Raw genomic sequence first — 82,151 nt, 5'->3', positions numbered from 1 at the left:
GGTTTATCAACCATTTTACCGTTCATTGAAATAACACCTGAACCTTTGGCTTTAGCTTCTTTAATCGCATTCTGAACGTTTTTGGCGTTTTCAATTTCTTCTTTAGATGGGTTAAATACTTCGTTAACCATTGGAATTTGCCGAGGGTTAACTAGTGATTTACCATCATAACCAAGCTCATAGATATATCTAGTTTCACGATAAAAACCTTCGGTATCTTTCATATTTGAAAAGACCGTGTCAAAAGCATAAACATCAGCTGCCCGAGCTGATTGTAAAACCATATTCCGAGCAAATTCCAGTTCACGTCCATCTGGATAACGATGTGTATGCATATCAGCAGTATAATCTTCACCAGAAACGGCAAGTCCCATCATTAACGGTGTTGACGTCGCAATGGTTGGCGTATTTAAAACACCTTTGGCGCTTTCAATCGCTGCCATAACACCAATTGAACCTTTTTCAACTCCATATTCTTCTTCAGCTTTTTCCATATCCTTAACTAACTTTTGGATCATTTCAGCTGATTCTGTTTTCGGTAAACGGATAACATCAACGCCTGCCTTAACCATTGCTTTAACGTCTTCGTCGTAAAATGGTGTATCTTGACCATTAATTCGCACAACAATTTCCGCACCGCCAAAATCAACGTGCTTAATTGCGTTATAAACAAGCATTCTAGCAGCATCTTTTTCAGTTAAAGAAACTGCATCTTCCAAGTCAAGCATAATTGAGTCTGCACCATAAATACCAGCATCTTTAACCATTGCTGGATTATTGCCGGGTACAAACATCATCGTCCGACGTAAACGATTCTTTACGTAAGTCATTTATTGCAATACCTCCAATTCTGGTTTATCAGTAGTTTCAGTTGCTCTTTGTGCTGCTGCTAAAGTACGTGCAGCAATAACACAGTCAAGTGCGCCTTTATCAGTTGCTTTAACTTTTGCATTATTGATGCCAAATTTATTCAAGGTATCTGTAATTACCTTTTTGATTTGATCACCATATGCCTTAATTACTTCTGAATCTAAGTCAATTTGAATACCGTCATTGCCTTTAGAAATCATGATTTGGATGTCTGAGGATTCTAAAGTTCCTGCGACTCCAATTGTTTTAATTTCCATTAATATTCATTCCTTTCTGAATTCTAGTTTGTAAAATTTTTTGATTACCTTTAATAAAGTCCATTGTCGTAGCCGGAACAAGTAGCTTAATTGCTTCTAAGTCTCCTACTTTAATTAATCGTCTTACCTGAGTAGCCGTGATTACTTGATTATTATTGCTAAACCGTGGCACAACCTTAACTTTGATCTGAGGACTGAGTTCGTTAATCAAACTCTTATTATAGAAATTAGTTGTATGTGAGAAAGGTTCTGTCCCCAAATATCGCCTGTTGATTGACAACTTAGGTGCAATAATATTTTTGAAAACACGTGCATCAATTGTAGTCTGAGTCTTAATTAAATCATCTGGTGTTTTTAAGAAGTATGCCGGAAAAGTGGCTTGTGAAACCAAGTAGTCACCGCCGCTAACGACAAGGACATTTTTTAAATCAGCAGTTCCCTTCTTTACTAGCTGCATTCGCTCGCTAGTTTTAAACAGAGAAGCATCAGTTGCCACAACAAAGACATAGACTAAGTCGTTTTCTTGACTAGCCAATTGAACAAGCTGGCGATGACCCAAAGTAAACGGATTAGCATTCATGACAATCGCGGCTACCTTCTTAGAACTTTGATTTGGAATTCGTGGAATTGCTGCTAAAAAGTCATTTACATCTGGTGTACCACTTTCTAAAAAAGCAGCTTGCTCAGTATGCGCCAATTCCGTAAAACCAAGATGTTGAAAACTGATCGAGTATTGCGTTTTAGTAAAGACAAAATTATGAAAAATCTTGCGGTTAAACTGGTACTGCTGTAAAGCCGTCACAATTTGATTAAAGCGACTGCCGGGAGTTGCGCCTTGATTGCAAACACCAATATATTTTAAAACATTGCCAGAAACACTACCTGTTCCCACTAACTGACCTTCATCATCAACAATACCTAAAGTATGGTCAATGGTATTAACTTCGCGAGAACTAAAATTGCTTAGACCTAATTTCAGTAATAATCGCTCCCATTTGGTCTGTACTGCTTGATCGCTTAAATAAAGATCTACTATTTGGTCCATTGGGTAGCTTCCTTTAAAAAATCACTAATTTCGTGATACATAACACGTGGCTGTTCAGCTTGAATTAGATGCCCACAATTATCGATAATTTTAACCTGAATTTTAGGATTCAAGTTTTGCATTTGAAATGCAAAATGATAATCAAAAAACGGTGAATTTTTCCCTGCCAAGACAAGCATTGGTACCGGCATATCCATTATGACGTCGCGCCAATCTTGCTCTGCATGATCGATTAAGCAAAGATAATTATCTTCAGCAAGATAAGGATGCTCTTCAGCTTCTTTTTTGGCTTTTGCAAACATTTCATTATCAATATGAGCATAAAAAGCATTGCCAAAGTCTACTTTTAAATATTCAGGATAATTATCCCATGTTAGTTCTTTGAAGCCGTACTGCCAAGTTTGATCACGAATCATTTTAGGCGGCTGATCTAAGTCAACGATTGCCCGTAATCGTGTACTGCCATATAAAGAAACATACGCCCACAGAGTAGCTGCACCCATTGAATTGCCAATGCCAATTACATCATGTAAATCAAGCTTTTGCAGTAATTCTGCTAAATCTTGAGCATGCCGGCTAATTCTCTGTCCTTGATAAGTTCTTTGCGACAAACCCTGATTGCGGGGATCTAAAACAATGAAGCGAAAATCATTTTTAAATAACTTAATAACATCAAGCCACATCTGACTTGAACCACCAATGCCTGGTATGGCAACAATTGCAGGTTTAGTTTCACCTGTATCGTAATAATGCAATCGAATACCATCGTTAGTGGTAAAATCCATTGTTGTTACTCCTTACCACATACCAATGACTTTCATCCATAATGTTCCGACAACACCAAAGATTAGCAGATAAATAATTCCTAAGATAAAGTTCATCTTCCACCATTCGCCTTGTTTGACATAACCTGTCGTAGCTAAAATCGATGCAGGTCCATTAGCGTAGTGAGTGGTTGAAGCGTTGATTGCACCAGTGAATGCAAGCAGCATTGCAGCTAATTTAAGTGGCGCACCAGTTGCAACCGCAACCGATAAGAATGGTAAGTAAAGTGCTGTTATATGAGCAGTCCCACTGGCAAAGAAGTAGTGAGTATAGAACATCAAAATGACTAAGATTAGCAGTACAATTTGCCAACTAACACCGTGCAAACTTGTTTGGATTGTCTTGGAGAACCAATCAATGAAGCCAAAGGAAATCAGTTTACCAGCCATAAAGACTAAGATTGACAGCCAAATCAGAATATTCCAAGCACCAGTCTGCTTTAAGGCGTCGTTCATTGTTAAGACGCCAGTTAACAAAAGCAAACCAACAGCTAAGAAAGCAACAAAAGTAGAATCTAATTGTGGAATCTTAATAATTCCGGATAAAACCCAAAGAATAATTGCAATCAAGAAGACACCAGCCATGATTTTTTCAGGTGTTGATACTGGTCCCATTTCTGTTAACCGGTCATCAGCCCATTTTTTAGCATTAGGTGTTTCCTTAATCTCTGGTGGAAAAATCTTGTAAATAACAATTGGAACAACAATCGTGGCAACAATTACTGGAACTAATGCGGCGATAAACCAACTAATCCAGCTCATGTTATAACCCTTTTGGGCAGCCATTTGTGAAGCAACCAAGTTTGGTGCCGCACCAGTAATAAACAATGCTGTTGAGATTGTGTTAGCATGGAAGGCCATAAAGTCCAAATATGCACCAATCTTCTTTCGTGATGGATCATTTGGCTTTGAACCGTAACTTTCTGAAATCGACTTAGTAACTGGCCAAACAACACCACCAGTACGAGCACTGTTAGAAGGAATTAAAGCTCCTAAAATTAATTCCAAACCAGTAATTGCGTAACCAATTCCGATTGACTTTTTACCAAAACGCCGAATCATCCAGTAAGCAATCCGATTACCTAAACCAGTTTTGCTAATGCCATAGGCCATAATGAAAGCCATCGCAATTAACCATGCAGCTGAATTACTGAAGGCACTCAAGATACCCTTGGTAACAACGCCTGTTTTGGGATCAACAACATCGCCAATTGGCGCAAGTCCAACCAAAACAGTTACAATCAGACCAATTAAGGTTGTTCCCCCAATTGGCAGCGGCTTTGTGATACAACCAACAATTGTCGCAACAAAGACGGCAAACATTTCCCAAGCTTGTGGTGTTAACCCGGCTGGTCGCCAAGGTGTAATACACCACAGGACAATTCCAATTATTAAAGGCCAAATAAAACCCTTATAATTCACTTTTTCTAAAGTTTTCATAATTATCCTTCTTTAATATTCAAAGGCGATATATATCGTCAATAATCTTGTAATCCTTTTCGGCAAGCTTAATATCAACCCAGTCTAAATTGCCAGTACCATCATGATAACTTGCAGCTTTAGCATCATCTTCTTTATGAAAAGCTTGAACCTTTGGTAATAATTCCGCAGCATCTTCGCGACCCACTCTAACAACGCCATCAGCATCACCTAAGATAATATCACCGGGATAAACACTGGTATTGCCACATGAAATTGGCACGTTAATTTCACCAGGACCTTCGCGATAAGGACCATTAGGTGTTGTGCTAACTGCATAAATTGGTAAATCCCAATCTCTTAATGTATCAATGTCACGCATTGGACCGTCAATAACAACTCCGGCAACATGTCTTTGATCACGTAACCACGTCATCATTACTTCACCAATAATGGCACGAGTATTATCGCCTTCGTTGTCAATCACAACCACATCGCCTGGGTGACAATATTTTAATGCAGCAAATATTGTCAAGTTGTCGCCTGGTCGATTATGAACAGTAAAAGCTGGACCACACATTTCCTTTTTAGGTTTCGACATTAACCTAATTCGGGGTGACATTGCACCTGTTCTGTTCATACAGTCAGCCACATTGGATGAAGGTAATTCTGTATATGCTTTAATTACATCTGCATCTGGCAATTCTCTTTTTAAAAAAATTCGCTTGCCATCTTCCATTAAAACCGCCTCTTTAATCTAAATTAACACCTGCTAGAACTTCCTGCATTTTATCGGCTGAATTAAGCATTTTAGCCTTTTCTTCATCTGATAATTTTGCTTCAATAACATGACTAATGCCTGTGCCATCAATAGCCGTTGGTGTACCTAAGTAAAGGTCATGTTTAATACCATATTCACCATTAATTGGTGCGGACAATGGCAAAACAATCGCGTGATTATCCAAAATTGCGCCAACAATTTGCGCTAACATCACAGCAATACCATAGAAAGTAGCACCTTTATTTTCAATAATGTTGCCGCCTTTTTGCCGGACATCACTTTCAATAGTAGCTAAAACGTCATCATTAATTTCATCATAATCACGCAATGCCTTGCCAGCAACTACGGATTCATCGAAGTTCTCAAATGATGTGTCACCATGTTCACCCAAAACCATTGAGTTAATATTTGAAACTGGAACGTTTAACTTTTTGGCTAATTCAACCTGTAAACGAGCTGAGTCGAGAGAAGTACCTGTGCCAATAACTTTATTCTTAGGGAAACCTGACAATTTTTGGGTTAAAGTAGTCAAAATATCAACTGGGTTTGCAGAAACTACAAAAACACCATTAAAGCCAGAATCAACAACTGGTTGAACAATACTCTTTAAAATGTTGACGTTCTTGTTAACCAAATCTAATCTGCTTTCACCAGGTTTACGTGGCACACCAGCAGTAATAACTACAACGTCAGCATCTTTTGCGTCAGAATATTCACCTGGATGGATGTTGCATTCACCTGCAAAGGGAATAATGTCCTCAAGATCCATTGAATCTCCAATTGGACGCTTCTTCACAACATCAGCAATAATTAATTCATTTACTTTTGTATGTTGAAGTAAATCGTTAGCAAAAGTTGAGCCAACTGCACCATCACCGACAAGTAATACTTTTCTGTTCATAGTCAAGTTTCCTTTCAAAAATTTAAAAACATTGTACTTAATTACACAAATTATTATAAATCTGATTAATTTGTTTTGCAATATTTGAAATAAATAATTTTATTTTTAAATATTGCAATTAAGCTGATCTGCTGCATTATTTTGGACAAAAAAAGAAACTATCTCATTTGAGATAGTTTCTTTGTGATCAATTTTATTAATAAATTACTTGTTATTTTTTTGGACAAACTCAGTCATCTGAATACCAGCTTGCCGACCAAAAACAACGGTCTCAGCAATTGAATTACCGCCAATTCGGTTGTTTCCATGTAATCCGCCTGAAACTTCACCAGCAGCATATAAGCCCTTGATGATGTTACCATTTGTATCCAAAACTTCAGTTTTTGGCGTAATGTGAATTCCACCCATCGTGTAGTGAATTGCTGGATGAATATGAATAGCATAGTACGGACCCTGGTCAATTGAACGATCCATTCCAGTTGTTCTACCAAATTCTGTATCATTTTTAGCAGCAACAGCTTTATTCCAATCTGAAACTGTTACTTCCAAATTAGCAGCATCAACGCCCATTTCTTGAGCCAAGTCACCAAGTGTATCACCATGTTTAACTAAACCAACATGATCGTAAAATTCAACTGCAGTAAAGTTATCACGAATACCTTGGTCAAATACTAAATAAGCACCATCTTCATGTAAATTAGTAATTGCATCAGAAACAATCTTTCTAGTATTTAATTCGTTAACAAACCGTTGTCCAGCTTGATTAATTAAGATTGCCCCCTCACCGCGAAGACCTTCACCAATTAAGTAAACGTGATCGGTATCAGTTTGAGCTGTTGGGTGAACTTGAATAAAGTCCATTTGCTCTAACTGGGCATCAATTGTACTTGCCAGTTTCAAACCGTCACCAGTAGCACCAGGTTGGTTAGTTGTTTTATACTCAGCTAAATCTGGACGATACTTTTTAATCATTTCTTTAGAAGCGCCAAAACCGCCTGAAGCAAGCATGACTGCTTTAGCATTAACAGTTTTAACACCAGCATCAGTTTCAACTTCAATTCCAGTAACTTGTTTTGCATCATTTTCAATTAACTTAATTACTTTAGAATTATTGAAAACTGGAATGTTATCCTTTTGAACTTGCTTCAAAGAACCTGTAACAAGGTACCCGCCAACTGGAGCCATTGATGCTGGACGGTGAGCGCGCTTCTTGCTCATTCCACCAGTAATCGTTAAATTGGTTAATTCAATTCCATGTTCCATCAACCAACTAATAGCAATTGCCGAATGATCGACAAAGTAGCGCAAAAGGTCGCGATCGTTCATTAAACCGCCGCCCTTTAAGGTTTCTTGGTAAAAATCTTCTTTATTATCAATAATACCGTCATTTAATTGCACTAAACTTTCAGAAGCATTCATCCCAGATGACGCCCGGTTAGTGTTACCACCTAATGCATCATTTTTTTCAAAAATTGCGACATTTAAGCCTAATTCGTGTGCTTGAATAGCAGCAGTCAGACCAGCACCACCAGCACCAACAATTACTGCATCATAATCGCTTTTGATTTCAGAACTTTGATTTGGGGTAAAAATAAATTTTGCCATATTTCTCCTCTATTATTTATTCTTCAGGTTTTGTCCGGTCAATATTGGTCATTTGCATGTAATCCATCCACTCATCATATTGAGCTTCCGTAACTTTACCGCTCTTTAAAGCTGCTTCTTTCAAGGTAGTACCTTCTTTATCAGCAGCCTGGGCAATCTTAGCAGCGTCATGGTAACCAATATGTGGTGATAAGGCAGTTACAGTCATCAATGAATCTTCCAATAATTCGTCCATTCTTGCAGAATTGACAGTTAGACCAGCAACCATTTTATCAGCAAACCCAGTGATTGTACCAGTTAAAATATCACAAGAATCTAAAAATGCAGCAATCATTACTGTCTTAAAGACATTCATTTCAAAATTACCTTGTGAAGCAGCAAAAGTAATTGTTGTATCATTACCAAATACCTTAGCAGCAGCCATTGTAACAGCTTCAGCTTGTGTTGGATTAACTTTACCCGGCATGATTGATGATCCTGGTTCGTTAGCAGGGATATTTAATTCATGATAGCCAGCACGAGGACCTGAAGCTAAGAAACGAATATCTTGAGCAATCTTGAACATATCAGCAGCTAAAGTCTTCAATGCACCATGAACGACATCAAGACCGGAATGATGAGCTAAGCCCCAGAATTTATTAGTCTTAACTTCAAAAGTATGACCGTAAACTTCCGATAACTTACCAGCAATCTTTTCAGTCATTCCTGGTGCAGCATTTAATCCTGTACCAACAGCTGTCCCGCCGATTGCTAATTCGTACAAGGTTGGCTTTAGTTCCTTAATATAAGCTAAATCATGCTTCAAAGCTGAAATATAACCAGATACTTCTTGACCAAAGGTAACAGGTGTTGCATCTTGTAAGTGAGTCCGACCAACCTTAACTGTCTTCCAATATTTGTCTTGCTTAATCTTTAATTCATCAATCAAATGTTGAATAGCTGGTTCTAACTTGTCCAAAGCTTCAACGGCCACAATATTCATTGCAGTTGGGTAAGTATCATTAGATGATTGTCCCCGATTGACATCATCGTTTGGCAAGATGTCTAAACTTGGATGGAGCTTATTAGCTAAATTAGCAACAACTTCATTAACATTCATATTACTTTGGGTACCAGAACCAGTTTGCAAAACGTGCAATGGAAAATCTTTGCGCAAATCAACATCATCTAGCTTTAAGAGCTGGTCAATGGCATCTTCTATTGCGGCACCTTTTTCTTTAGGTTCATCCCCCACTTCAACGTTTGATTGAGCAGCAGCCTTTTTCAACTGCAAAAATGCTCGAATAATAGCTAATGGCATTAATTCACCACTTGGGAAATTATTGCGGCTGCGTTCTGTTTGTGGACCCCATAATGCATCTTTAGGAATTTTTACTGGACCAATCGTATCACTTTCAATACGGTATTCTTCTTTGCTCATAATAAGTCTCCTTTTGGGACTGACGTCCTAATATTTTTAAAATTATACTTTAGTTTTTTAAATTCCACATTAATAATACATTTTTTGTTTTTATTTTTCAATAATATAAAAACAAAAGGGTATTTTTAAATTTTTCAATAAAATATTAGTAAATATTCTTTTAATTCGTTAATACAAGTTGATATAAAAAAGTCACGTAAAGTTTACGTGACTTTTACTTAATAAGCATAATTTGCTAAATAATTTCTGCACCTAAGTTGTTTTTCATGTTTTCTAAAGCAAACCGATGATTTTCTGGTGTTGTTCCAGCTACGCCAGCTTGATGAACAACAATTTTATAGCCCAAGTTATAGGCATAAATTGCCGTCTGCAAGACACAAATATCTGTACAAACACCAACCAAATGAAGCGTTTTGACATTACGCATCCGCAAGTCAAGGTCAAGATTAGTTCCAACAAAAGAGCTATAACGCGTCTTATCCATTTGCCAAACTTTATCAGATTTGTTTTCTTCATACCAAGTTTTTAATTCGCCATAGAAATCGCGACCGCTTGTACCTTCGATGTTGTGCGGCGGAAATAGCTTACTTTCTGGATGAAATGGATCGTTAAGCTGGTGGCAGTCTGTTGGCAAAATAACATAATTTCCATCAGCAACAAATTGCTGAGCCAGCTTCATAATCGTTGGCTCACAATCCTGACCAGCCTGACCGCAAGTTAGGGATCCATGATCGTCAACAAAATCATAAGTATAATCAATAATTAACAGTGCTTCTTTATTTTTCATATGCTTTCTCCAAGTAATAAAATCTAAACATTAATCACAATTATACTATATATTTTTACATAAACCGAATTATTTTTTAAAATCTGATGTATTTTACCCTAAATTGTTAATTATACTTTCAACGTTTCAGCATTAATTGCAACAATTACTGTTGATAAGGACATTAAAATTGCGCCAAAGGCAGGATCTAACATGATCCCAAGAGGTGCCAAAATACCAGCAGCTAATGGTAGAGCTATAATATTGTAACCTGCACCCCACCATAAATTTTGAACAGTTTTACGATGGGTATTTCGTGCCAATTCTAAAAAGTTAACAATATCTGATGGCCGACTATTAACCAAAACTACATCTGCGGAATCAACTGCAACATCTGTACCGGCACCGATAGCGACACCAATATCTGCTCGTGCTAGACTTGGGGCATCATTAATGCCATCACCGACCATCATTACTTTATTGCCCTTTTGTTGTAAACCTGTAACAATTTTTTCTTTATCACTCGGCATTAATTCAGCATGAACCTCAGTAATGCCTAATTGCTGGGCAATACTCTGTGCTGCCTGCTGATTATCGCCAGTTAACATCACTGGTGTAATGTTATTCTGTTTGATCTTGCTGATTAATGAAGCTGCATCTGGCTTAATCTGGTCACCAACAGCTACATAACCCAATACCTGCTGTCCTTGGACCAAATAGCTAACTGTATAATCACCAACTGCAATTTGCGGGAAGTCATGAACCTGCTCACGGGCTGCTTTTTCATTGATTAAAAAATATTTCTTACCGGCAATTGTCGCCATTACCCCCTTACCGGCAAGATTTTTACTATCGGTAATTGGTAAAGGAGGGATTTCATGAACATGTGCAAACTGTAAAATACTTTGAGCAATTGGGTGCGTTGAATCTTGCTCAAGTGAAGCAATCAGTGTTAATAAGTGTTTTGATGATATTTGCTTATTTAAACTGGCATATTTGCGAACCTGAAATTTGCCTTCAGTCAAAGTACCAGTTTTATCAAGCAATAAATAATTAATTCGTGGACTGATGTCAATCACATTCCGATTTCTAATTAACAAACCATGTTTAGCTCCAAGAGACATACTTTTTGCACTAACCAATGGAATTGCTAATCCTAGTGCATGTGGACATGCAATTACCAAAACCGTCACCATTCGTTCAAGTCCGGCAGCTATCCCTTGATTAGCAGTCCAAACAATTAAAGCAATTACGCCAATAATTAGCGCAGCGTAAAATAACCAGCTTGATACTTGAGCAGCAAGAGTTTGCAATTTTGACTTGTTCATTTGCGCAGATTGGACTAACCGATTAACATTAGCCAAAAAGCCGCTGTTTGCTGAATTAGTTACTTTAATTGTCAATTTTCCTGAGCCATTAATTGCACCGCCAATTACATGGTCACCCTTTTTGCGTGTGATTAAACGTGCCTCTCCAGTAACTAAAGATTCATTAACATCGCTTGATCCGGCAATGATATCGCCATCAAGCGGGATACTTTCACCAGCTTTGACTACTACCACAGCATCACTTTTTACTTGCGCCAAAGGAACATCAATTGTTCGATTATCCTTTTGAACATGAACTTTATCTGGCAATAATTTAGCTAGATCATTAACAGAACTGCCAGCCCGCATAATCGAATTCATCTCAATCCAATGGCCTAACAGCATAATTAAAATCAAAGTGGCTAATTCCCAGAAGAAATCCATCACGTGATTAGAACTTGGGTTGATATTATTCTGAACAAACGCGTACAAACTATAAATGTAGGCTGTAATAATCCCTAATGAAATTAGCGTCATCATTTCTGGCTTCTTATCTTTTAATTCATAAAAAGCACCCTTGAGAAATGGCTCACCACCATAGATAAATAAGGCAGTCGCAAATAGCATTACGACCCATTCTGACCCAGGAAAAGAGAATTGGAAGAACAAGTGAACTCCCATCGCGGGGCTCAAAAACAAAATTGGTAATGCTAAAATTAACGAGAACCAAAATTTCTGCTTTAAATTACCCATATTCATCATGTGCCCGCCATGCATCATCATGTCACTATTGTGCATTGACATTTTGTCATCATGCATCATCGACTGCTTATGATCCATCTGCATTTTATGATTATCTGTCATGTTCATTTTTGCCAAAATAAATCAGTCCCATCTTTTTACAATTAATTTTGTCTAGTCTGCACTTTTAATCTACTGTGGTAAACGCTTGATGTCAAAAATTCGGCACTAAAAAATCTAGGATTATAATCCTAGATTCTCATTAATTATTTTACTAATTTTGCTTTACGATAAAAATGACATGCTAAACCAATAATTAAACCAATTAAAGCCGGAATAATCCAGTCCATGCCAATTGACGCAAATGGCAAAATCTTTAATTGAAATGCACGAACTTGCAGTGCCCAATGTGTTTGGCTGATAACTGGCGGGAACGAGGCAATCATATCAAAGATTGCAGGAATAATTGTAAACACAACTACCCAGAAATAAACTATCGGGTCACGATCAAACCAACTAGCGGTGATTGATAAAATAATTAGCACCATCGCAATTGGATAAATAAACATTAGCATTGGCGTTGACCAAGAAATAATTGTGTCCAAACCACAGTTAGCAGTTAAGAATGAGGCAAAAGTCATAATGCCAAGCCAAGCATGATAACTAACCTTACTAAAACTACGATGAAAGTCTTGGGCAAATGCAGCAATCAAACCAACTGCAGTTGTCAAACAGGTTAAGGTAACTAAAGTTGCCAATAAGGCATGCCCGATATTACCTAAATAATAGGTAACAATTTGGTTAAAGACAGTACCACCATCTGGTGAAATTTTGTAATGATTAAGCGTGGTTGAACCAAGCCAAATCAAGCCAATATAAATGATACCAATCGCGCTAGTAGCCAGTACCCCCGCACGAGCAGTAACTTTAGCATTACTTTTAGCACTTGTCTTACCTAATTGCCGAACAGCCGAAACAATCGTATAACCGAAGGCTAGACCTGCTAAGGCATCCATTGTGTTATAACCTTCTAAAAAGCCGTTAAAAAATGGTGCACTTTTGTATGCTGCAGTTACTGGTTGCTGTTTTGCTGCTCCCATTGGCGAACAAAAGGCCATTAAGAAAATTACAAAAAGCAATAGCAAGAAAATTGGATTTAAAATTCGCCCAATACTGTCTAAAATTGATGATTGTTCATAAGAAATGATAAATGCCAAAATAAAGAAAATTGCGGAAAATATTAGTAGACCAGGCTTAGCAAATTTTTGTGGTAAAACTGGCTGTAATCCAACCGAAAAAGAAATACTCGCTGTTCTTGGAGTAGCAAATAATGGTCCCAATGTTAAGTGGATTAAAACCATAAAAACCAAAGCAAATTTAGGTCCCAGTGGTCGCCCAATATCAAAAACTCCTTTGGCATGGCTGGCACTAATTGCCAAAACCGCACATAGTGGGAGCAACACGGCAGTAATTAAAAAGCCAATCGTGGCAATTCCCCAATTAGCACCAGACATTTGTCCCAGATGAATTGGAAAGATTAAGTTCCCTGCTCCAAAAAATAATCCAAATAATAATGAAGCAACGACCAAATATTGTTTCCACGTTAATGGTTTGGTATTTAAGTCTTGTTCAATTTCTTCCATTTAATTAACCTCCAGTTTTATTTAATGCAATAATTTAGTTATTATTGCTAGCACACGTATTTTTTCAAGGTTGTCACTTCCTATAAAAGCGAAAATATCTAATTACAAAGTAACTAAAAAAGCACCCTTGATTATAAAAAATCAAGGGTGCTTTAGCACGGTACCACCTATCTTACTGTTAAATCTAATTTTGCTTAAACTTAGCAGTCACTTCATGTACGGCAATTACTTGCGATACACTAACACGTTAATGGGTGTCACCAATACTAGCTACTTGTACTTCACTAGATAGCTCAAAGTTACTTTCAAGTTGCTGTCGTGGTTCATTTTCACCATCTGAACTCTCTGTGGCACTACTTGCAACTGTACTCTTCTTTTCTTCGCTTGTTAAATATTAATAATATTCTAATCATCGACCCATTCTTTGTCAACTAAAAAACAAAAAAATTTGATGCAATGAACGCTTATGCCTTTGCCTGAGCTGTTCTTTCTTTAATAAAATGGCAAACAAGCCCAATAACTAAGCCAATAAGAGCAGGAATTAGCCAATCCATACCAATTGCCGCAAATGGTAAATACTTTAACTGCACGGCATGTAAACTCGAAACCCACGAGCTTTGACTAATTACTGGCGGCAAGGCCGCAACCATATCTAAAAAGGCTGGAATTAACGTAAATAATACAACCCAAAAGTAAACAATAGGATCACGGTGAAACAATGAAGATGTAATTGACAGTAAAATCAATACGATTGCAACTGGGTAAAGGAACATCAGCATGGGCGTTGACCAAGAAATAATCGTATCAAGACCAAAATTAGCAGTTAAAAATGATGCTAAGGTCATCAAAAATAACCAAGTATGATAACTTATTTTAGAAAAGCTACGGTGAAAATCTTGAGCAAATGCGGCAATCAAACCCACTGCAGTTGTTAAACAGGTAACCGTAATTAATGTTGCCAGCAATGCATGACCAAAACCACCAAGATAATAGGTAACAATTTGATTAAAGGCAACCCCACCATCTGGCGACAACTTGTAATGATTTAATGTCGTAGCGCCAAGCCAAATTAACGCAATGTATATTAAGCCAATCGTACCTGTTGCCAAAACGCCGGCCTTAGCGGTTACTTTGGCATTACTCTTAGCAGTCGTCTTGCCCATTTGGCGGACAGCAGTTACCACTGTTACCCCAAAGGCCAACCCAGCCAAGGCATCCATCGTATTATATCCTTGCAAAAAGCCATTAAAAAATGGTGCCTGTTGGTAAGCTAGGGTAACTTTTTGCGCGTTAGCACGTCCCATTGGTGAGAAAAAGCCCAGCAAAAAAATTACGAACAATAATAGTAAAAAAAGTGGATTTAAGATTTTGCCGACGCTAGTTAAAATATTGGATTCCTTATAAGCAACTAAAAAGGCACAAATAAAAAATAATGCTGAAAAGATAAACAGACCGGTTTGCGCCCATGACTTAGGCAGCATTGGTAAAACACCAACTGTAAATGAAATACTGGCAGTCCGCGGTGTCCCAAAAAGTGGACCAATCGTTAAGTGAATTAAGATCATAAAGACCAAGGCAAAAGCTGAACCAAGGGGTAGACCAATATCATAGACCCCTTTAGCATGTGTCATGCTAATCGCTAAAACTGATAGTAATGGCAGTAAAACCGCAGTTACCAAAAAGCCAAGGGTTGCTTGCCCCCAATTGGCTCCTGCCATTTGACCCAAGTGAATTGGAAAAATTAAATTACCAGCCCCAAAAAACAAACCAAACAGCAGCGAGGCAACAACTAAATACTGCTTCCAAGTCAATGGTTTTTGATTAACATCTTGTTCTAATTCATCCATACTTAACCTCCATTTTAATAAATTGTCTAACTTTTACTTGGATGCTAATTTTAACTTTCATGAGTCCATCACCTGCCCTATTTTTAGCAATAAAAAAGCACCCTTGAATTTACTTCAAGGGTGCTTACTTGGCACGGTACCACCTATCTTACTGCTAAATCCAGCTTTGCCTAAACTCAGCAGTCACTTCACGTACGGCAATTACTTGCGATACGCTAACACGTTAATGGGTGTCACCAACTCTAGTTACTTTGTTCACCAGATAGCTCCAAGGGATTTTCTGTTTGCATTCGTGATTCCATTTCAGTAGCCGGAACTCTCTGTGCATTACCTGCAAACATACTTTTCTTTTCATCGCTTTTTAAATATTAAGGATATCTTAATAATCAACTCATTATTTGTCAAGTAGAAGTTATGCTTATCTGCAATCTGTATTAATTTTTACCACATTCCAATTACCTTAGTCCATAGCAATCCGCCGCCAAGCCAGATAACGTTAAGGACAACACCGATAATCGCACTTAGTTTCCACCAATCTTTATTAGATACATATCCAGTTGATGAAAGTAAAGCAGCAGGGCCAGCAGAATAAGTTGAAGTAGATAAGTACAATGAACCATCTAATGCCAGCATTAAAGCAGCCATCAATGGCGGTACACCAGCACCAATTGCAACAGACAAGAATCCGGCATACAAAGCAGAAATCTGCGTTGTAATACTTGGGAATAAGTAGTGTAAGTAAAAGTAAACCAGGTAAAGAATTACTAAAACCCAAATCCAGTTCATGCCATGTAATGCATTACCTAAAGTCTTTGAGAACCATGGGAAGAAGCCTAATGTCATCAACTTCTGGGACATTAACATGATAATTGACAACCAAGTTAAAATATTCCAAGCAAAACTTTGTCCAAGTAAGTCCTTAACATTAATTACTCCTGTAATTAATAATAAGGCTACGGCAATAAAACTAACTTCGGTTGCATCAATTCCAATTTTCGAACCTACAAGCCATAAGACAACTGCCAAGATAAAGACAGCAGCCATGATTTTTTCTGCAACAGTCGTTTTACCCAATTCTTTTAATTTGGCATCTGCCCATGCATGAGCGTTTGGTGTTTCTTTAACTTCAGGCGGATAAATCTTATACAAGATGAATGGCACGACAAGCAAAGAAATAATTCCCGGGACAATTGCGGCAATAAACCATTGCATCCAAGAAATTGAAACATTCTGCGTCTTGGCAATTCCCAATGCCACCATATTACCAGCTAGCCCAGTAAGGAACATGGTTGAAGTAACAATATTGACTTCATATTCATTAAAAACTAAGAATGAACCCATTTTTCTTTGGGTTCCCTTTTTAGGATCTGAACCCATTTCTTTTGATAAATTATCAATAATTGGATACATGATACCATTAACCCGAGCATTATTACTTGGGATACCAATTGCTAGTACAGTTTCAACCATTGATAAGGCATAAGCCAAACCCAAAGTTTTCTTGCCAAAAGTTTTAACAAAGAAATAGGCGATCCTCTTGCCTAAGCCTGACTTAATAAAACCAGCAGCCATGAACATACACATTGCAACCATCCAGGCAGTTGAATTACCAAAGCCAGCTGCAACTTCGTCCATTTTAAAGATACCAGTTAAGGTGGCAACAACAATTGCAATAATTGTGACAGCCATCATCGGTAACGGCTTAGTAACACAGGCAATAATCGTTGCAATAAAGATTGCAAACAGATGCCAAGCAGGAACACTGATTGCCCCTGGCTTTAATGGCGTTAATAGCCACAAAATGATGCCAACAGCTAAGGGCAGCACCCATTTTTTCCATTGAAATTTATCTAACATTAGTTTTCTCCTTTATTTTTGGCGTTACTAATCGCTTGCTTAACTGCAGCTTTAAAGGCAGCACTAGTTACACTCGCACCACTAACTGCATCAACATCAGTAGTCTGCTTAGCCAACATTTCTTTAGTTAAAGCCGGAATAGCACGTCCACCAAGAGATGGCGTTTCTTTCTGTTGTAAAGTTTCAATATTAGTAATTTTATTGTTATTGGTAGTTACACGGACAACAATTGGAACATCGTTAATTCCATTTTCGCTAATTCCAATACCTTGATTTGGACCAGCTTCATAATCACTTGATGAAGCATGAGCATCAGATTTTAATTCTGGTACTTCACTTGCATGACTAATAACATCAAAGTCGACAATCTTCCGTTTTGGCCATGCAGCATTTTCCCCTGCAATTTTGCCAGAAATTAGTAAATCTGCAATACTATTAGCACCAATATACTTAGTAGCAAAAATATCTCCTAATTCCCCTGCTTCATATAAATGAGGAATTACATTATTGGCCATATCAAGTACTTCACATTTTTCATTGCGGCGACCGCCACCATGAGTATGTAAAATATTATGACGAATCGGAATTGCATAGTATGGTCCCACACCGAAGGCCCGCATTGTTTCAATATTACGATTTAAAAACATGTCGCGCTTAGTTACTTCAACTAAAAAGCCGAAATCATCAACAGCCTGTTCTAATTTAGGAGCATCAATTTTCTTAGCTAATTCGGCAATTGAGTCAGCTTTAATTGAATAGGAGATTAACTCCTTGATTTGATCAGCTTTATCAGAAGTATCGCTAGCCAACTGCTCGTATTGTCTTTGATCCATCACAATGTGAGGATGGTTTTGATTAGGCAGCATAATCCAATTACCGTGATTATATTTATAACCATGACGATCTTCTTCATCTTCGCGATAATAACGGGTACCATCATCACCTGCGACAAAAATACTGCCGTTGAATAAACTCTTCCAGTTAATCATGTAGGCAAATTTTTCTCTTGGTTTGCCTTCATTTAACGAAAATCCGTGCGAATCATAGTTGGACATATGCCATAGACGCGCACCAGCTTCAACAGCTAAATCAATCCCTTTACCTTGGTTGTACAATGTTCCAATTGGTGCTAATGATCCTTGTCCTAAAAAGTTCTGCACCATATCCTGATTATTTTCAAAACCACCACAGGATAGAACCACACCATTTTTGGCAGCTACATAACGAACCTGATCCTGGTGCTTAATTTGAACACCTAAAATTGTTTTTGTTTCCGGATCTTGAATCAAGTGTTGGGCCGGACTTGAAAACCAAATATCAATTTTATCTAGTCGTTCATAAACTTTTTTACGTAATAATTTCCAAAAACCACCGTTATACATTCCTTTTGTCATTGTTTGTGAACGCATAGTAGCAGCATGACGATATTCTGGATATTCACCTTGAGGTCTTCTACCTGTATATTGTGCATCAATTCCAAAATATTTTTTTGAATATTCTTTCATTTGCAAAACATTGTTAACAAAAGTGTCTAGATCTTTAGGATCATACTTGAATGGATAATAAGTTTGCTTATAATAATCACGCAAATCAGCAAAATTATCACTCCACGCAAAAGCCCCGCCAGAATAACGGGTATTGCCACCTTCTTGACCTTCTGGAGCCGAGTCGATTAATAAAACTTTAGCATTATTATCAGCTGCGAACCTAGCAGCGCCAGCGCCTGCACCACCAAAACCAACAACAATAACATCGTAAACTGCATCCCATTTAAGTGCTGAATTGTAAATCAAAATAATTACCTACACTTTCATAAATCTTTACTAAAAATAAATATATCGGTTTCATAAATATAAATCTACTTTATTTTTAGCAGAAATTGCTTGCAAGCAGTGATAGCAATCATTGATTTATCAAGTGTTTATTGTCATTTATCAAGCAATTTAATATAATATAAATAGATTCACTTATAAATATTATTTATTGATTTTTAAAGGTATACCTCAGAATGAATGAAAAAGATTTGATTTATTTTTGCAAATTAGTTGAACTTGGTAATTACACTACTACTGCCGCTTATTTTGAAGTTACACAGCCAACAATTTCAATGGCGATTAAACGACTTGCTAAAAAGTTCGAAGATCCATTAATTATTCAAAAAAACCGTAAAAGTAAGTTGCTTTTGACTAATGCTGGCGAATTACTTTACCAAAAAGCTAAAATCCTGATCCAAGATATTGCAAGTATTGATTACGATGTTAAACACGCAAGCGACAAAAAAATCCGACTCGCCTTTTCTGGCGAAGCCGGAAGTTCCTATGTTCCTGATATTATTCAAAAGTTTTTTCAAGCAGGACTTATCCATTTACTCGATACTCACATTGAGCGATCAGCTGATGCTTTTTCCGATCTGACCAATGGTAAAGTGGACGTTGCAATTTATTCTTGGATGATTAAAATCAACGATCCAGATTACTTTATTCATAATTTACATAAAACAGAGTTAGTAATCATTACCGGTTTAAACGATCCCTGGCATGACGTTCATGAAATTAGTGCTGCAAAATTACGTAATAAGCGTTTTATTGCTCGTGAACGTGGCTTCTTGACCAGAGAATGTCTTGAACAAGAAGCAAAATTTGGTAATTTTACACCTAATATAATTTATACGGCAACAACAATGAAATTAATGATTGATCTTGTAAAACGTAATGTTGGTATTGCATTAGCAATGGAAAGCAGTGTTAAAGATGTTGCCGGAATTCATCTTGTTCGCCTGCAGCCGGGACAAAAATTATGGGCCTACATGCAGATTGCAATGCGCAAAAGTTTTATTCCCAATAAGTACCAACGTGAAGGAATTGAAATTTTGCGCCATTTTAAGCCATAAAAATAAGCTATTCGAATTTGAATAGCTTATTTTTATTTTATCTAAGACCAACGAATAATAAGGCAGCTAAAATTCCACCAACAAACGGTCCAACAATTGGTACCCAACTATAAGCCCAATCTGAGTTACCCTTGTTAGCAATTGGCAATACTTGGTGAGCAAGCCGGGGACCAAAGTCACGGGCTGGGTTAAGTGCGATTCCCGTAGGACCACCAAGTGAAAATGCAATCGCAGTAATTAAAGTACCTGCAAGAACAGGATTAAGTGCCGGATTCACACCACTCTTGCCAAATGCTAGCAGTCCATATACTAAAACAAATGTTGCTAACATTTCTGCAAAAAAGTTCCAAAAGTAATTTCTAATGGCAGGTGCCGTAGCAAAACTGGTTAAAATTGCTTCTTGATCTGTAGTTTCTTGCCAATGTGGATAAAACATCAACCATACTAAAATTGCACCAACAAATGCACCGGCAACTTCCGCAATTATATACGGCAAAACATAAGACCATGAGAAACTACCTGAAATTGCCATGGCAACAGCAACTGCTGGATTAAAGTAACCGGGGGTCAGCCATTTGACAAAGTATACTGAAAACGTAATTGCCATACCCCAGCCAAAAGCGATACCAACCCAATTGGCGCCCTTAGCCTTTGACTTAGACAGTCCCATATCAGCACAGACACCGTCTCCTAATAAAATCATCATTGCCGTTCCAACAAATTCACCAAGCAATTGCATACCCAAACTATTATGTAACATTTTAACTCCCAATCCTTCTAAAATTAGTAATTGAATTATTAACCTCATATTTATAAATATTAAACATAATGGAAGCGCTTGATTAAAATATATAATATTTTTTCACAATTGTAAATAGTTTTTTAACAAATATTTGTTTGAGCATAAATGTTGTCATTTCAATAAAATTATGGCTTTTATTTTTTTATTTGTGAAATGGTTTGTGAAATTTGTTCCATTATTCATAGCAGTCAAATATAGCGGTATTATTAATTTATCTGTGAATATAACAGTATGTCTATTGGAATTATCATCATTTTAACTACTTGCTTTATAAGAAAAAGATGATATTATTCCTGAGCATGTGATTTTTTGCTTTAATTAAAAAATCCCCCAATAATTAAATATTGGGGGATTTCCAAATTATTTACTTTTAAAATGTTTGGATTTTATTAAGCGGCCAATAACGTAAGACTACCTTGCCAATTATTGCTTTTCTTGTTATCGGACCAAAACGACGTGAATCCTTTGAAATATCCCGGTGGTCGCCCATTACCCAATAATGACCTTTAGGAACCTGATACGTAAAATTGGTTGTATACGTTTGGCCAATTGCATTATCAGCTTTCTTATAATCATTTTCTAAATAGGGTTCTGGCAATAATTTACCGTTAACGTACAATTTGTCATTTTTAGACACGATTTTATCACCAGGCATGCCGATTACCCGCTTAACATAAACTGAACCTGGGGTATCCCGTGCGGCTTTAGGCGCATACAGAACAACCACATCGTTTCGCTTAAAGGAGCTATGACGCGATGCAATCAAACGCTCATTACCTTCAAAGTTGGGCTGCATTGAATTGCCAGATACCCGATCATTTGAAATTACAAAAGTCAGCAGCAGATAACATATTCCTAGAACAACTGCCAACATTACAATCAGTTCACGAAAGAAACTGCCCCAACCTTCATCATTATTTTCTTTTTTCATTAAAATCTCTCCTTATATTTTGTTATTATATACCAAAATAAATTGTAAGCAAAAAATCCTTTAGACAAAATTGTCTAAAGGATTTTTAAAAGTATCAGTACTTTTATTTAGTCAACAAGTAATAATTATTTAATTACTAAAAATAATAATGCTGCTAAAATACCACCAACAAATGGTGCAACAACTGGAACCCAAGCATATGCCCAGTCAGACTTGCCCTTATTAGCAATTGGGAACAATTGGTGAACCAATCTTGGTCCCAAATCACGAGCTGGATTAAGAGCAGCACCAGTTGAACCACCTAATGAAAGGCCAATAGCACCTAATAATAAACCAGCAACTAGTGGATTTAGACCTGGAGCAAATTGACTCTTACTAAAGGCTAATAAGCCAAAGACAAGCATAAATGTCCCAATCATTTCCGCAAAGAAATTCCAGAGATATTTTCTAATGGCAGGTTCAGTTGCAAAAGTGCCCAAAATAACGTCTTGGTCTTCAGTTGCCGCAAAATGAGGGTAATATGTCAGCCAAACTAGAATACCGCCAACAAAACCTCCGGCAACTTGAGCAACAAAGTATGGCAAAACAGAACTCCAAGGTAAGTTACCAACAATTGCCATTCCCAAGGTAACAGCCGGATTCAAATGTCCTGGACTAAGCCAACTTACACAGTAAATCCCGAAAGCTAAGGCAAAACCCCAGCCCAGAGTAACTGCTAGCCAGCCAGCACCATTGCCTTTTGACTTTTTCAAATTAACAACGGCACAGATGCCATCACCAAACAAAACAAGGATAGCGGTTCCTAAGAACTCACCAAGCATTTGCATTGTTAAACTATCATGCATTCTTTTTCTCCCTCACTTAAAAAGCATCAATACATTAATTTTACCTTAATCAATGATAACTTAACTTGTGAAGATGAAAAACTTTTTTGCTTAAAATTAGGTAATTAGAAATGAAATTTCCTAGTCTTTTACAACCAGTGGCTTAAGTTGAACTTCGACTTCTGTACGTGTGACACCAGCTTGAATAAGTGACGCAGCTGTATATGCTCCCTCAATAAAAGCCGTATTATATAAATAAACTGGCTTATCGGTCATTTCAATTGCCATTTCTAAATTCATCTTGGCACTACCAAGGTCATAAAATGCTAAAATTTCGTCAGCTGTGTTATCTGCAAAGGACTGCATAATCTTATCCATACTAGTCCCAATATCACCATCGTTAGTACCACCTGCAACAGTAATTGGGACATCAGCGGCGACCTGGTCTAATAATTTTTTTAAGCCACTGGCAATTTCTGGAACGTGCGAAACCAAAGTAATTCCTAAACTCATAATAACCCCTTTGTTTCTAGCATTGCTTCAAATAAGTAGCCACTAGATTGCGAGCCGGGATCAACATGACCCTTTGACCGCTCGCCCAAATATGAAGCGCGACCTCTTTTAGCAATCATCTCCTTAGTAGCCCCAACAGCTGCTGCTATCTTGTCTTGCGTCAGATTGCCGTCCTTGACATCAGGAATTAATGCCTGCCAAACATCAACCATGGTTTTATCACCTGGTTTTGCGCCACCGCGCTTCTCAATGCCAGCTAGGGCAGCATCCAATAATTCACCTAAATCCGTCGTGGTATTGCTTTTTTTAGCCATTTCCAAAAAGGCAGTACCATAAAGCGGACCAGAAGCCCCACCAACAGTTGAAATCAACGTCATTGCAATGGTTTTAAAAGCTGCAGTCACGCTAGCCGGCTTTTCCGCCAACTTTTGACTGACCGCTGTCATCCCACGATTCATATTAAAACCATGGTCACCATCGCCAATTGGCGTATCTAAATCACTTAAAAATTGCTGATTTACGGCAATTTTAGCCGCAAAATTATTCATCCATTCTGTTAAAGTATCGACTGTTAATGTCATGTTTAACCCTTTCTATTTCCAAGCAATTGTTGCAACTGGCATCTTTAATGCCTCAAGCCACTTGTCATCCTTTAATTCAAACATGGTAAGTGATATTCCCGCCATATCAAGCGATGTCATGTAATTGCCGATTTTGATAAATGCTGGCTTAATCTTAAATTGCTCAAGTTTGTTTAATAAATCATTACTAAAAATATACTGTTCCATCAGCGGTGTTGCGCCCATACCATTAACAAGTACCGCATATTTTTTACTGCCATCAAGATGCATTTCGCCATCAAGCTTATTAACTAATTCTTCAACCAAATCCTTGGCAGGCTTAATCTTTTCACGACGATAACCGGGCTCTGAATGGACACCAACGCCAAACTCAATCTCGTCATCTTTAAGAACAAAACCAGGTTTACCAGTTTCTGGGTTAGTTGCTGCGGACAAGGCAACGGCGATTGTTTTAATATTTGGCAAAACCTGCTCGGCTAATTCCGCAATTTCATCAAGACTAGCACCATTTTGCGCAGCGGCTCCAAGTACCTTATGCATAAATAATGTCCCCGCTACGCCACGCCGACCTTGCGTAAAAGTACTATTTTCAACGGCAATATCATCGTCAACAACGATTGACTTAATCTTAATATCATCCATTTCTGCCAAATCCTTCGCCATGTCAAAGTTCATGATGTCACCAGAATAGTTTTTAATTATTAAAAAAACACCCTGCCCTTGATCGACAGCCTTAATAGCTGCATAAATTTGATCTGGTGTCGGTGAAGTAAAGACCTGCCCGCAAACAGCTGCACTTAACATCCCTTTACCGACAAAGCCTGCATGAGTTGGCTCATGTCCAGAACCACCACCGGAAACAAGCCCGACTTTGCCTTTCATCGATTCCTTGTCTGACCGCATAACAGCTTCAGTATCAGGAACCTGTTCAATAAATTGGGGATAGGACCGAACCATACCAGCAACCATTTCTGGTACTACATTAGCAGGATCATTGATAATTTTTTTCATTTTGGATCTTCTTTCAGTTTGCAACATAAAATCTATTACAATCTGATTATATCAGCAAGCGCTTCCATTAGCTAATATAATTATTAACAAAAAAAGCGAAGATTACTCTTCGCTTTTAAAACTATTTTCGAATTACTTGATATCGGTTCGACCGATCTTCATCTGGTGCTTCCCCAGCATGACCAACGGCTACAACTACCGAAGTTATAAACCCTGGAGTAATACCTAATTCAGCTTGCAAATCTGGTGCAGTATTTAGCTTTCCAGCAGCCATCATTAAGTAAACGGAACCTAAATCAAGATTGGCCGCTTCGACCATAATATTTTCGGCAGCAGCTGAAGCATCTCGCTCACCGTAACGACTCTTCTTTTGAATATTAATTACAAATAATAGTGGCGCACCATAGCAGGCATTGTCAGTTACTTGTTCAATCTTTTTTAGTAAATTCTCATCTTCCACTACTGTCATTTGCATAGCCGTTGTTTCATGCATGCCACATGGCGATGCTTGGAACGCCTTAATCAATTGTTCAATCGCTGCTTGCGACACCTTTTCATCGGTATATTTGCGAACAGCAACGCGCTTTAAAATTGGATCTGACATTTTAGGACTTCTTTCTCAATTATTGATTTAAAGGTAGACCACTCTTATGATTCAAGTCTGACCACTTAATGTAGTATGTCTTTAAACTTTCAACAAATGTAATGCCAACAAATTTAGTTTTATGAATTTTCTTAGTTTTAATTACTAAAACATTTTGTCCTTTAGCAATTGTTCCACCCAAGTTCTTGCCCTTACTGTTATAAGCATAAGCTTTACGCTTTAATTTATAAGATGCTGCTGGTGAAGTTTTTACGTTTTTAGCATCAATATATTGTTTCTTATTATCAAATTGTAATAAACTCTTGCCTTTAGTTGAAGTAAAACCTGTAACGTAAATAAACATGTTCTTCTTTAACTTGGTTTTACCTGTTTTAGCCTTGTTGCCCTTATCATCATAAATAGTTGAATTTTTCTTCAGCTTAACATACTTATTAATGTAGCCTAAAGCAGCTGTATCGCTTGTAGAACCACTAGTTGCTGATTGGTTATCAGAATTAGATGTTCCTGTCGCATTTTGTTGCTGATCAGTATTAGCAGTCTGGGTAGTAGTTGGTGTATCTTCAGTTGCCGCATTTACTGGGACTGTTACAGCTAAGCCAAGTGACAAAGAAGCTGCACCAACCATGCCTAACAATAATTTTTTCTTCATATTCACACCTCATAATGTAATCATTTAAATTCTTACGATTTATTTTACTACATTAACTTTGTAATTACTCCTGATAAAAATAAATGTAATAATTTGTAATTTCTTCTCGAGCTGCTAAATAATAAAGTTTAGCTTTAAAACCAAAATAACTTATAATAAATATAATGTAATTATTACTGCTATTTTCAGAAAGATAAATATGGAAAATATAAACGATAATCTAATTGAAATCTTAGTTACTATTGATCAAAACTACATTAAACCACTTGAAGTCATGATGTATTCACTTAAACTTAATAATCTGCAGCAACAGATGCGCGTTTGGATAATTTACGATAATATTAGTGCCCCTGCTTTAACTGCCTTGCAAAACTTTGGTCAAAAAATCGATATCCAGGTTGAAGCTTTAGCAATGAATGCCGACTTTACCTTCCCAGAATCCCTACTAAACCTGCATGATTACCCACAGGAAATGTATTTTCGACTATTATCCGGCAAAATCTTACCTTCTAAATTGCACCGTATTATTTATCTTGATCCTGATATTTTAATAATTAATTCAATTAAGCCACTATGGGATTTAGATTTACAGGGCAAGATGTTCGCCGCGGCTGCTCATGAGGGGCTAACCGATATCATGAGTTCAATTAATAATATTCGTTTAGGAACCACAACTGCCTACTTTAATTCTGGTATTATGCTGATGAATTTGGACCAGATGCGGCAAAAAGTTAAACTTGATGATCTTATCGACGCAATTAACAAGCATCATGACACCTTGATTTTACCCGATCAGGATATCCTAAATTACTTGTATGGTGAAGATATTCTTCAAATTCCGGAAACAAAATGGAATTATGATGCGCGTGCTTATTCGGTTTATTTAACTAGGAGCGCGGGTGAAGATAACCTTGAATGGGTAATGCAAAATACTTCAATTCTGCATTTCTGTGGCAAGCCAAAACCTTGGCAAAAAGAAAACCATTCACGCTTTAAAGTACTTTACCTAAATTATCAGCAAATGACTAACAATTTAACAAAAGTAAAAAAATAATTTGCACAATCGCAATTTTTCTATTGAAGGTCTGCTTAACTGTGCTAAAATAATTAAAGTTGCTGGATATCAAGCGACACAACGCATCACGTTAATTACGTGGCGATTGTTTGCAATCGATTTGTGTTGTCTATTTTATAATTTTTATAGAAAAGAGAAGATACATTATGGCTTCAATTAACAAATCTGAACTTACTAAAGAAGTTGCAGCAAAGACTGGCCTTAAGCAAAAGGAAGCTGAAGAAGTTATTGACGCTTTCATCGGCTCAATCAAGGACAACTTGACTAAGGGTGAAAAGGTTCAAATCATTGGCTTCGGTTCATTTGAAGTTCGTCAACGTGCAGAAAGAAAAGGTAGAAACCCACAAACTGGTAAGACCTTAACTATTCCTGCTACTCAAGTACCTGCATTCAAGCCTGGTAAGGCATTAAAGGATGCAGTTAAATAATCTTTTAACTTAAAATATAAAAGACCAGCAAGCAATCTGCTTGCTGGTCTTTTTTTAACGACTTTGATGATTTAATTTTTTAGCAAAGAAGTCACCAATGATTTGGACAATAAAAATCAAAATAATTACGAGAACTGTTGCCACTAAGGTTACATCGTTATCAAAGCGGTTATAGCCATACGAGATAGCTGTATTCCCTAGTCCACCAGCGCCGATAGCCCCAGCCATCGCAGTTAAGCCAATTAAACTAATAATTGTCACTGTGGACACGCGCACCAATTCCGAACGCGCTTCATTTAAATAAACACTAAAAATGATGTCCGAGATAGTCGCCCCTAGACTCTGAGCAGCTTCAATCTTTCCCTGTGCTACGCTCTCTAAGGCAACCTGCACTTGCCGAGCATAAAACGGAAAGACACCTAAAGTTAACGGTACTAGGGCTGCCTTCATTCCAATTTGGGTACCCACAATCTTTTGCGTTACTGGTGCAATAAACGCCAGCAAAATGATAAACGGAATTGCTCGGAAAATTGAAACTGCTTTATCACAAACGTTAAACCAGAATTTGTTCGGGCGTATGCCATCATCCTTAGTTAAAACGAGAATTACGCCAAAAATAATCCCTAAAATTCCACCAAAGATAGCTGACCAAAAGGTCATAAAAAGTGTTTGCCCAATACTGGTGCCCCAGCCAGCATCCCCATTCCAGCCAAGTTGAACCACATTTGGAAAGACACTACTAAACCAACTACTCATACAAATTCCCCTTTTCATCAAATCTGGTTAATGACACTTGTTGCTTTTGTAAAAAGGCAACTGTTTCCTTTTGTTTTTCACTATCACCCTTAACTAAAACCAATAAAGTCCCAATTGGCTCATCGTCAAGCAGTTCCACATTGCCATACAGCATGCTGACTTCAACGCCAAGTTCTCGATACAGGTCAATGACAATCGACTTGGTCACATTGGCTACACTGTAAACTAATTGATAAATCGCTTCGTCCTCATTCAAGTGATCTAAGTGCAGCATATCTAAAGTATTGATGACTTCAAGTGAGCCACCGACAAAGCTCTTAGTCAACGTGTTTTGCGGGTGCAAAACAACATCACGTAATCTGCCCTTTTCAACAATTCTGCCTTGTTCCATCACTGCTACTTTGTCACAGATTTTTTTAACTGCATCCATTTCGTGCGTGATTAACACAATTGTTAAGTTCAATTCTGCCTTAAGTTTTTTCAATAATGCTAGAATTTGTTGCGTATTCTGTGGGTCCAAAGCACTAGTTGCCTCATCTGAAATTAGAATATCTGGTTCATTGGCAAGGGCGCGCGCAATTGCCACTCGTTGCTGCTGCCCCCCAGATAGTTGAACTGGATAAAAGTTGGCTTTATCTTTTAGATCAACCAAATCTAACAGGTGCAATGATTTTTCTTCAATTTCTTTGTCTTTTAAACCAGAGTGCTTCAAGGCAAAGGAGACATTTTCCAGAACAGTTACCTCATTTAGCAAGTTAAAACTCTGAAAAATCATGCCGATGTTTCTACGTGCTAATTGCAACTGCTTATTTGAAATGATTTGCTTGCCATCCTTAATAAAATCGATACCGTTGACTTGAATGTCACCAGCAGTTGGCTTTTGCAGCAAGTTAATCGTTCTAACCAAGGTAGACTTGCCAGCACCAGAGAAGCCGACAACCCCATAAATGTCCCCTTTTTCAACTTCTAAATTAACATCCTGTACAGCATGAACAACCTTACCCTTTTTATCTGGAAAATCCACATTAACATGCTTTAACTCAATAATACTCATTAATAATCACCCTTTACTAAAACTTGATATCCCAAGCAGGTAGTTCCATTTTCCCAAAATATTTCTTCATTAACTTTTTGGTTTTAACCGTTTGGTATGCCTGCACAACTTCTTGATAATCGCGATTATCTTTTTGACCTTTACGAGCACAAATAATATTCACCCATTTTAACGAATCTTTGTTAAGTGGCTCGACAAAGATTGTCTGCTTCTCTCCAAGTCCTGCTGGTATGGCAAAAGTATTATTAACAATTGCTGCATCAACACTATTAACTACCCGACCACATTGATCGTCACTAACTTCCTTAATTTTTAAATTATGCGGGTTCCTAACAATATCTGCAACTGTTAGTAACGCCTTATTTTTACGTAACTTAATTAAACCCGCATTTTTGAGAACGATTAATGACCGTGATTCATTTGTAGCATCATTTGGTACCGCAATTGTCGCGCCATCTGGTAATTTACTCAGCTTGTGATACTTTTTAGAATAAATTCTGATTGGTGAAACTTGTGTCCGGCCAATAGCAACGACATCACCATGATTGGCCTTGTTCCATTCCTTTAAGAAGGCATAGTGTTGAAAGGAGTTAAGATCAATATCGCCGTTTTTTAATGCCTTATTGGGTTGATTATAATCCGTGAAATTTTTAATCTTAATCGAAACGCCATACTTCTTTTTAGCTAAGGTAGCTGCGTGATCCCAAATATCTTGATCGGATTTGGTAATGCTCACAACTCCAACCGTTACAACATGACTTTGCGATTTTGGCTTATTTAGACCCGGACCAAAACCAAACCAAGCGGCAATAATGATAACTACGGCAATAATTAACCAAATAATAATATTCTTGCGCTTTTTATAACTCATGATAAATGTTCCATTCTATTTTAAAGCAATATCCCAAGCAGCAATCTCCATGTCGCCATAATACTTTTTATATAATTTCTTAGTTTCTTGCGTTTGGTAAGCCTTCACAACATCCTGATAATCCTTGTTATTAGTCTGGCCCTTTTTGGCACAAATAATGTCAATCCATTGCTGCGAATCTTTATTAACCGGCTCAACAAAGATTGTCTGCTTCTTGCCTAGACCTGCTGGTCCAGAAAAGTCATTGTTGACAACCGCGGCATCAACAGAATTAATCACGCGTCCACATTGTTCAGCGCTGATTTCTTTAACTTTTAAGTTACGGTGATTTTGAATAATATCAGAAACCGTAACTAAACTTTTACCCTTACGTAAACCGATTAAGCCGGCATTTTTCAAGACGAATAATGCTCTAGATTCATTAGTTGGGTCATTGGGTACTGCAATCGTTGCGCCGTTAGGTAATTGACTAAGCTTGTGGTACTTCTTTGAGTACAATCTAATTGGAGCGATGTAAGTTTTACCAATTGGTACAACGCCGCCATGATTAGCCTTGTTCCAACTTGCTAAGAATGAATAATGTTGAAAGGCATTCAAATCAATATCACCATTTTTCAAGGCTTTATTTGGCTGATTATAATCAGTGAAATTTTTAATCTGGACAGTAATACCGTATTTTTTCTTGGCGGTTTGCTTAACATGCTGCCAAATATCCTGTTCCGGCTTGCTTTCACCAACTACCCCGACAGTAACCGTATGTGATTTTGAACCATGATTTAAACCTGAACCAAAACCAAACCAAGCGGCAATCAACACAATGACGATAATCAATACGCTAATAATTAGCTTGCGTTGTTTTTTCTTACTCATTAATCCTTACCTCCAAAATTGCAATAAAAAAGCACTCATCCTAAATTAAGGACGAGTGCTCGTGTTACCACCTTTAAATTTATCTATTACTCACGTAATAAATCTCACTAACTATCAAACAATAGCTTGCAAAGATAACGGATGCAACTCCGCCATTAGCTAAATCTCACTAACAGTCATTATTTCAAGCCCATGTTCACTACTATTTAACTGCTGACTCTCACCACAATGCCAACTCTCTTTATCGTTAAGAAAAAATAGTTACTCTGCTTTTCAAGATGTATTAATTATTTAATTGTTTATTAATTTATCATTCAAGTTGATTGCTGTCAACCCCAGAATAAAATTTATTTATTGTTAGTTTTTTTGAAGGCTTTAATTTGGGTCATGTGGTAGCGACCCACACCATAGGTCACAATTGCCATCCCAATGACCTGCCACCAAAAATTATGATTTGTTGCTTCTGCTTGCACAATACTGCCTACTAAGATAACCACACAGATTAGAAGAATAACGCCGGACCAGATAATTTGCTTCATTTTTGAACTTCCTTTCGCAAATAAGTTAGAAAAGCATAAGGATATTTATCTTGTTGATTAGGGACATGACTTACCCTCTTAACTAAATTGAATTGTTGATAATCAATAGCCGTCATCACCGTATCACCAGCAAAAGTGGCATCAATTACTGTTCTTTCAAGACAGTCAACGCGATCTTTTAATGCCGAAAAAACCGAATTGCCACCAATTACACTGATTTGCTCTTGCTGATGAGCAGTCAGCCAATTATTTAATTCAGTAAGTGAATTTACCATCACAACCTGCTTGTTTGCGGCATATTGTGCAATTAATTGTTCATCTTTAGTCAATACAATGTGCAAACGCTGCGGCAGCAAACGTGGTAAACTGGTAAAAGTTTTTCGCCCCATAACTATTGGATGACCAATTGTTAATTCCTTAAAATGTTTCATATCACCAGGTAACTGCCACGGCAAATGCCCATTTAGACCAATTTGACCTTTTTGATCTTCTGCCCATACAAAAGTAATCATTAATTCACCTCTAACTTTATTATACGGCTCAGTTTACTTTAATTGTTCCTTAATGCTTTAACTTTACCAATTTTGTAAATTGCTTAAACTTAATTTTAAACAATTGCGGGGCTTAAATTAGTGGTTAAAAATTAATTCAACCATTCTATCATGCAATATGCTATAGTTAATAAGATAAAATTAGATTGAGGAGTATCAGTAATGACCAAAAAAGACGATCAAAAAACGGTTGAAAATTTTAATAAAATGAAAGTAACTGAAGCTAACCTTGTGCGTGATTTACAAGCTGTCGTTAAAGATCCTGCTAAAGAAGCAGAATTAAGCGATGATATTTTTGCAAATCATAAGTCATGGCTGCAAATTATTATGCCTAATTATTCACCTGAGATGCACTTAGCATTAGTTGACAATTACGAAAAAGAAAGTCGTTACAAGTCATACTACGATGATAAGGCTGGCAAAGGCGCAACCGCAATTTTAGTCAAAGTTGTTAAAGAGCATTTAGCAAAATAAAAGGTGAAGTTCTTCAATTATTGAAGAATTTCACCTTTTTTAGTTTATTAATATTAATGGAACCAGTGCGTATTCCTATCAGTAAACGCAAGCAGGTCGTTACTCATGTATAGAATATACGTAATAAATAGCGTCAGATTAGCATCACCTTGAAAGGCAGTTACCCCCCACAAGATAATTGACATAATTCCTTGAACCGTCCAAAAGTAGTACTGCTCACGAAAACGCAAGGTACATAATAATGATCCAGTTACGCCAATTGATCCAGCAAAAGCATCAATCCATGGCCGTGGACTGATGAAAATTTTCGTATCCATAAAATACAAGGCAGCAGTAACAACGGCAAAGAAAATCAGTGTTAACAGCCATTTAGATGCATTTAATCCGTGAATATGCTTTTCAGCGTCTTTAGCCCATGCAGGTAATAATAAAACCGGCAAATCTAGCAAGACGATATATGAAGCCTGCAAGACAACATCGGCATAATTGCGGGCGTTAATTGCCACGACAATGTAAATTAATGCCGATAACAATCCTAAGACGCCATTTAACGGTTTGGCGTTGGTAATTGCCAATGTACAGGTAAAGCCCATGATTGCCGCAACCATTGTAACCAGTGAAATGGTATTTATCGGCGAACTAACTGTTGTACCAATAATCACGCCAATTCCCAGCATTAACAGCATATACGTCTTAAAACTCCAACCACGCATTTGCTCGACATACCATTTAGGTCTGAAGACATCAGTATTTGGCTGTATTTTCATTATTTCTACTCCTTACATAAAATACGATATTTAGTAAAAACACATGTTGTCTATCATAACATGTGTTTTCATTAAAATAAAATTTTTCAATGATAAAAATGCTTGCAAGATGTCACCACAGATTTTCAAGAATGTTACAAGGAGAGTCCAGGATCCCCTCCAAAAAAATGACCCCAAAATAAAAATTTACAAAATTAATTTGGAAAAATACGACTAATAAGGTATAATATCCTTTGTTGCGGAGAGTTGGCAGAGTGGTAATGCACCGGACTCGAAATCCGGCGAACCAAGTTTTTCCTTGGCGCGCAGGTTCAAATCCTGTACTCTCCTTAAATGTAAAATTATGTTAGCTTTTATACTATAAATTAAAAAAGACAATTCATAATAATGAATTGTCTTTTTTCTACTCAATTTTATTACTTCTACTATCAAAATCATAGATATTTTCATTAATACTAACTGTTCATGATATTTCCGAATTTTCATTGCTTTATTTTCTGTCACTAATTATAATTATTTTTGAATATAAACAAATAGGGAATTCGTTTTTTCCACTTGTTCTTGGTTGCTTTTTAGCAGTAATCTATAAAGCTATAACTCCTAGATTAATTTTCAAGCAAAATTCTAGGCTTGTAGCTTTTTTTCATCTTTTTTCTTTAAACAATTTTTTATCATACTCTTAGGAGGTTTAAAACATGAGTGAAAATGATAACGATAGTAATGCCAATACTTTACCCTGGTATAAAAAAACTTGGGGCCAAAGGTTAATCATCCTAGTTTTAATTTTTATGTTAGGCAGTAATATTTTTGGCACCAATATGTTCTTATTTCTTTTTGGAGTCATTACAGTAATTGGTAGCACTGGTTATTTCTTCTATTCATTAATCAAAAAGAGGAAGCTTAAAACTTCAATAATCACATTTGTTATTGGGTTTGTTCTCTTATCTATTAGTAGTAATATGATGCCAAATAACTCTAGCAGTGATACTCAATCTACACATTCTACTAAAATACACAAACAAAAGAAGGTTCCAACAAAGAAAACTAAAAAGCATAGCGAAATTAAAAAATATAGACATGTTAAAAAAATGTCTACTCATGTGGTAACTAACCTTACTCACCGTAAACGACACAAAACCAGTGATAATCTTAGCAATAATAATCAACAAATTACTTCAGATCAAGATAAACAAGAGAAAAGTAATCTAGAGCCTCAAGAAGGTTATGTTTTTGTAGCCCCAGATCATGGTAAAAGATATCACTTTAATCCAAATTGCTGGGGCTTAAAAAATGCTGATAGTATTATAAAAATGACCCTTGCAGAAGCTAAATCACAAGGCTACACACAGTGCCGAATTAATAATGATACTCCATAATAGTTAATTTACAAAAAGAGAAGTAAAAATGAAACATAAAAAAGAAACAAAACCGTGGTATAAAAGATTCTGGATTTGGTTATTAATTTTTTCTTGCTTGAATGTACTATTTGATGCTTCAACAAGCATCTGGGAGAAATTTGTTATTTGTATTTGCATTGCTTTGCTTATTATTGGAAATACAAATAAAAAAGTATCTACAAATGCTAAAATTGATACTGCTACTCCAGCACAAGATATATCCAAAACAGACAAAAATATTACAGATGAGAATAGACAAACTCAACAAATAGAACAGACAAAAGTTAAAGTAGGGTTTTTGGATAAAATTAAAGAAAAAAGAGAGCAGAAGCGAATCGAAAAAGCTAAAAAGGCTGAAGAATTAAGAATCCAACAACAACAAGCGGAAGAAGAGCGTCAGCGTAATATCATGATTTGGCAAAATGAGGATTTAACGCAGTACGCTTGTAAAGTTAATGGACTAATTTTACGAAAAAATGAATTTTGCTATTTATCAATAGATGAAATAATCATTTGGAGTGAAGATCGCATTCATTCTAGACGTATTAATTATGGTGGTCCTACTGCAACAGTCCATATTGCTAAAGGATTAAATTATCGTTTAGGTTCAATTTCAGCTAGAACTGAAAAGTATAGCGAAATTACTCCTATTTTCAATGGTGCCCTATATCTCACTAATAAGAGAATTTTTTTAGTTAATAACCAAGGAACCAAAGCATTGGTCTTATCAGGAATAGTAAGTGTTAACCCTTATAGTGACGGAACGGAACTATTTCGCCAATCTGGCAAACGCATTTTGCTAACAGGATTTTCAGACGCTACTAAATTCAATATTTATTTGAAAAGAATTTTAAACGATAATTTAACTGAAGATTATGAAGAATAAAAAAGCCTATATACAAAAGCACAATGGCAGTGAAGAATACTTAAAAATGAGTAGTGATGACACACGCCAAAATCATAAGCAGACATGATTAATAATTATTATATTTGCTTGGCAGTAACGTTTCAATTCCAACATGACTAGTATCTATATAAACCTGTATTCTTATGAATATCAACGTAAGATTGCTTTTTAAGTCTTGCTTCTTGCCACAACTTAATCGGATAATATAATTTCTTAATCTTATCTGACTTGTTTTCGTACTGGCTAGTAATTTTAAACACTGTTACATATTTTTGCTTAACAACTAATACCAATGCTGGTAGCAACTTTACTGCTAATATGCTCACCAAAAGGTACATTAGCAATGTATAACTCCCTCGGCTGCATTTAGCCATTAATCATCCAATCATGAAAGTCAGGTGATTTTTTCGCATCGTAGTGTCCTTTTTTATCTATATCAACTTTTTCGGTGGGAATACCTTTAATCAAATCAGCCCACTCTAATGCTGTTGGCATTTTTTTAATAATCAATTTATGTCGCCACCTTGTAAGCCCAGCTTACGCCTTATTTGCTTATTGTGTAAAATGCAATTCAGTCGAATATTAGAAATTAAAATTAGTTTTTACTGCTAAAACATAATCTTCCATTATTACAAAATAGTTACAAGAAGCCTTGATTTCTTAAGTTTTGCTCAAGACCAGTTTTAAACGGTACATGCCGGTCTAAAAATCCTGTTAAAATAACTTTAAGTAAGTATTTCTAGGTAGTGATTTTACATATGCAAACAAGTATTTGGCTGGCGGCGTTGTCCGCTTTTATTCTGCTAATTCTCATTGTTAATATTCGCAATTCACGTCGCTTTAACCTCTTTGATCACTGGCTGCACCATAAGTTAGTCAGAAATCATGATGGCTTCAGCTGGCAAATAATTGCTTTTATCAATGATCCCAAATTAATGGTCGTCTGGGACATTTTACTTGCCAGTTTTCTCATTAATGAAGAACGAAATATCACTGCCCTTTGGGTAATTGCTACGTTGGGCTTTACTGATATTGCTGGCATCTTGTTAAAGCGATGGGTACACCGCAAACGACCAATCGAGCATTCTGATCTAGAAGATGGTTACAGTTTTCCCAGTGGTCATGTTTTAGGAGCAACCTGTATGGTATTAATTATCTTGCAGGTTTTCGGCAATGAACTCACTAACTGGCTAATCATCGCTCTAGGCATAATCTGGTTAATGGTTGTTATTTCGCGTTTAAGCCTTAGGGCACATTATCCTTCTGACATTATTGGGGCAGCTAGCTTAGCAATATTCTGTTTTACAATTTCACAGCAGATACTATTGGCTATCATTTAAAAAGACAAGTTTCAAACCGAAACTTGTCTTTTTTTACTTTATAAATCTTCAAAGCCAATCATTAATCCGCCCTCTTCAGCGTAAAAGGTACATAGACCTTTCATTGAGCGAATAATTACTTGGGCTTGTGGGTACAGCTCCATAATTTTTTCTTTAAGTGTTTTAGCGTCCTTTTCATTCTTGCAGTGGTCAATAATAACTTGACCGCCCTGATATTTCATATCAGTCATCCGCTTAATAACTTCTTTTAAAGCCCGCTTCATCCCCCGAACTTTTGCCAGTGGCTCTAATTTACCCTCATCACTGGCAGTACCAACGAGGTCAATCTTTAACATATGCGCAACTTTGGCAACAGCAGGACTAACCCGACCATTAAGAGATAAATTATGCAATGATTGCAAAATGAATAACAAATGGGTATGTGTTTTGTAATCGTGAATTTTTTGCTCTAAATCAACAAACCGCGATTTACCCGTAACCATTTTCTTAATTTTATTTAAAATAACCGACATTTCTGGACCAGCAGAACGTGTATCGACAACAATTACATGACTGTCAGGATACTTCTTTTCATACATTTCTTTTGCTTGAAATGCCGAAGAAAAGCTCCCACTAAGGCCGCTAGTAATTGTCATTAAGATTGCTCGCTTGCTGCCCTCTAATGCTTCAAGCCATTCATTAATGCTGGGACAAGATGTCTTACCTGCTTCTGTGTTCTTCGCCATCTCAGTGATTAACTGATCGACATCAAGTTGCTCGTTATCAACAAAATCCTGACCAGCAATGGTCATTGTTAGCGGCACTACCTGAAGTGTTTGATCAGTATTTTCATTAGCGCTAGAATCAATTATTAATTTTACTTCTTCCATTTATTTGATACATCCTTAATTAAATACAAAATCATTTATGAATTAAATTGTATAGATAAATAATAAAGCAAAATTGCCAAAAAAGCGATGAAAAATTTTTAATCCAAGAAATCGCTTTCAAATGTTTACAGAATCACAAACTTAGGCTAAAATTTGTCATGTAGATATGGAGCCCTCGCTCCAATTAATGTATGTACACAAAAGTTGTACAACATTTATTATTTAGGAGGTTTTTAGATGTTAAAATCAGTCATTGAAAATGTTCATGCACTGGAAATCTATGATTCACGTGGTAACCCAACTGTTGAGGCTTTTGTTACCCTTTCAAATGGTATCGTAGGCAAGGCTGAAGTTCCATCAGGTGCTTCAACTGGTGAAAACGAAGCCGTTGAATTGCGTGACGGTGGTAAGCGTGTTGGCGGTAAAGGTGTTTCTAAGGCTGTCAACAATGTTAACACTAAAATTGCTAAGGCCTTAAAGGGCTTAGATCCTCACGACCAAGCAAACATTGATCGCGTTATGATCGAATTAGATGGTACTCCAAACAAGGCTAAACTTGGTGCTAATGCTATCTTGGGTGTCTCAATGGCTACTGCCGCTGCTGCTGCCAAAGATAGTCACCAACCACTTTACAGATACCTTGGCGGAACTGATCTTGAAATGCCACAAACTTTCCATAACGTTATTAACGGTGGTGAACACGCTGATAACGGTATCGATGTTCAAGAATTCATGATTACTCCAGTTAAGAAGACTTCATTCCGTGATGGTTTTGAAAAAATTGTTAACACTTACCACACTTTGAAGAAAGTTCTTGAAGACATGGGTTACGAAACTGGTCTCGGCGACGAAGGTGGTTTTGCTCCTAACATGAAGAGTTCAGAAGAAGCTTTGAAGGCTTTGCACGAAGCAATTATCAAGGCTGGCTACAAACCAGGCGAAGATATTGCCATTGCTTGTGACTGTGCTGCTTCATACTTCTACAATAAGGAAGACAATAAGTACCACTTTGAAGGTAAAGTTCTTGACGATCAAGAATTGTCAGATTACTACGACAAGTTGCTTGGTGAATTCCCAGAATTAATCTCAATCGAAGACCCATACGACGAAAACGACGTTGACGGTATGATTAAGTTTACTGAAACTCACAAGGATAGAATTCAAATTGTTTTGGATGACTTTATTTGTACTAACCCTAAGCTTTTAACTAAGGCTATCAAGGAAGGTGCTGGTAATGCTTCATTAATCAAGTTGAACCAAATTGGTACTGTAACTGAAACTTTGGAAACTATTCGTCTTTCACGTAAGAATGGTTACAACACCATGATTTCTCACCGTTCAGGTGAAACTGGCGACACCTTCATCGCTGACTTTGCCGTTGCCGTTAACGGTGGTCAATTGAAGACTGGTGCTCCAGCTCGTTCAGAACGTGTTGAAAAGTACAACCGTTTGCTTGAAATCGAAGAAGAACTCGGTGATGGTGAGCGTCTTGCCTTCTTCCCAGACAATGTCGACGAAGACTAGTATATATAGTTTAAAAATGTCTATGAAAAATTAATTTCTTAGACACAAAAATATAGATCAAGAATTCCTTTTGGAAATATCTTGATCTATTTTTTTGTAAAAAAACTACTGACTATCTTCTGTGCTAATATTTTACCCTTCTACTTATTTAGCCTTACTTAATGCATCTTTAACGGCATCTTTTAAGCCGCGACTTGTGTTTGAAGCGCCTGAAACGGCATCAACATCAACAGAATCTTCTTGAACCATTTTTTGTGGTAATTCTTTGATTGCTTTCAAACCGTAATCATCTGATTCGGCTTGCTTCAAGACTTCAATGTTCTCCAAATCTTTTCCATTTGATGTTGTAACCCGGACAACAATCTCATCGCCCATGCCTAGATTTGACTTACCAATATATTGGTTAGCTGCTGTTGGGAATTCTTCTTGTTGAATATCAGATTTAAGCAAGTCTTTAACGTTTACAGTTTGCTTATCAAAAGCAATAGCTTGCGTACTCTCAGACTTAGGTTTGGCAGCATTTTCACCAGCAATTTTACCAAAAATCAGGCATTCAGCTAAATTACCGCCACCTTGATATTGATTAGCACATATTCCGCCTAGTTCACCAGCAGAATATAGATGTGGAATTGCTTGTCCTTTTGTATCTAAAATTTCTGCACGAGAGTTTCTTCTTGGACCACCTTGAGTATTAAGTACGGTTTGTTCTAACTGAACCGCATAAATTTTTGTTCCTGAAAATGCAAGCATACTTGATGGGTCACGATGAAATTCTGCATCGTTTTGCTTTTGGGCAGCATCATTATATGTATCCAGTGTTATTTGTAAAACAGTTGGCTCAACGCCAATCTTATCAGCCAATTCTGAAACTGAATTTGCAGTAATTACATGCTTTGTATACGGTTCATAGCTACCAATAATTTCATCCTCATCCAATTCTTTTTTCTTAGTTTCGTCAAATATTAAATAAGGATGTTCTTGATTTAGTGGGACTTTCCATTGACCATGATTCTTGATGTGACCATGACGATTAGCTTCATTTTCGTTGAAATATCTTGTTCCATCGTCGCCAACAACAAATACGCTACCTTTAGATACTAATTCATTTTGTGCACCCAGCATCAAACGTCCACGCTCACCACGTTTAATGGCAAAAGCCATGCCGTGAAGTAAGCCCAATGACTCATAATTTGCCATGTGCCACATATCTGCACCAACAGCTTGCGTCATAGTAATTCCTGCGCCTGTATTATAAAGCGTGCCTAATGGTGCTAAATTTTTGGCTCCTAAAAAGTCTTCCAACATTTGCTGGTTATCTTCAAAACCACCTGTTGCCATTACAGCTCCGTTTTTAGCTTGAATTCTAAGTAATTGATGCTTGCGTTCGATGACTACACCAGCAATAGCTTCCGTATCAGGTTCTTGAATCAACTCTTTAGCCGGTGTGTTATAAAGAACAGTAATTTTATCTTGACGCTTAACCACTTGTTGCTTTAAGTTTTGCCATAAAGCAGCATCAAACCATTGCTCATGAACCGTTGTAAAGTCGTAAGATTCTACACCTTCATATTCGGGATACTCTTCGTATGCACTCCGAGTTTGAGGTAAATATTCCCGAACACTGCATGGCTTTACACCTAAATACTTATTAACATATTCCGGCATTTTTGCTATGCCTTTAACAAAGGTGTCAACCATCTCTTCATCGAGTGCCATTGGTGCTGTTAATTTTTGATAGTACTTTTTGGTCTTAGCAAAGTCATTACTTGTACCAATTAACTGTGCTGAGTAACGGGTGTTCCCGCCTTCATGACCTTCTGGTGCAGCATCAACTAGTAATACATTAGCGCCATTATCTGCAGCAAAACGAGCAGCAGTTGCTCCAGCTCCACCAAATCCTAAGACAACAACATCATACGTTGCATCCCATGCAATATTTTTTGTGTATTTCATAATTTTAACCTCTTATATGTAATCGCTTACGCTTATTATGCTAATAATATCACAAGTAACTAATTTAGACTATCTGTCCCAAAAATTTAGGCTTGCTTAAATACTTAGTAGCTGCCTCACAACTAACTAATTTGTAAATAGTATCTTGAATTAATAAATACTAGAAAATAAAAGAACAATGAACTGAAAGCCCACTGTTCTTTGTGCAATTAAATTAAAATACATTTTTAGCTATTATACTTTATAACCAACCAGAATTAGCCACACAATTTTTACTTTAATCTCAAAAAGTTGTTAGTATTGCACCACCAATAATTAAAGCAAGCCCAATAGCTATATAGATTGTCTCTTTTGGTGTCTTATGTTCATGCAAAAAGATAATCCCACCAATAATAGCTACAACAACACACAGCTGAGAAATAATAAATGAAAGGTTAATACCATTCTGCTGAACAGAAATAATATAACTTAACTCTGCAATTCCATATGATATACCTCCAGGTATTGTCTGATAGCTTTTAACTTGTTTAAAAGCACTAAATTGCCCACAAAAAATAGTATAAATAGCAGCTCCTAGAGCAATACCGACGGCTTGTCCAAAAAAATCAAGAAGACAGAACCAGTCATTGCTTTAGGAATCGAATCTGAAATAACATAACCCCAAGTTGTGATTGCCAAAATAATAACTACCCTTAACAAATCATTTTTACGATCACTATTATTTGTCCGGCTAGACATTTGTAAAGTACAAATAACCCCAAATATCAATAAGATAATACCAATTACACCAAATACTTTACTAGTTAAATCAGGCCATTCACCAAAAATAATTGTTCCAACTATTGGTACCCCAATCAACTGAAAAGAAGTTAAAATCGGCATTGCCGTTGAAATTCCTACCCTTTTAAAACTGACGTATTGGCCTAGTTGGCCAACCGCCCACAATACACCAGCAATAACTGCCAACCAAAAGGTTCCGACATCAAACTCCGGTTTAAAAATTAGCCATGAAAATAAAGCTGGAATTAAGGTTCCCAATCCTGTGCCAATAATTTGATTGCAAACACTACTATTTTTTACGCCTGACGTTAACAGAGGAATTGCTCCCCACCCAAAAACTGGAATTAGCAAAAGTATATATTTCATTTAATCATTCATTCTAGCGGTAAGATCACCGAAATTAGATCATATGGCCCAATTTTTCGTTCATCAATCGCATTTTCTAATGCATTAACAATTTTGCCCTTTTTTAACAATACTTCTGGGATCGAAATCGGCCGATTAGTTAAATTTTCTAACCGGATAACATAACTTCTTTCTTCAGAAAGAGCTGGGTAAATTGCTGCAACTCTAATTTTTTCAGGCAAATTTATTAATTCTAATTGATCATCAATTTGAGGATTATTTTCAGTAGACCAAATCTTATTATCAAGTCGATTAATAAACATATTCAATGTTTGTGCTTGATAAGAAATGTTTGCTGCCAACCAAGAAGCTGTTAGCTGATTATTTTGACTTTCATTAAAATCAGTATCAAACAAACCAAAGCAAAATTCAAATTCATTACGACCCAATTCTTGTGCTGATAAAGTTGGCATCATAATATGCCCCTGACTTGTTGTATCACCAGAAGCACGACCTGGGCGCCAAGTTAAGTTAGGTTTACCTAGTTCACCTGTTGTTGCCATTAAAGTTATGAATAACTGATTGTTTCGATATTCATATTCTTTTTGGCCAGCTCCCCAAAAGGTAAAATGACGACCATTTTCTCTTAAAGTTACTGATTTTGTGAAATTATAAAGATTGACTGGTTTTTCAACAAATTCTTTATTCCAATCTTTAGCAATCTTATGATTTGTAGTTGTTATGTATCCAGCTTGAATTTGTGCTCTAACCTCCTGCGTATTAATTAGAGGATTAAAGCGTAGTCTTAAACGATGAGAATTAACATGGTTGTTTAATACCAATTTTGCACAAATTTGTCCTAAATTATTAAAAGTAAAATTGAGAATATAGTCAAGCTTACCATAGTGGGGCTTATCTACATCATAATCATTTAAATTTAATGGTAAACTAGCACTGCCTCTAATTATCATCACGTCATGGTGTAAACTGTGCCTGATTGCCACATTTTCTAAAGGTAATCTTTGTTCAGTAAAATCACGATATGGTGAAAAGTCATAAGTATCACCATCATTTGGCTGATCAACCAAAGAAATAATATTCATATACTTTTTCTTTGGCGTTAACAAATTAATTTGACCATTAACAAATTGCAGCTTTTGCTTTTTAAATGAAATTTCACCGCTACTTTTAATTTGTGAAGATGTTATTTCTGCCAGTGCTTTATCTGTGTTATGAATTTTTATTACTTTATAACCTAATCCTGGTAAATCAACTCGTCCTTTAATTTTGAGTTTATAATATCCCGGCTCATCAGTATAATCTTCACCATGAGGCGTTTGCATTAAAATATGTTTTCTTGGCGCAATGTATTTTTCACTAATAATTTCATTATCAACCATACCTTCTAGCTGAATATTCTTTGTTGGTACCACAATCTCAATTTCTTTATACCCAGAAAAGCGGTGTGGGTCAGTATTAAAAATCAGAACCTGATAAGCTGTTAATTTCAGATATTGAGCTATCTTCTTTTTAATCATGTTTTCAATACCATCAGTCAACTCATTTACTTCTTTATAACGGTGCCAAATGTCTTTCGCAGCACTTTCAGAAACACTACCACCTAAAGAATCGTGTGGCTGACATTTTAATAGTTTTTGCCATGCTTTTTCTAATAAACCATTACCAATATTTATACCAACCTTTTTACCAATAACACATAATGGTTCAACCCGAGTTAAAAGCTTTTGTTCTAGTTTAAAATTAGCACGTTTAAATTTACTACGTACTGAACCAATTGACCGATGAACTCGTGAATAAGTCGGTAATCTTAATTCTCCTTGATAATCAGGTAAGGCTGCTTTCTTTTTTCTCATTAAAGCTACAAACTCTGGATATGAACTGATTTTAGTATGATAATTACTTTTTGCATTAAGCGCTAAAACCGTCTGTGCCATATTTTTTACAATATTCATCTGATCAATTCCTGATGGTACCAAGACATCTTCGTGATTGCCATGTTCAGCTTCAAACTTAACAGCTGGGTCATACCTTTGCGTCACAAATTCATTCAGCTTTTTCTTAGCTTCTGGCGTAATCTGACCTGTAAAGTAGCCAAATGGAAAATTAAGTGCTATCACTTCCTTACCACTTAAACCACGCCACCTAAAATAAACAGAGTTTGTCTGCCTCTTAAAATTAGTACCTCGCCAAAATACAAAGCTATCAATTCCTACCTGATGTAAAAGGGTTGGCATTTGTGCATTAAAACCAAATGAATCTGGTAAATAACCTACCATCATTGGCCTGCCATAATTCTTTTGTGTATCTTTAATTCCAATTACTAAATTACGAATAATAGATTCTGCTTGCGGCATTAATGCATCTGTTTGGGTATACCACGGTCCGACAAATAAGCGACCTTCATCAACTAATTTATTAATTCTTTGTTTTGCCTCAGGATGAATTGCCACATATTCATCAACAATTGACACTTGGCCATCTAAACAAAAATTGGCTTCATGGTTTTTTTCTAACTCATCTAAGACCTCTGTAAAGAGCTGTTCTCCTAAAACCTGCTCATCCATAATTGAGAAATACCATTCACGATCCCAGTGAGTATGATTTACTAAATAAGCTTTAACCATCATTTCCTCCATTTAAAAAAGGAATGCTTAATTAATAACTGATAATTAAACATCCCTTTTTACTCTATTGTTTTAATAAATTTTTTGCTAAGGCAAAGTTACCAACTGTTGCTGAACCATTATCAGCAATTGCTGGCATCACAATATACTTGTCAACCTGTGGAACATTAACGTAATTATTCAGCATTTTACTAAAATCACGTCTAACTTTCTTTAAAAAATCTTCACTAACAACGCCGCCGCCAAAAACAATTTTATCAGGTCGTAAAATCAACGTAACCTGCAAAGCTGCTTGAGCAATGTAATAGCTCATAATATCCCAAACATGATTATCAAGTGGGACTTGTGCTCCAAGTTTGTGTAGTCTTGCTTCAAAAGTAGGTCCTGAGACCAAACCTTCTAAACAATCATGATGAAATGGACAAACACCTGTAAAATCTAAATCATCAGGGTGACGCTTTAATAAAACATGTCCCATCTCAGGATGCCCTTGCGACCCAATTAAATGTCCATTGATTAACGCACCACCGCCAACTCCAGTACCAATAGTGTAATAAATAAGTGAATCAATATCTTCGTTTGATAAAAGTGACATCACATATTCTCCATAAGCCGAGCCATTAACATCAGTAGTGAAAAATATTGGCACATTAATTTGTTCTTTTAAAAAGCCAACAAAATTAGTATTTTGCCATCCTTTTTTAGGAGTATCAGTAATATAACCGTAATTATTTGCTTGCTTACGAATCTCAATTGGTCCAAACGAAGCAATACCAATTGCTTTAATTGCAAACTGTTTAAAATAATCTGCAACTTTTTGCAAAGTTTCTTTTGGTGTTGTCGTTGGTATTCTAACTGAATCTTTGATTTGATAGCTTTCATTGCCAACAGCACAAACAAATTTAGTACCGCCAGCTTCAATTGAACCTAATAACATTTTCTTTACTTCTTATTTCTTTGACAAACTTCGATTACCTCGTGATTCGGACCATAAAAGTTAAAATAACTAATACCATGTTCCCAAAAAGGTAAGTGCATAATTTGTTGATCAATTAGCTTAAAGCCAGCTGCTTTAATTTGTGCAAATGCTGCAATAACATCATCTGTATCCAAAGCATAGTGGTTAATTGCGCCATTTACTGGATTAGCTACCGTTTCCCAAACTTCAAGCATCAGGTTACCCAATTGAAAAAATCCAGTTTGGCTACCATTATTGTCTTCTTGATTGATCAGCTCAAAACCAATTTTTTTATAGTCTCTAACACTTTTAGCAAAATCATTAGTTGGAATGCCAACGTGCGAAACGCCTTTAAATATGCTCATTAATATACCTCCTTTTTAAATTAGTCGTAATTTCTCTAAAGCTTTAACAATCCCTAAGTTATCATTTGTATCTGTAACATAGGTAGCTGCATCTTTAATTGCTTGATTACCATTAGCCATTGCAATTCCGCAATCAACAACGTCAAACATTGTCAAATCATTGTTACCATCACCAAAGGCATAGGTTGGCACAGAAAGATGCTCTTGTTTTAATAATCTTAAAATTCCTTGACCTTTAGAATTATTTTGTAAAACTGTGTCAATTGATTGCGGACCAGTAATCATAAAACGTAGTTCAGGAAAGAGTTTGCCATATTCAGTATCTGCATGATGAGCAATTACCAAAATTTGGTTAACCGGATTATTTTGATAAAAATCAGGTTTAACTTGTGGAAATGGTGATGAAATATTTTGATAAAATTTACGTGAAAGTGGCTGATCATCGGATAATGCAATCTGTTTATAATTATAAAAGCCGATAATATCATTTCTGCTTTGCGCATATGCTAATACTTTTTGACAAATAGTACCGGGAATCGTTAAGTTATATGCTACTTGACCATTAAACTCACCATATTGACCATTAGTCGCAATTAGCGAATCAATTTGACATTCTTTCATGAAATGCCGTACTTCAAATGCAGCACGACCAGTGCAAATTACTGGAATATTGCCATTGGCTTTTAATTGACGTACGGCCTGACTAACCTCTGGTAAAATTGTAGTTTTGCTAGATAATAAAGTACCATCCATATCAAAAAAGACTAGGGATTTAATCTTTTCTGCCATTAGCTTACTTTCTTAACTCAATATTCTTAAATTCAACTTTACCATTAGCAGCGGCAACAGCTAGGTTATCACCAAATTTTTGATAACCACGTGCAATCAAACTAATGCCATTGGCTACCAAGATAAAAATGTCGTTATCTACCATTAGCTTGATATGCATTTTCTTAAAATTAGTCTCTGGAAGTGGTCTATCCAGACCTTTATTCATCATTTGGAACCATGGCCACTCTGGGCTCTTATCAAAAATCAGCCGCTGATCATCTTTAGTTAATAAATATTGGTAAGATTCATCTGTTTTAAGATTCTTAAACAATCTTACTGCGACATCACTTGCTTTATCCGAACATTCAACGTCCATATCTAAAACAAAATGACGGCCTACATCATGAGCAATAACTTTTTCGGTTCTACCAGCTGAATTTTCAAGTGTAAAATCAGAAATTTTAGTTTTAGTAGTAAACTGTTCAGTTAATTCATCTGGGAGTTTAGTAGCAAGTGTACCATCTTCTCTTTGAACAAGTTCTAATGGTACATAGGTACCGCCCCATTCCCAGTTGACCATATCGCCCTGACCCTTTTCACGAGTTGGTACCCAGCCAAATAGCACTCGTCTTTGACCATCAAAAGCAGTTCTTGCAGCATAATAGGCACGACCATCAAAGGCATCATCTCTAGGTTTAATCCAAGGACCATTAATGTTCTTACTCATGCGGTAACGAGTTTTACTTTGCTCACTATACTCAGTATATAGTAAGTACCACCAATCACCCATCTTAAATAAATCAGGCATTTCAAGACCCGTATATAAATTAGGAGCATAGAAATCGCCTTTAAAATCCCAATTCTTCAAATCTTTTGATGTAAATGAAACAATTCGCCCTGTTAATTTAGATTTAGGACCTGCTAATCTAGTTCCCAAAATTAATAGGTACTCTTGTTTATCACTATCCCAAATGACCCATGGATCACGCCAATCTGTTTTATCATAACCTTTTTGAGCAGGCAGTAATAATTTGTCAACATTTTTTTGAAAATGCTCATAGTCTGTACTAATTCCATGAAGCAAAACTTGCGACGCACGACCTTCTTGTTCAGCTTTCTTATTATAACCAGTATAAAAGGCCTGAATTTTCCCTTGAGCTTCAAAAACAGAACCCGCATAAATCCATTGCGCAGGATCTTCTGCATCTCCAGCAGGAATTGCATCACCATGATCTTCATAATTAACAAAATCTGTTGTGGTTGACAGTGACCAACCAAACGGTTCATCATTATCAGTCAATGGTCCTGGCTTACGGGGATCACGTTGGTGATACAAATAAAATTTACCATCTTTGCCAAAAGGCATGATGTCACCCATCCACTTATCTTTTTCAGGTTTATAAAATACTTTATACATTTTTCTCTCCTATAATTAAGCAGCTGCCTCTGCGGCAACTTTTTTATCTCGATGCATTAATTTTTTAAGTAAATTACATAGTAATGCTCCAACAACTACACCAACCACAATTGATAAGCAGTATAATAAAATATTTGAATCAAATGGTGCTGCCATAAATGTAGATAAAGCTGTCTTTTGTGTTGTACCAAAGAATGCATTCAGTGCACTAGCTAATCCTGAACCAATCATACAACTTGGAATTACGGCTATTGGATCAGAAACAGCAAAAGGAATTGCGCCTTCAGTAGTAGCAATAATACCCATGATCAAAGCAGTGGTTGAGTTTTCTTTTTCATCTTGACTGTAATACTTTTTACCAATAAAACTAGCTAACGCCATGATTAGAGGAGGAATACCAATAGCAATAAAGCATGCAGTACTAATTGCGTAACCACCAGAAGTATATGAAGCCATACTAAACGTATAAGCAACCTTGTTGATTGGTCCACCCATATCTGTTGCCATCATCGCACCGATAATTGCAGCAACTAAGACTTTGTTAGAACCACTGATACTTGCTAACCATGAAGTTAAGCCATTTTGCATTGCTCTAACAGGATCACTAAAGACGTAGAAAATTACCAAACCACCAATTAGTACAGAGGCTAAAGGAATAACAAAAATTGACTTTAATGAAATCAGACTCATTGGCATTGGCAACTTTTTAAGCCAATAAACAAGATAACCAATTAAAACACCAACAACCATTCCACCAATAAAGCCCATGCCCAACTTATTAGCAACTAGTCCAACAATAAAGGCTGGTGCTAATCCTGGTCGATCAGCAATCGAATATGAAATATACGCAGCAATCATGACTGGAATAAAGCCCAAACCTTGTTGACCAATCATCCGTAAAATACCCCAAATATTGCTTGTTTGGTTCCATACGCCATTACCACCACCGACAACAGCAATCGAAACGATTAATCCAGATGCCGAAACAAGAGGAATCATGTACGAAACTCCTGTTTGGAAGTGATCGACTAATTCTTTAAAGAATTGTTTTACCTTATCCATAAAACAAACTCACCTTTCTAAAAAAATTTCAATTAATCACCAAGTAGCTCATGAGCTTTAGCAATTGCCTTACTGCCATCTTTTACTACTTCAGAAGTACCCATCTTAAGAATTTTTTTACCTTCAAAACGGTCTTGCTCGCGAACGTTAGTGTCAACTGCAAAAATCACAGCATCAGCTTCCGCGATATCCTTTGCGGTTAGCTTATTTTCAAAACCCATTGCGCCTTGCGTCTCAACTTTAATCTGATCACCGTTTTTCTTGGCATACTTCTTCAAGTTTTGTGCTGCCATATAAGTGTGGGCTACTCCGGCGATACATGCTGTTACTGCTACAAATTTACTCATAATAATTTCTCCTAATCTTCTAATTTCTTAAAAATATTTACTAATTTATCTGGATCATTTTCTGCCTTAATTTGGGCAACAAAATCATCATCCATTAACTTTCCGGCAACTGTTGCTAGCATCTTCAAATGCTCTTTTCCGCTATCCTTATCACGTGCAGCCATTAAGAAAATAATTGATACCTTACTGCCATCAAGTGAATTCCACTCAAGTGGCTTGGTTGTTTTAGCAAACACTAGCGAAGCCACATTAACTGTTTCACTTTTTCCATGAGGAATAGCAATATTATTGCCGATGCCTGTTGTCGTCAAGCTTTCTCGATACAGAACATCGTCCTTAAATTTAGTTGCATCACTTACAATGCCGTTCTCTTCCATGACGGCCGCTAATTTAGTTATTGCATCCTCCTTAGAAGAAGCATCTAAACCAATGACAATGTTGCCTTTTGAAATAAAACTCGTCTCTTTTTTAGTCAATCTCTTCATCTCCTATCGTAGTAATAACATCTGTTTCTTTTGTTAACCGACTCAATTTACGCAACATCTTTTTATCCTCCAAAATTGCATTAAAGTAGCTATAAATTTCGTTAATTGAACTTTTTACGCTTTTGTTCATTGCCATGAAAAAGACAAGATTAACTTTGCCTTCGCCCCAATCAACACCACTCGAATTAATATAAATAGCAATACAAGAAGACTTAACATACTTAATAGGGGCATGTGGCATTGCAACAAGTTCCATTTTTGTACTAGCAAGCTCTTCTCGCTTAATCGCTGCTTTTTCAATTCCAGGAAATACATAGTCTTGCTTTTGTAATACATCACAAATTTTATGAATTGCTTGGTTACGTTTAATATGTTGATGATCAATCATAATTAATTCTGGTCTAACTAACTTCATAAATTCATTCTCGTCTTTTTTAAACTTAGTTAAATTATCAATTACTTGCTGGATCTTTCCTTTTGATTGTTCATCTAAAAATGGTGGTACAAATACAACTTTTTTGTGAGCTATATTTATATCAACTGTACTAATGACCAAATCTTCTGTAACAGGTGTATTCATCAGCTCCGATATTGAAACTACACGATTAATTTTGATTGTGTCAGGAAAATATTTTTCTATTCTCTGTTTGAGAAGTCGAGCCGTTCCCAAGCCTGTACTACAAGCAATAACTGCAATTACCTTGTTATTTTGTTCACGTCTTTCAATATAACTTTCTAAATGCAGAGCAATATATGCAATTTCATCATCATTAACATGAACTGAAAAGAATTTTTCTATCTCTATACTTAAATCCACTGCTTTGTTATAAACATAAGCAAAATTTCTTTTGATGCTATCTTTATATGGATTCTTAATACTTAATCCTAATGTAAAGCGGTGCAGTGCAGGAATTAAGTGTAGAGTCAGATTGTTAATTAGAGTTTCATCGTAGCTTGACAACTTGTTACGTAAAAAGCTATCAATAACATTATTTTGAGAATCTGTTACATTATTTTTTAAATTGGAATATTTCCGACTGTTAGGCTCAGCTGCTAAGATATGAATATTGATGTATCTTTGTTCAGCCTCAGGTATTATCAATTGAAACTTTTCTTCCAAAAGCCTAGTTAAAATCTGAGTATTTGGAGACATAGAATGAGCTGTAAAATTATCATTTTGTTGAATAATTTCACCATTTTTAATTCTCTGAATAGCAATCACTAGATGAATTTCTAAAGATTGAAATTGATAGTCATTCAAAGTTATCAAACTATTTTTTTGAAATTGAGTAAGTGTCTGTCCAACTCCAGAAAAAATAGCTTGATCAAAAATTGACTTCAACTCTTTAGGTACATTGATCACCATTTCTGAATTAACTTGACCATTAATACTTAGGTTATCACCCCAATAAAATCCTAAAAGCAAAGTCATTAGCTTTCGCTTGGTACTTTCAGAAGCTTGAATAAAAATTCCATGCTCACCACTTTTTAAGCTTGCACCTTGTTGGTTAAACCAACTTTTAACTTCCTTAAGATAAAGTTCAATTGTTGTTCTACTAACATAATATTTATCAGACAACTCTTGAATGGTTATAGGCTGCTCGTCTGTTAGCAATTCAGAAATAATTCCTAATCTTATTTCTTTTGGATTTTCCTGACTAGATATCAAGTTACCCTTTTGTAAAGAAGAAAAAAGATAATCAGTATCGCCTTCAAAATAAATTCCGTAACTTCGTTTTCTAATCAATTTGACATGATATTTTTCAACCTCGTCAGCAATTTCTTTAAGATACTTATTAATTGTTCCCCTAGACACACCAATATTATGTTCAATATTTTCATAGTGCGTTACTCCATCAATTAATATTTGCTTAACAATTTTTACTTCTTTATCGTTGATATGATCGCCTTCTTTCTTTTTATCTTGAATACGCTTTCAATTATAACTGTGATAAATCAATAACGATACAGAACAAAATATACTTTCAATAGTATAATTCATTAGTTCACTCCAAAATTAAGATATTTATATGCATCACACTGTTAAGTCAGATCATTAACTTAATTTATTTTCAAAATTAATTAAGTTAGTAAAGTTATTACTTAATCAAGACTTTTTAATCCTTTTTTCTTTATATTGCTTTAAAAAAGAATATAATCAGATATAATAAAAACAAATCTAATTAATAAGGAGGTTTCTATGCCAACCAAAGTAGCTAATAAAACCAATTTAAATGTAAAGATAGATACTAAACTTAAAAAAGAAGCAGATGCAGTCTTTAAAGATATGGGCTTAACCTTGAGTTCAGCAATTACCATGTTTCTTAAAAGGTCTGTTGATGACCGTCAATTACCTTTTCAACCTAGAGTTACCAGTGAATTAGATAGAGCTATGGATGAAATCAAGTCGGGTAATGTAGAAACTTTTGATTCAATAGCTGATTGGAAAAAAGATACTCTTAAAAATGTACAAGATTAAACAGTCACGGACTTTTAAGCACTCACTTAAAAGAGCTGTCAAGCAAGGTAAAGATATTAATAAGCTATTTGAAGTAATCAATTTAATTGTTTCGCATAATTTGCCAAGTAAGTACCACGATCATGAGCTTAAAGGCAAATGGATAGGTATTCGAGAACTTCACATTGAGCCTGATTGGTTATTAGCTTATCAACTTAAAGACAATGAACTGATTTTATATTTAGTAGACACAGGTTCTCATAATCAACTATTTGGCAAATAATATCCTAAGTTAATGAATTAAAAAAGCACAAAAAATAGTGAGCTTTACGCTCACTATTTTTGTGCAATTAAATATGTTATATTAAAGCATTATTTCAGAAGCATACTATGAACAAACCTCTTTTATTATGTTTTTGCTCTAAAATAATCCTACTAAGCAGCCTAAAGTAACGATTACTACCATAATAATGATAACTTTGGTTGCCGTCATTTGTTTGCTCGAAACAAGCCACCAGCCAAGAATAACCATAGCTAGAGGCAATAATCCTGGGAAAATCCCATCCAAAACGCCTTGCAATGGAGCTGATTTACCACCTTGAGGTATTTTAGCAATTGTCTTCAGGACAATGGTATTAGCCGCTAAAGCTCCCATAACCATTACACCCAAAATATTAAAGGCATCAGTGATTCGTTTAGAGTTTTCACCCACGATGGTATCAATTGCTCCAACACCTAAACAATAACCACTATGAAACACAATGTATGAAATCGTTGGTCCAATAATGCCGTAAGCAATGATATAGAACAATGGCCTAATTGGACTACCACCTTTAGCTAAACTCATACCAATAGATAAGAGAATAGGAACAATAATACCTTGGATAATTGAATCCCCAATACCAGCTAGCGGTCCCATCAAAGTTGCTTTAATAGTTACAGGCATTTCTTCAGAAACATCATTGCCAAGAGCAATTTGTTCCTCGAGTGATGCAACAATTCCGTTAATTAGCTGTCCAGTTTGTGGTTCAGTATTATAAAACATTGAGTGTCGCTCCAAAAGGCGACGCTTTTTTCAGAGTCATTTTATAATATTTGCGAGCAAATGGTAAATATGAATATGCCTATGCATGACCCTGCAACTTTTCGTAACTCATTGAGCTCAAATGCGTAAATGATTTAATTGTTTCTCTAAATTTCATACTTAAACAGTTGGTTAAATTTTTTGTTTATATTAGTTATTTTAAAAATTCAATTTATTTACAAGCAACAATTGAAAAAGTTAATGGTATTTGTGGATAATTATCAGGCATATACCAACCGTCTTGCTTCATGTTATATTTCAACATAGGTAATGATTGCCAAGTATCGCGGCGATCTTAATTCATTCATTATTGATGTTCGCAGATAAGCTGAGCACAAGTTAAAAAATCATGTTCAGCTTATCTGGTTCTCATTGCCTAGTTAACTGACATTTATTCCCCCCAGCTGATTTTTAAAATGATCATTAATATTATCAAGTGGCTATGCTTTTATTTCCTAGTAAAAAAGGTGCAACTGTGCTACTTTAGATAAGGTATAACTTAATCAAAGGAAGGCAAATTATGTCTGAAAAAATTACCGGCTTAAGTCAAGCCGAAGCAGATAAACTGCTTAAAGAGAAAGGCTTAAATGAGGTTCCTGAACCAAAATTCAACTTTTTCAAAGAATTTTTATCTAAATTATGGAATCTGTCTGCTTGGATTCTGGAAGCAGCTCTGCTCTTAGAATGCATTTTGGGTAAATGGATCCAATCATTATTTGTACTGCTAATGTTACTATTTGCGGCATGGAACGGTGCTACGCAAAAGAAGCGTTCACGCCGTGTGTTAAACAATATCTCTCACAAGTTAACGCCAACTGTTTCCGTTCAGCGCGATAATCAATGGCAAAATATTGATTCTAAGTATCTTGTCCCTGGCGATCTGATTAATTTGCAGCCAGGTGATGTGTTAGCAGCTGATGTCAAACTTGTTGATGGTCAACTCGCAACTGATGAAAGTTCAATTACTGGTGAAGCAAAGACTGTTCATAAGAATGTTAACGACACAGCCTTTGCTGGAACTACTGTTGTTGAAGGGGCTGGGTTAGCAGTTGTAACTGCAACTGGTTCCCACTCTCGTTCAGGTAAAACCATTAATTTAATTAATAATTCTGCAGCTCCTGGACACTTGCAACAACTATTGACCAAAATTATTTATTATCTTTGCTTACTCGATGGTTTTCTAACGCTAATTATTATTATCGCTTCCTTCTTTAAAGGTGGCGACCTTAACAATCTGGTTAACATGCTGCCATTCTTAGCAATGATGTTCATTGCTTCAATTCCAGTGGCTATGCCATCAACTTTTGCTTTATCTAACTCATTTGAAGCAACTAGATTGAGCAAGGAAGGCGTTCTGACTGCTGATTTAACTGGTATTCAGGATGCTGCTAACTTGAACCTGATTTTACTAGATAAGACAGGCACAATTACCGAGAATAAGACAGCAGTGACTCAATGGACTAATTTCAGTGAGCTTGATAACAAGTTAGTACTTGAATTAGCCACAGCAGCAACTGACCAGCGTAATAAAAAAATTATTGATGCCGCGATTGACGAATATGCTACTGAGCAAGGTATAACAATTAAAACAAGTGCTGATTTTACCCCCTTCACTTCTGATACTGGCTACTCAATGGCTAACATCGATGGCTACAACGTCAAATTAGGTTCATTCAAACAACTTTCATTAATTGATAAAACCGCCAATGACAAAGTAAAAGAAATTGACTTTGGAGCCGGTCGTTCCTGCGCCCTGCTTATTAATGATCAACTAGCTGGTGTCTTCATTCTGCAGGATAAGGTTCGTGCAGATTCTAAAGCTGCCTTAGCTGAATTAAAAAAGCGTGGCGTACGTCCGATTATGTTAACTGGTGACAATCAAAAAACAGCTTTAGCAGTTGCTAAGCAAGTTGACTTAACCGGTGACGTGATTTCAATTCATAATTTTGACGAAAATACTGATATTAATCAGTTAGCGGGAATTGCGGATGTTCTACCAGAAGATAAACTAAGAATGGTTAAATTCTTCCAAAAGAAGGGTTATATCGTAGGTATGACCGGTGATGGTGTTAATGACTCACCTGCTCTAAAACAGGCTGAGGTCGGCATTGCCGTGTCCAATGCCGCTGACGTCGCTAAGCGTTCTGGTAAAATGGTATTATTGACCGATGGCTTGAGCTCAATTGTCAAAATTTTGGATGCGGGTCACCGCGTTTACCAAAGAATGACTACGTGGTCATTAACCAAATTAGCAAGAACAGCCGAGTTAACAATGCTGCTGACATTTGGTTACCTGTTCTTCAACTATATTCCCATGGCCTTAAACGCCATGGTTATTTACACAATTATGAATAACATGGTAACCATGATGATTGGAACCGACCGGACACACATCACTTATCAGCCTGAGAATTGGAATATTGCTAAATTAGCTAAAATTGCTTTCTCACTTGCCTTTGGCTGGACAGTAATCGGTATCCTCGCCGTCGGCTACTTAAACACTCATGGCTTTAGTCATGGTACAGTTTCAACAATGGTTTACGTTTACTTAGTACTGAGTGCGATGTTTATCTTGTTAATTACCAGAACTAAACGGTTCTTCTGGCAAGATTATCCATCTAAGGCCGTTGGCTTAACTCAAATTGGTGATGTGATTTTAACAATTATCCTGGCACTATTTGGAATTGCAATGACCAAGATTAGTTGGACTAACTTGTTGATTACATTCGCCATTGCACTAGTAGCAGCTATTATCGTTGACCTAGTCTATCAACCAATTATGAAGAACAAATAATTATCTAAATAGAACTTTTGTAAATGAAAGTTCTATTTTTTTGCAAAAAAATACTCCTAAATCTAGGAGTACTATCTTTAACGAGTTAATTCGTAAACGTAGGAAGTTTCGTTGGCCCGGTAAACACCGTATAAGGTTCCAACTTGCTTAAAACCCATTTTGTTAATTAAATGCTGCATTGCTTGATTATCTTCGTGGGTATCAATTCTAATTGAGTCAACTTCAGGATGACTATCTCTAATATTTTCAATTACGGCACGCAGAAGTTTGGTAGCATAACCGTGACCAGCATGCTTAGAATGAATTGCAACCCGGTGAATAACTACATAATTATCTGTTTGCATTAACCATTCACCATTTAAGTTGTCATACGCATGATCGGGTCCGGTAACAATTGAAATTGCGCCAACTGTTTCTTTATCATCAGAAACAGCTAAGTATGCCCAACCATTCTCAATGTCTTCCTTAATTTGGTCCGGTGATGGATATTCACCTTGCCACTGATTGACACCACTTTCCGCTAATTGATTAGCGCCATCCTTCAAAATCGTCATAATTTGGTCAAAATCAGCCATTGTTGCTCTTCTTAATTGCAAGTTATTCACTTCTCCTTTTTAAAAAATATACGATCTATTATACCGACACAAATTAAGTATGTAAAAATATTTGTTTTAATAACGCTAATAAAAAAATAGTTTTCTTTAAGTACTAAAGAAAACTATTTTAAATTAAGCACCATGATATTGGACTAGTGAATAAATATCAAGTCCTGGTAACTTTTCTTTACCCTTTAAATCAGGCAATTCAATGTAAAATGCGGCACCTACTAAGATACCACCCAAATTCTCAATTAATTGTTTGCAAGCACGCAATGTTCCAGCAGTTGCAAGTAGATCATCACAGATAACTACTCGCTGTCCTGGTTTAATTGCATCTTTATGCATTTCCAAGCTGTTAGAGCCATATTCCAAATCGTATGAGGCCCGTTCTACTTCTCTTGGCAACTTATGCGGCTTTCTTGCGGGAACAAAACCTAAGCCTAATTCAGTGGCAACAGGACATCCCACAATAAATCCTCGAGCTTCAGGACCGACAATTACATCTGCCTTTCTGCTCTTAGCATATTCTGCAAGCTTATGTGTAGCCATCTGGAATAATTCACCATCCTGCAAAATAGGAGTAATATCCCGAAAGACAATTCCCTTATTCGGGAAATCATTAACACTTGCAATTCGTTCTTCAAAAATGTTTGCCATAAGAAGAAAAACCTCCAAAACTTCATTTGCTTTTTAAAGCACAATTTAACTTACATATTCTAACAGATTTAACCATAAAAAGCACTAAAAACGTGATATTAGCGCTTTTTCAATTGTTGATTAACATACATTAACAATTTATTGGTCGGCATTTGTCTTAATTCACTAGCAAAAGTGATTTGTGAAGTCACCGCGGTAAAATACTTAGATGCAGACAACGGCTTTTTAGTAGGATTAGGCACCCCAACAATCTGATTATCTTGCAGCTGAACAAAGTTAAGTTCAAAGAAAACCCGTAAAATAAACAACAAACTATTATAATCCAATCCTAAAAATGGTGCTACTTGACGATAATTTGCTGGTGATAAATCCGGATGAGCATAAACATACTTCAAAACGCGAGCAAAATTTGTCTTAGCAGGAATGCTCTCAACTGGTAGCTGGTCCAATAAAAAGCGCAAATATAACTGCTGATAATCACTAGTTAAGGCCAAATTTAGTTCTGCTTGGTTATGTGGCACATCGATTAAAGCCGCAACTTCACCGTCACCATGATAGTCACTTACCAAAGTGATTTTATCAGGATTTATTCCAAGACTATTAGCAGCAACCGTCTGATTTTTGGCATCAAACAATAGGTAACGGTCGGCAAAACCCATTACGTACTTTTCTTGCCGTAAATCAACTACGGGAGCTGGGACAGTCAGCTGTGGCGCTTTAAAAATAATACCAGCAATAATTCCTTGGAGCTTGGTTTGCTTGCGGTACGTATTAAGTCCTAACTGAATAAAAATCTGGTCAACAAATGGTAATATATTGCGGGTGATGTACTCCTTGTTAAAGCCAACAACATCTAACTTACCGCCATCTTTTACTGCTTGAAAACGAATATGCGTTTTATCTTTACCCATAAAATCAAAATTATTAATGGCTGCATGAGTAATACTAAAAATGGGTTTAACGTTATCCGTGCCAAAGGGACCAGCAAGGTTAATCTCTGATGCCGTATTAGTTGTCAGCTTAGCTAGTGGCAGTTCAAAATCATACTGTTCTACCGCTAAATTAGGCGCACCTTTAAAACTAGCTTCAAAGGCATCCCGCAGTGCATCAACCTTGTCAGCAGTCATTGATAACCCACAAGCAAAATCATGCCCGCCAAATTGCGTTAACAGTTTTTCTTTTAGCGGCGATAATGCGTCAAATAAGTTAAATCCTGAAATAGACCGACCCGATCCTTTAACAACTCCAGCTTCATTTTTAGTTAAAACAATTGTCGGTTTATGAAACTTTTCAACAATTTTATTAGCTACTAAACCAAGCACACCCTCGTGAAATTCGGGATCGTAAATTACTAGGGTATTCTTCGTTTGCCAGCCATTAATCTTGATCTGCTCAATACATGATTGATAAACTGCCGCCGTTAATTCCTTGCGTCTATCATTTAATTCTTCAACCTGATCGGCTAACTGTCTTGCTTGTTTTTCATCATCAGAAAGTAATAATTCAACGGCTAAACTAGCATTAGCAAGGCGACCAACAGCATTTAATCTTGGGGCAATATTGAACCCAACGTCAGTTTCATCAATCGTGCCTAACTTTAGACCCGCATTTTTAATTAAAGCGCGCAAGCCCGGACGCTGTGTTTGGTTAAGTGCTGCTAACCCGCGTTTAACAATAATATGCCCTTCACCTGAAACCTTAACCATATCACCAATTGTGCCAATCATGGCGAGGTCTAATAAGTCAGACATTGGCTCCTGCATTAATTCACGACAAATCGTGTAAGCAACACCAGCACCGCAATAGTCATCAAACGGATATTTTTGCCCCGGATAATTGCAGTGCACAATTGCATAAGCATCCGGAACTTCTTCTTGGAACGTGTGATGATCCGTAATAATTGTATCAACGCCATGTTCTTGAGCATAAGCAACTTCCTTAACGCCAGTTACCCCATTATCTACCGTAATAATGAGCTTAGTACCATCTTCGACAATCTTTTGGTAAGCCTCAAGATTAGGACCATAGCCATCACGAAAACGATCAGGAATAAAGTAATGTACATCCGCACCTAAGATTGACAATGTTTCCATCATAATCGTTGTTGCCGTAATGCCATCGGCATCGTAATCACCATAAATGGTTATCTTTTCACCCTGCTCAACTGCCTTTGTAATGCGGTCAACAGCCTTAGCCATGTCATGCATTAAATTAGGGTCAGCCAGATCTTCTTCAGTCGCATTAAACCAAAAAGCTAATTGCTCATCAGTATTAATTCCACGTAAAGAAAACAACTTAGCCGTAATTGGGCTAAGTTGATATTTTTCAATTAACTCAGAAGGTAACTCCTTAGCGGAACGTTGTTTCCACTCAATCATTAAGTTTTCTCCTCAATATTTTACTTTGAATTTAAATCATCATCGTTCATCTTTAGGACTGCCATAAACGCATCTTGTGGTACTTCAACGCGACCAACAGCCTTCATCCGTTTTTTACCACGCTTTTGCTTTTCAAGCAATTTAGCACGACGATCGGGATCACCGGTATGAATTTTCCAAGTAACATCTTTGCGGTATGGCTTAACCGTCGCCCGCGAAATGATTTTTGCGCCAATGGCTCCTTGAATATCAACTTCGAAGTTTTGCCGCGGAATTAATTTCTTAAGCATTGAGGTCATTTGTCGTGCCCGCTTTTGTGCTTCATCACGGTGAGCAATAAAACTCAGCGCGTCAATTGCTTGCTTGTTAAGTAAAATATCAATCTTAACTAAGTCAGTAGCACGATACCCGGTAATTTCATAATCAAGTGAAGCATAACCCTTGGTTGAAGACTTTAAATCGTCAAAAAAGTCATAGATGATTTCTGCAAGCGGCATGTTGTAAATCACGTTTACGCGATACTTATCCAGATAGTCCATCGTCACAAACTCACCGCGCTTACGCTGGCATAACTCCATGACTGGTCCCACAAAGTCATTAGGTACCATCACTTCAGCTTTAACATAAGGCTCCTGCACTTCCCGATATTCACCAGCAGATGGCAAATCAGATGGGTTATCAATTATCTTAGTCGAACCATCATTCATAATTGCATGGTAGTCAACTGATGGTGCCGTCATTATTAAGTCAAGATCAAATTCTTGCTCTAACCGCTCCTGAACCACATCCATGTGCAGTAACCCTAAAAAGCCACACCGAAAACCAAATCCTAATGCCGTTGAAGTTTCTGGTTCAAATTCCAAAGCGGCATCGTTTAATTGCAATTTTTGTAAGGCTTCTTTTAAATCATCGTACTTGGCATTATCAACCGGATACATCCCTGAATAAACCATTGGTGGAATTTGCCGATAACCCGGTAATGGTTCTGCTGTTGGCTGTTCTGCCGAAGTAATCGTATCTCCGACTCGCGTTTCTCGAACCGATTTAATATTAGCCGTTAAGTAACCAACATCCCCAGCAATTAAAATATCTTTCTTAACTGGCTGCGGACTAGTAACTCCAACTTCAGTTACTTCATACTTTTTGCCAGTGTTCATGATTTCAATTTGATCGCCCGGTTTAACTGTCCCTTCTTCAACGCGAACAGACAATACAACACCGCGATAATCATCATACTTTGAATCAAAAATCAAAGCCTTTAATGGCGCTGTTAAATCGCCAGCTGGTGCAGGAATTTCCTTAACCACCTTTTCAAGCATATCTGCTATTCCCTGACCTGTTTTACCAGAAACTTCCGCAGCATCAGAAGCATCAAGACCAAGCATTTCCCCAATTTCTTCCTTAGCCTGTTCTGGATCAGCTGATGGTAAATCAATCTTATTGATTACCGGGAGAATTTCCAAGTCATTGTCAATAGCCAAATAAGTATTAGCTAAAGTCTGTGCTTGGACTCCTTGTGAAGCATCAACAACTAATAATGCCCCTTCACAGGCCGCAAGTGAACGTGACACCTCGTACGAAAAGTCAACGTGTCCTGGAGTATCAATCAAGTGAAAAATATAATCTTCACCGCCTTGGGCGTGATATTTAACTTCTACCGAGTTCATCTTGATGGTAATCCCGCGTTGCCGCTCTAAAGGCATGTCATCAAGCATTTGGTTTTTTAGTTGTCGCTCCGAAACCGTATCGGTCAGTTCCAAAATACGATCAGCAATTGTTGACTTACCATGATCAATATGGGCAACAATTGAAAAGTTGCGAATGTGTTTTTGATAATCTTGTAATTTTTTTATGTCCATAAATTATTTGCACCCTTTATTCTATCTCTATTATTATAGCAAATTCGCAAGAGCAGTTGAAATTAATTAGGGACTCCACTAATTTTTTAAAAGAAAAAGAATCCTAAAATATAGGATTCTTAACTAATTACTTCAATTTTTCTTTTAAACGTTCAAAAAAGCCCTTCTCTTGTGGGGTAATTGAACCACCACCAGCCTTGACAAAGTCAACTAATGCTTCTTTTTGCTTTTCGTTAATTGACTCTGGAATTTGTACTTGAACGGTTGTGATTTGGTCGCCGTTACCATTACCGCGCAAATATGGTACACCCTCGCCGCGCAACGTAAATTTCTTATTCGGTTGCGTACCAGCAGGAATCTTCAGCTTACTCTTACCGTGAACTGTCTTAATATCAATTTCATCTCCCAAAGTTGCTTGAGCAAACGAAATTGGTACAGTGGTATAAATTGTATTGCCACTACGTTCGAAGTCTTTGGATGGCTTAATTCGGTAACTAATGTACAAGTCACCGTAAGGTCCACCATTTTTACCGGCTTCACCTTGACCGTCATAACGTAACTGTTGACCATTATCGATACCTGCAGGAATATTAACTTCAATAGTATTTTTACCATCGACAGTTCCGTTACCATGACAGGTTTGACATGGGTGTTCAATAATGACACCCTTACCATGACACTTATCACAGACTGTCTGACGACGAATCATTCCGAGCATCGACTTTTGGGTCACAGTCATATAACCAGAACCATGACACTTATCACAGGTAATTGGGTGCGTGCCCTTTTCAGCACCAGTCCCTTGACAAGTAGAACAAGTTTCACTGCGAGTATAAGACACTTGCGTCTTTTTACCCGTAATTGCATCCATAAAGTCAATTGTTAACGTGTAGTCTAGGTCTTGACCACGCTTTGGAGCAGTCGGATTGGCTTGAGCCTGGCTACTACCGCCGCCACCGCCAAAGAAATCATTGAAAATATCGCCAAAATCACCAAAGCCGCTAAAGTCGCCATAACCTTGACCAGCACCACCGCCAAAGCCGCCTTGACCATTGACACCAGCAGAACCAAATTGATCATACTGAGCCCGTTTTTGCTTATCGTGCAAAACTTCATAGGCCTCGTTGACTTCTTTGTACTTTTCTTCAGCCCCAGCTTCATGATTTAAATCTGGGTGATACTTCTTAGCTAATTTACGGTAAGCAGAGTTAATTTCTTTATCACTGGCATTACGATCAACGCCTAGCACATTATAATAATCTTCTTGTGCCATCTATTAAAAGCTCCTCACTTTCCAAAAGAAAAGAACTACTTTTGTGGCAGTTCTTTTCTAATTTATTTAATTATAAACCCTTTACTTATCTGGGTCTACTTTGTGGAATTCACCGTCAGTTGCAGAACCATTACTTGCATTGCCGTCTTGTGCACCCGGGTTCTGTGGACCGGCTTGACCAGCTGCGTCAGCACCACCATTTGCTTGGTACAATTTAACAGCTAAATCTTGAGCAACCTTAGTCAATTCATCCTTCTTGGACTTCATTTCATCTAAGTTATTATCTTGTTGAGCCTTCTTCAAAGCATCAAGGGCATCTTGAACCTTCTTGGTGTCATCTTCAGAAATCTTGTCGTTATCCTTAACTTCTTTTAAGGTCTTTTCAGTTGAGAAGATTAATTGGTCAACTTCATTACGTAAGTCAACTTCTTCCTTCTTCTTCTTGTCTTCTTCAGCGTGTTCTTCGGCTTCTTTTTGCATCTTCTTGATTTCTTCATCAGAAAGACCGGATGAACTCTTAATGGTAATCTTTTGTTCCTTACCAGTACCCATATCCTTAGCAGAAACATTAACAATACCATTCTTATCGATATCAAATGTAACTTGAATTTGTGGGACGCCACGAGGTGCAGCAGGAATATCAGTTAATTCAAAACGACCTAAAGTCTTGTCGTCTTGAGCCATTGGACGTTCACCTTGTAAAACATGAACGTCAACGGCAGGTTGATTATCTGCGGCAGTTGAAAAGACTTGACTCTTAGAAGTTGGAATAGTTGTGTTCTTTTCAATTAACTTAGTGAAGACACCACCCATGGTTTCAATACCAAGAGATAATGGTGTAACATCAAGCAAGACAACGTCTTTAACATCACCAGAGATAACCCCACCTTGAATAGCAGCACCTAAGGCAACGGCTTCATCAGGATTGATTGAGTGGTCAGGTTCCTTGCCAGCCCACTTCTTAACAGCTTCTTGAACTGCAGGGATTCTTGTTGAACCACCGTTTAAAATAACTTTATCAATGTCGTTAACTGTTAAATCAGCATCCTTTAAGGCATTGTCAAAAGCAACCTTAGTACGGTCAACCAAGTCACTAGTTAATTCGTCAAACTTAGCACGAGTTAAGTCAGTTTCAAGGTGCAATGGACCAGCTTCACCAGCAGAAATGAACGGTAAGGAAATGTGAGTTGATGATACACCAGACAAGTCCTTCTTAGCCTTTTCAGCAGCATCCTTTAACCGTTGTAAAGCCATCTTGTCTTTAGCTAAGTCAACACCGTTTTCATCCTTGAAGTTTTGGATGAGCCAATCCATGATCTTGTTATCAAAATCATCACCACCAAGGTGAGTATCACCGTTAGTTGACAATACTTGGAAGACACCATCACCTAATTGCAATACAGAAACGTCAAAGGTACCACCACCAAGGTCGTAAACTAAGACCTTTTCATCTTCGGCATCTTTATCAAGACCATAAGCAAGTGAAGAAGCAGTAGGTTCGTTGATAATCCGCTTAATGTCTAAACCAGCAATCTTACCAGCATCTTTAGTAGCCTGACGTTGTGCGTCGTTGAAGTATGCTGGAACAGTAACAACTGCATCAGTAACCTTTTCACCTAAGTAATCTTCAGAGAATTTCTTAATGTATTGCAAAATCATTGCTGAAATTTCTTGAGGAGTGTAAGACTTGTCACCAATTTTAACTTTGTAATCTTCTTCACCCATGTGACGCTTAATTGAAATAACAGTATTTGGGTTAGTGATTGCTTGACGTTTGGCAACTTCACCGACTTGAATTTCACCGTCTTTAAAAGCAACTACTGATGGTGTAGTCCGGTTACCTTCTGGATTAGTAATAATTTTTGGTTCTTTTCCTTCAAGAACGGCAACTGCTGAGTTAGTCGTTCCGAGGTCGATTCCGATAACTTTTGACATTGATTAACATCCTTTCACTATTGTGCAACAACAACCATTGCTGGTCTTAATGTCCGGTCTTTATATTGATATCCTTTTTGTAAAACTTGGACAACGTGGTCCTTTTGATCATCGCTGCTGGCTGCAACTGTTTGTACAGCCTGATGCAGTGTCGGATCAAATTTAACACCTTCAGCCTCAATTTCACTAATTCCGTGATCTTTCATGGCCTTAACTAAAGAATCAAGTGTCATTTGCACACCCTTCTTCAGTTGCTTAGATGCTTCATCATCAACCTTAGTAGCTAAAGCCCGTTCTAAATTATCCATTGCTGGTAGAACATCCTTAGCCAAAGATTGTGATTCATACTTAATTAATTGAGCCCGTTCTTTATTATAACGACCTTGCATATTCTGCATTTCTGCCTGACTACGCAAATACTTATCTTCAAAATCTTTACTATCAGCTTGTGCCTTAGTTAATTCTTCTTGAAGTTCTTGCTCTGGTGTTTTTTCTTGTTTGTTAGCTTCAGCCGACTGCTCATTTGCCTCAGACTTTGTTTCATTTTCTAAGTTTTCAGCAGTTGCTTCTGTTTGGTCTAAATCTTTTTCACTAGGAAAATCTTTTTTACTCACAGCTAACCTCCTTTATTTAAATCGACCGTAGTATTCAAGCAACTTTTTCGCAAGCTCATTTCTAAAATATTCAAGCAAGCCAATTACTTGTGAATACGGCATATTAGTTGGACCCAGCAAGGCAATAATACCTTTGCCATGGGAGCCAACACTATATTCTGCAGTTAACAGACTATAATCCTTTAATAACTCGTTTGGTAATTCTGAACCCAAGCTAACTCTAACAGGAAAACGCCCTGAATTGGAAGTCGGCTTATAGGCTTCAAGATTTGCAAGCAAATCATCGTGGTCAACCAGTTCATATAATGAACGGATATCTGAAACATCATTAGTCGAAGAATTATTCAATAAATTGATCTGACCGTCAACATATAATTGTTCACTGGCAGCATCGTTAATGACATCTTCAACTAACTCAATCAGCTCACTGGCATGCTTACTGTTGGCATTTTTGCCTAAAGCTTTATTAAGCATCTCCGGCGTAATTTCAGCTAAGCTCTTACCAACCAGTTCATCATTAATCATGCGAACGGCTTTTTCAATTTCATCACCATGAATATTGCGTGGTAAGTGATAAACCTGATTTTGCACGCTGCCATCACTGGTAACCAAAATTGCCATTACTTGCCGACCAACCAGCGGCACAATACGAAAACCCGTCACGGTCACATCGCGACTTTCTGGTCCTTCCGCAAAAGCTGTATAGTTAGTCAAATCAGATAAGATTCTAGCGGCTTCCTGAACAATTTCATTTACTTGGTGAAACGGACGGTCAAGTTGATTAATAATTTTAGTGTAAACAGATTCGGGAATCTGCAATGGCTCAACTAGATTATCAAGATAATAGCGATAACCTTCAGTAGAAGGAACTCGTCCACTAGAAGAATGAGTTTTCTCAATCAACCCTTGATCTTCCAAAACAGCCATCTCATTCCTGATTGTTGCACTCGATACTTTAATCGGTAATTGACTCATTACCGTCTTTGAACCTACTGGATCATGAGTCTGTGTAAAATCGTTAATGATTGTTTTTAAAATAAGTTCTTGACGCTCGGTCAACATAAATATCGCCCTCACTTTTAGCACTCTCATATCTTTTGTGCTAACAATTATTATGATACTAGCATTTAGCAGAAAGTCAAGCCGAGTGCTAAAAATATTTACATTTTCCAGCAATTAAAAATTTCCACCTACTTTTTAAGGTAGGTGGAAGTCTTTATTTGTCAGCAAAGTAAGCCTTTACCTCTGCTTCATCGTGCGCCATTTGCTTTTTTAATTCTGCGAGATCAGCAAATTTAATTTCGCGTCGCGTATACTTATACCATTTGATAATCATCTTTTCCCCGTATGCTTCTTGATCAAAGCCAAACAGGTTAGATTCAATAAAAATACGCTTGCCTTCATTAATGGTAACGTTATAGCCCACACTGGTCATGGAATCATACCATTTACCGCCAATGTTTGTTTTAGTCGCATAAACGCCGACTTTAGGTAAAACCTTGTTCTCAGTCCAAACCAAATTAGCAGTTGGATAACCCAGCTTGTGACCATTACGTAAACCGTGACCGACAATGCCAGACATCACATAGGGTGAACCTAAAAGTTGTGCTGCCAACTTCATATCACCGCTACTAATTGCTCGTCTAATTTCCGTTGAACCAATTTTTTGACCATCATAAGTTTGCTTTGGCACATCAATAATTTTAAACCTGCCCTTAGCAAATTTAGGAAAATTCTTCATGTTAGCAATGTCTTTGGGACCATAAGTGTAATCAAAGCCGGCAACAACAGTATCCGCTTTGAGGCGAACAATAATTTGATCAACAAATTCCTGTGCTGACAATTTACTAAAGCCAGCATTAAAATGCATCACAAGTAGGTAATCAACACCCAATTGTTCCATCTTATAAGCCTTCTCATCTAGACTATCAATATAAACAACCTTTGAATTTTGATAAACTTCTTTTGGATGCCGGTCAAATGTCATTACGACAAGTGGCAATTGCTTTTCGCGTGCTGTTGTACGCGCTAATTCAATCAAGTGCTGGTGCCCGCGATGAACACCATCAAAAAAGCCTAAAGCTAACACGATTTTACTTGGAATTAAATTTTCTTTAACTGGATAAGTTAAATGGATAATTTGCACAATAAGACCTTCATTTCACCTATTCATTTTGCAAGAGCATCAAGTCGGGACGGTACTTTTCTGCATCCTTTTGATAAATTGCCTTAACCTTATTATTGTATCGTAATGCCACCTTATTTGCATCAGTTTCTAAAGCAATTGCCGCGCCATTTTTCACTTTTAGCCACTGACTGGTAGTCAAGTCAACCTGCGGATAATCTTTAAAAAAGGCATCAATCGGTTGGATTAGTTGTTCAGCTTTTGCTGGATCGGCAATAATTTCATCCAAACTAACTGCCTGATTAAGGTCAAATCCTGAACTGGCTGTCCGGCGCAACTTACTCATAACAGCTGGAACACCTAACTTCTGCCCTAAGTCATTAACTAATGAACGTACATACGTCCCCTTACTGCATTCAATTGCAAAACTAAATTCTTCTTGACCTTTTTCAAGATCAAAAGTTGGCTGCCCTGTTAAATCATAAGCTAGAACATCAACCTGTCTTTTAGGTCGTTCAACTTCAATTCCCGCACGCGCATATTCATATAAGTGTTTGCCATTAACACGTACTGCTGAATAAATTGGTGGTACCTGCTCAATTCTACCAATGAATGACTGCATCCCTTGCTCAATTGCACTTGCTGCAATTGGTTCAGCTACTCTCTTAGTTACCAAAGTTTTGCCACTAATATCATAGCTATCAGTAGCATAGCCCAAAATACCAGTACCTTCATACTTTTTGTTTTGGGTATGCATTAATTCAATCAGCTTAGTTGCCTGACCAATTGCAATTGGCAATACACCAGTAACATCAGGGTCAAGCGTTCCAGCATGACCAATTTTTTTGATGTGCAAGGTCTTACGCAAATGGTACACGACATCAGCGCTCGTCATTCCCTTGGCCTTATCAATTACTAAAATTCCGTTTAACATTTTTTAAAACCTGTTTTCACTAAAAAAGCGCCACAAAGGCGCTCTTTTTAATTATTGCGATCTGCTTCTTGCTTTTTTAAATCAGCAATTAACTTATCAATTTTACTACCATATTTAACAGAGTTGTCGCGCTTAAAAATCAATTCAGGAACTTTGTAAACCGTCAGAACTTGCCCGAGCAAGTGCCGCATCATTCCTTTAGCCTTTTCTAAGCCGGCCGCAACCTCTTCTTCTTTTTTAGGATTCTCAGAGAGAATACTGTAATAAATAGTTGCATATGATAAATCATTAGTACATTCAACCGCAGTAATTGTAACATCATTGACACGCGGATCACGAATATTTTTCCGCAAAATTTTGGTTAATTCACGGAGGATTTCTCCTTCAACACGACCAATTCTGTGCTTCATACTTTCCTCCCAGTAAAATTACTAATTAGGCTTAACCTCTTGTTGCTCAATTGCTTCAAGCTGATCGCCAATCTTAATGTCATTGTAGCCTTCAATTGTCAAACCACAATCAAATCCTTGCTTAACGATCTTGGTATCATCCTTAAAGCGCTTAAGTGATGCAACCTTACCTGAGTAAATTACAACACCGTCACGAATTAAGTTAACACTAGAGTCGCGAGTAACATAACCTGAATCAACAAAGGAACCAGCAATTGTCCCAACCTTAGAAACTTTCCAAGTCTCACGAACAGTCAAGTTACCAACAACCTTATCTTCATAAGTTGGTTCCAGCATACCTTGCATAGCGGCCTTCACGTCATCAATTGCCTTGTAAATAATGCTGTAAAGGCGAATATCAACGCCATCAGCTTCTGCTTGTGATTTAGCAGTTGCAGTTGGACGAACATTGAACCCAATAATAAAGCCGTTAGAAGCACCAGCTAGGGTAACATCTGATTCATTTACGGCACCAACACCGGAGTGAATAATGTTAACCCGAACACCTTCAACTTCAATCTTTTCAAGTGATTGTTGCAGAGCTTCTGCTGAACCTTGAACATCAGCCTTTAAGACAATGTCAACTTCCTTCATGTTTTCTCTCTTCATTGTATCAAAGAGATTATCTAAAGTAATATGTTGGACATTTTCACGTGATTGTTGCAATGCTTGTTGAGCTCTTTGTTCACCAACACTACGAGCAGTCTTTTCATCGTCAAAGACAACTAACTTATCAGCAGATTCAGGCACATCATTCAACCCAGTAATTTCAACTGGCATTGAAGGTGTCGCCTTTTCAATCTGCCGACCACGATCGTTAGTCATTACCCGAACACGACCAAAGCGATTACCGACAACGATTGGATCACCTGTATGCAAGGTACCCTGTTGAATCAGTAAGTCGGCAACTGGACCGCGGCCACGAGAAAGCCGGGCTTCAACAACCGTACCGATTGCTTGTTGCTTAGGATCAGCCTTTAATTCCATCATGTCAGCTTGCAGCAAAATCATTTGCAATAATTCATCAACATTATCACCAGTTTTAGCAGAAATGTTAACAAAGATTGTGTCGCCACCGTAATCTTCTGGAATCAAATTATATTTCATCAACTGTTCGGTAACGTGTTGAGGGTTGGCTCCTGGTGCATCCATTTTGTTAATTGCAACAATGATTGGCACCTTGGCACTCTTAGCGTGATCAATGGCTTCAATTGTTTGCGGCATAACACCATCGTCAGCAGCAACAACCAAGACAACGATGTCAGTTATTTCAGCCCCACGTTCACGCATGTTTGAAAAGGCAGCATGTCCTGGTGTATCCAAGAAGGTAATCAAGTGATCGTCAACATGAACTTGGTATGCCCCAATCTTCTGGGTAATTCCGCCGGCTTCATGAGCTGAAACGTGAGTATGACGCAACCGGTCAAGCAAAGTTGTTTTACCGTGGTCAACGTGACCCATAATCGTAACAACTGGTGGACGCTTAATTTGGTTCTTCGATTCCTTAGAAGCTTCCATTCGCTTGCTGTAAAGAGTATCGATATCAGAAATATCTTCGTGAACCTTTTCTTCGGCGTTAATCCCATATTCAGCAGCGACTAATTCAATCGCATCTTTATCAAGGGATTGATTTTGGTTGGTCATTACACCCAGCATAAATAATTTCTTAACGATTTCTGCTGGTTCACGGTGTAAAATTTTACCTAAATCTTGAGCATTCATCCCAACTTCATATACCAAAGTTTCTGGTAATGGTCGTTCTTTTCTCTGAGTAGGCTGCTTTTTAGGTGTTTGTTCTACCTGACGACGCTTATTCTTGCGCTTACGTCTTTCTTGACGGTCAGAATGGTTATTATTGCCACCACCAAAAACTTGATTTTTGCCCTTACGACCAGGTTTACCAGAATTACGTGAAGTATATCCATTACCACGACGCTTTTCTTCCTTAACTGGTTCAGGACCGGCATTATTAGCAGTTACTGCATGCTGTTGTTTAGCAGCTGGTTCATTATTTTGCTTCATTCGTGCTGGCGAAGGCTTAATAATCTTCGGACCAATAACTTTTGTTTCAGTTGTCTTTTGCTTAGCAACTGGTTTAGCTGCAGTTGCCTGATCACTAGCTTCAGTAGTTGTCTTAGGATTTTGCAAGTGCTCATGATAAGCCTTACGTGCCTGATCAGCTTGCTTATTCAAACTACTTTGTTCAACACGCTGCTTTTGCTTTAACTGCTTAAGTAAGTCTTGTGCTGCTGGCTTTGCAGAATGAGCGCTAGTATTATTCGAGCGGCGATCCTGATTACGTTCTTGCGAGTGGCGATTGCGATCATCGCGATTATTTGAGCGACGGTTACCTTTATGGTGATTATTAGCTTTATTACTAGTTTCGCCATCCTGTTTTTTCTCGTTTTTACGAATAGAATTAACAGAAACCTTGATTTTACTGCTCTTCTTAGCAGTCTTCTCTTGCTTTTTAGCGGGAGCGGAGCTATGGAAACTACCCTTTAATTGACTTACTTGTGAATCTTCTAGTGATGACATATGATTTGTAACATCAAAGCCGAGGTCCTTTGCTTTTTTAACCACAACTTTATTATCGATGTCTAATTCTTTTGCAATTTCGTAAATTCTTTTTTTAGCCATCCAATCACACTCCTTCATTAATCTTTTGTACTAATGCCTTGCAAAAACCCGCATCGGTTAAGCCCAACACTTTGCGTTCTTTACCAATTGCATGTGAAATCTCATCGCTGTTAAATTCAGTAATAACTTGAACGTTATTCTGCTCAGCTGCTCTAGTGATCTTCTCACTTGTATCGGCATGACTATCATTAGCCAAAATAACTACCTTTATTTGCTTTGCTTTAAGACCAACTAATACAATCTCAAGCCCAGAAACTAATTTTCCAGCTCTTTGTGCCAGCCCCAGCAAATTTAATGCTTTTTGTCTATTTTGCAAATCTATTTATCACCAAACAATTCTTTTCTTGCCTTTTGATGATCTACATAGGAATAAAGCTCTTCATAAAACGAATCTGGTATTTTAGCCCCTAAACTTCGTTCTAAGACGCCCTTTTCTTGTGCAAATTTAATTTTACTTGGATCTAACGATACATAAGCTCCACGACCTGGCTTTTTACCACTGGGATCAACTGTGACATTTTTGTCCTTGTCAATCACAATCCGGACCAGTTCTTTTTTGGGTTGCATCGTATCAGTTAATAGATCTTTCCGCATTGGAATTTTTCTTTTTTTCAAAAGAACTCACCCCTAGACTTATTCTTCGTCTGATTCTTCTTCAGACTCAGTTTCAGTTATATCTGCTTGCTCTTGTGCAGTATTTTCAGCTTCTAAATTATCATCAGTAGCTTCGACTTCTTCTGCAACAGTTTCGGTTGCTACATCTTCAGTATTTTCATCAGCTGCATTGGCAATTTCAGTTTCTGCAGCTGCCTCATTGTCTTCATTGGCAGCCTTGCTGCTTTCATCAACGAATTCAACTTCAGATTCTGGTCTAATATCAATCTTGTAGCCAGTTAAACGTGCAGCCAAGCGAACGTTTTGACCTTTTTTACCAATTGCTAGTGATAATTGATAGTCAGGAACGATTACCAGCGCACTCTTCTCATCTTCATTATCACCAAATTGAACAGCAATTACTTCAGCTGGATTTAATGCATTGGCAATAAAGTCTGACGGATCTTCTTCGTATTTAACGACATCAATATTTTCACCATCAAGTTCATTAACCACATTTTGAACCCGTGCGCCACGTTGACCAACACAAGTACCAACAGGATCAATGTTAGGATCGTTTGACTTCACTGCAATCTTGGTCCGATCGCCAGCTTCACGTGCAATTGAAACAATTTCCACGGTACCGTCAAAAATTTCAGGTACTTCTTGCTCAAATAGACGCTTAACCATGTCAGGAGCAGTCCGTGAAACTGTAATTTGTGCACCTTTAGCGTCAGAACCGACATGAGTCACGAGGACACGGATTTGGTCTTGAGGATTGTAAGTTTCGTTAGGCATTTGGTCATTATGCGGCATAACAGCTTCAACATTACCAATTTTAACATAAACGAAGCGATTATCACGTCTTTCAACCGTACCAGTAATCAGTTCATCCTCGTATTGTGAATACTCATCAATGATGTGATTGCGTTCTGCTTCACGCAAATGCTGCATAATTACTTGTTTAGCTGTTTGCGCAGCAATTCGACCGAAGTCTTTAGGTACAACTTCGAAACGGATTTCGTCACCAACTTCATAAGCTTTATTGATATTTAAAGCATCCTTTAAACTATATTCAAGGCGTTCATCATGAACCTCATCAACAACAGTTTTAACTGCTAGTAACTTAAAGTTACCCTTACGTTCATCAAATTCAACTTCAACATTTTGAGCTTGATTATAGTTCTTTTTATAAGCAGCAACAAGAGCTGCCTTAATTGCTTCGACAATAACGTCTTGCTTGATACCTTTTGTCTTCTCTAAAGTAGCAAACGCCTCTAGCATTTCTTTAGACATAAGTTTAATCAGCCTTTCTAAAATTCAATTGCAAAACGGATATTTGCAATCAACTTGCGAGGAATAGTTAATCGTTTCCGTCTCGTCTTAATCTTTATTTCTAACTCGATTTCATCATCATTAAATGATTTGAGCGTTCCCTCATAATTCTTTTCACCATCAATCTTTTGATAAAGACCAACGTGAATATAATTATCAAGTGCTTTTTGCCAATCCTTTTTCGTCTTAATTGGTCGTTCAACACCGGGTGAAGATATTTCTAAAACGTAAGGTTCTGGGAATGGATCAGGCGTAATCTCATCAAGTTTAGCTGAAACTAATTCACTAAGCCCAACAATTTCATCCATATCAATTCCGTTTTCACGGTCAACATATATTCTTAAATAATTTTGGCCTTTTTCTTTTACGTATTCAATGTCCACCAATTCATCGCTGCGCTGCGCAATTATCGGTTCAATTTCTGTAAGAACAAGATCTGTAACTTTCGCCAAATATTTTCCTCCGTAATAAAAAGAGTGAGCAAAAAACTGCTCACTCGAATTAATTATCCGAACTTCTTATTTACTATATCATATTTTGGCAGTAATCACAATTAATAGAACAAATTATTGCCACTAAACGCCTTTTTTGGCAGTTTGAGTTTAACGTCCAAGTAATTTATTCATTGCCGCTTCGACATCTGAATATGAAAGATAATTATCGCGGAACTTTTTAGCTTCACTCATCATTTGCAAGTGCTGGTCGGCAATGTCTTTTTCGGCCTTTTCAGTCTTAATATTCAATTGATTAGCCAAGTAGCACAGCATCGGCGCACAGTGAACGTGGTTATAAGCATACTTAAAATCTTTTTCAGGTCCATCTTTCTGCTCTATTTCAGTCAAATAATCCAGCCAATGCTGCTTTTGATTAGGAAAAGCAATCTGATTGGCAATCTTTTTGGTTGTAAAAAATGACCGCTTAGTCGTTAAAGCTTGAGTATTGTTGTTTGAATTAGCAAAATTTTCGATAATCTGCTTTGCTTCTTTGATTGATAACATTTTTCTTCAACCTCCTTAAAGTTACTCTTAACGCAAAAAGGTGCTTAGCAAAAGCTAAGCACCTTTTTAATTAAAATAATGATAACTGATTTTGGTCGGGCATTCCTTCCAAAACCCCATTATCTTCCAAATAATCCATAATTGTTTGCGAAACTTTGCCTCGTTTAGATAAATCTTCTTTTGATAAGAATTTTTGTTCCGTTCTAGCAGCAACAATCTGCTTAGCCGCATTGTTACCCAATCCCGGTACGGCATTGAATGGTGCCAAAATTGTATGTTGATCGAGAATTTTAAAATTAGTTGCTTCTGATTGATTGATGTCAACCATCTTAATTTTAATTCCCCGCTCCAAACATTCATTGGCAATTTCCAATACTGTCAATAGACTCTTGTCTTTAGCAGAAGCATCATTACCCTTATTCTGAATATCAGCCATTGCTTTTTTGACCGTGTTTTTGCCATGGCTCATGGCAACTAAGTCAAATAAATCTGCACGTACAGAAAAGTAAGCCGTGTAATAAATTTCAGGATAATACACTTTAAACCAAGCAATTCTGAGCGCCATCAAGATATAAGCTGTCGCGTGTGCCTTCGGGAACATGTACTTGATTTTAAGACATGACGGGATATACCAATCTGGAATCTTGTCATTTTTCTTCAAAACGGCCATATCCTCATCGCTAATTCCGCGACCATGACGCACCGATTCCATTGTTGAAAACGCAACTTCCGGCTTAACACCCCAGTGGATTAAATCCATCATGATGTTGTCCCGACAACCGATTACATTTTTTAACTTGCAAGTTCCATCATTAATTAGTTCTTCAGCGTTGCCCAGCCATACATCCGTCCCGTGTGACAAGCCGGAAATCTGTAATAATTCAGAGAACGTCGTCGGCTTTGTTTCTTCAAGCATCCCCCGAACAAATCTGGTACCAAATTCCGGAACACCTAATGTTCCTGTTTCTGATTGAATTTGTTCCGGCTTCACGCCCAAAATCTTAGGACTAGAAAACAGCGACATCACACCAGGATCATCTGGCGGAATCGTTAAGGGATCAATCCCCGACAAATCTTGAAGCATTCTGATCATTGTTGGGTCATCATGACCCAAAATATCAAATTTTAAAATGTTATCGTGAATTGAGTGGAAATCAAAGTGGGTGGTCAGCCAAGCTGCATGCACATCATCAGCTGGATATTGAACCGGCGTAAAATCATAAATGTCCATATCATCGGGAACAACAACAATTCCCGCGGGGTGTTGCCCAGTGGTCCGTTTAACCCCACTGACTCCTGCTGCCAACCGGTCAAGTTCAGCACTACGTAAGTTAAGCTCTTTTTCCTCATCATAGTGCTTGGCATAACCATAAGCGGTCTTGTCTGCTACAGTCGCGATTGTTCCCGCACGATAAGAATTATCCGGTCCAAACATAACCCGAATAAAGTTATGTGCTACTGGCTGATAGTCACCTGAAAAGTTCAAATCGATATCAGGAACCTTGTCACCATGGAAACCTAAGAAAGTCGCAAACGGAATATCTTGCCCATCTTTGACTAATTCTGTACCACATTTAGGGCACTTATCATCAGGCAAGTCATAGCCTGAACCATATTCACCATTTTCAAAGAACTTGGAGTACTTACATTGTGGACAGCGATAATGCGGCGCCAGTGGATTAACTTCCGTAATCCCAGACATTGTTGCAACTAAACTTGAACCAACAGAACCCCGCGAACCAACCAAGTAACCGTCCTTATTCGACTTGGCAACCAAGCGCTGTGAAATCAAATAAATAACCGCATAACCATTAGAAATAATCGAATTTAATTCCATTTCCAACCGGTCTTGAACAATTTTAGGTAGTGGCTTACCGTAAAGTTCATAAGCCTTATCGTAAGTCAGCCGTTTCATTTCCTCATCAGCATTATCAATATGCGGTGGGAACAGACCATCCTTGATTGGCGCGATTTCTTCAGTTAACGCCGCAATCTTGTTTGGATTAGTAATGACAATTTCCTTAGCAGCAGCTTCACCCAGAAAACTAAAAGCATCTAACATTTCCTGCGTACTATAAAAATGCAGGTCAGGCTGCGGTTTATTCCGGTCTGGGTTACTTCTTTGAGCAGAAATCAAAATTGTACGGTAAATGGCATCATGTTCTTCAACATAATGAGCATCCCCCGTAGCCACAACTGGCTTATCTAATTCCTTCCCCAGCTTATAGATATTAGTTAAAATTTCCTCTAGTTCAGCTTCATCACTAATTAAATGATCCGCAATCATCTGCGCGTAATTTGCCGGTGGTTGAACCTCAAGATAATCATAGAACTTGGCTTTTTTACGTGCCTCATCATAACCTTTTTGCATCATCGCCACAAAAACGTCACCCTGCAGACAACCAGAACCATATAGTAAGCCTTCATGATATTGGGCTAAGTCAGATTTTGGAGTTCGCGGTATTCGGTAAAAGTCTTTAGTACTGGCAATCGAAATTAGCCGATACATATTTTTAAGACCCGCCTGATTTTTGGCTAGAATTGTCATGTGTGACGGTCGCGCCCGCTTAAAGACTTGACCGCGAGCGGCATAATCATTCATCTTACCTAGGTCATCTTCGTCAAACTTAACCTTAAAGGCATCAAGCAGTTTAAACATCAAATAACCTGTTGCTTCGGCATCCTGATTAGCGCGGTGGTGGTGTTCCAGCACAACATTGTACTTCTTAGCCAGCGAATCTAATGTGTGCCTTGTCTGCTCTGGATGCAATAAGCGCGACACTTCCAATGTATCAACAACTGGTTGGGTAATTTCCTCAAGACCAGTTCGTCTTAATGCTGCATTGACAAAACCAACGTCGAATTGAACATTATGTCCACATAACGGCCTGTCACCATAAAAATCTTGAAATTGCTTGATGACAACCGCTTCATCATCAGCTGCACTAACCATATCATCGGTAATTGAAGTCAAATTAATCGTTTGTTCACTTAATGGGTGGTGCGGATTAATAAATTTATCAAACCGATCGATGACTTCACCGTCTTTCATCTTGACGGCACCAATTTCAATAATCGTGTCATAAACCGATGATAAACCGGTCGTTTCCACGTCAAAAATGACAAATTCTCGGTTTTCATACGTCATTGGCGCTGGATTCAGTACCAATAAAGCATGATCATCAATCATGTTGGCTTCAACGCCGTAAACAATCTTAATCCCGTTTTTCTTACCAACGTTATAAGCTTCGGGGAAGGACTGCACATCGGCATGGTCAGTGATGGCGATTGCCTTTTGGCCAAATTTTTTAGCAGCTAAAATAAAGTCGGTTGCCGTATTCGTAGCATCAAGCTGGCTCATATTAGTATGAAGATGCAATTCAACCCGCTTTTCATCGCCCTGATATTCTTCCGTTCGACCAACATGTTCGACTACTTCAAAGCTAGAAATATTGAACACAACGTCATGCTGCCACTGATCGTCGGCAGCTGACCCCTGCATCTTAGCCCAAGTGCCGGGCTTCAAGTCCGCAACACTTTTAATTTGATCCTTGTCAGACACAAACTTCTTAAAAGAAATCGAATCAGTATAATCCGTAATTTCACCAGTAAAAATAATTGCGCCAGATTTTAATTCCCGACTTTCGGTATTAAAAATATTACCTTCAATCACAACATTTCTAGTGCCATCAACGACATCCTTAATTTGCGTGATTGGTAGACTTTCATCCAGCTTGCGATTGCCGTAGCGCGTCTTTTTTGTTGGATAAGCTTGCGGTTTCGGCTTTTCTTTAGGTGGTGCAGCATTATACGCTTCCTGCATACTTTGTTCATGCTGCTCCTGCAATTGCTGCAGGCTAGCCAAATTACTTTGCGTGTTTTGTTCATCCAACTGCGTTACAAATTTTAGGTTAAAGAAACCAAAGTCGCGCATTTCTTCAGCTAACTGATCCAAGAATTTTTGCTCAATTAAGCCATCAACCACTAGATTATCAACGGGAATAATCCAACGCCCATCTTCTTTTTTAGGCTTATGGCTTGAAATAAACTCACGCGCAACTGGCTGTAAAATTTGTGAATTTTGAACCGCGTAACGCCAATAATCAGTCAGATAATCATCAGCACCATCTTGAGTACGGACAAACAAACGCGTTTTGACAAATGAAGCAAAACTTGCGTCAATTGCCTTGTTCAGAGCTGCATAAGTTTCAAATTTTAACGGCGTATTAAAAAGAACATGGATATTCCACTTATGTTCCTTAGCGTATACATCCACGTTCTCAATTTCACCTTTTTGAAGCAAATCATTATCTGCAAATTGCTCAGGAAAATGAATTTGTTCCAAAAGGTGTAAAAAAAGTTTGTTTTTATCAGTCACGAAAAATTATCCTAACTCTTTATTTACAAAACTATCTAATTCAGTAACTGCAATTTCACTAGACTTCTCATCAGTTGGACGCTTAACCTCAACAATACCCTCGCTAGCCTTTTTACCAATTATAATTCGAATTGGTGCACCAACCAGATCAGCATCAGCGAACTTAACACCCGCACGTTCATTACGATCATCATACAATACATCATAATTAGCGCTATATTTTTGCTCTAATTCTTCAGCTAGTTTAGTTTGTGCTTCATCCTTCATCTTCATTTGGACAATGTGCAAACTAAATGGCGCGATTTCTTTAGGCCAAGCAATACCGAATTTAGTTGCATGTTGCTCTACAGCAGCTGATAACATTCTAGTAACGCCAATACCGTAAGAACCCATGATTACTGGCTGCGTCTTACCGTTCTGATCTAAGAAGTCAGCACCCATCGTTTCAGTATAATAAGTACCCAGCTTGAAAATATGACCCACTTCAATTGAAGTTGTAAATTTCAATGGTAAATGATCGATTGGATCAGGTTCACCCTCGTTAGCTACTCGAATGTCACCAAATTGATCAACTTTAAAATCACGATCAAGGTTGACATTCTTTAATTGGTAACCAGTCTTATTAGCACCAACAACTACATTGTAAAGGTTCTTTACTGTATCATCAGCAACAATTTTATCAGCCCAATCAGCCTTAACTGGACCAACACCGCCTTTGTTAGCACCGGTAATTGCTAGTAATTCTTCATCAGTTGCCGTTCTTAATGAATCAGCATCAAGCAAGTGCGTCAACTTAACTTCATTTACTTGCTTATCACCACGAATTAAAACTAACACGTGTTCTTTTTCATTAACAATGTAGAGAACACTCTTAACAATTCTGGTTGCGGGCACGTTCATAAAATCAACTAAATCAGCAATTGTTTCTTGATCTGGGCTAGCGACTTCAGCCATTTCTTGCAATTCTTCTTGATCTTGCTTAAAGGTATCGTCACTGACTGCCATTTCAAGGTTAGCTGAATAAGTACCCGTTTCATTAGTTGCAATGGTATCCTCACCAATTGCAGCAGGTGCTTGAAATTCCGTTGAGTTTTTACCACCCATTGTACCGGAATCGGCAATTACTGGGTTTACTTGCACACCACAACGCCGATAAATTGCTTCAAAAGCTTGCTTCTCATCATCAAATTGTTCATCAAGTTGTTCACGAGTTGCCGCAAAACTATATGCATCAAGCATGATAAATTCACGTCCCCGCAATAGACCAAAGCGTGGACGATTTTCATCACGGTACTTAGTTTGAATTTGGTACAGTGCAATCGGCATCTGCTTGTAGCTCTTAATATTTTTAGCGACAATCTCGGTAAAAGTTTCTTCGTGAGTAGGTCCCAATAAACTTTCACGACCATGACGATCCTTTAAGCGGAACATTTCTGGACCATACTTTTGTAAACGACCAGATTCTTCCCAAAGTGAAGCTGGCAGAAAATGTGGCATTGACATTTCTGGCACATTAATCTTAGCCATTTCTTCTTCCATAATGTTTTCAGCCTTGCGCAAAACGCGATAGCCTAATGGTAAGTATGCATAAACACCAGCTGTAACTTGGCGAATATAACCGCCGCGCAACATTAATTGGTGACTTTTAGCCACAGCATCTGAAGGTGCCTCTTTCAATGTTGGCATAAATAATTTAGATTGACGCATTAATTTTCTCCCAAGAAAAATAAAAATTTTCTATTTAATAAAGTAACGATAAATATCATTACCAGTAACTGCAATAATTAAAACTAATAATAAGCCAAAGCCGATTAGTTCAACAATTGCTTCATGATCCTCAGAAATTGGCTTTCTGCGGATAATTTCAATAATATTGAGCAAGAACTTACCACCATCAAGACCAGGAATTGGAATTAGATTGACAATTCCCAAATTGATGGAAATCATTCCCAAAAAGGCAAGAATGTAGGAAAAGCCCATTTTAGAAACTTGTGAAGTTTCCGAATAAATCCCAACCGGACCAGATAATTTATTTAAACTAAAGTGTCTAAATAAACCACCAACAGCGTTAAAAATTAATCCTGTTGTAGATACAGCAGTATCCCAGCCACGCTTTAATTTTGCACTTGCATGCTCGTCACTGCGTGCTAAAATTCCAATTTGATAGCTTGTTTGTCCCTGAGACTTAACTGCCTTTGGGCGCACCTTAACAACCTTCTTTTGACCGTTTTCAATCAAAGTAATTGCAATTGTTTTTCCCTTACTCTGATTGACTTGTGCTGCCAGGTCGTTAAAAGAAGACGTTTGCTGACCATTGATTGCGACAAACTTATCTCCGGGCTTAATCTTAGCAACTTGTGCCGGTGACCCCGGACTAACCTGCCCAATCGTTGTTGTTGCGGGACCAGG

General features: G+C 37.3%; 74 protein-coding genes, 1 tRNA gene, 3 pseudogenes and 1 other annotated feature (1 of these 79 only partly in view). Of the genes and pseudogenes, 12 read left to right on the top strand and 66 right to left on the bottom strand.

Annotation, left to right across the window (positions count from 1 at the left end; genetic code table 11):
* From PT281_RS04610 to PT281_RS04540, 15 genes are all read right to left on the bottom strand, one after another.
* On the bottom strand, window positions 1-830 hold an 830-nt coding region (locus PT281_RS04610), incomplete at its 3' end, for an aldolase/citrate lyase family protein (RefSeq protein ID WP_277152483.1).
* Window positions 831-1,127, bottom strand: a complete 297-nt coding sequence (gene citD / locus PT281_RS04605) for a citrate lyase acyl carrier protein (protein WP_277129577.1) — start codon at window positions 1,125-1,127, stop codon at window positions 831-833. It lies immediately after the preceding gene.
* Window positions 1,117-2,172: a [citrate (pro-3S)-lyase] ligase gene (citC, locus tag PT281_RS04600; protein WP_277152481.1), complete on the bottom strand. Its 1,056-nt coding sequence runs from the start codon at window positions 2,170-2,172 to the stop codon at window positions 1,117-1,119. The genes citD and citC overlap by 11 nt, the downstream gene beginning before the upstream one ends.
* Window positions 2,160-2,957, bottom strand: a complete 798-nt coding sequence (locus PT281_RS04595) for an alpha/beta hydrolase (RefSeq protein ID WP_277152480.1) — start codon at window positions 2,955-2,957, stop codon at window positions 2,160-2,162. The genes citC and PT281_RS04595 overlap by 13 nt, the downstream gene beginning before the upstream one ends.
* Window positions 2,958-2,969: 12 nt before the next feature.
* Window positions 2,970-4,436 (bottom strand): DASS family sodium-coupled anion symporter, encoded by a 1,467-nt coding sequence (locus PT281_RS04590; RefSeq protein ID WP_277152478.1) that lies wholly within the window; start codon window positions 4,434-4,436, stop codon window positions 2,970-2,972.
* Window positions 4,437-4,455: 19 nt separating this feature from the next.
* Window positions 4,456-5,154, bottom strand: coding sequence for an RraA family protein (locus PT281_RS04585; protein WP_277152476.1), 699 nt, complete (start codon window positions 5,152-5,154; stop codon window positions 4,456-4,458).
* 13 nt (window positions 5,155-5,167) lie between these two features.
* On the bottom strand, window positions 5,168-6,097 hold the full coding sequence (locus tag PT281_RS04580; protein WP_277152473.1) for an L-lactate dehydrogenase: 930 nt from the start codon (window positions 6,095-6,097) through the stop codon (window positions 5,168-5,170).
* A 204-nt stretch (window positions 6,098-6,301) separates the two neighbouring features.
* A complete protein-coding gene (locus PT281_RS04575) occupies window positions 6,302-7,702 on the bottom strand; it encodes a flavocytochrome c (protein ID WP_277152472.1) in 1,401 nt (466 codons plus the stop codon).
* A 16-nt stretch (window positions 7,703-7,718) separates the two neighbouring features.
* Complete coding sequence (locus tag PT281_RS04570; protein WP_277152470.1) at window positions 7,719-9,122, bottom strand: class II fumarate hydratase; 1,404 nt, start codon at window positions 9,120-9,122, stop codon at window positions 7,719-7,721.
* A gap of 235 nt (window positions 9,123-9,357) precedes the next feature.
* Window positions 9,358-9,909 carry an isochorismatase family cysteine hydrolase gene (locus tag PT281_RS04565; RefSeq protein WP_277152468.1) on the bottom strand — a complete coding sequence of 184 codons (552 nt, stop codon included), beginning with the start codon at window positions 9,907-9,909 and terminating at the stop codon, window positions 9,358-9,360.
* A gap of 110 nt (window positions 9,910-10,019) precedes the next feature.
* Entirely contained in the window at window positions 10,020-12,065 is a 2,046-nt protein-coding gene (locus tag PT281_RS04560) for a copper-translocating P-type ATPase (RefSeq protein ID WP_348635621.1), read from the bottom strand.
* Window positions 12,066-12,202: 137 nt separating this feature from the next.
* A complete protein-coding gene (gene brnQ / locus PT281_RS04555) occupies window positions 12,203-13,579 on the bottom strand; it encodes a branched-chain amino acid transport system II carrier protein (RefSeq protein ID WP_277152464.1) in 1,377 nt (458 codons plus the stop codon).
* 464 nt (window positions 13,580-14,043) lie between these two features.
* Window positions 14,044-15,426 carry a branched-chain amino acid transport system II carrier protein gene (gene brnQ, locus PT281_RS04550; RefSeq protein WP_277152462.1) on the bottom strand — a complete coding sequence of 461 codons (1,383 nt, stop codon included), beginning with the start codon at window positions 15,424-15,426 and terminating at the stop codon, window positions 14,044-14,046.
* A 113-nt stretch (window positions 15,427-15,539) separates the two neighbouring features.
* Window positions 15,540-15,790: a binding site (T-box leader), on the bottom strand.
* Between the two features lie 77 nt (window positions 15,791-15,867).
* Window positions 15,868-17,283: a DASS family sodium-coupled anion symporter gene (locus PT281_RS04545; protein WP_277152460.1), complete on the bottom strand. Its 1,416-nt coding sequence runs from the start codon at window positions 17,281-17,283 to the stop codon at window positions 15,868-15,870.
* Window positions 17,283-19,076 (bottom strand): FAD-binding protein, encoded by a 1,794-nt coding sequence (locus PT281_RS04540; protein ID WP_277152458.1) that lies wholly within the window; start codon window positions 19,074-19,076, stop codon window positions 17,283-17,285. Before PT281_RS04540 ends, PT281_RS04545 begins: the two co-directional genes overlap by 1 nt.
* Before the next feature lie 215 nt (window positions 19,077-19,291).
* Here PT281_RS04540 and PT281_RS04535 point away from each other — a divergent pair, with 215 nt between their 5' ends.
* Entirely contained in the window at window positions 19,292-20,173 is an 882-nt protein-coding gene (locus tag PT281_RS04535) for a LysR family transcriptional regulator (RefSeq protein ID WP_277152456.1), read from the top strand.
* 37 nt (window positions 20,174-20,210) lie between these two features.
* Here the strand turns inward: PT281_RS04535 and PT281_RS04530 are convergent, their stop codons facing one another.
* From PT281_RS04530 to PT281_RS04495, 8 genes are all read right to left on the bottom strand, one after another.
* Window positions 20,211-20,933: an MIP/aquaporin family protein gene (locus PT281_RS04530; RefSeq protein ID WP_277152454.1), complete on the bottom strand. Its 723-nt coding sequence runs from the start codon at window positions 20,931-20,933 to the stop codon at window positions 20,211-20,213.
* A gap of 412 nt (window positions 20,934-21,345) precedes the next feature.
* On the bottom strand, window positions 21,346-21,906 hold the full coding sequence (gene lepB / locus PT281_RS04525; RefSeq protein ID WP_277152452.1) for a signal peptidase I: 561 nt from the start codon (window positions 21,904-21,906) through the stop codon (window positions 21,346-21,348).
* Window positions 21,907-22,031: 125 nt separating this feature from the next.
* Window positions 22,032-22,751: an MIP/aquaporin family protein gene (locus PT281_RS04520; RefSeq protein ID WP_277152450.1), complete on the bottom strand. Its 720-nt coding sequence runs from the start codon at window positions 22,749-22,751 to the stop codon at window positions 22,032-22,034.
* A 120-nt stretch (window positions 22,752-22,871) separates the two neighbouring features.
* On the bottom strand, window positions 22,872-23,243 hold the full coding sequence (gene dhaM / locus PT281_RS04515; RefSeq protein ID WP_277152448.1) for a dihydroxyacetone kinase phosphoryl donor subunit DhaM: 372 nt from the start codon (window positions 23,241-23,243) through the stop codon (window positions 22,872-22,874).
* Complete coding sequence (dhaL, locus tag PT281_RS04510; RefSeq protein WP_277152446.1) at window positions 23,240-23,824, bottom strand: dihydroxyacetone kinase subunit DhaL; 585 nt, start codon at window positions 23,822-23,824, stop codon at window positions 23,240-23,242. Before dhaL ends, dhaM begins: the two co-directional genes overlap by 4 nt.
* A gap of 12 nt (window positions 23,825-23,836) precedes the next feature.
* Window positions 23,837-24,835: a dihydroxyacetone kinase subunit DhaK gene (gene dhaK / locus PT281_RS04505; RefSeq protein WP_277152444.1), complete on the bottom strand. Its 999-nt coding sequence runs from the start codon at window positions 24,833-24,835 to the stop codon at window positions 23,837-23,839.
* A 121-nt stretch (window positions 24,836-24,956) separates the two neighbouring features.
* Complete coding sequence (locus PT281_RS04500; protein ID WP_277152442.1) at window positions 24,957-25,439, bottom strand: nitroreductase family protein; 483 nt, start codon at window positions 25,437-25,439, stop codon at window positions 24,957-24,959.
* 19 nt (window positions 25,440-25,458) lie between these two features.
* Entirely contained in the window at window positions 25,459-26,088 is a 630-nt protein-coding gene (locus PT281_RS04495) for an SLAP domain-containing protein (RefSeq protein WP_277152440.1), read from the bottom strand.
* Window positions 26,089-26,287: 199 nt separating this feature from the next.
* On the opposite strand from PT281_RS04495, the gene PT281_RS04490 reads away from it, so the two are divergent.
* Both PT281_RS04490 and PT281_RS04485 read left to right on the top strand, forming a co-directional pair.
* Window positions 26,288-27,142, top strand: a complete 855-nt coding sequence (locus PT281_RS04490) for a glycosyltransferase family 8 protein (RefSeq protein WP_277152438.1) — start codon at window positions 26,288-26,290, stop codon at window positions 27,140-27,142.
* Window positions 27,143-27,309: 167 nt separating this feature from the next.
* On the top strand, window positions 27,310-27,591 hold the full coding sequence (locus tag PT281_RS04485) for an HU family DNA-binding protein (RefSeq protein ID WP_277129553.1): 282 nt from the start codon (window positions 27,310-27,312) through the stop codon (window positions 27,589-27,591).
* 54 nt (window positions 27,592-27,645) lie between these two features.
* On the opposite strand, the gene PT281_RS04480 is transcribed toward PT281_RS04485, so the two are convergent.
* From PT281_RS04480 to PT281_RS04455, 6 genes are all read right to left on the bottom strand, one after another.
* The gene (locus PT281_RS04480; RefSeq protein WP_277152436.1) at window positions 27,646-28,347 is read right to left on the bottom strand and encodes a methionine ABC transporter permease; all 702 of its coding nucleotides are present in this window, start codon (window positions 28,345-28,347) and stop codon (window positions 27,646-27,648) included.
* On the bottom strand, window positions 28,340-29,401 hold the full coding sequence (locus tag PT281_RS04475; RefSeq protein ID WP_277152434.1) for a methionine ABC transporter ATP-binding protein: 1,062 nt from the start codon (window positions 29,399-29,401) through the stop codon (window positions 28,340-28,342). Before PT281_RS04475 ends, PT281_RS04480 begins: the two co-directional genes overlap by 8 nt.
* A gap of 16 nt (window positions 29,402-29,417) precedes the next feature.
* Window positions 29,418-30,272, bottom strand: coding sequence for a MetQ/NlpA family ABC transporter substrate-binding protein (locus tag PT281_RS04470; protein ID WP_277152432.1), 855 nt, complete (start codon window positions 30,270-30,272; stop codon window positions 29,418-29,420).
* Window positions 30,273-30,287: 15 nt separating this feature from the next.
* Window positions 30,288-31,142, bottom strand: a complete 855-nt coding sequence (locus PT281_RS04465) for a MetQ/NlpA family ABC transporter substrate-binding protein (RefSeq protein ID WP_277152431.1) — start codon at window positions 31,140-31,142, stop codon at window positions 30,288-30,290.
* A 347-nt stretch (window positions 31,143-31,489) separates the two neighbouring features.
* Window positions 31,490-31,681, bottom strand: coding sequence for a hypothetical protein (locus tag PT281_RS04460; RefSeq protein WP_277140468.1), 192 nt, complete (start codon window positions 31,679-31,681; stop codon window positions 31,490-31,492).
* Entirely contained in the window at window positions 31,678-32,193 is a 516-nt protein-coding gene (locus PT281_RS04455; RefSeq protein WP_277152429.1) for a dihydrofolate reductase, read from the bottom strand. Before PT281_RS04455 ends, PT281_RS04460 begins: the two co-directional genes overlap by 4 nt.
* Window positions 32,194-32,394: 201 nt before the next feature.
* Here PT281_RS04455 and PT281_RS04450 point away from each other — a divergent pair, with 201 nt between their 5' ends.
* Window positions 32,395-32,706, top strand: coding sequence for a TipAS antibiotic-recognition domain-containing protein (locus PT281_RS04450; RefSeq protein WP_277129546.1), 312 nt, complete (start codon window positions 32,395-32,397; stop codon window positions 32,704-32,706).
* Window positions 32,707-32,759: 53 nt separating this feature from the next.
* On the opposite strand, the gene pnuC is transcribed toward PT281_RS04450, so the two are convergent.
* Window positions 32,760-33,473, bottom strand: a complete 714-nt coding sequence (gene pnuC, locus PT281_RS04445) for a nicotinamide riboside transporter PnuC (RefSeq protein WP_277152427.1) — start codon at window positions 33,471-33,473, stop codon at window positions 32,760-32,762.
* A gap of 240 nt (window positions 33,474-33,713) precedes the next feature.
* Here pnuC and PT281_RS04440 point away from each other — a divergent pair.
* The 3 genes from PT281_RS04440 (at window position 33,714) to PT281_RS04430 (ending at window position 35,756) form a co-directional block, all read left to right on the top strand.
* Window positions 33,714-33,803 (top strand) — tRNA-Ser (locus PT281_RS04440).
* Window positions 33,804-34,168: 365 nt separating this feature from the next.
* Window positions 34,169-34,849 carry an O-antigen ligase family protein gene (locus tag PT281_RS04435; protein WP_277152425.1) on the top strand — a complete coding sequence of 227 codons (681 nt, stop codon included), beginning with the start codon at window positions 34,169-34,171 and terminating at the stop codon, window positions 34,847-34,849.
* Window positions 34,850-34,877: 28 nt separating this feature from the next.
* Complete coding sequence (locus PT281_RS04430) at window positions 34,878-35,756, top strand: hypothetical protein (RefSeq protein ID WP_277152423.1); 879 nt, start codon at window positions 34,878-34,880, stop codon at window positions 35,754-35,756.
* A gap of 137 nt (window positions 35,757-35,893) precedes the next feature.
* Here PT281_RS04430 and PT281_RS04425 read toward each other — a convergent pair whose 3' ends face one another.
* Window positions 35,894-36,103: a hypothetical protein gene (locus tag PT281_RS04425; protein ID WP_277152422.1), complete on the bottom strand. Its 210-nt coding sequence runs from the start codon at window positions 36,101-36,103 to the stop codon at window positions 35,894-35,896.
* 40 nt (window positions 36,104-36,143) lie between these two features.
* Entirely contained in the window at window positions 36,144-36,287 is a 144-nt protein-coding gene (locus PT281_RS04420; RefSeq protein ID WP_277152420.1) for an AbrB family transcriptional regulator, read from the bottom strand.
* A gap of 248 nt (window positions 36,288-36,535) precedes the next feature.
* Here PT281_RS04420 and PT281_RS04415 point away from each other — a divergent pair, with 248 nt between their 5' ends.
* Window positions 36,536-37,117, top strand: a complete 582-nt coding sequence (locus PT281_RS04415) for a phosphatase PAP2 family protein (RefSeq protein ID WP_277152418.1) — start codon at window positions 36,536-36,538, stop codon at window positions 37,115-37,117.
* Window positions 37,118-37,155: 38 nt separating this feature from the next.
* On the opposite strand, the gene PT281_RS04410 is transcribed toward PT281_RS04415, so the two are convergent.
* Window positions 37,156-37,986 (bottom strand): DegV family protein, encoded by an 831-nt coding sequence (locus tag PT281_RS04410; RefSeq protein WP_277152416.1) that lies wholly within the window; start codon window positions 37,984-37,986, stop codon window positions 37,156-37,158.
* Window positions 37,987-38,223: 237 nt separating this feature from the next.
* Between PT281_RS04410 and eno the strand changes: the two genes are divergently transcribed.
* Window positions 38,224-39,510, top strand: a complete 1,287-nt coding sequence (gene eno, locus PT281_RS04405; protein WP_277129537.1) for a phosphopyruvate hydratase — start codon at window positions 38,224-38,226, stop codon at window positions 39,508-39,510.
* A 144-nt stretch (window positions 39,511-39,654) separates the two neighbouring features.
* On the opposite strand, the gene PT281_RS04400 is transcribed toward eno, so the two are convergent.
* The 11 genes and pseudogenes from PT281_RS04400 to PT281_RS04350 form a co-directional block, all read right to left on the bottom strand.
* Window positions 39,655-41,463 (bottom strand): FAD-binding protein, encoded by a 1,809-nt coding sequence (locus tag PT281_RS04400; protein WP_277152414.1) that lies wholly within the window; start codon window positions 41,461-41,463, stop codon window positions 39,655-39,657.
* Between the two features lie 283 nt (window positions 41,464-41,746).
* Window positions 41,747-42,609, bottom strand: a pseudogene (locus PT281_RS04395) (GRP family sugar transporter).
* Window positions 42,610-42,617: 8 nt separating this feature from the next.
* Entirely contained in the window at window positions 42,618-45,233 is a 2,616-nt protein-coding gene (locus PT281_RS04390) for a glycoside hydrolase family 38 C-terminal domain-containing protein (protein WP_277152413.1), read from the bottom strand.
* Between the two features lie 64 nt (window positions 45,234-45,297).
* The gene (scrK, locus tag PT281_RS04385) at window positions 45,298-46,170 is read right to left on the bottom strand and encodes a fructokinase ScrK (RefSeq protein WP_277152411.1); all 873 of its coding nucleotides are present in this window, start codon (window positions 46,168-46,170) and stop codon (window positions 45,298-45,300) included.
* Between the two features lie 5 nt (window positions 46,171-46,175).
* Window positions 46,176-46,556: a VOC family protein gene (locus PT281_RS04380; RefSeq protein WP_277152409.1), complete on the bottom strand. Its 381-nt coding sequence runs from the start codon at window positions 46,554-46,556 to the stop codon at window positions 46,176-46,178.
* A 15-nt stretch (window positions 46,557-46,571) separates the two neighbouring features.
* Window positions 46,572-47,345, bottom strand: coding sequence for a Cof-type HAD-IIB family hydrolase (locus PT281_RS04375; RefSeq protein ID WP_277152407.1), 774 nt, complete (start codon window positions 47,343-47,345; stop codon window positions 46,572-46,574).
* A gap of 4 nt (window positions 47,346-47,349) precedes the next feature.
* Window positions 47,350-48,744 (bottom strand): glycosyl hydrolase family 32, encoded by a 1,395-nt coding sequence (locus PT281_RS04370; RefSeq protein ID WP_277152405.1) that lies wholly within the window; start codon window positions 48,742-48,744, stop codon window positions 47,350-47,352.
* Between the two features lie 15 nt (window positions 48,745-48,759).
* Window positions 48,760-49,806: a PTS fructose transporter subunit IIC gene (locus PT281_RS04365; protein WP_277152403.1), complete on the bottom strand. Its 1,047-nt coding sequence runs from the start codon at window positions 49,804-49,806 to the stop codon at window positions 48,760-48,762.
* 32 nt (window positions 49,807-49,838) lie between these two features.
* Window positions 49,839-50,153: a PTS fructose transporter subunit IIB gene (locus PT281_RS04360; protein ID WP_277152401.1), complete on the bottom strand. Its 315-nt coding sequence runs from the start codon at window positions 50,151-50,153 to the stop codon at window positions 49,839-49,841.
* Window positions 50,154-50,164: 11 nt separating this feature from the next.
* Window positions 50,165-50,629 (bottom strand): PTS sugar transporter subunit IIA, encoded by a 465-nt coding sequence (locus PT281_RS04355; RefSeq protein WP_277152399.1) that lies wholly within the window; start codon window positions 50,627-50,629, stop codon window positions 50,165-50,167.
* A complete protein-coding gene (locus PT281_RS04350) occupies window positions 50,622-52,385 on the bottom strand; it encodes a PRD domain-containing protein (protein ID WP_277152397.1) in 1,764 nt (587 codons plus the stop codon). The genes PT281_RS04355 and PT281_RS04350 overlap by 8 nt, the downstream gene beginning before the upstream one ends.
* Before the next feature lie 453 nt (window positions 52,386-52,838).
* Here PT281_RS04350 and PT281_RS04345 point away from each other — a divergent pair, with 453 nt between their 5' ends.
* Both PT281_RS04345 and PT281_RS04340 read left to right on the top strand, forming a co-directional pair.
* Window positions 52,839-53,117, top strand: a complete 279-nt coding sequence (locus PT281_RS04345; protein WP_277152395.1) for a type II toxin-antitoxin system RelB/DinJ family antitoxin — start codon at window positions 52,839-52,841, stop codon at window positions 53,115-53,117.
* Window positions 53,104-53,379, top strand: a complete 276-nt coding sequence (locus PT281_RS04340; protein ID WP_277152393.1) for a type II toxin-antitoxin system YafQ family toxin — start codon at window positions 53,104-53,106, stop codon at window positions 53,377-53,379. The genes PT281_RS04345 and PT281_RS04340 overlap by 14 nt, the downstream gene beginning before the upstream one ends.
* Window positions 53,380-53,517: 138 nt before the next feature.
* Here the strand turns inward: PT281_RS04340 and PT281_RS04335 are convergent.
* Window positions 53,518-54,298, bottom strand: a pseudogene (locus tag PT281_RS04335) (PTS system mannose/fructose/sorbose family transporter subunit IID).
* 54 nt (window positions 54,299-54,352) lie between these two features.
* Window positions 54,353-54,460 (bottom strand): annotated as a pseudogene (locus PT281_RS04330) (class I SAM-dependent methyltransferase); the annotation flags it as partial.
* A gap of 240 nt (window positions 54,461-54,700) precedes the next feature.
* Between PT281_RS04330 and PT281_RS04325 the strand changes: the two are divergent.
* Complete coding sequence (locus PT281_RS04325; RefSeq protein WP_277152392.1) at window positions 54,701-56,974, top strand: HAD-IC family P-type ATPase; 2,274 nt, start codon at window positions 54,701-54,703, stop codon at window positions 56,972-56,974.
* Between the two features lie 77 nt (window positions 56,975-57,051).
* Here PT281_RS04325 and PT281_RS04320 read toward each other — a convergent pair whose 3' ends face one another.
* The 20 genes from PT281_RS04320 to rseP all read right to left on the bottom strand — a co-directional run.
* On the bottom strand, window positions 57,052-57,570 hold the full coding sequence (locus PT281_RS04320; protein ID WP_277152390.1) for a GNAT family N-acetyltransferase: 519 nt from the start codon (window positions 57,568-57,570) through the stop codon (window positions 57,052-57,054).
* A 132-nt stretch (window positions 57,571-57,702) separates the two neighbouring features.
* A complete protein-coding gene (locus PT281_RS04315; protein ID WP_277152389.1) occupies window positions 57,703-58,230 on the bottom strand; it encodes an adenine phosphoribosyltransferase in 528 nt (175 codons plus the stop codon).
* Between the two features lie 98 nt (window positions 58,231-58,328).
* Window positions 58,329-60,605 carry a single-stranded-DNA-specific exonuclease RecJ gene (gene recJ, locus PT281_RS04310; protein WP_277152485.1) on the bottom strand — a complete coding sequence of 759 codons (2,277 nt, stop codon included), beginning with the start codon at window positions 60,603-60,605 and terminating at the stop codon, window positions 58,329-58,331.
* Window positions 60,606-60,628: 23 nt separating this feature from the next.
* Window positions 60,629-62,467, bottom strand: coding sequence for a translation elongation factor 4 (lepA, locus tag PT281_RS04305; RefSeq protein WP_277152387.1), 1,839 nt, complete (start codon window positions 62,465-62,467; stop codon window positions 60,629-60,631).
* Between the two features lie 127 nt (window positions 62,468-62,594).
* On the bottom strand, window positions 62,595-63,740 hold the full coding sequence (gene dnaJ, locus PT281_RS04300) for a molecular chaperone DnaJ (protein WP_277152385.1): 1,146 nt from the start codon (window positions 63,738-63,740) through the stop codon (window positions 62,595-62,597).
* Between the two features lie 81 nt (window positions 63,741-63,821).
* On the bottom strand, window positions 63,822-65,675 hold the full coding sequence (gene dnaK / locus PT281_RS04295) for a molecular chaperone DnaK (protein ID WP_277152383.1): 1,854 nt from the start codon (window positions 65,673-65,675) through the stop codon (window positions 63,822-63,824).
* A gap of 17 nt (window positions 65,676-65,692) precedes the next feature.
* Window positions 65,693-66,289, bottom strand: a complete 597-nt coding sequence (grpE, locus tag PT281_RS04290; RefSeq protein ID WP_277152380.1) for a nucleotide exchange factor GrpE — start codon at window positions 66,287-66,289, stop codon at window positions 65,693-65,695.
* Between the two features lie 12 nt (window positions 66,290-66,301).
* Window positions 66,302-67,351 carry a heat-inducible transcriptional repressor HrcA gene (gene hrcA, locus PT281_RS04285; RefSeq protein ID WP_277152377.1) on the bottom strand — a complete coding sequence of 350 codons (1,050 nt, stop codon included), beginning with the start codon at window positions 67,349-67,351 and terminating at the stop codon, window positions 66,302-66,304.
* 154 nt (window positions 67,352-67,505) lie between these two features.
* Window positions 67,506-68,435, bottom strand: coding sequence for a riboflavin biosynthesis protein RibF (ribF, locus tag PT281_RS04280; protein ID WP_277152374.1), 930 nt, complete (start codon window positions 68,433-68,435; stop codon window positions 67,506-67,508).
* 19 nt (window positions 68,436-68,454) lie between these two features.
* Complete coding sequence (gene truB / locus PT281_RS04275; protein ID WP_277152372.1) at window positions 68,455-69,348, bottom strand: tRNA pseudouridine(55) synthase TruB; 894 nt, start codon at window positions 69,346-69,348, stop codon at window positions 68,455-68,457.
* Window positions 69,349-69,395: 47 nt separating this feature from the next.
* Window positions 69,396-69,758 (bottom strand): ribosome-binding factor A, encoded by a 363-nt coding sequence (locus PT281_RS04270; protein WP_277152370.1) that lies wholly within the window; start codon window positions 69,756-69,758, stop codon window positions 69,396-69,398.
* A gap of 21 nt (window positions 69,759-69,779) precedes the next feature.
* Entirely contained in the window at window positions 69,780-72,437 is a 2,658-nt protein-coding gene (infB, locus tag PT281_RS04265; RefSeq protein WP_277152368.1) for a translation initiation factor IF-2, read from the bottom strand.
* Window positions 72,438-72,441: 4 nt separating this feature from the next.
* Complete coding sequence (locus tag PT281_RS04260) at window positions 72,442-72,753, bottom strand: ribosomal L7Ae/L30e/S12e/Gadd45 family protein (RefSeq protein ID WP_277152367.1); 312 nt, start codon at window positions 72,751-72,753, stop codon at window positions 72,442-72,444.
* A 2-nt stretch (window positions 72,754-72,755) separates the two neighbouring features.
* Window positions 72,756-73,052 (bottom strand): YlxR family protein, encoded by a 297-nt coding sequence (locus tag PT281_RS04255; RefSeq protein ID WP_277152365.1) that lies wholly within the window; start codon window positions 73,050-73,052, stop codon window positions 72,756-72,758.
* An 18-nt stretch (window positions 73,053-73,070) separates the two neighbouring features.
* Window positions 73,071-74,327 carry a transcription termination factor NusA gene (gene nusA, locus PT281_RS04250; RefSeq protein WP_277152362.1) on the bottom strand — a complete coding sequence of 419 codons (1,257 nt, stop codon included), beginning with the start codon at window positions 74,325-74,327 and terminating at the stop codon, window positions 73,071-73,073.
* A 17-nt stretch (window positions 74,328-74,344) separates the two neighbouring features.
* The gene (rimP, locus tag PT281_RS04245; RefSeq protein WP_277152361.1) at window positions 74,345-74,818 is read right to left on the bottom strand and encodes a ribosome maturation factor RimP; all 474 of its coding nucleotides are present in this window, start codon (window positions 74,816-74,818) and stop codon (window positions 74,345-74,347) included.
* A gap of 150 nt (window positions 74,819-74,968) precedes the next feature.
* On the bottom strand, window positions 74,969-75,364 hold the full coding sequence (locus PT281_RS04240; protein ID WP_277152359.1) for a hypothetical protein: 396 nt from the start codon (window positions 75,362-75,364) through the stop codon (window positions 74,969-74,971).
* 70 nt (window positions 75,365-75,434) lie between these two features.
* Window positions 75,435-79,742, bottom strand: a complete 4,308-nt coding sequence (locus tag PT281_RS04235; protein WP_277152357.1) for a PolC-type DNA polymerase III — start codon at window positions 79,740-79,742, stop codon at window positions 75,435-75,437.
* Window positions 79,743-79,748: 6 nt separating this feature from the next.
* The gene (locus tag PT281_RS04230; RefSeq protein ID WP_277152355.1) at window positions 79,749-81,449 is read right to left on the bottom strand and encodes a proline--tRNA ligase; all 1,701 of its coding nucleotides are present in this window, start codon (window positions 81,447-81,449) and stop codon (window positions 79,749-79,751) included.
* A 30-nt stretch (window positions 81,450-81,479) separates the two neighbouring features.
* Window positions 81,480-82,151: the 3' portion of an RIP metalloprotease RseP gene (gene rseP, locus PT281_RS04225; protein WP_277152354.1), read on the bottom strand. It continues 585 nt past the right edge of the window; the window shows 672 of its 1,257 coding nt (coding positions 586-1,257); its start codon lies beyond the right edge, outside the window; it ends in the stop codon at window positions 81,480-81,482.

The organism is Lactobacillus sp. ESL0701 (assembly GCF_029433445.1).
GTDB lineage: Bacteria > Bacillota > Bacilli > Lactobacillales > Lactobacillaceae > Lactobacillus.
This window is presented reverse-complemented; position numbering and strand designations above follow the sequence as displayed.

Coding starts and splice junctions, on each gene's coding strand:
- PT281_RS04345 (WP_277152395.1), top strand. CDS start 52,839: ATGCCAACCAAAGTAGCTAATAAAACCAATTTAAATGTAAAGATAGAT.
- lepB (WP_277152452.1), bottom strand. CDS start 21,906: ATGAAAAAAGAAAATAATGATGAAGGTTGGGGCAGTTTCTTTCGTGAA.
- PT281_RS04560 (WP_348635621.1), bottom strand. CDS start 12,065: ATGAACATGACAGATAATCATAAAATGCAGATGGATCATAAGCAGTCG.
- infB (WP_277152368.1), bottom strand. CDS start 72,437: ATGGCTAAAAAAAGAATTTACGAAATTGCAAAAGAATTAGACATCGAT.
- PT281_RS04575 (WP_277152472.1), bottom strand. CDS start 7,702: ATGGCAAAATTTATTTTTACCCCAAATCAAAGTTCTGAAATCAAAAGC.
- PT281_RS04400 (WP_277152414.1), bottom strand. CDS start 41,463: ATGAAATACACAAAAAATATTGCATGGGATGCAACGTATGATGTTGTT.
- hrcA (WP_277152377.1), bottom strand. CDS start 67,351: ATGTTGACCGAGCGTCAAGAACTTATTTTAAAAACAATCATTAACGAT.
- PT281_RS04375 (WP_277152407.1), bottom strand. CDS start 47,345: ATGGCAGAAAAGATTAAATCCCTAGTCTTTTTTGATATGGATGGTACT.
- PT281_RS04315 (WP_277152389.1), bottom strand. CDS start 58,230: ATGGCAAACATTTTTGAAGAACGAATTGCAAGTGTTAATGATTTCCCG.
- PT281_RS04590 (WP_277152478.1), bottom strand. CDS start 4,436: ATGAAAACTTTAGAAAAAGTGAATTATAAGGGTTTTATTTGGCCTTTA.
- PT281_RS04240 (WP_277152359.1), bottom strand. CDS start 75,364: ATGTTATCAATCAAAGAAGCAAAGCAGATTATCGAAAATTTTGCTAAT.
- brnQ (WP_277152462.1), bottom strand. CDS start 15,426: ATGGATGAATTAGAACAAGATGTTAATCAAAAACCATTGACTTGGAAG.
- PT281_RS04465 (WP_277152431.1), bottom strand. CDS start 31,142: ATGAGTAAGAAAAAACAACGCAAGCTAATTATTAGCGTATTGATTATC.
- PT281_RS04595 (WP_277152480.1), bottom strand. CDS start 2,957: ATGGATTTTACCACTAACGATGGTATTCGATTGCATTATTACGATACA.
- PT281_RS04530 (WP_277152454.1), bottom strand. CDS start 20,933: ATGTTACATAATAGTTTGGGTATGCAATTGCTTGGTGAATTTGTTGGA.
- PT281_RS04370 (WP_277152405.1), bottom strand. CDS start 48,744: ATGTATAAAGTATTTTATAAACCTGAAAAAGATAAGTGGATGGGTGAC.
- dnaK (WP_277152383.1), bottom strand. CDS start 65,675: ATGTCAAAAGTTATCGGAATCGACCTCGGAACGACTAACTCAGCAGTT.
- PT281_RS04565 (WP_277152468.1), bottom strand. CDS start 9,909: ATGAAAAATAAAGAAGCACTGTTAATTATTGATTATACTTATGATTTT.
- pnuC (WP_277152427.1), bottom strand. CDS start 33,473: ATGAAAATACAGCCAAATACTGATGTCTTCAGACCTAAATGGTATGTC.
- scrK (WP_277152411.1), bottom strand. CDS start 46,170: ATGTTATTAGGTTCAATTGAAGCTGGCGGTACTAAATTTGTTTGTGCT.
- PT281_RS04480 (WP_277152436.1), bottom strand. CDS start 28,347: ATGAGTAGTTGGTTTAGTAGTGTCTTTCCAAATGTGGTTCAACTTGGC.
- PT281_RS04580 (WP_277152473.1), bottom strand. CDS start 6,097: ATGAACAGAAAAGTATTACTTGTCGGTGATGGTGCAGTTGGCTCAACT.
- PT281_RS04475 (WP_277152434.1), bottom strand. CDS start 29,401: ATGAGTATTATTGAGTTAAAGCATGTTAATGTGGATTTTCCAGATAAA.
- citD (WP_277129577.1), bottom strand. CDS start 1,127: ATGGAAATTAAAACAATTGGAGTCGCAGGAACTTTAGAATCCTCAGAC.
- PT281_RS04460 (WP_277140468.1), bottom strand. CDS start 31,681: ATGAAGCAAATTATCTGGTCCGGCGTTATTCTTCTAATCTGTGTGGTT.
- PT281_RS04570 (WP_277152470.1), bottom strand. CDS start 9,122: ATGAGCAAAGAAGAATACCGTATTGAAAGTGATACGATTGGTCCAGTA.
- PT281_RS04380 (WP_277152409.1), bottom strand. CDS start 46,556: ATGAGCATATTTAAAGGCGTTTCGCACGTTGGCATTCCAACTAATGAT.
- PT281_RS04270 (WP_277152370.1), bottom strand. CDS start 69,758: ATGAAGCACAGAATTGGTCGTGTTGAAGGAGAAATCCTCCGTGAATTA.
- PT281_RS04500 (WP_277152442.1), bottom strand. CDS start 25,439: ATGTCAGATCCAATTTTAAAGCGCGTTGCTGTTCGCAAATATACCGAT.
- PT281_RS04535 (WP_277152456.1), top strand. CDS start 19,292: ATGAATGAAAAAGATTTGATTTATTTTTGCAAATTAGTTGAACTTGGT.
- PT281_RS04390 (WP_277152413.1), bottom strand. CDS start 45,233: ATGGTTAAAGCTTATTTAGTAAATCATACTCACTGGGATCGTGAATGG.
- PT281_RS04435 (WP_277152425.1), top strand. CDS start 34,169: ATGAGTGAAAATGATAACGATAGTAATGCCAATACTTTACCCTGGTAT.
- dhaM (WP_277152448.1), bottom strand. CDS start 23,243: ATGAGTTTAGGAATTACTTTGGTTTCGCACGTTCCAGAAATTGCCAGT.
- nusA (WP_277152362.1), bottom strand. CDS start 74,327: ATGTCTAAAGAAATGCTAGAGGCGTTTGCTACTTTAGAGAAGACAAAA.
- PT281_RS04340 (WP_277152393.1), top strand. CDS start 53,104: ATGTACAAGATTAAACAGTCACGGACTTTTAAGCACTCACTTAAAAGA.
- PT281_RS04545 (WP_277152460.1), bottom strand. CDS start 17,283: ATGTTAGATAAATTTCAATGGAAAAAATGGGTGCTGCCCTTAGCTGTT.
- PT281_RS04455 (WP_277152429.1), bottom strand. CDS start 32,193: ATGATTACTTTTGTATGGGCAGAAGATCAAAAAGGTCAAATTGGTCTA.
- PT281_RS04410 (WP_277152416.1), bottom strand. CDS start 37,986: ATGGAAGAAGTAAAATTAATAATTGATTCTAGCGCTAATGAAAATACT.
- PT281_RS04415 (WP_277152418.1), top strand. CDS start 36,536: ATGCAAACAAGTATTTGGCTGGCGGCGTTGTCCGCTTTTATTCTGCTA.
- PT281_RS04520 (WP_277152450.1), bottom strand. CDS start 22,751: ATGCATGATAGTTTAACAATGCAAATGCTTGGTGAGTTCTTAGGAACC.
- PT281_RS04450 (WP_277129546.1), top strand. CDS start 32,395: ATGACCAAAAAAGACGATCAAAAAACGGTTGAAAATTTTAATAAAATG.
- dnaJ (WP_277152385.1), bottom strand. CDS start 63,740: ATGGCACAAGAAGATTATTATAATGTGCTAGGCGTTGATCGTAATGCC.
- PT281_RS04230 (WP_277152355.1), bottom strand. CDS start 81,449: ATGCGTCAATCTAAATTATTTATGCCAACATTGAAAGAGGCACCTTCA.
- lepA (WP_277152387.1), bottom strand. CDS start 62,467: ATGGACATAAAAAAATTACAAGATTATCAAAAACACATTCGCAACTTT.
- brnQ (WP_277152464.1), bottom strand. CDS start 13,579: ATGGAAGAAATTGAACAAGACTTAAATACCAAACCATTAACGTGGAAA.
- PT281_RS04325 (WP_277152392.1), top strand. CDS start 54,701: ATGTCTGAAAAAATTACCGGCTTAAGTCAAGCCGAAGCAGATAAACTG.
- dhaL (WP_277152446.1), bottom strand. CDS start 23,824: ATGACATTAACAGTCGATACTTTAACAGAATGGATGAATAATTTTGCG.
- PT281_RS04485 (WP_277129553.1), top strand. CDS start 27,310: ATGGCTTCAATTAACAAATCTGAACTTACTAAAGAAGTTGCAGCAAAG.
- PT281_RS04490 (WP_277152438.1), top strand. CDS start 26,288: ATGGAAAATATAAACGATAATCTAATTGAAATCTTAGTTACTATTGAT.
- PT281_RS04470 (WP_277152432.1), bottom strand. CDS start 30,272: ATGAGTTATAAAAAGCGCAAGAATATTATTATTTGGTTAATTATTGCC.
- PT281_RS04585 (WP_277152476.1), bottom strand. CDS start 5,154: ATGGAAGATGGCAAGCGAATTTTTTTAAAAAGAGAATTGCCAGATGCA.
- PT281_RS04360 (WP_277152401.1), bottom strand. CDS start 50,153: ATGAGTAAATTTGTAGCAGTAACAGCATGTATCGCCGGAGTAGCCCAC.
- citC (WP_277152481.1), bottom strand. CDS start 2,172: ATGGACCAAATAGTAGATCTTTATTTAAGCGATCAAGCAGTACAGACC.
- PT281_RS04430 (WP_277152423.1), top strand. CDS start 34,878: ATGAAACATAAAAAAGAAACAAAACCGTGGTATAAAAGATTCTGGATT.
- truB (WP_277152372.1), bottom strand. CDS start 69,348: ATGTTAAACGGAATTTTAGTAATTGATAAGGCCAAGGGAATGACGAGC.
- PT281_RS04365 (WP_277152403.1), bottom strand. CDS start 49,806: ATGGATAAGGTAAAACAATTCTTTAAAGAATTAGTCGATCACTTCCAA.
- eno (WP_277129537.1), top strand. CDS start 38,224: ATGTTAAAATCAGTCATTGAAAATGTTCATGCACTGGAAATCTATGAT.
- PT281_RS04495 (WP_277152440.1), bottom strand. CDS start 26,088: ATGAAGAAAAAATTATTGTTAGGCATGGTTGGTGCAGCTTCTTTGTCA.
- dhaK (WP_277152444.1), bottom strand. CDS start 24,835: ATGAAAAAAATTATCAATGATCCTGCTAATGTAGTACCAGAAATGGTT.